This is a genomic window from Pseudomonas sp. 3HC3, assembly GCF_044904505.1.
Lineage (GTDB): Bacteria > Pseudomonadota > Gammaproteobacteria > Pseudomonadales > Pseudomonadaceae > Aquipseudomonas > Aquipseudomonas putida_Y.
Genome location: NZ_JADDRH010000003.1, coordinates 281371 through 394984, shown reverse-complemented (window position 1 = coordinate 394984; position 113614 = coordinate 281371). Strand labels below are relative to the sequence as shown.

At 61.4% G+C, this 113614-nt stretch carries 105 protein-coding genes, 1 other RNA gene and 2 pseudogenes (2 of these 108 running past the window's edge); 65 read left to right on the top strand and 43 right to left on the bottom strand.

Going from position 1 to position 113614, the window contains the following annotated elements:
• The 10 genes from INQ47_RS08960 to yaaA form a co-directional block, all read right to left on the bottom strand.
• Positions 1–643, bottom strand: partial view of an MBOAT family O-acyltransferase gene (locus INQ47_RS08960; protein ID WP_404701526.1) — the 5' portion only. The gene continues 815 nt to the left of window position 1, outside the view; 643 of the gene's 1458 nt are visible here — the first part of the coding sequence; the start codon lies at positions 641–643; its stop codon lies off the left edge, out of view.
• Positions 644–825: 182 nt separating this feature from the next.
• On the bottom strand, positions 826–1929 hold the full coding sequence (locus tag INQ47_RS08955) for a mannuronate-specific alginate lyase (RefSeq protein ID WP_404701525.1): 1104 nt from the start codon (positions 1927–1929) through the stop codon (positions 826–828).
• An 8-nt stretch (positions 1930–1937) separates the two neighbouring features.
• A complete protein-coding gene (locus INQ47_RS08950) occupies positions 1938–3377 on the bottom strand; it encodes an alginate O-acetyltransferase (RefSeq protein WP_404701524.1) in 1440 nt (479 codons plus the stop codon).
• Between the two features lie 13 nt (positions 3378–3390).
• Positions 3391–4950 (bottom strand): mannuronan 5-epimerase AlgG, encoded by a 1560-nt coding sequence (algG, locus tag INQ47_RS08945; protein WP_252460730.1) that lies wholly within the window; start codon positions 4948–4950, stop codon positions 3391–3393.
• A gap of 22 nt (positions 4951–4972) precedes the next feature.
• On the bottom strand, positions 4973–6451 hold the full coding sequence (locus INQ47_RS08940) for an alginate export family protein (protein WP_404701523.1): 1479 nt from the start codon (positions 6449–6451) through the stop codon (positions 4973–4975).
• Positions 6448–7893 carry an alginate biosynthesis TPR repeat lipoprotein AlgK gene (gene algK, locus INQ47_RS08935; protein ID WP_404701522.1) on the bottom strand — a complete coding sequence of 482 codons (1446 nt, stop codon included), beginning with the start codon at positions 7891–7893 and terminating at the stop codon, positions 6448–6450. Before algK ends, INQ47_RS08940 begins: the two co-directional genes overlap by 4 nt.
• An 88-nt stretch (positions 7894–7981) precedes the next feature.
• On the bottom strand, positions 7982–9148 hold the full coding sequence (locus tag INQ47_RS08930; protein WP_404701521.1) for a PilZ domain-containing protein: 1167 nt from the start codon (positions 9146–9148) through the stop codon (positions 7982–7984).
• A 37-nt stretch (positions 9149–9185) separates the two neighbouring features.
• Positions 9186–10667 (bottom strand): glycosyltransferase family 2 protein, encoded by a 1482-nt coding sequence (locus tag INQ47_RS08925; RefSeq protein WP_003251762.1) that lies wholly within the window; start codon positions 10665–10667, stop codon positions 9186–9188.
• Between the two features lie 86 nt (positions 10668–10753).
• Positions 10754–12070 carry a nucleotide sugar dehydrogenase gene (locus INQ47_RS08920; RefSeq protein WP_021784118.1) on the bottom strand — a complete coding sequence of 439 codons (1317 nt, stop codon included), beginning with the start codon at positions 12068–12070 and terminating at the stop codon, positions 10754–10756.
• Between the two features lie 799 nt (positions 12071–12869).
• Complete coding sequence (gene yaaA, locus INQ47_RS08915; protein ID WP_392461780.1) at positions 12870–13649, bottom strand: peroxide stress protein YaaA; 780 nt, start codon at positions 13647–13649, stop codon at positions 12870–12872.
• Positions 13650–13786: 137 nt separating this feature from the next.
• Between yaaA and INQ47_RS08910 the strand changes: the two genes are divergently transcribed.
• The 5 genes from INQ47_RS08910 (at position 13787) to moaE (ending at position 17950) form a co-directional block, all read left to right on the top strand.
• Positions 13787–14914 (top strand): polysaccharide deacetylase family protein, encoded by a 1128-nt coding sequence (locus INQ47_RS08910; protein WP_252460743.1) that lies wholly within the window; start codon positions 13787–13789, stop codon positions 14912–14914.
• 281 nt (positions 14915–15195) lie between these two features.
• Positions 15196–16590: a PhoH family protein gene (locus tag INQ47_RS08905; protein WP_021784121.1), complete on the top strand. Its 1395-nt coding sequence runs from the start codon at positions 15196–15198 to the stop codon at positions 16588–16590.
• Between the two features lie 195 nt (positions 16591–16785).
• Positions 16786–17256 carry a cyclic pyranopterin monophosphate synthase MoaC gene (moaC, locus tag INQ47_RS08900; protein WP_003251775.1) on the top strand — a complete coding sequence of 157 codons (471 nt, stop codon included), beginning with the start codon at positions 16786–16788 and terminating at the stop codon, positions 17254–17256.
• The gene (moaD, locus tag INQ47_RS08895; RefSeq protein WP_003251777.1) at positions 17256–17501 is read left to right on the top strand and encodes a molybdopterin converting factor subunit 1; all 246 of its coding nucleotides are present in this window, start codon (positions 17256–17258) and stop codon (positions 17499–17501) included. The genes moaC and moaD overlap by 1 nt, the downstream gene beginning before the upstream one ends.
• Positions 17502–17503: 2 nt before the next feature.
• A complete protein-coding gene (moaE, locus tag INQ47_RS08890; protein ID WP_021784123.1) occupies positions 17504–17950 on the top strand; it encodes a molybdopterin synthase catalytic subunit MoaE in 447 nt (148 codons plus the stop codon).
• Between the two features lie 262 nt (positions 17951–18212).
• Here the strand turns inward: moaE and INQ47_RS08885 are convergent, their stop codons facing one another.
• The 4 genes from INQ47_RS08885 to INQ47_RS08870 form a co-directional block, all read right to left on the bottom strand.
• Positions 18213–18344, bottom strand: coding sequence for a hypothetical protein (locus INQ47_RS08885; protein ID WP_281067758.1), 132 nt, complete (start codon positions 18342–18344; stop codon positions 18213–18215).
• Between the two features lie 319 nt (positions 18345–18663).
• On the bottom strand, positions 18664–18795 hold the full coding sequence (locus tag INQ47_RS08880; RefSeq protein WP_281067758.1) for a hypothetical protein: 132 nt from the start codon (positions 18793–18795) through the stop codon (positions 18664–18666).
• 319 nt (positions 18796–19114) lie between these two features.
• A complete protein-coding gene (rhlB, locus tag INQ47_RS08875; RefSeq protein ID WP_404701520.1) occupies positions 19115–20557 on the bottom strand; it encodes an ATP-dependent RNA helicase RhlB in 1443 nt (480 codons plus the stop codon).
• A 100-nt stretch (positions 20558–20657) separates the two neighbouring features.
• Positions 20658–21314 carry an alpha/beta hydrolase gene (locus tag INQ47_RS08870; RefSeq protein WP_021784125.1) on the bottom strand — a complete coding sequence of 219 codons (657 nt, stop codon included), beginning with the start codon at positions 21312–21314 and terminating at the stop codon, positions 20658–20660.
• A gap of 332 nt (positions 21315–21646) precedes the next feature.
• On the opposite strand from INQ47_RS08870, the gene INQ47_RS08865 reads away from it, so the two are divergent.
• From INQ47_RS08865 to INQ47_RS08850, 4 genes are all read left to right on the top strand, one after another.
• Entirely contained in the window at positions 21647–22675 is a 1029-nt protein-coding gene (locus INQ47_RS08865; protein ID WP_176682593.1) for an amino acid ABC transporter substrate-binding protein, read from the top strand.
• Positions 22676–22742: 67 nt separating this feature from the next.
• On the top strand, positions 22743–23921 hold the full coding sequence (locus INQ47_RS08860; RefSeq protein ID WP_404701519.1) for an amino acid ABC transporter permease: 1179 nt from the start codon (positions 22743–22745) through the stop codon (positions 23919–23921).
• A gap of 10 nt (positions 23922–23931) precedes the next feature.
• Positions 23932–25029: an amino acid ABC transporter permease gene (locus INQ47_RS08855; RefSeq protein WP_176682595.1), complete on the top strand. Its 1098-nt coding sequence runs from the start codon at positions 23932–23934 to the stop codon at positions 25027–25029.
• A gap of 10 nt (positions 25030–25039) precedes the next feature.
• A complete protein-coding gene (locus INQ47_RS08850; protein ID WP_003251792.1) occupies positions 25040–25804 on the top strand; it encodes an amino acid ABC transporter ATP-binding protein in 765 nt (254 codons plus the stop codon).
• A 129-nt stretch (positions 25805–25933) separates the two neighbouring features.
• Here the strand turns inward: INQ47_RS08850 and algW are convergent, their stop codons facing one another.
• On the bottom strand, positions 25934–27094 hold the full coding sequence (gene algW, locus INQ47_RS08845; protein ID WP_021784129.1) for a Do family serine endopeptidase AlgW: 1161 nt from the start codon (positions 27092–27094) through the stop codon (positions 25934–25936).
• 168 nt (positions 27095–27262) lie between these two features.
• On the opposite strand from algW, the gene INQ47_RS08840 reads away from it, so the two are divergent.
• The 3 genes from INQ47_RS08840 (at position 27263) to cysN (ending at position 31076) form a co-directional block, all read left to right on the top strand.
• Complete coding sequence (locus tag INQ47_RS08840) at positions 27263–28021, top strand: Nif3-like dinuclear metal center hexameric protein (protein WP_021784130.1); 759 nt, start codon at positions 27263–27265, stop codon at positions 28019–28021.
• 220 nt (positions 28022–28241) lie between these two features.
• Positions 28242–29159, top strand: a complete 918-nt coding sequence (gene cysD, locus INQ47_RS08835; RefSeq protein ID WP_003251799.1) for a sulfate adenylyltransferase subunit CysD — start codon at positions 28242–28244, stop codon at positions 29157–29159.
• A gap of 15 nt (positions 29160–29174) precedes the next feature.
• The gene (gene cysN / locus INQ47_RS08830; RefSeq protein ID WP_084852049.1) at positions 29175–31076 is read left to right on the top strand and encodes a sulfate adenylyltransferase subunit CysN; all 1902 of its coding nucleotides are present in this window, start codon (positions 29175–29177) and stop codon (positions 31074–31076) included.
• Positions 31077–31297: 221 nt separating this feature from the next.
• Here cysN and INQ47_RS08825 read toward each other — a convergent pair whose 3' ends face one another.
• The 6 genes from INQ47_RS08825 to INQ47_RS08800 form a co-directional block, all read right to left on the bottom strand.
• Positions 31298–31567 (bottom strand): bacteriocin immunity protein, encoded by a 270-nt coding sequence (locus tag INQ47_RS08825; RefSeq protein WP_339444285.1) that lies wholly within the window; start codon positions 31565–31567, stop codon positions 31298–31300.
• Complete coding sequence (locus INQ47_RS08820; protein WP_404701518.1) at positions 31561–31881, bottom strand: S-type pyocin; 321 nt, start codon at positions 31879–31881, stop codon at positions 31561–31563. The genes INQ47_RS08825 and INQ47_RS08820 overlap by 7 nt, the downstream gene beginning before the upstream one ends.
• 260 nt (positions 31882–32141) lie before the next feature.
• The gene (locus tag INQ47_RS08815; RefSeq protein WP_209963659.1) at positions 32142–32399 is read right to left on the bottom strand and encodes a bacteriocin immunity protein; all 258 of its coding nucleotides are present in this window, start codon (positions 32397–32399) and stop codon (positions 32142–32144) included.
• Positions 32389–33735 carry an S-type pyocin domain-containing protein gene (locus INQ47_RS08810; protein ID WP_404701517.1) on the bottom strand — a complete coding sequence of 449 codons (1347 nt, stop codon included), beginning with the start codon at positions 33733–33735 and terminating at the stop codon, positions 32389–32391. Before INQ47_RS08810 ends, INQ47_RS08815 begins: the two co-directional genes overlap by 11 nt.
• Before the next feature lie 90 nt (positions 33736–33825).
• The gene (locus INQ47_RS08805; protein ID WP_404701516.1) at positions 33826–34662 is read right to left on the bottom strand and encodes a hypothetical protein; all 837 of its coding nucleotides are present in this window, start codon (positions 34660–34662) and stop codon (positions 33826–33828) included.
• A 112-nt stretch (positions 34663–34774) separates the two neighbouring features.
• Positions 34775–35254, bottom strand: a complete 480-nt coding sequence (locus tag INQ47_RS08800) for an Lrp/AsnC family transcriptional regulator (RefSeq protein WP_404701515.1) — start codon at positions 35252–35254, stop codon at positions 34775–34777.
• A gap of 127 nt (positions 35255–35381) precedes the next feature.
• On the opposite strand from INQ47_RS08800, the gene INQ47_RS08795 reads away from it, so the two are divergent.
• A complete protein-coding gene (locus INQ47_RS08795) occupies positions 35382–36578 on the top strand; it encodes a methionine gamma-lyase (protein ID WP_404701514.1) in 1197 nt (398 codons plus the stop codon).
• Positions 36579–36731: 153 nt separating this feature from the next.
• Here INQ47_RS08795 and INQ47_RS08790 read toward each other — a convergent pair whose 3' ends face one another.
• Positions 36732–37169 carry a YhcB family protein gene (locus INQ47_RS08790; protein WP_252459479.1) on the bottom strand — a complete coding sequence of 146 codons (438 nt, stop codon included), beginning with the start codon at positions 37167–37169 and terminating at the stop codon, positions 36732–36734.
• A 135-nt stretch (positions 37170–37304) separates the two neighbouring features.
• On the opposite strand from INQ47_RS08790, the gene INQ47_RS08785 reads away from it, so the two are divergent.
• The 3 genes from INQ47_RS08785 (at position 37305) to zapE (ending at position 40575) form a co-directional block, all read left to right on the top strand.
• The gene (locus INQ47_RS08785; protein ID WP_404701513.1) at positions 37305–37940 is read left to right on the top strand and encodes an alpha/beta hydrolase; all 636 of its coding nucleotides are present in this window, start codon (positions 37305–37307) and stop codon (positions 37938–37940) included.
• 25 nt (positions 37941–37965) lie between these two features.
• Entirely contained in the window at positions 37966–39315 is a 1350-nt protein-coding gene (locus INQ47_RS08780) for a tryptophan--tRNA ligase (RefSeq protein WP_404701512.1), read from the top strand.
• Positions 39316–39480: 165 nt separating this feature from the next.
• Positions 39481–40575: a cell division protein ZapE gene (gene zapE, locus INQ47_RS08775; RefSeq protein ID WP_176682600.1), complete on the top strand. Its 1095-nt coding sequence runs from the start codon at positions 39481–39483 to the stop codon at positions 40573–40575.
• Positions 40576–40681: 106 nt separating this feature from the next.
• Here zapE and INQ47_RS08770 read toward each other — a convergent pair whose 3' ends face one another.
• Positions 40682–41602 (bottom strand): GlxA family transcriptional regulator, encoded by a 921-nt coding sequence (locus INQ47_RS08770; RefSeq protein ID WP_404701532.1) that lies wholly within the window; start codon positions 41600–41602, stop codon positions 40682–40684.
• A gap of 190 nt (positions 41603–41792) precedes the next feature.
• On the bottom strand, positions 41793–42833 hold the full coding sequence (locus INQ47_RS08765; protein WP_176682601.1) for an NADP(H)-dependent aldo-keto reductase: 1041 nt from the start codon (positions 42831–42833) through the stop codon (positions 41793–41795).
• Positions 42834–43091: 258 nt separating this feature from the next.
• On the opposite strand from INQ47_RS08765, the gene rplM reads away from it, so the two are divergent.
• From rplM to INQ47_RS08730, 7 genes are all read left to right on the top strand, one after another.
• Positions 43092–43520: a 50S ribosomal protein L13 gene (gene rplM, locus INQ47_RS08760; protein WP_003251819.1), complete on the top strand. Its 429-nt coding sequence runs from the start codon at positions 43092–43094 to the stop codon at positions 43518–43520.
• A gap of 14 nt (positions 43521–43534) precedes the next feature.
• Positions 43535–43927, top strand: coding sequence for a 30S ribosomal protein S9 (gene rpsI / locus INQ47_RS08755; protein ID WP_003251821.1), 393 nt, complete (start codon positions 43535–43537; stop codon positions 43925–43927).
• A 262-nt stretch (positions 43928–44189) separates the two neighbouring features.
• Positions 44190–44783: a ubiquinol-cytochrome c reductase iron-sulfur subunit gene (gene petA, locus INQ47_RS08750; protein ID WP_252459482.1), complete on the top strand. Its 594-nt coding sequence runs from the start codon at positions 44190–44192 to the stop codon at positions 44781–44783.
• Positions 44783–45994: a cytochrome bc complex cytochrome b subunit gene (locus INQ47_RS08745; protein ID WP_028697485.1), complete on the top strand. Its 1212-nt coding sequence runs from the start codon at positions 44783–44785 to the stop codon at positions 45992–45994. The genes petA and INQ47_RS08745 overlap by 1 nt, the downstream gene beginning before the upstream one ends.
• On the top strand, positions 45994–46773 hold the full coding sequence (locus INQ47_RS08740) for a cytochrome c1 (RefSeq protein ID WP_176682603.1): 780 nt from the start codon (positions 45994–45996) through the stop codon (positions 46771–46773). The genes INQ47_RS08745 and INQ47_RS08740 overlap by 1 nt, the downstream gene beginning before the upstream one ends.
• A 116-nt stretch (positions 46774–46889) precedes the next feature.
• A complete protein-coding gene (locus INQ47_RS08735; protein ID WP_021784142.1) occupies positions 46890–47513 on the top strand; it encodes a glutathione S-transferase N-terminal domain-containing protein in 624 nt (207 codons plus the stop codon).
• Positions 47514–47523: 10 nt separating this feature from the next.
• Complete coding sequence (locus INQ47_RS08730; protein ID WP_084850855.1) at positions 47524–47955, top strand: ClpXP protease specificity-enhancing factor; 432 nt, start codon at positions 47524–47526, stop codon at positions 47953–47955.
• A gap of 89 nt (positions 47956–48044) precedes the next feature.
• Here the strand turns inward: INQ47_RS08730 and INQ47_RS08725 are convergent, their stop codons facing one another.
• The 4 genes from INQ47_RS08725 to INQ47_RS08710 form a co-directional block, all read right to left on the bottom strand.
• Complete coding sequence (locus tag INQ47_RS08725; RefSeq protein ID WP_021784144.1) at positions 48045–48623, bottom strand: BON domain-containing protein; 579 nt, start codon at positions 48621–48623, stop codon at positions 48045–48047.
• Positions 48620–49213, bottom strand: coding sequence for a phosphoheptose isomerase (locus INQ47_RS08720; RefSeq protein ID WP_012053657.1), 594 nt, complete (start codon positions 49211–49213; stop codon positions 48620–48622). Before INQ47_RS08720 ends, INQ47_RS08725 begins: the two co-directional genes overlap by 4 nt.
• A gap of 86 nt (positions 49214–49299) precedes the next feature.
• Positions 49300–49671: a YraN family protein gene (locus tag INQ47_RS08715; protein WP_252459483.1), complete on the bottom strand. Its 372-nt coding sequence runs from the start codon at positions 49669–49671 to the stop codon at positions 49300–49302.
• On the bottom strand, positions 49671–51488 hold the full coding sequence (locus INQ47_RS08710; RefSeq protein WP_252459484.1) for a penicillin-binding protein activator: 1818 nt from the start codon (positions 51486–51488) through the stop codon (positions 49671–49673). Before INQ47_RS08710 ends, INQ47_RS08715 begins: the two co-directional genes overlap by 1 nt.
• A gap of 186 nt (positions 51489–51674) precedes the next feature.
• On the opposite strand from INQ47_RS08710, the gene rsmI reads away from it, so the two are divergent.
• The 18 genes from rsmI to lpxC all read left to right on the top strand — a co-directional run bounded on the left by rsmI (position 51675) and on the right by lpxC (position 71115).
• Positions 51675–52550, top strand: a complete 876-nt coding sequence (gene rsmI / locus INQ47_RS08705; protein ID WP_289711626.1) for a 16S rRNA (cytidine(1402)-2'-O)-methyltransferase — start codon at positions 51675–51677, stop codon at positions 52548–52550.
• Positions 52551–52617: 67 nt separating this feature from the next.
• Positions 52618–52994: RNase P RNA component class A (gene rnpB, locus INQ47_RS08700), an RNA gene on the top strand.
• A 308-nt stretch (positions 52995–53302) separates the two neighbouring features.
• Positions 53303–53758 (top strand): division/cell wall cluster transcriptional repressor MraZ, encoded by a 456-nt coding sequence (gene mraZ / locus INQ47_RS08695; RefSeq protein WP_021784148.1) that lies wholly within the window; start codon positions 53303–53305, stop codon positions 53756–53758.
• The gene (gene rsmH, locus INQ47_RS08690) at positions 53755–54702 is read left to right on the top strand and encodes a 16S rRNA (cytosine(1402)-N(4))-methyltransferase RsmH (RefSeq protein WP_404701511.1); all 948 of its coding nucleotides are present in this window, start codon (positions 53755–53757) and stop codon (positions 54700–54702) included. The genes mraZ and rsmH overlap by 4 nt, the downstream gene beginning before the upstream one ends.
• A complete protein-coding gene (gene ftsL, locus INQ47_RS08685) occupies positions 54699–54992 on the top strand; it encodes a cell division protein FtsL (RefSeq protein ID WP_252459485.1) in 294 nt (97 codons plus the stop codon). The genes rsmH and ftsL overlap by 4 nt, the downstream gene beginning before the upstream one ends.
• Positions 54992–56731, top strand: a complete 1740-nt coding sequence (locus tag INQ47_RS08680; RefSeq protein WP_252459492.1) for a penicillin-binding protein 2 — start codon at positions 54992–54994, stop codon at positions 56729–56731. The genes ftsL and INQ47_RS08680 overlap by 1 nt, the downstream gene beginning before the upstream one ends.
• Positions 56728–58218 (top strand): UDP-N-acetylmuramoyl-L-alanyl-D-glutamate--2,6-diaminopimelate ligase, encoded by a 1491-nt coding sequence (locus INQ47_RS08675; protein ID WP_252459486.1) that lies wholly within the window; start codon positions 56728–56730, stop codon positions 58216–58218. Before INQ47_RS08680 ends, INQ47_RS08675 begins: the two co-directional genes overlap by 4 nt.
• Positions 58211–59578, top strand: a complete 1368-nt coding sequence (gene murF, locus INQ47_RS08670; RefSeq protein WP_252459487.1) for a UDP-N-acetylmuramoyl-tripeptide--D-alanyl-D-alanine ligase — start codon at positions 58211–58213, stop codon at positions 59576–59578. The genes INQ47_RS08675 and murF overlap by 8 nt, the downstream gene beginning before the upstream one ends.
• Positions 59578–60660 carry a phospho-N-acetylmuramoyl-pentapeptide-transferase gene (mraY, locus tag INQ47_RS08665; protein WP_016498046.1) on the top strand — a complete coding sequence of 361 codons (1083 nt, stop codon included), beginning with the start codon at positions 59578–59580 and terminating at the stop codon, positions 60658–60660. The genes murF and mraY overlap by 1 nt, the downstream gene beginning before the upstream one ends.
• 6 nt (positions 60661–60666) lie before the next feature.
• Positions 60667–62013, top strand: coding sequence for a UDP-N-acetylmuramoyl-L-alanine--D-glutamate ligase (gene murD / locus INQ47_RS08660; RefSeq protein ID WP_252459488.1), 1347 nt, complete (start codon positions 60667–60669; stop codon positions 62011–62013).
• A complete protein-coding gene (ftsW, locus tag INQ47_RS08655) occupies positions 62010–63224 on the top strand; it encodes a putative lipid II flippase FtsW (protein WP_404701510.1) in 1215 nt (404 codons plus the stop codon). The genes murD and ftsW overlap by 4 nt, the downstream gene beginning before the upstream one ends.
• A complete protein-coding gene (gene murG, locus INQ47_RS08650) occupies positions 63214–64293 on the top strand; it encodes an undecaprenyldiphospho-muramoylpentapeptide beta-N-acetylglucosaminyltransferase (protein ID WP_252459489.1) in 1080 nt (359 codons plus the stop codon). Before ftsW ends, murG begins: the two co-directional genes overlap by 11 nt.
• A complete protein-coding gene (gene murC, locus INQ47_RS08645) occupies positions 64286–65734 on the top strand; it encodes a UDP-N-acetylmuramate--L-alanine ligase (protein ID WP_176682614.1) in 1449 nt (482 codons plus the stop codon). Before murG ends, murC begins: the two co-directional genes overlap by 8 nt.
• Positions 65731–66687, top strand: a complete 957-nt coding sequence (locus tag INQ47_RS08640; RefSeq protein ID WP_021784157.1) for a D-alanine--D-alanine ligase — start codon at positions 65731–65733, stop codon at positions 66685–66687. The genes murC and INQ47_RS08640 overlap by 4 nt, the downstream gene beginning before the upstream one ends.
• Positions 66688–66692: 5 nt before the next feature.
• Positions 66693–67562 (top strand): cell division protein FtsQ/DivIB, encoded by an 870-nt coding sequence (locus INQ47_RS08635; protein ID WP_176682615.1) that lies wholly within the window; start codon positions 66693–66695, stop codon positions 67560–67562.
• A gap of 14 nt (positions 67563–67576) precedes the next feature.
• The gene (gene ftsA / locus INQ47_RS08630) at positions 67577–68839 is read left to right on the top strand and encodes a cell division protein FtsA (RefSeq protein ID WP_003251867.1); all 1263 of its coding nucleotides are present in this window, start codon (positions 67577–67579) and stop codon (positions 68837–68839) included.
• Positions 68840–68894: 55 nt separating this feature from the next.
• A complete protein-coding gene (gene ftsZ / locus INQ47_RS08625) occupies positions 68895–70091 on the top strand; it encodes a cell division protein FtsZ (protein WP_003251871.1) in 1197 nt (398 codons plus the stop codon).
• A gap of 112 nt (positions 70092–70203) precedes the next feature.
• A complete protein-coding gene (gene lpxC, locus INQ47_RS08620) occupies positions 70204–71115 on the top strand; it encodes a UDP-3-O-acyl-N-acetylglucosamine deacetylase (protein ID WP_003251873.1) in 912 nt (303 codons plus the stop codon).
• A gap of 48 nt (positions 71116–71163) precedes the next feature.
• Here the strand turns inward: lpxC and INQ47_RS08615 are convergent, their stop codons facing one another.
• A complete protein-coding gene (locus tag INQ47_RS08615) occupies positions 71164–71619 on the bottom strand; it encodes a DUF721 domain-containing protein (RefSeq protein ID WP_252458484.1) in 456 nt (151 codons plus the stop codon).
• Between the two features lie 367 nt (positions 71620–71986).
• On the opposite strand from INQ47_RS08615, the gene secA reads away from it, so the two are divergent.
• From secA to INQ47_RS08595, 4 genes are all read left to right on the top strand, one after another.
• Positions 71987–74722: a preprotein translocase subunit SecA gene (gene secA / locus INQ47_RS08610; RefSeq protein ID WP_021785813.1), complete on the top strand. Its 2736-nt coding sequence runs from the start codon at positions 71987–71989 to the stop codon at positions 74720–74722.
• Positions 74723–74904: 182 nt separating this feature from the next.
• Positions 74905–76122, top strand: a complete 1218-nt coding sequence (gene argJ, locus INQ47_RS08605) for a bifunctional glutamate N-acetyltransferase/amino-acid acetyltransferase ArgJ (protein WP_404701509.1) — start codon at positions 74905–74907, stop codon at positions 76120–76122.
• Between the two features lie 155 nt (positions 76123–76277).
• A complete protein-coding gene (locus INQ47_RS08600; protein WP_252458652.1) occupies positions 76278–76910 on the top strand; it encodes a glutathione S-transferase family protein in 633 nt (210 codons plus the stop codon).
• The gene (locus INQ47_RS08595; protein WP_021785810.1) at positions 76907–77851 is read left to right on the top strand and encodes a Nudix family hydrolase; all 945 of its coding nucleotides are present in this window, start codon (positions 76907–76909) and stop codon (positions 77849–77851) included. Before INQ47_RS08600 ends, INQ47_RS08595 begins: the two co-directional genes overlap by 4 nt.
• 139 nt (positions 77852–77990) lie before the next feature.
• Here the strand turns inward: INQ47_RS08595 and INQ47_RS08590 are convergent, their stop codons facing one another.
• From INQ47_RS08590 to INQ47_RS08580, 3 genes are read right to left on the bottom strand one after another with little or no spacing between them, the layout of a single operon-like run.
• Positions 77991–78557: a cob(I)yrinic acid a,c-diamide adenosyltransferase gene (locus tag INQ47_RS08590; protein WP_404701508.1), complete on the bottom strand. Its 567-nt coding sequence runs from the start codon at positions 78555–78557 to the stop codon at positions 77991–77993.
• Position 78558: 1 nt separating this feature from the next.
• Complete coding sequence (locus tag INQ47_RS08585) at positions 78559–80589, bottom strand: ATP-binding protein (protein ID WP_209969725.1); 2031 nt, start codon at positions 80587–80589, stop codon at positions 78559–78561.
• A 37-nt stretch (positions 80590–80626) separates the two neighbouring features.
• Positions 80627–81544, bottom strand: coding sequence for a putative 2-dehydropantoate 2-reductase (locus tag INQ47_RS08580; protein WP_404701507.1), 918 nt, complete (start codon positions 81542–81544; stop codon positions 80627–80629).
• 100 nt (positions 81545–81644) lie between these two features.
• Here INQ47_RS08580 and INQ47_RS08575 point away from each other — a divergent pair, with 100 nt between their 5' ends.
• The 3 genes from INQ47_RS08575 to INQ47_RS08565 all read left to right on the top strand — a co-directional run bounded on the left by INQ47_RS08575 (position 81645) and on the right by INQ47_RS08565 (position 84463).
• On the top strand, positions 81645–82130 hold the full coding sequence (locus tag INQ47_RS08575) for a YajQ family cyclic di-GMP-binding protein (protein WP_016713577.1): 486 nt from the start codon (positions 81645–81647) through the stop codon (positions 82128–82130).
• A gap of 116 nt (positions 82131–82246) precedes the next feature.
• Positions 82247–83089, top strand: a complete 843-nt coding sequence (locus INQ47_RS08570; protein ID WP_252458656.1) for a mechanosensitive ion channel family protein — start codon at positions 82247–82249, stop codon at positions 83087–83089.
• 129 nt (positions 83090–83218) lie between these two features.
• Positions 83219–84463 (top strand): MFS transporter, encoded by a 1245-nt coding sequence (locus INQ47_RS08565; protein WP_252458657.1) that lies wholly within the window; start codon positions 83219–83221, stop codon positions 84461–84463.
• Between the two features lie 201 nt (positions 84464–84664).
• Here INQ47_RS08565 and INQ47_RS08560 read toward each other — a convergent pair whose 3' ends face one another.
• Together INQ47_RS08560 and INQ47_RS08555 are read right to left on the bottom strand one after the other, a co-directional pair.
• Positions 84665–86212 carry an AmpG family muropeptide MFS transporter gene (locus tag INQ47_RS08560; protein ID WP_103463037.1) on the bottom strand — a complete coding sequence of 516 codons (1548 nt, stop codon included), beginning with the start codon at positions 86210–86212 and terminating at the stop codon, positions 84665–84667.
• Between the two features lie 43 nt (positions 86213–86255).
• Positions 86256–86609: an MGMT family protein gene (locus tag INQ47_RS08555; RefSeq protein WP_014592266.1), complete on the bottom strand. Its 354-nt coding sequence runs from the start codon at positions 86607–86609 to the stop codon at positions 86256–86258.
• Between the two features lie 164 nt (positions 86610–86773).
• Here INQ47_RS08555 and INQ47_RS08550 point away from each other — a divergent pair, with 164 nt between their 5' ends.
• The 5 genes from INQ47_RS08550 (at position 86774) to groL (ending at position 91353) form a co-directional block, all read left to right on the top strand.
• Entirely contained in the window at positions 86774–87784 is a 1011-nt protein-coding gene (locus INQ47_RS08550) for a DUF481 domain-containing protein (RefSeq protein WP_252459876.1), read from the top strand.
• A gap of 82 nt (positions 87785–87866) precedes the next feature.
• Positions 87867–88598 carry a HugZ family protein gene (locus INQ47_RS08545; protein ID WP_404701506.1) on the top strand — a complete coding sequence of 244 codons (732 nt, stop codon included), beginning with the start codon at positions 87867–87869 and terminating at the stop codon, positions 88596–88598.
• A gap of 65 nt (positions 88599–88663) precedes the next feature.
• On the top strand, positions 88664–89125 hold the full coding sequence (locus INQ47_RS08540; RefSeq protein WP_003251903.1) for an FxsA family protein: 462 nt from the start codon (positions 88664–88666) through the stop codon (positions 89123–89125).
• A 243-nt stretch (positions 89126–89368) separates the two neighbouring features.
• Positions 89369–89662 (top strand): co-chaperone GroES, encoded by a 294-nt coding sequence (locus tag INQ47_RS08535; protein WP_003251905.1) that lies wholly within the window; start codon positions 89369–89371, stop codon positions 89660–89662.
• A 50-nt stretch (positions 89663–89712) separates the two neighbouring features.
• Positions 89713–91353 (top strand): chaperonin GroEL, encoded by a 1641-nt coding sequence (groL, locus tag INQ47_RS08530; RefSeq protein ID WP_021785801.1) that lies wholly within the window; start codon positions 89713–89715, stop codon positions 91351–91353.
• A gap of 127 nt (positions 91354–91480) precedes the next feature.
• Here groL and pyk read toward each other — a convergent pair whose 3' ends face one another.
• A complete protein-coding gene (gene pyk, locus INQ47_RS08525) occupies positions 91481–92935 on the bottom strand; it encodes a pyruvate kinase (protein ID WP_021785800.1) in 1455 nt (484 codons plus the stop codon).
• Positions 92936–93115: 180 nt separating this feature from the next.
• Here pyk and INQ47_RS08520 point away from each other — a divergent pair, with 180 nt between their 5' ends.
• The 3 genes from INQ47_RS08520 to sbcB all read left to right on the top strand — a co-directional run bounded on the left by INQ47_RS08520 (position 93116) and on the right by sbcB (position 95476).
• Positions 93116–93502 (top strand): tol-pal system YbgF family protein, encoded by a 387-nt coding sequence (locus tag INQ47_RS08520; RefSeq protein ID WP_404701505.1) that lies wholly within the window; start codon positions 93116–93118, stop codon positions 93500–93502.
• 123 nt (positions 93503–93625) lie between these two features.
• Entirely contained in the window at positions 93626–93985 is a 360-nt protein-coding gene (locus INQ47_RS08515; RefSeq protein ID WP_252459881.1) for a PilZ domain-containing protein, read from the top strand.
• A gap of 57 nt (positions 93986–94042) precedes the next feature.
• Complete coding sequence (gene sbcB, locus INQ47_RS08510; protein WP_252459882.1) at positions 94043–95476, top strand: exodeoxyribonuclease I; 1434 nt, start codon at positions 94043–94045, stop codon at positions 95474–95476.
• Between the two features lie 73 nt (positions 95477–95549).
• Here sbcB and mvaT read toward each other — a convergent pair whose 3' ends face one another.
• Positions 95550–95927 (bottom strand): histone-like nucleoid-structuring protein MvaT, encoded by a 378-nt coding sequence (gene mvaT / locus INQ47_RS08505; RefSeq protein ID WP_003251920.1) that lies wholly within the window; start codon positions 95925–95927, stop codon positions 95550–95552.
• Between the two features lie 283 nt (positions 95928–96210).
• On the opposite strand from mvaT, the gene purU reads away from it, so the two are divergent.
• Positions 96211–97062: a formyltetrahydrofolate deformylase gene (gene purU, locus INQ47_RS08500; protein ID WP_003251921.1), complete on the top strand. Its 852-nt coding sequence runs from the start codon at positions 96211–96213 to the stop codon at positions 97060–97062.
• 231 nt (positions 97063–97293) lie between these two features.
• On the opposite strand, the gene INQ47_RS08495 is transcribed toward purU, so the two are convergent.
• The 5 genes and pseudogenes from INQ47_RS08495 to INQ47_RS08475 all read right to left on the bottom strand — a co-directional run.
• On the bottom strand, positions 97294–98286 hold the full coding sequence (locus INQ47_RS08495; RefSeq protein ID WP_404701504.1) for a lysylphosphatidylglycerol synthase transmembrane domain-containing protein: 993 nt from the start codon (positions 98284–98286) through the stop codon (positions 97294–97296).
• Entirely contained in the window at positions 98283–99047 is a 765-nt protein-coding gene (locus INQ47_RS08490; protein ID WP_404701503.1) for a DUF2334 domain-containing protein, read from the bottom strand. The genes INQ47_RS08495 and INQ47_RS08490 overlap by 4 nt, the downstream gene beginning before the upstream one ends.
• Positions 99040–100161 (bottom strand): glycosyltransferase family 4 protein, encoded by a 1122-nt coding sequence (locus INQ47_RS08485; protein WP_404701502.1) that lies wholly within the window; start codon positions 100159–100161, stop codon positions 99040–99042. Before INQ47_RS08485 ends, INQ47_RS08490 begins: the two co-directional genes overlap by 8 nt.
• Positions 100162–100326: 165 nt before the next feature.
• Entirely contained in the window at positions 100327–101091 is a 765-nt protein-coding gene (locus INQ47_RS08480; protein ID WP_373604725.1) for a methyl-accepting chemotaxis protein, read from the bottom strand.
• Positions 101092–101184: 93 nt separating this feature from the next.
• Positions 101185–102201 (bottom strand): annotated as a pseudogene (locus INQ47_RS08475) (cache domain-containing protein); the annotation flags it as partial.
• A 168-nt stretch (positions 102202–102369) separates the two neighbouring features.
• Here INQ47_RS08475 and INQ47_RS08470 point away from each other — a divergent pair.
• Positions 102370–103845 carry a helicase HerA-like domain-containing protein gene (locus INQ47_RS08470; protein WP_404701501.1) on the top strand — a complete coding sequence of 492 codons (1476 nt, stop codon included), beginning with the start codon at positions 102370–102372 and terminating at the stop codon, positions 103843–103845.
• Positions 103846–103967: 122 nt separating this feature from the next.
• Here INQ47_RS08470 and INQ47_RS08465 read toward each other — a convergent pair whose 3' ends face one another.
• Both INQ47_RS08465 and INQ47_RS08460 read right to left on the bottom strand, forming a co-directional pair.
• Positions 103968–105440 carry an inorganic phosphate transporter gene (locus INQ47_RS08465; RefSeq protein WP_252459893.1) on the bottom strand — a complete coding sequence of 491 codons (1473 nt, stop codon included), beginning with the start codon at positions 105438–105440 and terminating at the stop codon, positions 103968–103970.
• Positions 105441–105752: 312 nt separating this feature from the next.
• Entirely contained in the window at positions 105753–105953 is a 201-nt protein-coding gene (locus INQ47_RS08460) for a hypothetical protein (protein WP_003251937.1), read from the bottom strand.
• A 477-nt stretch (positions 105954–106430) separates the two neighbouring features.
• On the opposite strand from INQ47_RS08460, the gene pcaR reads away from it, so the two are divergent.
• From pcaR to pcaD, 7 genes and pseudogenes are all read left to right on the top strand, one after another.
• Positions 106431–107306, top strand: a complete 876-nt coding sequence (gene pcaR / locus INQ47_RS08455) for a pca regulon transcriptional regulator PcaR (RefSeq protein ID WP_404701500.1) — start codon at positions 106431–106433, stop codon at positions 107304–107306.
• A gap of 320 nt (positions 107307–107626) precedes the next feature.
• Entirely contained in the window at positions 107627–108973 is a 1347-nt protein-coding gene (locus INQ47_RS08450) for an MFS transporter (protein WP_404701499.1), read from the top strand.
• 239 nt (positions 108974–109212) lie between these two features.
• Positions 109213–109299: pseudogene (locus INQ47_RS08445) on the top strand (CoA-transferase subunit beta); the annotation flags it as partial.
• Entirely contained in the window at positions 109296–110501 is a 1206-nt protein-coding gene (gene pcaF / locus INQ47_RS08440) for a 3-oxoadipyl-CoA thiolase (RefSeq protein WP_173401673.1), read from the top strand. The pseudogene INQ47_RS08445 and the gene pcaF, both read left to right, overlap by 4 nt.
• Before the next feature lie 187 nt (positions 110502–110688).
• Positions 110689–111978, top strand: coding sequence for an MFS family transporter (locus INQ47_RS08435; protein ID WP_084850837.1), 1290 nt, complete (start codon positions 110689–110691; stop codon positions 111976–111978).
• Positions 111979–111987: 9 nt separating this feature from the next.
• Positions 111988–113340 (top strand): 3-carboxy-cis,cis-muconate cycloisomerase, encoded by a 1353-nt coding sequence (locus INQ47_RS08430; RefSeq protein ID WP_392522811.1) that lies wholly within the window; start codon positions 111988–111990, stop codon positions 113338–113340.
• Between the two features lie 11 nt (positions 113341–113351).
• Positions 113352–113614, top strand: partial view of a 3-oxoadipate enol-lactonase gene (gene pcaD / locus INQ47_RS08425; RefSeq protein WP_404701498.1) — the 5' portion only. 529 nt of this gene lie beyond the right edge of the window; 263 of the gene's 792 nt are visible here — the first part of the coding sequence; the start codon lies at positions 113352–113354; its stop codon lies off the right edge, out of view.

Here is a 113614-nt window from a genome sequence, read left to right as displayed (position 1 = left end):
CGGCGACCACGGCCAGGGTGTCGGCGATGAACACTTTCTTGATGAAGCCCTGCATGAAACGGGTGCAGCCTTCGGAAAACTTGTCCAGGGTGTGGGTACGGTTGTTGAACTGGTCGACCAGGTCCTTGAAACGCAGCACGGGGCCTGCGATCAGGTGCGGGAAGATCGCCACGAAGGCTGCGAAGTCGATCAGGTTGCGGGTCGCCGGGGTGTCGCCGCGGTATACGTCGATGATGTAGCTGATCGACTCGAAGATGTAGAACGAGATACCGATCGGCAGCAGCACGTGGGTCAGAATGAATGGCTCCAGGCCAAACGACGTCATGATCGCGTTCAGGCTGTCGACGCCGAAGTTGGCGTACTTGAAGTAGCCGAGGATCGCCAGGTCGACACCCACGCCGAGCAGCAGCCAGCGCTGCGCCGGCTTGGTGCGCACACCGGCGGCACCGACTTTCAGGCCGATCCAGTAGTTCCACAGGGTGACCCCGGCGAACAGTGCCAGGAAATCCACCCGCCACCAGGCATAGAAGATGTAGCTGGCGATCAGCAGCAGCAGGTTGCGATAACGTTGCCCGCTCAAGTAGTACAGGCCGAGGAAGATCGGCAAGAACAGGAACAGGAACACGTTGGACGAGAAGACCATCCCGGTTCTCCTAATTTGTTCACAGCATCCAGGGCAAAGCGCCCCCCAAACCCCCCACAAAAAAGTGGGAGATACCTAGTCCCCCGTAGGAGCGGGTTCACCCGCGAATGAGGCCGGCACAGGGCACCGCAGATGGCAGGCCCGGCCTCTTCGCGGGTAAACCCGCTCCTACAGGGATGGTGTTACTTTTTACGCTCTGCACTCGGGTCGTAGACCCGGGTCACATCGCCGCCCAGCCGGAAGCTGTTGAACGGCTGCATGTCGTGCTTGCGCTCAAGCGTGTCGCCAACGCAGTGGTACAGCGCGCACCAGGGCTCGAGCCAGGAATACTTGCTGTCGACCTTGAGGTCGGTCATGTCCTGTTTCTTGCCCGCGCGCGCCTTGAAGTGGCTGGGATCGCGGGCGCCGGCCAGCACGCCTTCACCCAGGCGTTGCAAGGCGAAGTTGTTCTCGGCGCGCAGGTCGACGCCATTGGCCTGGGCGAAGCTGGCAATCATCGCCAGCGGCGGCAAGGCGTAGTTGTGATAGGCCAGCGCGCGCTGCTTGCGCTTGATTTCGTTGGGCAGGAAGCCCTGGTCATCCACCTGGTTGGCGCCCACCTTGTATTCCTTCACGGCCCAGTCGAACAGGTCGCGCCGGTCGGTGGCGACGGCGGTAGCCATGACCGACCAGGCCGCCCAGTAGCTGTGGTTGTTGATCTTCTCCAGCGGCAGGTTGCTCCAGTCACGCACAGTCTGCTCGGCCAGGCGGGTAAGCCATTTTTCGATCAGGTCGGCCTCGGCCTGGTGTGCGGCCAGCGGCTGCGAGTTGGAGAATTTCAGGCGCAGCCACGAACCGCTCATGCTGCCCAGCGCCCATTTGCGCATCGACTTGCCGGTATGGTTGTAGTCGGTGGACAGCAATGCACCGGCGCGTGCCCAGGTGCCCAGCCACGTCAGGGTGCAGTCGAGTTGCGCCGGGCGGCCGTCGCGCATGTACTGGCCGACCATCTTGCTCACGCCTTTCTCAAGCGTGGTGATGTCTTCGGTCGACTTGCGGAAGGCTTTTTCCGAGGCCGCGTTGAGCGTTGCCCGTGCCTTGTCCGAGCCTTCGTACTTGCTGCGAAACTGCAGCGCGCCGGTGTATGGCTTGGGCGCCGCTTCGCAGCGGAAATTGCCATCGCCGGTCTTGAGTTTTTCGATCCCCTCGTAGTAACCCTGCGGCGGTACCAGCGCGGCGTGCGCGGCACCGCCAAACAAGGCCAACGCGAGCAGGGCGGGGCTGGAAATACGCTTGATGATGGTCATGGGTCGCCTCACTGGCCGGCCTGCGCGGTTTGCGCAGGCACGGCGAAGTTGTTGCGTTTGCAGAGCTTGGCTTCGACCTTCTGGGTGCCGCTTTCCGGCCCCTGTACCTCGAACGCCAGCAGGCGCTGGCTGGCCCAGTCCTCGTCTTCGCGCATCTGGAAGACGAAGCGGCCGTCGGTGTCGGAGGTTTCAGGCTTTTCCAGCTTGATGTCCTCGTGGCGGCCGTTGAGGTACCAGAGGGTGGCCTGCAACACCTTCACCGAGGGGTCTTCGAACTTGACGTCCATCTGCAGGTTGCGGTTGATCAGGTCTTTGATTACGCCGCCCTTGCCGTTGACCATCAGCTCGTTCTTGCCCGGCTTGAGGGTGGTGTTGGCGCTCATCAGGGCTGGGCGGTCGTCGCAGCCGTCATCGAGCAGGCCGAGGATTTGCCGCCAGATGGTTTCCTGGTTCAGGCGGTACAGCGGGGAGAATTCCCAGATGAGGATCTTCGGCGGGTTCTTCTGGAATTCCTCGCTGCCCAGGTACTCGATCATCGAGCCTTCCAGGCCTCCGCCTGGGAAGGCGACGTTGAGCACGTCGGCGCCGATGTATTGCTCGAGGAAGCCCGAGAAGTTGTAGTTCTTGCCACTGTGGCTGGTCCCGACCAGGGTGATCTGCGCGTTGCCGCTGTCACCGAACAGGTCGTCGCCGCCGCTCGAGCCTTTCGGCTCGGTGGCGAACTGGTCCATGTACTGGACGGCGTAGCTGGTACCGCACAGTTGGCCGGCAACGTTGTGCAGGGTGCCGGTCTTGCCCATGCGCCCGGACTTCTTCGTCTCGAATTCCTTGCGCGGGATGCCTTCGAAGGCTGGCATCTTGTGCACGGTGTCGGCCACGATCTTCGCCGCGCGCTCGGCACCGTAAGGCGTCCAGTGCTGGTCGCCACGGAAGTAGAAATCCTTGCCCTGGTCGGCGGCGGCCAGTTGCTCGTTGGTCAGTGGTGACAGGTCGGGCACGTTGTAGCCCATGCTGGCGAAGCGCTTGAGCATGGCCTGGTAGTTACCCAGGGCCTTCTGGTAGTCGAAGGCGGCTTTTTCGGCCGGGTTGAGCATGTTGCGGTTCACCAGGCCACGGGTCGGCTGGTACACCACCACCAGTTCCACACCACGCTTCTTGAACGCGTCGTGCACTTGTTGCAGGCGTTTGTAGCCGGCCGGGGTGGTATTGAACTCGGTGCGCAGGTCTTCGCGGGTGCGGAACAGCCAGTCGCCCTGGGCCTGCACCAGCGTGGTGAAGTTTTGCTGATAGCGGGTGGTGTAGCGGCTGGCATCGTGCGCTTCAGGGCACAACTGGCAGCAGGGCTCGGCGTTGAAGGTCGGGGCCTTGACGTCTTCGGCGCGCACGCCCTGGCTGATTGCCAGAAGGGCGGCGGACAGGCCCAGCAGTTTCATCAGGTGTGGAGTCATGGTCTGGGCTTCCTTAATCGATCATTTCGGTCTGGCGTTCGACCGGGTCGATCAGCACAGCCTTCTGCTGGCGTACCAGCAGGTCGAGGATTTCGTCCTGGCGCTCGCCCAGCACACCATTGAGGCTGATGCCGCTGGCCTTGCGCGGGGCGAGCATGGATACCTTGTACAGCTCGACCGACAGCGGCGAGTCGATCGACAGCGGGCCGGAGCCGTTGGCCGATAGCTCGCCACCCACTACGATCAGCGACACCTTGGTGTCGAACGGGTCGAGGGCGATGTCGCGGTCGGTGTCGGACAGGTCCTTGATGTGGCCGTATACGCCGACCAGGCCGTTGGCCATGGCGACGTTTTCGTACAGGCGGATGTTCACGCTGTTACGCACGCGGATGCCGTGGCGGCGGTTGTTGACCAGCTTGTTGCCCCAGATCAGGTTGTCGCCGCTTTCGTACAGGGTGATGCCGTCGGTGTGGTTGCGGTAGATCTCGTTGTAGGCCACCAGGTTGTTGACGCTGTTACGGTCGATCACGACGCCCGAGAGCTTGTTGTCGTAGCTCTTGTTGTTGATGATCCAGCTGTCGTTGACCTCACGCGAGACGATGATGCCGTGCTTCTTCTTGGTGCCGTACACGGTGTTGCCGGCGATGATCAGGCGGTGCGAACGGTCGTGCGGGTCGATGCCGTAGACGATGTTGTCGCGGTAGGTGCTGTCCTTGACCACGAAGTCCTGCGTTTCGTAGCAGTAGAAGCCGTACCACATGTCGCTGAACTCAGAGCCGATGATCCAGCCGGTGGGTTCCGGGCGGCCCATGCGCTTGGCCATGTTCGGCGTGTACTGCGAGATGCTCACGCCATACGACTTGGACTTGGCGTAGCCGAAGCTGGCCATTTTCGTGTTGACGATGTAGGTCTCGGTACCGCCCCATGACAGCAGGAACGGGCGGAACTCCTTGGGCGAGCGGAAGGTCGCCGGGCCGTTGTCCTTTTCCCGCCAGCCGGTCACCTGGGTGTCGGTTACGAACAGCTTGCCGTCATTGACCAGAAATGCGCCGCCCTCCTGGGACAGGCGCAGCTGTTTGACCTTGCCGTCGATCTCGAGGATGCCCTTTTGCCCGACCACGATCGGCAGGCGTGCCAGGTAAACCCCAGGCTCGACTTCGCTGAAGTACTGTTTGGGCACCTTCTTGCTCAATTCGGTCAGGTCGACATGGCCGTCATCGATGAAGATGGCCTGCGGGATGCCGTGCTGGCGCTGCACCCACTCGGCGGCCTTGTTGTCGCCGCCGACGAACTCCTTGAGGGTGTCCTCCTGGAACATACGGCGCAGGCTGACCTTGCCCTTGTGGCGGCGGTCGATTTTCTTCTGCACCGCCTCGGCCGTGAAACCGGTAAGGTCGGGCAGCTTTGGCGGGTCCAGCTGCAGTGGCTCGATCGGTGCGCTGGCCACCGTGTAGGTCTTGGCCTGCTGCAGCTCCTTGGCGATCACCTGGGGCTCTGCGGCAGTGGCCAGGCCGCTTGCCAGCAGCAAGGCACTGGCCAACAGGCTGTGACGTAAGTGCGGGTGAAGGTTCATCACGGTCAGTCCCCTACCGGCCTCAGAAGCGCCAGATGACGTCGACGAAGGCGCGGTGCATGTACGAGTCCGCTTCCTTGCCGTAGGCGTCGCCCGGCTTGAATACACCGGCACGCAGGCGCACCAGGGCTGACGGCTCGTCGATTGCCTGGCTCATCGAAGCCGGCAGCAGGCCTTGCTTGAAGTACTTGGTCACGACCACGTCCATTTCCTGGCCAAGGTCTTTTTCGCCATCGACCAGCGGGCGATTCACGCCGTTGTCGTTGACCACCGCGTTGATGCCACTGGAGCCAATGTTCTGGTTGCCGTCGACGCGCCAGAACTTGTGGTAGATCAGGCTGGCGTCGTAGTCGTCGCGCAGCTGCCACGAAGCGAACAGGGTGGCTGCCTGCAGGTTGCCCAGCTCGCCACGGAACGCTTCGCCGAAGCGGTGCACGCGAGAGCGGGTGCCGGTGAAGTTGGAGCGGTTGCTCTCCAGGCCGGTCTGCTCGAAGTTGTTCGAGCCGTCATCGCCACCACCACCGCTACCGCGGGCATAGGCCGCGCCGACCTGCCATTGCGGGTCCAGGCGCAGGCGGATGCCGAGGTCGGTTGCCCAGGCGTTGACGTCACCGCTCTGCTTGCCGGTGGCGACCTGGTCGTCACCCACCTGCTGGGTGCTCAGCTTGTCGCGGTCACCGGTCAGCCAAGTGACGCTGCCCCAGTAATTCACGGTGTGGTCGTTGCGCCAGTTGTAGGCGTCGCTGTTGGCCTCAAGGCCCAGCCAGGTGAGGTCGCCGATACGGGTCTTGTCCAAGGCGTCGACGGTTTCGCCGGGGTTCTTCAGGCTGCCGTTGTCGTGCGTATGGTGTGCCCGCACGCCGACCCAGTGGCCAGGCGTCCACTGGGTGGCGACGTTGCCGTAGAGATGGGTGCGGTCCTTGTCTTCCGGGGCCAGCTCGGTGAGGTCGGTGCGGTATTCGCTGAAGCGCTGCGCCACGCCCAGGTCGGCCTTGAGCAGGGTGGTGTCGAAGGTCCAGTTCAGCGCTTCGATGTTGGTATCGCGCCACATGCCATCGTCGCTGCGCAGGCGCTGGCGACCGAAGCGCAGTTGCTCGCCGGGGTAGGCGGTGAGGCCGCTGTAGCCGATCCAGAACTCGCGCATGGCCAGGTAGCTTTTGTCTGGTTGACGGCTGTCGTCGCCGGTTTCAGTGCTGGTGCCGTCGCCGTTCTGGCGCAAGGTGTCGGTTTCGATGGTGTCGGTCGCAGCGACCGCCTGGCCCATGGCGTAGGCGCTCCAGTTACCGCGCTCGGCGTACACCCACGGGCGCAGATCCAGGCCCAGGCCGTTGACATCACCGCCAGAGCGGGTGCCCAGGTCTCGATCGTCTTCCGATTGCCCGGTGATTTTCACGTCCAGGCCGAAGTTTTTCTCGGCGGTCATTTCCGCCAGGGTCGGGCAGGACCACAGCAGGGCGAAGCTCAGACCGATACCGGCTTTCACGAAGGGGTTGAGCGTCATAGCGAGTCCTCACCGTCTACTTCTTTTTCGTCGTCTTGCAGGGCTTCGAGGGCCAGGGTGCTATTCGCGCCCTGCGCCATGCTGCCGCGTGCACGCTTTTCCTGGTCCAGCAGTTGCTGGGCCTGGTTGCGCTCGTCAGGTGTCAGTTGCTGGTCAAGCTTCTGCAGCAGTTCCGCCGATTGTGGCGTCGGGTTGGCCTGCGACAGCTGGGCAAACACCCAGGCGTTGCCCGGTTGCGGGCGGATGCCATGGCCCTCGCTGAATAGCTGGGCCAGGGCATAATCGGCGCTGTTCTGCCCGCCACGGGCGGAGGCCAGCAGGTGGTCGACGGCCTTCTGCGGCTCGACGTTGCCCAGGTAGCCGCGGCGGTAAAGCTGGCCCAGGTAGTAATGGGCGCTGATCTCACCGGCTTCGGCAGCGGCTTGCAGGTGCTGCTCGGCTTTGTGAGCGTCGGCAGGCAGGGTTTTGCCTTCGTAGTACAGACGGCCCAGCAGCAGTTCGGCGCGTGGCTGTTCAGCTGCGCGGCCTTTGTCGATGTAGGCCATCAACTGTTCGGTGTCGCCCAATTCGGGGAAGTCGTATACCAGCTGTGCCAGGCTGACCCAGGACGCCGGGTTGGCCGGGGCTACTTGCTCAAGCAGATCCTTGGCGGTTTTTTCGTCGGTCTGGCCGAGGCTGCGATCGGCCAACACCCGGGCCACGCTGTCGACCCGGGTGGCCGGTACGGCGCCGCGGGCATAGGCGGATTTCAGCTGGCCGAGCAGGGCGGCTTGCTGATCGGCCTGGCCACGCATCTGGTACACGGTGGCCAGTTCGACGTAGCAGATGTCGGTGGTGTTCAGCGCGGCCTTGCAGATTTTCTCCACCTCGCCCAGGTGCTGGTCGTAGGTGCCCTGGGTGCGGTACAGCAACACCTGGGCCAGGCCTGCTTCCGGGTTGCCGGCGGCGCGCCACTGGTCGATCTGCTGCTGTGCGTTGACCTCGGGAAAACTTTGCGGGTAGCTGAGGTAGAGCATTGCCAGCGGAATCAGGGTATTGCTTTGGCCCTGTTTCGCGGCCTGCTTGAGCAGGGTTTCGGCTTCCTCACGTTCGGCCTGGGTGCTGTCAGGCTTGGCCACCAGCAGGCGGCCAAGGCGTGCCTGGGCACGTGGCGAAGTGGCGGCCGCAGCGCGATAGGTGGCCTCGGCTTCCTTGATTTTCGAGGGGTCGCGGGTGGCCACCTTGATGTCCGCAAGGCCGACTTGCGCTTCGCTGTAGCCCAGGTCGGCCAGCGCCTTGTAGTTGCGCTCGGCCAATGCCGTGTCACCGCGCTTCAGGGCCTCGTTGGCCAGGCGCTGGTCCGGCAGACCGGCACAGCCGGCCAAAGTGATGGCGGCGGCCAGTGCACACAATCCCAGGTTCACGCGGACCCTGTGGGAGCGGGCAAGCCCGCGAATTTGCATGGCCGACGATGCTGTCCCTGCTGGCCTCTTCGCGGGCATGCCCGCTCCCGCAGGATAGGTGTTGGTATCAGAGATCATTGTCCGTCCCTCACAGGCCACGGGCCACGGCTTTGTCGATCAGCCAGTTCAGCGACGGGCCACGGTCGCTGTTGACCGACGCCGGGCGGCCGGCCAGTTCGGCGGGCAGGCTGCTGTCCGGCTTGATCTGCACGCGGATGGCGGAGGACAGGTCTTCGCTGTTGAGGCTGGTGCTGCTGACGATCTGACCGGTGCGCACTTCGTCTTCGCCGGCCACCTGGAAGTTGACCCGGGTGCCCGGCTTGACCTCGTCGAACTGGCGGTAGCTGAAGCGCGCCTCGACCATCGGGTTGGTGGTGCGTGGGATCAGCTGGAAGATCGGCTGGCCCTTGGCGGCGTACTGGCCGTCGTCTACCAACTGGCGCGCGACCACGCAGTCGCAGGGGCTGGTGAGGGTGCCGGACAGCTGCTTGCCGAACAGCTCCTCGATCTTCGCTGGCTCCAGCTGTGCGTCTTCAAGGTTGCCCTTGAGCATGTCCAGCATGCTGGTAGTGAAGCTGGCCAGTGGCGCGCCCTTGGCAATCGGCCCACCGCTTTCGACCAGGCTGCTCACGGTGCCGTCGCGCGGCATCGTGATGTTGGTGGTCGGCACTGCGACCACACCGGCTTCGGCGTGGCTGACGAAATACATGCCGTACAACGATTTGGCGACGAAGCCGAAGGCGGCAACGCCGACCACGAACACGCCCAGTGTGACGGTGACTGCCTTGAGGCGGCCGAAGGCGCTCAGGCCCGACCCACCGTCCTTCTGCTTGCGCGCCTTGGTGAAGTTGTCGCGCTGCAGGGTGCTGAGTACGTCGCCGATGCTGATCAGCTCACCCGACAGGTGGCTGGTGATGATGTGCCGCAATGTGGCGATGTCGCGTGGCTCAAGGTTCTGGAACTGCGCACCGATACGCCCATTGTCCGGGTTGTACGAGCGCACCTGGAACTCGATGTCGATCGACAGGCCCAGGTTGTCGACCACGAACTGCAGGCGCCCGCGCAGCACATCGCCCACCGACTGCGGTTGCTTGGCGTGGAAGCTCAGGCCGCCGGCAGATAGGTCTTCGACCTTGACTTCGTGGACCTGGCGCTGGGCGTCCAGGAACCGCAGCTTGGCGGGAATGCGTACCCGGGCGTGTTGGCGCTGGGCTTCGGACTCATGCACGACATTGACGTTCACGGCGGTATTCATGGTGGTTTGTTCCTGTTAGATCCGATCCGGGTTGGGCTCACACGACCATGAACAGCACAGCAACGAAGATGCTGGCAGCCGAGAAGGTCATGGTCCGCGAGGACCAGGTGTTGAACCATTGTTGAAAGCTGGCGAGGTCACGCTTGAGGGCAGTGGGCTGACGCGTCCACGACTGCTTGTCGAGGCGGAAGAACACGTAGATCTTCATCAGCGCGCCGATGATCTGGTTGTAATAGAGAATCAGCGGGTAGGCCGGGCCTACGTTGTGGCCGGAGCACAGCAGCATGATGGTGAGGATCAGGCGCGTGATGCCGATCCACAGCAGGTACACCAGCAAGAAGGCCATGCCGAACTTGAGGCTGGCGATCACCGCCACGGTCAGGCCCAGCAGGCTGGTCCACATCGACACGCGCTGGTCGAACAGCACGATGCTGGTGAACAGGCCCAGGCGACGCAGGCCAAGGCCCAGTGCCCGTGAGTTCTGCCGCAGGTTGTTGCCGTACCAGCGGTACATCAGCTTGCGGCTGGCCTTGAGGAAACTTTTTTCCGGCGGGTGCTCGACCGTGTTGATGGCGGCGTCCGGCACGTAGAAGGTGTCATAGCCCAGGCGCATCAGGCTGAACCAGCTGGATTTGTCGTCCCCGGTAAGGAACTTGAAGCGGCCCAGGCGCCAGTGCATCAGCGAATCGCTTTCGACGTCGGCGATGAACTCGGGGTTGGTCACCACGCTGGCGCGGAACATCGACATGCGCCCGGTCATGGTCAGTACGCGCTTGGACAGGGCCATCGAGCACATGTTGATGTGGCGCTGGGCGAAGCGCAGCTTGTGCCACTCGCTCATGATGTAGCCGCCGCGCACTTCGCAGAATTCATTGGTGGTCAGGCCGCCCACATTGGGGAACAGCTTGAACCAGGGTACGGTCTTGCGCACCACACCGTCGGCCAGCACGGTGTCACCGTCGATCACCGCCACCACGGCGTTCTCGTCCGGCAGCATGCGCGAGATGGCGCGGAAGCCGTAGGCCAGGCCATCGCGCTTACCGGTACCGGCGATTCGCACGATGTCCAGCTTCACATGGGCCGGCGGGTTGTACTTGGCCCACAGGCTCTTCACCAGCAGTTCATCGGACATTTCCACCAGCGAGCAGACCACGGTGGTGGGGAAGCCGCAGTTGATCGCCTCGCGAATCACCGAGCTGTACACCTGGGCGGTGGTCAGCGCTTCGATACGGAAGCTGGTGACCATCAGGTAGACATGCGACGGGTCGGTGGCATTACCCATTTTCTGCACCTTGCGGCGCAGGTACGGGTACACGCCGTAGAGGAAGATCATGCCGCGGATGAAATGGGTGGCGCCCATGGAGTAGCGCCAGATGCCGACTGCGCCGACCAGGAAGATGAAGTGCTTCGACTGCGAGTCGAAGATATCGGCTGGCAGGGCCAGGGCGATCAGCATGAGCAGGCTCATGTAGAGCAGCCACCCGGCGCACTGCAACAGCACTGTCTGGAGCCTTTGCATGTTCAGCATCCGTCGAGAATTCGGGAAAGGGTGGGCAGCGAGGGGGCGGCTCTTGTCGAGTGCCTCATCGCTGCCCGGCCGGGCACTTACCAGCAGATGCCTTCGGTACGGTTGGTGGTGCAGGTCGGTTTGTTCATGAAGCCGACCAGGTCGATCACCTGCTTGCCGGCTGGCGCTTGCAGGGCCAGCGCACGGAACTGCTCGTCACGGTTGCCGAGGACGATGATGTCGGCGTTGTCGATCACCTGCTGCAAGTTGGCGTTGAGCAGCGACGACACATGGGGGATCTTCGACTCGATGTAGTCCTTGTTGGCGCCGTGGACGCGGGCGTACTGGACGTTCTCGTCGTAGATGTCCAACTGGTAGCCCTTGCCGATCAGGCGCTCGGCCAGTTCCACCAGCGGGCTTTCGCGCAGGTCGTCGGTGCCGGCCTTGAAGCTCAGGCCCAGCAGGGCGACCTTGCGCTTGTCGTGGGCTTCGATCAGCTCGAAAGCGTTCTGCACCTGCGATTCGTTGCTGCGCATCAGCGAGTCGAGCAGCGGTGCACGGACATCGAGGCTGGCGGCGCGGTAGGTGAGGGCGCGTACGTCCTTGGGCAGGCACGAGCCGCCGAAGGCAAAACCTGGGCGCATGTAGTACTGGGACAGGTTGAGGACCTTGTCCTGGCAGACCACGTCCATCACTTCACGGCCATCGACACCCACGGCCTTGGCAATGTTGCCGATTTCGTTGGCGAAGGTGACCTTGGTGGCGTGCCATACGTTGCAGGTGTACTTGATCATCTCGGCCACCTCGATCGGCTTGCGGATGACCGGGGCATCGAGTTCTTCGTACAGGGCCTGGAGGATGTCACCGCTGGCGCTGTCCAGTTCGCCGATGACCGTCATCGGTGGCTGGTCGTAGTCCTTGATCGCGGTGCTTTCACGCAGGAATTCCGGGTTGACCGCCACACCGAAGTCGACGCCGGCCTTCTTGCCCGAGCAATCTTCCAGGATCGGGATGACCACGTTCTTGACGGTGCCAGGCAGCACGGTGCTGCGCACCACGATGGTGTGACGGCGGGTGGTGTCACGCAGCACGTAGCCGATTTCGCGGCACACCGACTCGATGTACTCCAGGCCCAGGTCGCCGTTTTTCTTGCTGGGGGTACCCACGCAGATCATCGACACGTCGCTGGCGCGGATGGCTTCGGCGAAGTCGGTAGTGCCGCGCAGGCGGCCATTGGCGATGCCCTGTTGCAGCAGTGCTTCCAGGCCAGGTTCGACGATGGGCGACTTGCCCTGGTTGATCAGGTCGATCTTGGTGCTGGACACGTCCACACCGATCACTTCATGGCCTCGCGCCGTCAGGCAGCCTGCACAGACTGCACCCACATAACCCAAACCAAAGATGCTGATACGCATCGCTATCACCTCATGTGTTTATCACGCCGACACCTCCGAAGAGAGCCGGGCTGGGTTGATTAACAACAGTTTTCGGGCGCACGGATCCATGGCGAATGCACACTTCGCCGAGCGCAGGCAAAATAAATCCGGAGCGCAAAAAGTTATGCACTCAAAGTTGGCACTCGATAGCCATTAATTAAAAAACGTGCCATGAAATGCAGCCGTCTTTATTGCAATGCGCTACTTGGCGCGTTGCTGTGCTTGTTTTTTCAAGTGGATAAATCCTTTGAAATCAACCACTAGGACGATTTTTAAGGGGCGCGTCTCTCCTGCATGGACAAGGTCTTCGGGGGTTTCCGTAATACCTGTCGAATTTCTCATGGCGGGCAGTGGATACCCGCCGCTGTCATCTGTAAGTCATCTCTCACAGCCCGTAGGCAGGAAAATCGTTACGGCACTATGAGCGATTGGCTTCGGCAGAAGTTCCTGAGCCAGTTTCACTCGAATGAAAGATTTCTAAATATTTATTCAGTTGCGGACAGTTTCAAATTGATAGCACGCGGGTGTTTCACCCCCGTGTATCAAGGACGTAACTGTTGCGAGATATTTTTATGCCAGCATCTGAAAAATTTTTTCAGAATTCGTCAAAAAAGGTATGAACGGTCTTATGGCGTTTGACGATAAAGGGAGGTGTGCCGGATTTTTGGCGTCGAATTCATGGCGTGATGGCGGTTTGCAGCGTGCCCTGTTGCAGGGCAGAGGGGATCACGGCAACTGACCTCTTCGCGGCTTTAGCCGCGAAGAGGGCGTGGCAGGCTCACTCCGCGGGGTGATCGCGCAGGAACACCAAATGGTCCGGCTTGGACTGCTCGGCACTGTAGTAGTAACCCTGAGCATCGAACTGCTTGAGCTGTTCCGGGGCGCTGATGCGCTGCTGGATGACGAAGCGGCTCATCATGCCGCGGGCCTTCTTGGCGTAGAAGCTGATGATCTTGTACTGGCCGTTTTTCTGGTCCTTGAAGTCGACGTTGATCACCCGGGCCTTCAGGGCGCTGCGTTTCACTGCACTGAAATACTCGTTACTGGCCAGGTTCAACAGCACGTCATCGCCTTGATCGGTCAGGGCCTGGTTCAGCCATTCGCTGATGCGCGTGCCCCAGAAGGCGTACAGGTCCTTGCCGCGGGCGTTGGCCAACTTGGTGCCCATCTCCAGGCGGTAGGGCTGCATCAGGTCGAGCGGGCGCAGCAGGCCGTAAAGGCCCGAGAGCATGCGCAGGTGGCCCTGAGCGTAGCTGAAGTCGTCTTCACTCAGGCTCTCGGCATCGAGGCCGGTGTACACGTCACCCTTGAACGCCAGCAGCGCCTGCTTGGCATTGGCCGGGGTGAAGTCTGGGGTCCAGCTGCCAAAGCGCGCAGCATTCAGGCCGGCGAGCTTGTCGGACAGGTGCATCAGCTCGCTGATCTGCGCCGGCGACAATTCGCGCAACTGCTGGATCAGGGCCTGGGATTCATCCAGGTACTGGGGCAGGGTGAAACGCTCGGTCACTGGCGGGGTGTCGTAGTCGAGGGTCTTGGCGGGGGAAATCACCGTCAGCATCGGGTCGGCTCCTGGCATCGTTGGCCGAGGATTCTACGGGGTGGGCGGTGCAAGTCCAAACTATGGCGACGATAGTCACAGACCATGGTCGGTGCAGGCGCTATAGTTCGCGTTTTGCCGTTGCGGAGCCTTCCACTGTGCGCATTGCTTCTGCTTTGCTGGCCTGCCTGCTGAGCCTGGCCGTGCAAGCCGCCCCATCATCGCAGGTCAGCCTGGACCGCAGCCTGTGGCCCGAACAACTGGACAGCCCGGCGCTGTTCGATGTGGCCTCCCGGGCAGAAATCCTTTCGTTCGCCCAAGTACTGCACGAAAGCGAGTTGCTGGATGACGCGACCCTGGCGGCCCGGCTGGGGCTGCGGCAGATCAACCTGCAGAAGGTGCGCCAGGTTCGGGCGCGCATGTGGCAGCGGTTGTGGGAGGGTTATCAACAGGCTCAGCGCAGTTGTGAGCAGGATGCATCATTTTGCTACCCGATTACGTCCATGGCGGACTTGCGCACACAAGCGGTGACGTTCGCAGCTGACGTTGGTGCGTTCTATACCGGCTGGATCGAGCCGAGCCACCAGTTCCATGTACGCTACCTGGACGAGCAACTGCGCAAGGCGGCGTTGCTGCCGCAGACCAGCAGTGAAATTGAGCGGTTGTCTTCGCGCGAGCGCAAGGGTGACGAACTGAACGACCGCATGTTCCTGCTGACCTTTGTCGGCGGGCCCGGCCCCGAGGGGGGCAGTACGGATCTACTCACCGATTACCTGCGCCGGCAAAAGCTCGAAGGCACGTTCTTCACGCTCGGTAACCGTTTGCAGCAACGTCGTGATGGCGCCTCGGTACACGCCTTGCGCCAGCTCTATGGCGGGCAGTGCGTGGGCATCCAGGGGTGGGAATACCGCTCCCATGCGCAGTGGACCGACTGGCAGGATTCGCTGCGGCGCAGCCAGGCGCGGGTGCAGGCTGATCTGCCCGAGCAGTATGTACCGCTGTTCAGCCCACCTTATGGTCAGCGCCGGGCTGACGGCGAGGCGTTCATGGCCCGCCAGCAGTTGCGGGTATCGTTGTGGGACATCGATGCGCAGGATGACGGTGCATTGAGCGCAGAGGCGTCCGCGCAGCGTGTATTGACCCTGATGCTGTTGTGGCGCAAGGGCGTGATCCAGTTTCATGACAGCCTTCCCAAGGCGCAGCCGGCCGTGGAATGGCTGCTGCGCAATACCGCGCAAAGCGGTATCGGCTGGGAGGATTGCCGGGAATACGGATACCGCGAATAGAGGGTATGACTTTTGAGCGTAGTCCCCTCTGACGCTGGCGCCAAGGCCTCTTCGTCAATCGGAAAAATAAACTTCAAAAATACGTAAAAGTGCTTTTTTCGGTCATGGTTTTTGCGGTATGAAGAAACCAGACAGCCGATTCCTGCAGCACAGGTGGCGTCATCCGGGCTCACCTGGCCAGGTTCGCTTCCCGCCCGTAACAACGCGGATACGGGAACAGCGGCAGTCACTCTGCGGCGTAACAGACCACGCCGTGTGGCTTCGACATAAGGTGACCGAGTATGGATGACCAAGGACGCAACCCTTCCTCCAGCAAGCCAATCCTGTATGTGCTCGATACCAACGTCCTGATTCACGACCCTAACGCGTTACTGAACTTCGAGGAGCACCATGTCGCCATCCCGATGACGGTGCTGGAGGAACTCGACAAGCTCAAGACCGGCAAACAGAGCATCGCCGCCGAATGCCGCCAGGCCATCCGCCTGATAGACCAGACCCTCGGTGACGCTTCGCCCAGCGATGTCGAGCAGGGCGTGCCGATTCAGCGCAACAAGAGTGGCCCCAAGGGGTTCCTGTCCATCCTGATGACCCCGCGCAACGAGCCGAACAAGCTGTTGCCGGAAAACCTCAACGACAACATCATCATCAACCAGTTGCTCGAAGTTCGGGCCCGGCGCACCGACCTGGATGTCGTGCTGGTCACCAAAGACATCAACATGCGCCTGAAGGCGCGCGCTTGCGGTATAGCGGCTGAGGACTACAGCACCGACCAACTGGTCGATGACGTGTCCCTGCTGTCCAAGGGCTACCATTCGGTCACCGGCTCATTCTGGGACCGCGTGAGCAAGGTCGATACCCGTCAGGAGCGCGGCCGCACCTGGCATCGGGTGCAGATGATCGACAACCTGCCAGCCGTGCACGTCAACGAGTTCATCATCGATGAGCAGGGCTTCGTCGGATGGATCAAGGGCATCCGTGACGACGAACTGCTACTGCTCGACCTGCACCAGGAGCCGTTGCTGCACCAGGAAGCCTGGGGCCTGAAACCACGCGACATTCACCAAAGCCTGGCACTGTTCGCCCTGCTGGACCCGGATATCCACCTGGTGAACCTGACCGGCGCCGCCGGCTCCGGTAAAACCATCCTGGCGCTGGCTGCGGCCATCGAGCAAACCATGGTCAGCAAGCGCTACCGGCGCATCATCGCCACCCGCAGCGTGCAGGGGCTGGACCAGGAGATTGGCTTCCTGCCGGGCACCGAAGCAGAGAAGATGGAGCCGTGGCTGGGCGCCATCACCGACAACCTCGAAGCTTTGCACATGGATGACGAAAGCACCCATGGCAGCGTCGAATACATCCTCGAGCGCGTGCCGCTGCAGTTCAAGTCGCTGAACTACATCCGTGGCCGTAGCTTCCAGCAGAGCCTGATCCTGATTGACGAGTGCCAGAACCTGACGCCGCACCAGATGAAAACCATCATCACCCGTGCCGGCTCCGGCTCCAAAGTGGTCTGCCTGGGTAACCTGGCGCAGATCGACACCCCCTACCTGTCCGCGACCAGCTCGGGCCTGACCTACCTGACCGAGCGCTTCAAGGACTTCCCAAATGGCGTGCACATCACCCTGCAGGGCGTGCCTCGCTCGGTGCTGGCCGAGTACGCCGAGTCGCATTTGTAAACCATGTAGCCGGGCAGATTACTGCCCGGCCTCTTCACGGGCACGCCCGCTCACAGGATGTCCACTTGAATCGAGATCGTGGAGCGCCTGTAGGAGCGGGCGTGCCCGCGAAGAGGCCAAACCTGGCGACACATACCTCTGCTCAAACCTGACCCACAGGTTTACACTGCGAACTCCCTTCACAGGAGCAAAGCAGTGCTGACACATCTTGATTCCCAGGGGCGGGCCAACATGGTCGACGTCACTGAAAAGGCCGTGACCGAGCGCGAGGCTACCGCCGAGGCGCGGGTGCGCATGTTGCCGCAGACCTTGCAGATGATCGTCGACGGTGAACACCCCAAGGGTGACGTGTTCGCCGTGGCGCGCATTGCCGGGATACAGGCGGCGAAAAAAACCAGCGACCTGATTCCGCTGTGCCACCCGCTGATGCTCACCAGCGTCAAGGTCGAGCTCAGCGCTGAGGGGCAGGATGCCGTGCGCATCGTCGCCCGCTGCAAGCTGGCCGGGCAGACCGGCGTGGAGATGGAGGCGCTGACCGCCGCCAGTGTGGCCGCGCTGACGATCTATGACATGTGCAAGGCTGTGGATAAAGGTATGGTCATCGAGCAGGTGCGCCTGCTGGAAAAACTCGGTGGCAAGAGTGGCCATTACAAGGTGGAGGCGTGATGAAGGTCAAGGTGATGTACTTCGCCCGTTACCGCGAACTGTTGGGCGTGGATGCCGAGCGGGTGGAGGGGGCGTTCAAGGTGCTTGATGATGTGCGCCAGGCCTTGGTAGCCAAGGGCGGGCAGTACGAAGTGCTGGCCGAGCAGAACCTGATGTGCGCGCGCAACGAAGAGCTGTGCAAGCTCGATGAACCGCTGGAAGAGGGCGATGAAGTGGCGTTCTTCCCGCCGGTGACCGGAGGCTGAACATGGCTGTGCGAGTACAGGAAGGCGCGTTCGACCCCGGGGCCGAGACCAATGCCATGCATGCGGCCAATGTGGGCGTGGGCGCGGTGGTCGGTTTTGTCGGCTATGTGCGGGATTTCAACGATGGCCGCGAAGTGGCGGGGATGTTCCTCGAGCACTATCCGGGTATGACCGAAAAGGCCCTGGCCAAGATCGTGGTCGAGGCCGAGCAGCGTTGGCCGCTGTTGAAGGTGGAGGTGCTGCACCGCATCGGTGCGCTGGAGCCGGGTGAACCGATTGTGTTCGTGGGGGTAGCCAGTGCCCATCGACAGGCTGCGTTCGATGCCTGCAACTTCATCATGGACTACCTGAAGACCCGGGCGCCGTTCTGGAAGAAGGAGAATACCCAGGAAGGGCCAAGGTGGGTGGAGGGGAAGCAGAGTGACCAGGATGCGGCGCAGCGCTGGTAATCAAGGCGGCACCGATCGCCTGTAGGAGCGGGTTTACCCGCGAAAGGGCCGGGCCTGCTGGCCAATCTCCACCCGCCGTTCACCGTTGCCGCCACTACCGTATTCGCGGGTAAACCCGCTCCTACAGGGGGACCTTGTGTCGCGAAAGGGCCGCGTAGCGGCCCCCGACAATCTCTGCATTAAAGCCGAAATCCCGGGGCCGCTGCGCGGCCCAATTGCGACACAAGGCCGCTCCCACAGGGGGCGTGTAGCCCGCTGAAGGTCAGTGATGCTTGCGCGGCACCGGCTTGAGCAGCTCATCCGGCGGCATCTCGCACTTGATCTTGCGCCCCAGCAGCGCTTCGATCGCAGGCAGCTGATACGAGTCATCCTCACCGGCAAAGCTGATCGACACACCACTGGATGGGTGGAGGGGAAGCAGAGTGACCAGGATGCGGCGGGGCGCTGGTAATCAAGGCGCCGCCGGTCGCCTGTAGGAGCGGGTTTACCCGCGAAAGGGCCGGGCCTGCTGGCCAATCTCCAGCCGCCGTTCACCGTTGCCGCCACTACCGTATTCGCGGGTAAACCCGCTCCTACAGGGGGACCTTGTGTCGCGAAAGGGCCGCGTAGCGGCCCCCGACAATCTGCGCATCAAAGCCGAAATCCCGGGGCCGCTGCGCGGCCCAATCGCGACACAAGGCCGCTCCCGCAGGGGGCGTGTAGCTCGCTGAAGGTCAGTGATGCTTGCGCGGCACCGGCTTGAGCAGCTCATCCGGCGGCATCTCGCACTTGATCTTGCGCCCCAGCAGCGCTTCGATCGCAGGCAGCTGATACGAGTCATCCTCACCGGCAAAGCTGATCGACACACCACTGGATGGGTGGAGGGGAAGCAGAGTGACCAGGATGCGGCGGGGCGCTGGTAATCAAGGCGGCACCGATCGCCTGTAGGAGCGGGTTTACCCGCGAAAGGGCCGGGCCTGCTGGCCAATCTCCACCCGCCGTTCACCGTTGTCGCCACTACCGTATTCGCGGGTAAACCCGCTCCTGCAGGGGGACCTTGTGTCGCGAAAGGGCCGCGTAGCGGCCCCCGACAATCTCTGCATTAAAGCCGAAATCCCGGGGCCGCTGCGCGGCCCAATTGCGACACAAGGCCGCTCCCACAGGGGGCGTGTAGCCCGCTGAAGGTCAGTGATGCTTGCGCGGCACCGGCTTGAGCAGCTCATCCGGCGGCATCTCGCACTTGATCTTGCGCCCCAGCAGCGCTTCGATCGCCGGCAACTGATACGAGTCGTCCTCACCGGCAAAGCTGATCGACACACCGCTGGTGCCGGCACGACCGGTACGGCCAATGCGGTGCACGTAATCGTCAGGGTCTTCCGGCAGGGTGAAGTTGATCACGTGGCTGATGCCATCGATATGGATCCCGCGCCCGGCCACGTCGGTGGCCACCAGCACGGTGATGCGCCCTTCGCGGAAGCTCTCCAGCGTGCGGATGCGCTTGTGCTGCGGCACGTCGCCCGACAGCTGGGCGGCATTGATGCCGTCGCGTACCAGCTTCTCCTCGATGCGCCGCACTTCGTCCTTGCGGTTGGCGAACACCATCACCCGTTCCCACTTGTTCTGGGTCACCAGGTTGTACAGCAGTTTGTACTTGTCGCTGCCGGCCACCGCATACACGTGTTGCTCGACCGTTTCGCTGGCCACGTTCTCCGGCTCGATCTCGACGATGGCCGGGTTGGTGGTCCACTGCTTGGCCAGGTTCATCACATCGTCGGTGAAGGTGGCGGAGAACAGCAGGGTCTGGCGCTCGCTTTTCGGCGGTGTCTGACGAATGATTTGGCGGACCTGGGGGATGAAGCCCATGTCGAGCATGCGGTCGGCTTCGTCAAGCACCATCACCTCGACCATGTCCAGGTGCACTTCGCCGCGCTGGTTGAAGTCCAGCAGGCGGCCCGGGGTAGCCACCAGGATATCGCAGTGGCGCGCCTCCAGGGCTTTGAGCTGCTTGTCGAAGTCCATGCCACCGACGAAGCTCATCACGTTCAGGCCGGTGTACTTGGTCAGGGCAGCGGCGTCCTTGGCGATCTGCACCACCAGCTCGCGGGTGGGCGCGATGATCAGCGCGCGCGGTTCGCCCATGTAGCGCTCTTTAGGCGGTGGCGTCTGCTGCAACTGGGAAATGATCGAGATCAGGAAGGCGGCTGTCTTGCCGGTACCCGTCTGGGCCCGGCCGATGGCGTCCTGGCCACGCAGGGTGTAACCCAGGACCTGCGCCTGGATCGGCGTGCAGTACGGGAAGCCCAGGTCGTGGATGGCGTGCATCAGCTCGTTGGACAGCTTGAAGTCGTGGAAGCGGGTTTTGCCTTCCTGTGGCTCGACCACAAAGTCTTCGGGCTTCCACAGGCTCGCCTGCGGCTTGGGCTTGCGTTCGCGGCGCGGTTTGTCCTTGGCCGGCTGGTCGGCAGGTAGCGTAGCGGCGGCAGGTGGCTCAGCCTTGGGGGCGGGGTTGGCATGTGTTGCGGCCGGTATTGTCGCGGGCCGGGCTTCCGGCGTCACGCTGGCAGCAGGAGCGGCGGCTTGCGGCGCGGCCTCTCCCTTGCCGAATATTTTTCTGAGTGCTTTGAGCACGGTCGTCTCATCAACTGATTAAGGAATGTACGCCGGGCAGTGTAATGCAAGATCCGGGCGCGGCGTAGCGGAATACGCCCACAACTACAAGCGAGGCAACCTATTGCAGCTGCTTGCTCAGCCAGTCGTGGATATCGTTCAGCTCTTCGACCACCACTTCGTGTTCCATCGGGTATTCGTACCAGCGGGCAGCGACGCCCCAGATGTTCAGGTACTCGAATGCGGTGCGGCCCATGGACGGGATTACCACTGGGTCATGCACGCCATGCAGGCACAGGGCCGGGGTGCGTTGCTGGCAGGCACTCAACTGGTGCTGGTCATTGAAAGTGGGGGCATAGGTGGACAGGGCGATCACTCCGCCCAGTGCTTCCTGCCACTTTATATAGGCAGTGTGCAGCACCACCGCGCCGCCCTGGGAGAAACCGGCCAGGAAGATCCGCGACAGGTTGATGCCTTTGGCCTGCTCGGCCTTGATCAGTGCAACCACCTGTTCGGCAGACTCTTCCAGCTGCGCTTCGTCGATGGCGCGGGCCGGGGTCATGGCCTTGATGTCATACCAGCTGGGCATGGCATAGCCGCCGTTGATGGTCACGGGGCGGGTCGGTGCCTGGGGCATGATGAAGCGTGTGCTGAGCAAGCGCTCCTGCATGAATTCGGCCACAGGTAGGAAGTCGTAACGGTCGGCCCCCAGACCGTGCAACCAGATCACACAGGCGTCAGCGGTTTTCTGTGGTTCGAGAATCAGCGGGTTGGTCATGACTGCTCCGAAAGTGTGCGGGTCTTGTTATGGCGTGCGTGAAAAGTAGGCACCGGTAATGATTGTCGGAAAAAGAATGTCGCAACGATACAACTTTTCCTACTTGACGAGCGCTTAAACGCTACAGCGCGACAATCTGGTACGCGCTTTGCAGTTCAACCTGTGATGCAAAGGGCAGGCCGTGACGGTAACACCCTCTGCACGCGAAGGCTGTCACAGAACAGTCCATTGCGCCAATTGACCCAATAACAAGCCAATACGGGTCGGATACGCCTCAAAAGGGTGCGGTGCAATTCCGGCTCGATACAACAAGAGCGATTTGGAGGTTGTGAATGAAGATGTTGAAAACCACCCTGGCAGTCCTGACCGCTGCCGCCGCGCTGGGCGCCGTGAGCAATGCCCAGGCCGGCGCCACCCTCGATGCGGTAAAGAAGAAGGGTTTCGTCCAGTGTGGCGTGAGCGACGGTCTTCCAGGCTTCTCGGTACCTGATGCGAAGGGCAAGATCGTCGGCATCGACGCCGATGTCTGCCGCGCCGTGGCCGCCGCCGTATTCGGCGATGCCACCAAGGTCAAGTTCAGCCAGCTCAACGCCAAGGAACGCTTCACTGCCCTGCAATCGGGCGAGGTCGATGTGCTGTCGCGTAACACCACCTGGACCAGCTCGCGCGATGCCGGCATGGGTCTGGTATTCACGGGTGTCACCTACTATGACGGCGTTGGCTTCCTGGTCAACAAGAAGCTCGGCGTTTCCAGCGCCAAAGAGCTCGATGGCGCGACCATCTGCATCCAGGCCGGTACCACCACCGAGCTGAACGTCTCGGACTTCTTCCGCGCCAATGGCCTGAAGTACACCCCGATTACCTTCGACACCTCTGACGAGAGCGCCAAATCGCTGGAGTCTGGCCGTTGCGACGTGCTGACTTCGGACAAATCGCAGCTGTTCGCCCAGCGCTCCAAACTGGCCGCGCCGACCGAATACGTGGTGTTGCCGGAAACCATCTCCAAGGAACCGCTGGGCCCGGTAGTGCGTAAAGGCGACGAGGATTGGTTCAGCATCGTCAAGTGGACCCTGTTCGCCATGCTCAACGCCGAAGAGGCGGGCATCACCTCCAAGAACGTCGAGGCCGAAGCCAAGTCCACCAAGAACCCGGATGTCGCCCGACTGCTGGGTGCGGATGGCGAGTACGGCAAGGACCTCAAGCTGCCCAAAGACTGGGTAGTGCAGATCGTCAAGCAAGTGGGTAACTATGGCGAAGTGTTCGAGAAGAACCTGGGCCAGAGCACTAACCTGAAGATCGACCGTGGCATGAACGCCCTGTGGAACAACGGCGGCATCCAGTACGCGCCTCCAGTGCGCTGATGGCTGCACCCTGCGGCGGCATTCGGCCGCCGCAGGTTGTTCGGAACCCTACTTTCCGGGGCATTTCATGCAAAATCGAATCGGCGCACAAAAAGGGCTATCCCTGAATGATCCGCGTGTGCGCGCGTGGCTGTTCCAGATTCTCACGATCGTCTTCGTGGTCGGTCTGGGCTGGTACCTGTTCCACAACACGCAGACCAATCTTCAACACCGGGGCATCACCTCGGGCTTCGAGTTCCTCGATCGCAGTGCCGGCTTCGGTATCGCCCAGCACCTGATCCCCTATGTGGAATCCGACAGTTATGCGCGGGTGTTCGTCATCGGCCTGCTCAATACGCTGTTGGTGACCTTCATCGGCATCATTCTGGCGACGATACTGGGCTTCATCATCGGTGTGGCTCGCCTGTCACCGAACTGGATGATCAACAAACTGGCGACCGTGTATGTGGAAACCTTCCGCAACATTCCGCCGTTGTTGCAGATCCTGTTCTGGTACTTCGCCGTGTTCCTGACTCTGCCGGGACCGCGGGGCAGCATCAACTTCGATGACAAGTTCTTCATCAGCAACCGTGGCTTGAACATGCCTGGCGCGTCCATGGCCGATGGCTTCTGGCCATTTGTGGTGGCCTTGGCAATAGCCATTGCCGCTATAGCCGTGATGGTGCGCTACGCCAACAAGCGCTTCAACGAAACTGGTGTGCCGTTCCACAAGTTCTGGGCGGGGCTGCTGCTGTTCATCGCCATTCCGAGCCTGAGCGTGCTGTTGTTCGGCAGCCCGGTAACCTGGGATATGCCGCAGCTCAAGGGCTTCAACTTCGTCGGGGGCTGGGTGCTGATCCCCGAGCTGCTGGCGCTGACCTTGGCGCTGACTATCTATACGGCAGCCTTCATCGCCGAAATCGTGCGTTCCGGCATCCGTTCGGTCAGCCATGGCCAGACCGAAGCGGCTCGCTCGTTGGGCCTGCGCGAGGGCCCGACCCTGCGCAAGGTGATCATCCCCCAGGCACTGCGGGTGATCATTCCGCCGCTGACCAGCCAGTACCTGAACCTGGCGAAGAACTCGTCGCTGGCGGCCGGTATCGGCTATCCAGAGATGGTCTCGCTGTTCGCCGGTACCGTGCTCAACCAGACCGGACAAGCCATCGAGGTGATCGCCATCACCATGAGCGTCTATCTCGCCATCAGCATCAGCATTTCGCTGCTGATGAACTGGTACAACAAGCGCATTGCGCTGATCGAGCGATGAGGATACGCCCGTGAATGCTCATGTTTTCAAACCTGACATGCCGCCACCGGTGAAAACCGTCGGCGTGCTCGCATGGATGCGCGCCAATCTGTTCTCCAACTGGCTCAACACGCTGCTGACCCTGTTCGCGATCTACCTGATATGGCTGATTGTGCCGCCATTGCTACAGTGGGCGTTGCTCGACGCCAACTGGGTCGGCACCACCCGTGCCGATTGCACCAAGGAGGGCGCCTGCTGGGTGTTCGTGCAGCAGCGCTTCGGCCAGTTCATGTACGGCTACTACCCCGCCGAGTTGCGCTGGCGCGTGGACCTGACCGTTTGGCTTGCAGTCATTGGCGCCGCGCCATTGTTCATCAAGCGTTTCCCGCGCAAGGCCTTCTACGGCCTGGCCTTCCTGGTGCTGTACCCGGTGCTGGCCTACACCCTGCTGCATGGGGGGTATCTGGGCCTGCAAAACGTACCCACCAGCCAGTGGGGCGGGCTGATGCTGACCCTGGTGATCGCTACCGTGGGCATTGTCGGCGCCTTGCCTTTGGGCATCCTGCTGGCCCTGGGCCGGCGTTCGAGGATGCCGGCCGTGAAGGTGGTGTGTGTGACCTTCATCGAGTTCTGGCGCGGCGTACCGCTGATCACCGTGTTGTTCATGTCGTCGGTGATGCTGCCGTTGTTCCTGCCCGAAGGCATGAGCTTCGACAAGCTGCTGCGGGCGATGATCGGTGTAATCCTGTTCCAGTCGGCGTACATCGCCGAGGTGGTGCGCGGCGGCCTGCAGGCCATCCCCAAGGGCCAGTACGAAGCCGCCGCGGCCATGGGCCTTGGCTACTGGCGCTCGATGGGGCTGGTGATCTTGCCGCAGGCGCTGAAGCTTGTGATTCCCGGCATCGTCAACACCTTCATTGCCCTGTTCAAGGACACCAGCCTGGTGATCATCATCGGCTTGTTCGACCTGCTGAACAGCGTCAAGCAAGCAGCCGCAGACCCGGCCTGGCTGGGCATGGCCACCGAGGGCTACGTGTTCGCCGCCCTGGTGTTCTGGATTTTCTGTTTCGGTATGTCCCGCTACTCCATGCATCTGGAGCGCAAGCTGGACACTGGCCACAAGCGTTAGGAGTTTCGAAATGAGTGAAGCGATCAAGCAGCCTGCTGGCCCTGAAGGCATCATCCAGATGCAGGGTGTGAACAAGTGGTATGGCCAGTTCCATGTGCTCAAGGACATCAACCTGAACGTGCGCCAGGGCGAACGCATCGTGCTGTGCGGGCCGTCCGGTTCGGGCAAGTCCACCACCATCCGCTGCCTTAACCGCCTGGAAGAGCACCAGCAAGGGCGTATCGTGGTCGATGGCGTGGAGCTGACCAACGACCTCAAGCAGATCGAGGCCATCCGCCGCGAGGTGGGTATGGTGTTCCAGCACTTCAACCTGTTCCCGCACCTGAGCATTCTGGAGAACTGCACCCTGGCGCCAATGTGGGTGCGCAAGATGCCACGGCGCAAGGCCGAGGAAATTGCCATGCACTACCTGGAGCGTGTGCGGATTCCGGAGCAGGCACACAAGTATCCCGGGCAGTTGTCCGGCGGCCAGCAGCAGCGTGTGGCCATCGCCCGCGCGTTGTGCATGAAGCCCAAGATCATGCTGTTCGACGAGCCGACCTCGGCACTGGACCCGGAAATGGTCAAGGAAGTACTCGATACCATGGTGGGCCTGGCCGAGGATGGCATGACCATGCTCTGTGTGACCCACGAAATGGGCTTTGCCCGTACCGTGGCGAACCGGGTTATCTTCATGGACAAGGGCGAGATTGTGGAGCAGGCCGCGCCGGATGATTTCTTCGACCGGCCGCGCAGTGACCGGACCAAGTTGTTCCTCAGCCAGATCCTCCACTGATGCTGTTTGGGCTGCGCGGCAGCCCTTCGCGGGCACGCCCGCTCCCACAGGTTTAGCGTTGGCTTTGGAGCCTACTTAAATCCTGTGGGAGCGGGCGTGCCCGCGAAGGGCCGCAACGCGGCCCCGGCTTTATTTATTTTCCTGGCTGGCAGCCGGCGCCGGCGGCGGCCGCAGCCCCACCTCGGCGATCAGTTTCAACGGCTGCCCGTTGCGCATCACCTCAATGGTGATCTTCTCGTTGGGCTTGATCCGCGCTACCTGGTTCATCGACTTGCGCCCGTCACCGGCCGGCTCGCCATTGATGCTCAGGATCACGTCACCCAGTTGCAGCCCGGCCTTGGCGGCTGGCCCTTCGCGGAAGATGCCCGCCACCACGATGCCTGGGCGGTCCTTCATGCCGAACGACTCTGCCAGCTCCTGGCTCAGTGGCTGTACTTCGATGCCCAGCCAGCCACGTATCACCTGGCCATGTTCGACGATCGACTTCATCACCTCCAGTGCCAGCTTTACCGGGATGGCGAAGCCGATGCCCTGCGAGCCGCCGGACTTGGAGAAGATCGCGGTATTGATGCCGATCAGGTTGCCATTGGCATCCACCAGCGCACCACCGGAGTTGCCTGGGTTGATCGCCGCGTCGGTCTGGATGAAGTCTTCGTAGTTGTTAAGCCCCAGCTGATTGCGGCCAGTGGCGCTGATGATGCCCATGGTTACAGTCTGGCCGACGCCGAACGGGTTGCCGATGGCCAGCGACACGTCGCCGATGCGAATGTTGTCGGAACGGCCGATGGTGATTGCCGGCAGGTTCTTCAAGTCGATCTTCAGCACCGCAAGGTCGGTTTCCGGGTCGCTGCCGATCACGCGGGCCAAAGTCTCGCGGCCATCCTTCAGGGCGACGACGATCTGGTCGGCGCCGCTGGTGACATGGTTGTTGGTCAGCAGGTAGCCCTCAGGGCTCATGATTACCGCCGAGCCCAGGCTTGATTCCCAGCGGCGCTGTTTGGGCAGGTTGTCACCGAAGAAGCGGCGGAATTGCGGGTCCTCGAACAGCGGGTGGGCGCTTTTGTTCACCACCTTGGTGGTGTACAGGTTGGCCACCGCCGGGGCGGCCAGGGTCACGGCGTCGGCGTACGACACCGGACCTTGCATGATCCGCGTGGTCTGTGGCGCTTGCTGCAGGTTGACGTCCTGGCTGGGCAGCCCGACCCATTGCGGAAAACGCTGGATGATCAGCATGGCGATCAGTATGCCGGTAAGCAGGGGCCAGCCGAAGTAACGCAAAGCCTTGAACATGAACGAATCCTGGAAAGAGCAGGGGCCAGCGGCCTGGCAGTGGGGCATGAGCGCGCGCGATCATACACCGGTTCCCCCAGTGACGGCGACGGCCCATAATGGCCGGCATTATACGGGCGTTCGTCAGGCGTTGCGCCCGAGAAAAGCGCAGTTTTCGAGGAGATTTTCATGGCCGTTGCTCTAAGTACCCTGGTCGAGGAAGCCGAGCGTTATCTGGGCAGCGCGAAGATCCAGGATTATTGCCCAAATGGCCTGCAGGTCGAAGGCCGGCCGCAGGTCAGCCGTATTGTCAGTGGCGTTACCGCCAGCCAGGCATTGCTGGATGCCGCGGTCGAGGCCGAGGCCGATCTGGTGCTGGTGCACCATGGTTATTTCTGGAAGGGCGAGAATCCGTGCATCACCGGCATTCGCCAGCGTCGCCTGAAGACCTTGCTGAATAACGATATCAGTCTGCTGGCGTTTCACCTGCCCTTGGACGTGCACCCGGAAGTCGGCAACAACGTGCAACTGGCGCGGCAACTGGAGATCACTGTCGAAGGGCCACTTGACCCGGAAAACCCCAAAGTGGTCGGGCTGATCGGTTCGCTGGCCGAATCCATGACCGCGCGCGATTTTGCCCGTCGGGTTCAAGGCGTGCTGGGGCGTGAGCCGTTGCTGGTCGAAGGCAACGACATGATCCGCCGGGTGGGCTGGTGCACCGGCGGCGGGCAGGGCTATATCGACACGGCGATTGCCGCCGGGGTGGACCTGTACCTGACCGGTGAGGCGTCCGAGCAGACCTACCACAGTGCGCGCGAGAATGGCGTCAGCTTCATTGCTGCCGGGCACCATGCCACCGAGCGCTATGGGGTGCAGGCGCTGGGCGATTACCTGGCACGACGGTTTGCCGTGGAGCACCTGTTCATCGATTGCCCTAATCCCATCTGATAGCGGTGTCGCCCTCTTCGCGGGTGAACCCGCTCCTACACGGGCCTGTAGGAGCGGGTTCAGCCGCGAAGAGGCCGGCCCTGCCAGCCCAAACCCCCAGTCATATCGTTAGATTTTTTCGATCTAGCCAGCCTCCTAAATAGAAGCAGCCGCTGTGATAAAGTGGCTCGCTCGAACACGGCCCGCAGGCCGTCCATAAGATCGTTTTTCGTGAGTAGCCATGGTCGACAAACTGACGCACTTGAAACAGCTGGAGGCGGAGAGCATCCACATCATCCGCGAGGTGGCCGCCGAGTTCGACAACCCGGTGATGCTGTACTCGATCGGCAAGGACTCCGCCGTGATGCTGCACCTGGCGCGCAAGGCCTTCTTCCCGGGCAAGCTGCCGTTCCCGGTGATGCACGTCGACACCCAGTGGAAATTCCAGGAGATGTACAGCTTCCGCGACAAGATGGTCGAGGAAATGGGCCTGGAGCTGATCACCCACGTCAACCCCGAGGGTGTGGCGCAGGGTATCAACCCGTTCACCCATGGCAGCTCCAAGCACACCGATATCATGAAGACCCAGGGCCTGAAGCAGGCGCTGGACAAGCATGGTTTCGACGCTGCCTTCGGTGGTGCGCGCCGCGACGAAGAGAAGTCGCGGGCCAAGGAGCGTGTGTATTCGTTCCGTGACAGCAAGCACCGCTGGGACCCGAAGAACCAGCGCCCCGAGCTGTGGAACGTGTACAACGGCAAGGTCAACAAGGGTGAGTCGATCCGCGTCTTCCCGTTGTCGAACTGGACCGAACTGGACATCTGGCAGTACATCTACCTTGAAGGCATCCCGATCGTGCCGCTGTACTTCGCCGCCGAGCGTGAAGTCATCGAGAAGAACGGCACCCTGATCATGATCGACGACGAGCGCATCCTCGAGCACCTCTCCGAGGAAGAAAAAGCCCGCATCGTCAAGAAGAAGGTGCGTTTCCGTACCCTCGGCTGCTACCCGCTGACGGGCGCTGTCGAATCGGAAGCCGAGACCCTGACGGACATCATTCAGGAAATGCTCCTGACCCGTACGTCCGAACGCCAGGGCCGTGTCATCGATCACGATGGCGCCGGTTCCATGGAAGACAAGAAACGCCAAGGCTACTTCTAATTTCAGGGTTACTCCATGTCGCACCAATCTGATCTGATCAGCGAGGACATCCTCGCCTACCTGGCCCAGCATGAGCGCAAGGAACTGCTGCGCTTTCTGACTTGCGGCAACGTTGACGACGGCAAGAGCACCCTGATCGGGCGCCTGCTGCACGATTCGAAGATGATCTACGAGGACCACCTCGAGGCCATCACCCGTGATTCGAAGAAAGTCGGCACCACCGGCGAAGAAGTCGACCTGGCGCTGCTGGTAGATGGCCTGCAGGCCGAGCGCGAGCAGGGCATCACCATCGATGTTGCCTACCGCTACTTCTCCACCGCCAAGCGCAAGTTCATCATCGCCGACACCCCGGGCCACGAGCAGTACACCCGCAACATGGCCACCGGTGCGTCCACCTGCGACCTGGCGATCATCCTGGTCGATGCCCGCTACGGTGTGCAGACCCAGACCCGTCGCCACAGCTACATCGCGTCGTTGCTGGGCATCAAGCACATCGTGGTCGCGGTCAACAAGATGGACCTGAAGGGCTTCGATGAAGGCGTCTTCGAGTCGATCAAGGCCGACTACCTGAAGTTTGCCGAAGCCATCAACCTGACCCCGAGCAGCCTGCACTTCGTGCCGATGTCGGCGCTCAAGGGTGACAACGTGGTCAACCACAGCGAGCAATCGCCGTGGTACGCCGGCCCGACGCTGATGGAAATCCTCGAAACCGTCGAGGTTTCGGCCGACCGCAACTTCACCGACCTGCGTTTCCCGGTGCAGTACGTCAACCGTCCCAACCTGAACTTCCGCGGCTTCGCTGGCACCATCGCCAGCGGCGTGGTGCACAAAGGTGACGAGATTGTCGTGCTGCCGTCGGGCAAGAGCAGCCGGGTCAAGTCCATCGTCACCTACGAAGGTGAACTGGAAAACGCCGGCCCAGGCCAGGCCGTGACCCTGACCATGGAAGACGAGATCGACATCTCCCGTGGCGACCTGCTGGTACATGCCGACAACGTCCCGCCGGTAACTGACCACTTCGACGCCATGCTGGTGTGGATGGCCGAGGAGCCGATGCTCCCGGGCAAGAAATACGACATCAAGCGTGCCACCAGCTACGTGCCAGGCTCGATTGCCAGCATCACCCACAAGGTCGATGTGAACACCCTGGAGCAGGGCGCTGCCAGCGCGCTGCAACTGAACGAAATCGGCCGCGTCAAGGTTGCCCTGGATACCTCGATTGCCCTGGACGGTTACGACAGCAACCGCACCACCGGTGCGTTCATTGTCATCGACCGCCTGACCAACGGCACCGTTGGCGCCGGCATGATCATCGCCCCGCCCGTGTTGCCACACGGCAGCACCGGTCATCATGGCAAGCAGGCCCACGTGTCCACCGAAGAGCGCGCCCTGCGCTTCGGCCAGCAGCCAGCCACCGTGCTGTTCAGCGGCCTGTCCGGTGCTGGCAAGAGCACCTTGGCTTATGCCGTGGAGCGCAAGCTGTTCGACATGGGTCGCGCGGTGTACGTGCTCGACGGCCAGAACCTGCGTCACGACCTGAACAAGGGCCTGCCACAGGACCGCGCCGGCCGCACCGAGAACTGGCGCCGCGCCGCCCACGTGGCGCGCCAGTTCAACGAAGCCGGCATGCTGACCCTGGCTGCGTTCGTGGCCCCGGATGCCGAAGGCCGCGAACAGGCCAAGGCGCTGATCGGCAAGGAGCGCCTGGTGACCGTTTACGTCCAGGCCTCGCCGCTGGTCTGCCGCGAGCGTGACCCGCAAGGCCTGTACGCTGCCGGTGGCGACAACATCCCGGGCGAGAGCTTCCCGTTCGATGTGCCGCTGGATGCTGATCTTGTGATCGACACCCAGGCCACCAGCGTGGACGAAGGCGTGAAACAGGTGCTGGACGTGCTGCGTCAGCGTGGCGCGATTTAAGCGCTAGCCTGTAAGAAAAAACCCGCTTCGGCGGGTTTTTTTATGCGCGTAATCCTGGTTTGTGCGGTGCCTGTAAGAGCAACTGCCTTGCTGACAATCTGAAAGTTTTCACAATCAGTGTAGGAGCGGCTTTAGCCGCGAATACCGGCAAGGCCGGTGTCTTGCACCGCCGTTCCCAAAGGTTCTTCGCTAGCCTCAGAACTGTATCCAGACCCGGGCGGCTAGCTATCTTTAATTCTGAACACTGCAAGCCCCTTTGAGGCTCTCCATTCCAAGATGCGCGCCATGACCTGCTCGGAGCATCTTCCCCGTCCCTTGTCGGGGCTATAGATAAGGTCGGCGCCATCAGGATGCTCAACCACATCGATAAAATGCTCCAGCAATCGGTCCTGCCAATCACGCGAGCCTGTCGCCTGAATCAACGCCCCAACAATCGACCGGAACTCACTGTGGGTGTAGTCGGTGAGGCTGTGCTTCAAGCTGATTACCATGTTGCCTCCGAAGAAAGCGCGTATTGCATAGCGCTCATGATCCGCAGGTTTTCAGCGTCGTACATCAGCCCACCCCACTCGGGCGGGTTCAGGTGGCATATCTGATACGAGCGCAGTCCCTTTGCCGTTTCATGGAATGGCGCGCGAGGGGGCCAGCCTTTCTTGAGGCGGTTGAGTTGGGCGGGGATGAATTGCTGGCTGTAGATTGGGTCTTCTGCGATCGCCAGCCAGAAAGCTTGGGAGAAATGGTCGAAGCTGTGGAATGTTTGACCTGCGAGTTTACGGATGATGAATTCTGGAAGAAGGCTGGCCATGGAGTCGTCCCTGGGTGAAAGGCAGGGAAAGTGTGCCCGGGGACCAGCTTTCTGTATGTCAGGGGTAGGCTGTATGTCAGTAGGATCGTTCCTGGTGATTTGTAAGAATAGTCTTGGAGCCTGTTTATCCTTCACCGCTTTGGATGAAAAACTGCCGGGTAAATTTGCCAAATGACTCCGGGTGCGGTGCCAGCATTCTCAGCGGCGCGTCATGGCATCCGGATATGTTGAGACCCTGGGTGATCAGGGCCTCATTCTATTCAGCTAGCTTTGAAACCTTCTTTGCCATTGGCCAGGCGCCACGTTTCGACTATTTCAAGTACTTGCTCAGGCTCACCCCGGTTGCTGCCTTGCGGTCTAAAAAAAAGATCACTACCAGACGGGTGCTCGGTAATTTTCTCAAAATGTTCAATCAAAGGTACCAGTACGTTGTCTGGCTCATCCTCGATAGCTGTATCAATCACTTGGAGGAAGGTAAGGAACTCTTGTTTTGTATAATCTTCAAATTTATTTTTCAAGACCGTCTTTTCCATAGTGAATGTGGTTGTGGGCTTTGGGCGTCAAAATTATTAAGTTGTCCATATCATATACACCACCTTGCTCGCTGATAGGCACGACGTGGTGAATTTCGTGGGAGCGTTTGCTCATATACTTGTCATCTCTATCGACCCAAGGCGAGTATCCATGTTTTCTCATTCGACGGATGTCTTGAGGGCTAAACTGCTTCGAAAGCTCGGGGTCATTAGCCACCGCCTTCCAAAATTGCCGCCGGAACGCGTTAAAGCTCCTATATTCTCTATCCCTCAGAAGATCAGCAATCTGAGCAGGAATTGGAGCCCCTTCGAGGCTGGCTGCCGATTTACGCCATGTATCTGTTACCTGTGCACCGTTCCCGGTTGATGTACCAGCCTCGTATCGCGGACTCTTGAATACCACCAGAATAGGCGGTAATCCCGAGTCCATGGGAAAGGTGATGATCAACCGTTCCTGGTCCAGCAAGTCCAGCGCCGGGTAACCCTCTGTTTTGGTGCTGACGGGGTTCAGGGTACTGCCGGTGTAAACGACGGTACCGGGCGCTGCTGGCGGCAAGCTGGTGGAGCTTCCGGCTTCACCACCCGGCGCGTTGGCCGGTGTCCAGGTCAGAATCCGCTGCGGATTTTCCAGTGCAAGGCTGTAGACCAGACGTTCAGTGTCGAATGTCGCCGTGCGCACCGGTACTGGCCTGCCCCCAGGCACCACATACAGGTCCAGGCCGTTGTCATGCTCGGCGCCTGCCAACAAATAGGGTAAGTCGATGCTGGCTGATGACAGAGCCAAGGCTGCAAGGTCCGGCCCGCCGGGCGGCGTAAGGCTGGCTAGTGGGGTGCTGATCAGGTACCTGCGCTCACTGTTACCCAGCGTTGATGGCCAGGCCATCGCGAGGGTGCCTACCGCAAGCGAGGAGATGGTAGTCGCAACGAGGCGGGTAATCGCCGCTGTGATCGCTTCGCTCAAAGCCTTATAAGACGTTTCGGCCACCGCGAATGTTGCTGTACCAATCGGGATTACGGCTGGCGTCGATCCCGATAAACGCGCTTCATTGATATAGGAGATATTACGCCGCAGCGTCTCTTGCCTTTGCCGCTCGGCTTCTGCAGCCAAGCGCTCGGCTTCGGCCTGCTGGCGTGCAGCTTCTTCCTGTGCAGCAAGTTGGGTCTGGAGGTTTTCCACCTCAGCGGCGCGCTGCATCAGGTTTTGCGTGGCACCTGCATATACGCCCAAAAACCTGATCGATTCGGTTAGCGCGAGTGCCAGATGGTATTCCTGCCAGCGCGGACCAGCCCTGCGTAGCCGTTGCTCGTCTACAAGATGCAAAAGCCCTTCAAGTTGGGGCTTCGACAGGGGCCCGCTGATTCGGGGGTTGTAATCAGAGTGTTGCGGAATTTGTGATTGCTTGGCCTGAACCTAGGCAGCCGCGGTTGCCAGGTAGGCACTGAAGGTCTGGGCAAGCGTAAGCGCGTCGTCGATGACGGTTTGCCCCAGTTCATGCTGAAGAACATTGGGTAAACAATCGAAGTGTATTTGCCGCTCTGTGTGAATCTGCGCCGTTCTGCGCGAAATCATTTTCGACAGATCTGGAGGTTGGTGGCTGAGCTCTTCCTGATCTACTTGGTCTGCCAGCCCTTGAAGTTCGTCTGCCAGTGCCTGGTGTTTCTGAGCTTCCAGATGTAGGCGGTATGCGCCATCCCAAGACTTCTCCAGCCTCGTGGCCCATTCAATACCTAACTCTTCGCCCGTTGTGGCAGCGAAGAAACCCGGGTCCAGAAACCGGCTCATCATTGAGTCGCCGCGCTTGTAGAATGCAGGTACGCCAAAGTAGCTGTTGGCGTCGGGCAAAATTTGTAAATAATTCTCTCGAAGCTGACTGATTCGCGATGATAGGATTTGCTGTTCTGCTGAGCGTGGTGGTACCCCGCCATTTGTACTGTTCGCCTCAGCTTTGATTTGGGCTTTCAATGTATTGATGGTTTCAGGGAGCTGGTTTATTTCGTGAGCATACTTATCTGAAGAGCCCTTCTCGATGCCTTGAAATTCTTCTGTCAGAACCCTGCGCGTGGAAATAACCCTGGCAATATCGGGTTTGGTAGGTCTGGTGCCCGGCGGAATGCCTTCGCTAAATCCCCATCCCCCGCTACCTGGGCCACCTCCACCATTACCGATTAACCGTAGTTCAGCGCCGGTGGGGGCCTGCGCATTAATAAATAAAGCCTCGTTAAGATAATAGGTGTTGTCCCGTGCCATGTAGGTTCTCCTGATCACTACATGGGCTAGGTTTACGTATATCGAATTTGCGGTATGTCAGCTGCAGCCTGTCAATCAGTAGGAAGCTTCGTGTTGCTCGGAAAGATCCGTCTCAGATATGTTTCTCGGACACCGGTATCACCCGCCTTTCCTTAACTGCTTTGTACGAAAAACTCGAATAGATCTCCTTCACCCCCGGCAACCGCTGCAGCACCTCCCGGGTAAATTCCCCGAACGACTCCAGGTCCCGTGCCAGTATCTCCAGCAGAAAGTCATAGCGCCCGGAGATGTTGTGGCAGGCGACGATTTCGGGAATTTCCATCAGCCGCTGTTCGAATGCCAGCGCCATGTCCTTGGTGTGCGAGTCCATCATGATGCTGACGAACGCGGTCACGCCAAACCCCAGCGACTTGGGCGAGAGGATGGCCTGGTAGCCGGTGATGTAGCCGTTTTCCTCCAGTAACTTGACCCGTCGCCAGCAGGGCGAGGTGGTCAGTGCCACCTGGTCGGCGAGTTCGGCAACGGTGAGGCGGGCGTTGTCCTGCAAGGCGGTGAGCAGGGCACGGTCGGTGCGGTCGAGGCTTGAAGGCATTTTTTGCCCTCCTGATCCGTTGATTATTGTTTTTGTTCCAACAAGCACGCCTATGTGTAGGCTATTTTGGAAAAAATTGGGCAGCTCGGTGGCATAAGCTTACAACAAACCACAAGAGGCCGTTGCCATGCGCGACTCCCACGACAACACCGGTTTTTCCACGCGGGCCATTCACCATGGCTACGACCCGCTGTCCCACGGTGGCGCCTTGGTGCCGCCGGTGTACCAGACGGCCACCTATGCCTTCCCCACTGTTGAGTACGGCGCTGCCTGCTTCGCTGGAGAGGAGGCGGGGCACTTCTACAGCCGCATTTCCAACCCCACGCTGGCCTTGCTGGAGCAGCGCATGGCTTCGCTTGAGGGTGGTGAGGCGGGGTTGGCGTTGGCATCAGGGATGGGTGCGATTACCTCAACCATCTGGACCCTGCTACGGCCTGGCGATGAGCTGATTGTGGGGCGCACCTTGTATGGCTGCACCTTCGCTTTTCTGCACCACGGTATTGGTGAGTTCGGCGTCAAAGTACGCCATGTCGATCTCAACGATGCCAAGGCCCTGAAGGCGGCGATCAACAGCAAAACACGGATGATCTACTTCGAAACACCGGCCAACCCCAATATGCAGCTTGTGGACATTGAGGCGGTTGTCGAGGCGGTGCGGGGGCATGATGTGCACGTTGTGGTCGATAACACCTACTGTACGCCGTACCTGCAGCGGCCACTGGAGCTGGGGGCGGACCTGGTGGTGCACTCGGCAACCAAGTACCTCAGTGGCCACGGTGATATCACTGCGGGTTTGGTGGTCGGGCGCAAGGCGTTGGTCCATCGCATTCGCCTGGAAGGGCTGAAGGATATGACCGGGGCGGTGCTGTCACCGCATGACGCGGCGTTGCTGATGCGCGGTATCAAGACCCTGGCCCTGCGAATGGACCGGCATTGCGCCAATGCTCAGCAGGTGGCCGAGTTTCTCGCTCGGCAGCCGCAGGTTGAATTGATTCATTACCCGGGGCTACCGTCTTTTGCCCAGTACGCGTTGGCCCAGCGACAGATGCGTTTGCCTGGGGGGATGATTGCGTTTGAGCTCAAGGGTGGTATCGAGGCCGGGCGGCGCTTCATGAACGCGCTGCAGCTCTTTGCGCGGGCGGTGAGCCTGGGAGATGCCGAGTCGCTGGCGCAGCACCCGGCGAGCATGACCCATTCCAGCTATACGCCGCAGGAGCGGGCGCATCACGGGATATCGGAGGGGCTGGTGCGTCTGTCGGTGGGGCTGGAGGATGTGGAGGACCTGCTGGCAGATGTCGAACAGGCATTGCAGGCCTGCTGTTAGGTTACCTGCACTGGCCCCTTCGCGGGCACGCCCCACAGGTTCAGCGCAATATCTCAAACCTGCGCGGGCCCTGTAGGAGCGGGTTCACCCGCGAAGAGGCCGGGATAGACATCCACAAAAAAGGCCTCTTGCGAGGCCTTTGTCACATTCAGATCAACGCTTGAGCCCGTAGCTCTCATCCAGCATGCCCGGCGAGTTGGGCGCTTTCGGCGCATAGTCGCGCGGCACTTCGGCGGTGTCTTTAGGTGGGGTCAGGCGGTCACGCGGGCCTTGCGGAGCATCGGAGTGCAGCGCAGCCAGCAGGCGTTGGCGAGTGACGTCATCAAGGGCCAGGCTGTTGGCGCCTTCAGCCAGGTGATCCTGTACGTCCTGGTAGCTCTGGGTCAGTTTCTTGACCAGCATGGCGGTGCTGTTGAAGTGGGTGACCACTTCGTTCTGGTAGCTGTCGAAGCGCTTCTGGATGTCATCCAGTTGGCGCTGGGTGTTGTTCGGCGCCGCATTGGGCAGCAGACGGGCAACAATGAAACCGACTGCCACGCCGATGACCAGGGCCAGGGTTGGCAACAACCAAACAAGGAGCGAGAGTTCCACGAGTCCTTCCTCTATAAACGGCTTTGCTTTACGTTAACGGCTCAGACCTGCGCTGTATACCGCGAGCGATCGCAAATCAGAACAGAATTTCACACCTAGACGAATCGACCCTTCACGAGGTCACGGAGTAGTGCCTTGCTTGTCCGCGAAACCCCCTTGTTCATCGATGGCCCTTGCGGCCAGCTGGAAGCGTTGTACCTGGACGTGGCGCAAGCCCGTGGCGCGGTGCTGATCTGCCACCCTAACCCGGTCCAGGGCGGCACCATGCTCAACAAGGTTGTCTCGACCCTGCAGCGCACCGCACGTGATGCTGGTTATGTGACCCTGCGTTTCAACTACCGTGGCGTTGGCCAGAGTGCTGGCAGCCATGACATGGGTGCTGGTGAAGTGGCCGATGCCGAGGCCGCTGCAGCATGGCTGCGTGCCAGGCACCCCGGGCTACCGCTGGTGCTGATGGGCTTCTCGTTCGGTGGTTTCGTTGCCACCAGCCTGGCCGGGCGCCTTGAAGCCGCAAGCGTCGAGTTGCAGCACCTGTTCATGATCGCCCCGGCAGTCATGCGCCTGACCGCCGAATTTCCGCTGCCGCAGCGCTGCCCGATCACCGTGGTGCAGCCGGACGCCGACGAAGTCGTCGCGCCGCAGCTGGTTTACGAATGGTCCGACAGCCTGTCGCGTCCCCATGAGCTGCTGAAAGTGGCAGAATGCGGACACTTCTTCCATGGCAAGCTGACCGATCTGAAGGATCTGCTGCTGCCGCGCCTTTCGAACTGAGCCAAGCCTGAATAAGCGAACACCCATGACCACGCGCATTCTTACCGGTATCACCACCACCGGCACTCCGCACCTGGGCAACTACGCCGGCGCCATCCGCCCGGCGATCCGTGCCAGCCAGCAGCCCGGTGTCGACTCGTTCTACTTCCTGGCCGACTACCACGCCCTGATCAAGTGCGACGACCCGCTGCGCATCCAGCGCTCGCGCCTGGAAATTGCCGCCACCTGGCTGGCCGGTGGCCTGGACCCGGACAAGGTAACCTTCTATCGCCAGTCCGACATCCCGGAAATCCCCGAGCTGACCTGGCTGCTTACCTGCGTTGCTGCCAAAGGCCTGCTGAACCGTGCGCATGCCTACAAGGCCTCGGTGGACAAGAACGTCGAGAGCGGCGAAGACCCGGACGCCGGCGTGACCATGGGCTTGTTCAGCTACCCGGTGCTGATGGCCGCCGATATCCTGATGTTCAACGCCAACAAGGTGCCGGTCGGCCGTGACCAGATCCAGCACGTGGAAATGGCCCGCGATATCGGCCAGCGCTTCAACCACCTGTTCGGCCAGGGCAAGGACTTCTTCGCCTTGCCGGAGGCGGTGATCGAGGAAAGCGTGGCGACCCTGCCGGGCCTGGACGGGCGCAAGATGTCCAAAAGCTATGACAACACCATCCCGTTGTTCACCAGCGCCAAGGACATGAAAGACGCCATCTCGCGCATCGTCACCGATTCGCGCGCGCCAGGTGAGGCGAAAGACCCGGACAACGCGCACCTGTTCACCCTGTACCAGGCCTTCTCGACGCCTGAACAATGCGCCAGTTTCCGCGAAGAGCTGCTGCAGGGCCTGGGCTGGGGCGATGCCAAGCAGCGCCTGTTCCAGCTGCTGGACGGCCAGCTGGCCGAGAAGCGCGAGTACTATCACCAACTGATCGCCCGTCCGGCGGACCTGGAGGACATCCTGCTGGCCGGCGCCGCCAAGGCCCGCAAGATCGCCACGCCGTTCCTCGAGCAGCTGCGCGAGGCCGTTGGCTTGCGTTCGTTCCGCAGCAGCGTGCAGGCCAGCACCGAGGTGAAGAAGAAGGCTGCCAAGAGCGCACGCTTCGTCAGCTTCCGTGACGAAGACGGCAGCTTCCGTTTCCGCCTGCTGGCCGCCGACGGTGAGCAACTGCTGCTGTCGCGCAGCTTTGCCGACGGCAAGAGTGCCGGCGCCGTGAGCAAGCAGTTGCAGCAGGGTGGCGAGGCCGATGTCCGCGTCGAAGGCCTGAGCTTCGGCCTGTGGCTCAATGGCGAGCAGGTCGCCGAAGGGCCGCAGTTCGAAAGCGCCGAAGCTCGTGATGCCGCCATTCAGAGCCTGAACGAAGCTTTGGCGCCACAGCAGGACTGAGGTTGGCAAACGGTGGGAGCGGGCGTGCCCGCGAAACAGGCGCCGCGGTGCATGGCACCGGCTTTGCCGGTGTTCGCGGGCACGCCCGCTCCCACAGACTGATTGCCATTAAGCGGGCCTGTCGCTACAGTGACGGCCCGTTTTTTGTTGCCTCGCTAACGAATCATGACTCCCTTAGAACGCTATCAAGCAGATCTGAAACGTCCCGACTTCTTCCATGACGCGGCGCAGGAAACTGCGGTGCGTCACCTCCAGCGCCTGTACGACGACCTGGTGCACGCGCAGAACAACAAGCCGGGCGTGTTCGGCAAGCTGTTCGGCAAGAAGGAGCAGACCCCGGTCAAGGGCCTGTACTTCTGGGGTGGGGTAGGGCGAGGCAAGACCTACCTGGTTGATACCTTCTACGAAGCGCTGCCGTTCAAGCAGAAGATGCGTACGCACTTCCACCGCTTCATGAAGCGTGTGCACGAGGAAATGAAAACCCTCAAGGGCGAGAAGAACCCGCTGACCATCATTGCCAGGCGCTTCAGCGAAGAAGCCAAGGTGATCTGCTTCGACGAATTCTTCGTGTCGGACATTACCGACGCCATGATCCTCGGCACCTTGATGGAAGAGCTGTTCAAGAATGGCGTGTCGCTGGTGGCCACCTCCAACATCGTGCCGGACGGCCTGTACAAGGACGGCCTGCAGCGTGCGCGCTTCCTGCCGGCCATCGCCATGATCAAGCAGTACACCGACGTGGTTAACGTCGATAGCGGGGTCGACTACCGCCTGCGTCACCTGGAGCAGGCTGAACTGTTCCACTTCCCGCTCGATGACGCGGCGCACCAGAGCATGCGCGCCAGCTTCAAGGCGCTCACCCCTGAGTGCACCCAGGCGATCGAGAACGACGTGCTGATGATCGAGAACCGCCCGATCAATGCCCTGCGTACTTGCGACGACGTCGCCTGGTTCGATTTCCGCGCCCTGTGCGACGGGCCGCGCAGCCAGAACGACTACATTGAGTTGGGCAAGATCTTCCACGCCGTATTGCTGAGCAACGTGGAGCAGATGGGTGTCACCACCGACGACATCGCCCGCCGCTTCATCAACATGGTGGACGAGTTTTACGATCGCAACGTCAAGCTCATCATCTCGGCCGAGGTGGAGTTGAAGGACCTGTATACCGGTGGGCGTCTGAGCTTCGAGTTCCAGCGTACCCTGAGCCGGTTGCTGGAGATGCAGTCGCACGAATTCCTGGCGCGCGCACACAAGCCTTAACGGCAGCGGCAAGCTTCAGGCGGCAAGGAACATTCAGGGCAACGCGCGGTCCGCCCTGGTTTTTCCTTGTCGCTTCAAGCGCGAAACCTGCCGCTCTGGAGGCCTCTCAGGCTTCCTGCATGAACTGCTGCCGATACTGGTTCGGCGACAACTCGGTGTGCTGGCGGAACAGTCGCGCAAAGAAACTGGCATCGTCATACCCCACCTCGTAACTGATGGTCTTGATGCTTTTGCGCGTACTCGACAACAACCCCTTGGCTGTTTCGATGCGTAGCCGTTGCAGGTAGTGCAGGGGCTTGTCACCTGTTGCGCCCTGGAAGCGGCGCATGAAGTTGCGGATGCTCATGCCGTGGTTGCGGGCCACATCCTCGAAGCGGAACTTGTCGGCGAAGTGCTCCTCCAGCCAGTGCTGGATCTGCAGGATGATCAGGTCCTGGTGCAGCTTCTGCCCGCCAAAGCCCATGCGCCCCGGAGTGTAGTTGCGTTGTACTTCGTAGAGGATATCGCGGGACACCGCACGGGCCACTTTGGCACCGCAGAAGCGTTCGATCAGGTAGATGTACAGGTCGCAGGCTGAAGTTGCACCGCCGGCGCAATAGATATTGTCGGCATCGGTCAGGTGCTTGTCCTGGTTCAGGCGGATCTGCGGGAAGCGTTCGGCAAAGCTGTTGAAGAAGCGCCAGTAGGTGGTCGCCTCCTTGCCGTCGAGCAGACCGGATTCGGCCAGCCAGAACACACCACTGGCCTCGGCGCACAGCACCGCGCCACGCGCGTGCTGTTCACGCAGCCACGGCAGCACCTGGGGATAACGTTGCAGCAGGTTGTCGAAATCATCCCAGTAGGCCGGGAGGATGATCACATCAGCGTCGTCCAGGCCGCCGTCAACCGGTAACTGCACATTGCTGAAGCTGTCCACGGGCTGGCTGTCGGGGCTCACCAGGCGGATTTCGAACATGGGCTGCAAGCCCAGGCCCAGCTGCTTGCTGTAGCGCAGGCTGGCGAGGTGGAAGAAGTCCTTGGCCTGCATCAAGGTCGAAGCAAACACCTTGTCAATGGCCAGGATGCTGACGCGCCGCAGCGACGCTGAGGGTTGGGTAAACATCATTGTCATTGTTCTTATAGGGTAGAGTGGTCAATCACCGGCTGGATCGTCTTATTTTTTGGCGATTGTGTCTACCCCATGGAACAGCGGCGCGAAGCGGGGCGCAGTGTTTGGCTCAAGGCGCCGGGTTGGGTTGTTCCTGATGAATGGCTTCGATCGCTGTCAGCAGATCGGCGCTCAGGTTCAGTTCAAGGCTGGCCAGGTTGCTGTCCAGCTGCTGCAGGCTGGTGGCGCCAATGATGTTGCTGGTCACGAACGGCTGTCGGGTGACGAACGCCAGGGCCATTTGCGCCGGGTCCAGGCCGTGCTCGCGGGCCAGTTGTACGTAGCGGCTGCAGGCCGCCACGGTCTGTGGGTTGGAGTAACGGGCAAAGCGGCTGAACAGGGTCAGGCGTGCATTGTCCGGCCGTGCGCCGTTCTCGTACTTGCCAGAAAGCATGCCGAATGCCAGCGGCGAATAGGCCAGCAGGCCACATTGCTCGCGTATGGCCACTTCTGCCAGGCCCACCTCGAAGCTGCGGTTGAGCAGGTTGTACGGGTTCTGGATCGATACCGCCCGCGGCCAGCCATGGCTCTCGGCCAGTTGCAGGAATTTCATGGTGCCCCACGGCGTTTCGTTGGACAGGCCGATATGACGGATCTTGCCCGCACGTACCTGCTCGTCGAGCACCTGGAGGGTTTCTTCCAGTGGGGTGAAGTGATCCTGCGGCAGGTGCTGGTAGCCCAGCTTGCCGAAGAAGTTGGTGCTGCGCTCTGGCCAGTGCAACTGGTACAGGTCGATCCGGTCGGTCTGCAGGCGCTTCAGGCTTTCGTCCAGCGCCGCGACGATGTGCTGACGGTTGTGCTTGAGCTGCCCGTCGCGGATATGGCTGATGCCGTTGCCCGGGCCTGCAACCTTGCTGGCCAGGATCCACGCGTCGCGGTCGCCATGTTCACGGAACCAGTTGCCGATGATGCGCTCGGTGGCTGCGTAGGTTTCCGGGCGGGGAGGGACCGGGTACATCTCGGCGGTGTCGATGAAGTTGACCCCGGCGGCCTTGGCCCGGGCAATTTGTGCGAAGGCCTCGGCCTGGATGTTCTGCTCGCCCCAGGTCATGGTGCCCAGGCACAGGGCGCTGACGTTGAGATCGGTACGGCCGAGCTGGCGGTATTCCATCGGTTAGTCACTCCTTGGCAATAGATGCTCATCAAAGCAGGTTGAAATTTTTCGCGCAATCTGGATAATTCAGCCCCTCTCCGCGTGGCGGAAGTGATGCACCATCACGCAGGAAGAACCCCGTCGAACATTGGCGTGCCCGACCCGAGCCCCCAAAAGCGTCTGTGTTCGGCTGCGCGCTTGCCCTTGGCAAGCTGTGCACTATCCAGTAAGATTCGCCGTCTATTTTTCGCTGGGCGGCCTCTGAGGCTTTAGAGAATGAAAACTTTTACTGCTAAACCGGAAACAGTAAAGCGCGAGTGGTTCGTAGTCGACGCCGCTGGCCAGACCCTGGGTCGTCTGGCTACCGAGATCGCTACCCGTCTGCGTGGCAAACACAAACCAGAATACACCCCTCACGTTGACACCGGCGACTACATCGTCGTTATCAACGCCGAGCAGGTTCGTGTGACTGGTGCCAAGTCTTCCGACAAAATGTACTACTCCCACTCCGGTTTCCCAGGCGGTATCAAGGAAATCAACTTCGAGAAGTTGATCGCCAAGGCGCCTGAGCGTGTTATCGAAACTGCGGTCAAGGGCATGCTGCCTAAGAACCCGCTGGGTCGCGACATGTACCGCAAGCTGAAAGTGTACGCGGGTGCTGCTCACCCACACACTGCTCAGCAGCCTCAAGAACTGAAGATCTAACGGGATAGTTCATTATGTCGGCGACTCAAAATTACGGCACTGGCCGTCGCAAGACCGCAACCGCTCGCGTATTCCTGCGTCCGGGTACTGGTAACATTTCCATCAACAACCGTTCTCTGGACGTGTTCTTCGGTCGCGAAACCGCTCGCATGGTTGTTCGCCAGCCGCTCGAGCTGACTGAATCCGTTGAGAAATTCGACATCTACGTCACCGTTTCCGGTGGTGGTGTCAGCGGTCAAGCCGGTGCGATCCGTCACGGTATCACCCGCGCTCTGATGGAATACGACGAAACCCTGCGTGGCGCTCTGCGTCGTGCTGGCTACGTCACCCGCGACGCTCGTGAAGTTGAGCGTAAGAAAGTGGGTCTGCGTAAAGCGCGTAAGCGTCCTCAGTACTCCAAGCGTTAATACCGCTTCGGCAGTCGAAAAAAGCCCGGTTCCTTGGAACCGGGCTTTTTTTTTAGGCTTGAACTAACCTGTCAGCAGTCAGTGGCCGCTTGTCGCATAGACGCAGATCAAGCAAAGCGCGGGTTGTCGCCCTTGCCGGGGTAATCACCTTGTCAGTGTGTGGATTTGTTTCTTACCATGGCGGCCAATTTTTAGTGCCATTGACACAACCTAAGTACAGGCCAGGTCCAACTGGCCAAGCAAGCTGATGGGAGAGGACTGAATGAGCAATGACGGCGTCAACGCAGGCCGGCGCCGCTTCCTCGTAGCCGCGACATCCGTGGTCGGGGCAGCGGGGGCAGTGGGGGCTGCGGTACCGTTCGTGGGGTCATGGTTTCCCAGTGCCAAGGCGAAAGCCGCAGGTGCACCGGTGAAGGTCAACGTCGCCAAGGTCGAGGCAGGGCAGCAGATGGTGGCCGAGTGGCGTGGCCAGCCCGTATTCATCGTGCGGCGAACTGAGGAAATCCTTGGCAATCTGAAAAAAATCACGGCTGACCTGTCCGATCCCGAGTCCAAGGCCTCGGTACAGCCGGCGTACGTCGACCCTGAGGTTCGTTCGATCAAGCCGGAAATTCTCATTCTCGTCGGCCTGTGCACGCACCTGGGCTGTTCGCCCCTCTTTCGGCCGGAAGTGGCACCCGCCGACCTTGGGCCGAAATGGGTAGGTGGTTATTTCTGCCCGTGCCACGGCTCCCGCTATGACCTGGCTGGTCGTGTCTACAAGTCCCAGCCGGCGCCTCTCAACCTGCCCGTGCCACCGCACTCTTATGAGTCGGACGAGATCGTCGTCATTGGCGTCGACCAGGAGAAAGCATGATGAGCAAGTTCATGGACTGGATTGATGCTCGCTTCCCCGCCACCAAGATGTGGGAAGACCACCTGAGCAAGTATTACGCACCCAAGAACTTCAACTTCCTGTACTTCTTTGGCTCGCTGGCATTGCTGGTGCTGGTCAACCAGATCGTGACCGGCGTGTGGCTGACCATGAGCTTCACGCCCTCGGCGGAAGAGGCGTTCGCCTCGGTCGAGTACATCATGCGTGACGTGGAATACGGCTGGATCCTGCGCTACCTGCACTCCACGGGTGCGTCAGCGTTCTTCATCGTGGTCTACCTGCACATGTTCCGCGGCCTGCTCTACGGCTCTTATCAGAAGCCTCGTGAGCTGGTCTGGCTGTTCGGCATGCTGATCTATCTGGCGCTGATGGCTGAAGCGTTCATGGGCTACCTGCTGCCATGGGGGCAGATGTCGTACTGGGGGGCCCAGGTGATCATCTCGCTGTTCGGTGCCATCCCGGTGATCGGTGGCGACCTTACTCAGTGGATCCGCGGTGACTATCTGATCTCGGGTATCACCCTGAACCGCTTCTTCGCCCTGCACGTGGTTGCCCTGCCAATCGTGATTCTTGGCCTGGTGGTGCTGCACATCCTCGCCTTGCACGAAGTGGGTTCGAACAACCCTGATGGTGTCGACATCAAGAAGAAAAAGGACGAAAACGGTATTCCGCTGGATGGCATTCCGTTCCACCCGTACTACACCGTCAAGGACATTGTCGGCGTGGTGGTGTTCCTGTTCGTGTTCTGTGCCGTGGTGTTCTTCTTCCCTGAAATGGGCGGTTACTTCCTGGAGAAACCGAACTTCGAGCAGGCCAACGCTTTCAAGACGCCAGCGCACATCGCGCCGGTGTGGTACTTCACACCGTTCTACGCAATCCTGCGCGCGGTGCCTGACAAGTTGATGGGCGTCATTGCCATGGGTGCGGCCATTGCCGTGCTGTTCGTGCTGCCCTGGCTCGACCGCAGCCCGGTACGTTCCATGCGTTACAAGGGCTGGATCAGCAAGGCCTTCCTGCTGGTGTTCTGCGTGGCCTTCGTCATCCTCGGTGTGCTGGGCGTACTGGCGCCGACACCTGGGCGTACCTTGTTGTCGCAGGTGTGCACGGTGCTGTACTTCGCCTACTTCCTGCTGATGCCGTTCTACACAAGGCTCGAGAAGACCAAACCGGTTCCGGAAAGGGTGACTGGCTGATGAAAAAGTTGATTGCAGTATTTTTGCTGGCAGTGATGCCTGCCTTTTCCTTCGCTGCCGAAACTGGCCTGGAGCTGGACAAGGTCGATATCGACCTGACTGACAAGGCCGCCATGCAGGACGGTGCGCGTACCTTCGCCAACTATTGCATGGGTTGCCACAGTGCCAAGTTCCAGCGTTACGAGCGGGTGGCTGATGATCTGGGGATCCCGCATGAGCTGATGCTCGAGAAGCTGGTGTTCACGGGTGCCAAGATCGGTGACCACATGCAGATCGGTATGAAGCCCAGCGACGCCAAGACCTGGTTCGGTGCTGCGCCGCCCGACCTGACCCTGGTGGCCCGCGTACGCGGTACTGACTGGCTTTACACTTACCTGCGCAGCTTCTATGAGGACCCATCGCGCCCTTACGGGGTGAACAACAAGGTATTCCCGAACGTCGGCATGCCTAACGTGCTGGTAGGTCTGCAAGGCAACCAGGTGGTAGGTTGCAAGCAGGTGCAGACTGTGGTTGATGGCAAGAAGCAATTCGACCCGTTGACCGGCAGCCCGTTGACCCATGAAGCTTGCGATCAGCTGACCATTACGCCGAATTCCGGTACCCTGACGACCGAGCAGTTCGACGAGAAGGTCAAGAACCTTGTGACCTTCCTGGCCTATTCGGCCAACCCAGTCAAGCTGGAGAGCCAGCGCATCGGCACCTATGTGTTGCTGTACCTGGCTTTCTTCTTCGTATTCGCCTACTTGCTCAAGCGTGAATACTGGAAGGACGTGCACTGATCACGCAGTAGTTTCTGGTTGTTGAACGCGCCCGGGGTGGCCTAGCAGTATTGCCAGGTCACCCCGGGCGCGTTTTCATTTAAAGTTGCACAAGCATCCGTGCGAGGAGCCGCTACATGGGCGCAACCAACAGGTTAGCCTGCTATTCCGATCCCGCTGATCACTATTCTCATCGGGTGCGCCTGGTTCTGGCCGAGAAGGGCGTCAGCGTGCAGTTTATCGATGTCGATCCCGCCCGCCTGCCGCCGAAGCTGGCCGAGGTCAATCCTTATGGCAGCGTGCCGACCTTGGTCGACCGTGACCTGGCGTTGTATGAATCGACCGTGGTGATGGAATACCTCGAGGAGCGTTACCCGCACCCGCCGCTGATGCCGGTATACCCGGTTGCGCGTGGCAACAGCCGTCTGCTGATGCACCGCATCCAGCGCGACTGGTGTGCCTTGGCCGATACCGTGCTTGACCCGCGTAGCAGTGAAGCTGCCCGAACCGAGGCGCGCAAGGCCTTGCGCGAAAGCCTGACCGGGGTCTCGCCGTTGTTCAGCGAGTTCGCCTGCTTCATGAGTGATGAGCAAAGCCTGGTCGATTGCTGTCTATTGCCCATACTCTGGCGTTTGCCGGTGTTGGGTATCGAGTTGCCGCGGCAAGCCAAGCCGCTGCTGGATTACATGGAGCGCCAGTTCGCCCGCGAGCCTTTCCAGGCGAGCCTGTCCTCCGTAGAACGTGAAATGCGCAAGCTTTAAGGAGCCGTTGATGAACTCCAGTCGCCCCTATCTGGTTCGAGCACTGTACGAGTGGATCGTCGACAACGATTGCACGCCCCATATGCTGGTCAATGCCGAATTCCCGAAAGTTCAGGTGCCGGATGGTTTCGCCAGTGATGGCCAGATCGTCTTGAATATCTCGCCAAGTGCCGTGCGCAGCCTGCACATGGACAATGATGCCGTCAGCTTTGAGGGGCGCTTCAGTGGCGTGGCTCACTCGCTGTTTGTGCCGGTTGGTGCCATCCTGGGTATCTACGCCCGCGAAAATGGCCAGGGTATGGTCTTTGAGCTGGAGCCGCCTTTGATGGATGGCGACGAGCTGGAAGACGATGATGTGCAGCCGGATGACGATGGCCCGCCAGAAGGTGGGGGGCAGCCGCCGCGTCCGAGTGGTCGGCCAAGCCTGAAAGTGGTCAAGTAACAAAAAAGGCGATCCAGATGGATCGCCTTTTTTGTGTCTGCGATGGAGCGGGTTTACCCGCGAAGAGGCCCGCGCAGGCGATCACTGATTCAATCAATGTACTCGAACAGCTTGACGATCTTCTGCACGCCTGACACGCCCTGCACTACGGCAGTGGCCGAGTTGGCTTCTTGGCGGGTGACCAGACCAAGCAGGTAGACGATGCCGTTTTCGGTAATCACCTTGATGCGTGAGCTGGGCACGGCACTGTCGGTCAGCATCTGGGTCTTGATCTTGGTGGTCAGCCAGGCGTCGTTGTTGCGCGCCAAAATGGAGGAAGGCTGCATCACTTGCAGCTCGTTGTGCACTCTCTTGACTCGCTGTACCTGGCTGGCGGTTTGCTCTGCGAGGCTCTTGAGGTCGGCGCGCGGGGTCTGGCCGGCCAGCAGGACGATGCCGTTGTAGCTGCTGACAACGATGTGCGAGCCCTTGTCCAGGTCTGGGCTGGCCTTGGAAATGTTCACGGCGGCCTTGGTTTCGATCAGCGAGTCGTCGATCTTGCTACCAATGGTGCGCGTGCCGCGATCGTCCTCGATCGGCGAATTGCGGGTGGAGGTGAGTACCGAGCTGCAACCAGTGACGCTCAGGCACAGGGTCAGGGCCATCAGGCCGAGGCGCATAGGGGTCATTCTTCACTCCCGAACAGTTGGCTGTCGATCAGATCGCACAGGCAGTGGATCGCCAGCAGGTGGACTTCCTGGATGCGCGCAGTAACTGTCGAGGGCACGCGGATTTCCACGTCCTCGGGCAGCAGCAGTGAAGCCATGCCGCCGCCGTCGCGACCAGTCAATGCTACGACAATCATTTCACGGTCATGTGCGGCCTGGATCGCCTGGATCACGTTGGCCGAATTGCCGCTGGTGGAGATCGCCAGCAGAACATCACCGGGTTGGCCCAGGGCGCGGATCTGCTTGGAAAAGACTTCGTTGTAGCTGTAGTCGTTGGCGATCGAGGTCAGCGTCGAGCTGTCGGTGGTCAGCGCGATGGCTGGCAGGCTGGGGCGCTCGCGCTCGAAGCGGTTGAGCAGCTCCGATGAAAAGTGCTGGGCATCGCCGGCCGAGCCGCCGTTGCCGCAGGCGAGCATCTTGCCCTCGTTGAGCAGCGCATTGACCATGACCAGGCTGGCCTGCTCGATGTGCGGTGCCAGGATGTCCATTGCCTGTTGCTTGGTTTCGATGCTGGCCTCGAACAGCCGGCGAATTCGGGATTGCATGTCCATCTGGTGACCTTAAATGGGGCGGTGGCCTTTGCTACGCGCAACTACGACCAGCCCGCGATACATAGAGCAAAAAAAACGAAGTGGGTTCAGCATTCGAAGGCGTTTTTCAGCCATTGAAGCGGTCTGCCTGCATGGTGGCTGCCCTGCAGGGCGACTACGTCGAAGCGGCAGGGGTGGTTGCTCCAGTGGGGCTCCTTCTGCAGGAACAGGCTGGCGGCGAGCACCAACCGTTTCTGCTTGCGCCCGTCGATACTGTCGAGGGCGCCTCCGAAGCCCGCGTGCAACCGGTAGCGGACTTCGACGAATACTACTGTATCGGCGTCGAGCATGACCAGATCAAGCTCACCGCCTTTGCATCGCCAGTTGCGCACCAGCAACTGCAGCCCTTGCCCCTGAAGGTACTCAAGGGCTTGGGTTTCTGCCGCTTGCCCGGCACGGGTAGGCGATGCTGCGGCCATCAGCGCACGGTGTCAGGCAGGCGCTTGACCTGGCCGCCGGTAAACTCGGCCCATGGCAGCTGGCGCTCGACGCGCTGGTTGGCATTGATGCTCAGGCTGCCCGAAAGGCCCAGGATGCGGTTGTCCGGTAGCGCTTTCAGTTGGCCCAGGCGCGGCGCCAGGCTGTAGGCATCGACGCCCATGGCGTACAGGCGGCCGAGGCTGCCAGCGGCTTGCGGCCACTGCTGTACAACCTGTTGACGCAGACTGTTGCTGGTGTCGAGCAGCCACGGTGTTTCGCAGAAGCGGATGCCGTTCATGTCATTGTACTGGTTGACGTCACCGCTGGCGCTGTACAGGTTCGAGGTGGCATAGACCGGCACGTCACCGGCGTACTGGAAGTTCAGGGTCGGCTTGATCTGCTGCGCCTGTTGTGGGGTCGAGGCGAGGAAGATGAAATCGATGTCCTGGCGGCGCGACGGTTGTGCAGCGATGCGGCCGCCTACCGTACTTTGCAGGCTTTGGGCGCGGCCTTCGCTCTGGCGCAGCTGGAACAGGTCGGCAATCTGTTGGGCCAGGGCAACCGGCTGGGCGATGCGCTCGGCGGCGAGCAGGGTTCCGCCGTTGCCTTCCCAGTCCTGGCGGAAGGCGGCCAGGACACGGTCACCCCATTCGCCGCTCGGTACCAGGGCTACAGCGCGGACCATGCCATCGGCGCGGGCGCGGCGGGAGACTTCACGGGCTTCGTCCTCGGCCGCCAGGCCGAACTGGAACAACTGTGGTGGTGCCTTCTGGCCGGCGCCAGCGTAGTTCAGGGCCAGCGTGGTGATCGGCAGTTGTGGTTTGGCGGCCAGTTGTTTGACCAATGGCTTTTCAAGCGGGCCGATGACCAGCTGAACGCCGGCGGCTTGGGCCTGGCGATAGAAGTCGTCCAGCGAGCCGATGCGCGAGCTGTCGAACACCTGCACCGCAGGCGCTGGCTGGCCGGTTTGCTGGGCCTGGAAGTGAGCGGCCATGAAGCCGTCACGCAGGGCGCGGGCAACGCCGGCCAGCGGGCCTTCCTGAGGCAGTAGCAGGGCGATCCTGGTCAGCGGCTGGCTGGCCAGTTCCTTGAGCTTGATCAGCGCCGCCGGCAGTTGCTGGGCGGCAGGGTGCTCCGGGTGCTGTTTGACCCAGGCCTTGATGGCTGCTTGCTGCTGCTCCAGGGTACCGGCGCTTTTCACGGCGAACGCCAGGCTGGTCCAGCCGGCCAGGGTCTGGTCAGTGGCTGGTTGCTGCAGTTGCTCTGCAGGCAGCGAGGCGACCAGGGCCCAGATGGCGTCATTGTTGGCGCTGGCGGCCTGGCCGCTGAGCAGTGGTGCCAGCAGAATGCGCTGCTGTGCGGCAGCCAAGGCCTGGCCATCGGCTTCGAGCGCGGCGGCGTGCACGGTGTAGGTGCGCGCTTGTAGCTCTTGCGGCAACTCGGCAAGGCGCTGCAGGCTGGGGTGGGCCAGGGCAGTCAGGGCAGCCTTGGGCTGGTTGCGGCTCATGGCCAGCTCGGCGCCGAGGGTGCTGGCGAATACTTGCTGTGCCGGCTTGAGCGTGTCCAGTGGGACCTGCTCGAGGATGCGTGCGGCGCGTGGGAAGTCCTTCTGCTTGTAGGCCAGGTCGGCCGCGCTCAGGCGCAGCAGAGCGGCGTCTTCCGCAGACTTGCTGGAAGCGGCCTTTTCGAGCAGTTGCTCGATGCTGGCGTCCGGGGTGCGTGGCAGTTCGCCCAGGCTGGATGAGGGCGAGCTGGCACAGGCTGCCAGCAGGGCGGCGAGGCAGAGGGCTGTGAGCAGCCGCAGGCAAGCGATCATGTAAAGGTCCTGTTACTCGATCAAGTTGGCCGGCAATTGTACCCAAGCACTGGCCGGGGCGCGATGTTGCTGTGTCGATCCTTCACTATAGGTGGCTTGTTCCTGATCGCCGGCGAAGTTCTTTACGCTCTGTTGCAGGCGCTCGGGCTACAATGGCGCCTTTGATCCGAATGACAGGTGTGCGTAGTGACTGATGTGGCAGGGGCTTCGAAATCCACGGTGGGGACGCTGTATGTGGTGGCAACCCCCATCGGCAACCTCGACGACATGAGCGCCCGGGCGCTGAAGGTGCTGGCGGACGTGGCCCTGATCGCCGCCGAAGACACCCGTCATTCGATCCGCCTGCTGCAACACTTTGGCATCGACACGCCGTTGGCTGCTTGTCATGAGCACAACGAGCGCGACGAAGGCGGGCGTTTTCTCTCCAAGCTGCTGGCGGGTGAAAATGTGGCATTGGTCTCCGATGCCGGCACACCGCTGATTTCCGACCCAGGCTACCACCTGGTGCGTCAGGCGCGTGCTGCGGGGGTGAGCGTGGTGCCGGTGCCGGGCGCCTGTGCCTTGATTGCCGCACTATCGGCAGCAGGCCTGCCGTCGGACCGCTTCATCTTCGAAGGTTTCCTGCCGGCCAAGCAGGCAGGGCGCCGAGCGCGCCTGGAGCAGGTGAAGGAAGAGCCGCGCACGTTGATCTTCTATGAAGCTCCGCATCGAATCCTGGAATGTCTTGAAGACATGGAGGCGGTATTTGGTGGCGACCGTCCGGCGTTGCTGGCGCGCGAACTGACCAAGACCTTCGAGACCCTCAAGGGCTTGCCGCTGACTGAGCTGCGGGCTTTCGTAGCTGGCGACAGCAACCAGCAGCGCGGTGAATGCGTGGTGCTGGTCGGCGGTTGGAGCGCGCCGGAGGGCGAGCAGGCCATCAGTGCCGAAGCTCAGCGAGTGCTCGACCTGCTATTGGCGGAGTTGCCACTTAAGCGGGCTGCGGCGCTTGCGGCGGAAATTACCGGAGTGCGCAAGAACCTGTTGTATCAACTTGCCCTGGAAAAGCAGAAAGCTGAGTAGTGGCAGTTTGATATAAATGTCGGTATCGCTTGTTCTTGCGCGCGCGTGCCGGTAACCTTGGCGGCGGAGAGTCGATCGGACAGTCGCTGCCTGTTTTTGTTCCGCAACTTTTTTGTTGTGTGAGCAGCAGGGGGAGGAAAGTCCGGGCTCCATAGGGCGGAGTGCCAGGTAACGCCTGGGAGGCGCGAGCCTACGGAAAGTGCCACAGAAAATAACCGCCTAAGCACTTCGGTGCCGGTAAGGGTGAAAAGGTGCGGTAAGAGCGCACCGCACGGCTGGCAACAGTTCGTGGCTAGGTAAACCCCACTCGGAGCAAGACCAAATAGGGTTCCATCAGGCGTGGCCCGCGTCGGAACCGGGTAGGTTGCTAGAGGCGTCCAGTGATGGCCGTCGTAGAGGAATGACTGTCCTCGACAAAACCCGGCTTACAGATCGACTCTCCACCTTTCTTCCCCTGCTTGAATCGATAGCAGACCCCCTCTGGTAATACCGAAAAAATCTTACTCTTAATAAATTACTTTAACTTCGAACTCCATTCGCTTGCGTGGGTTTGATTTTTCTCGTGTTTTTTTCTCTCTGGCAGTCCTTCCACATTCCGTTGTCGCGCTAAATCTCAGTCCTGTAAGGCTTTTCCTTATGAACGTGCCTTGACGGTGCTGCGGGCGGATTCCTATAGTGTGCGCAAGTGGCAGAAAGTGGGATGAAGTGGGTTTTCTGACACAAAAAAGCTAACATTGTGGGGAATCACAGCCGTGTTCCGCGGAGCCAACGCCGTCAGCCTCGATGCCAAGGGCCGTCTCGCCATGCCGAGTCGGTACCGTGACGAGCTCGACTCACGTTGCAATGGCCAACTGATCGTGACCATTGACGCCGTAGACCCCTGCTTGTGTGTTTATCCCCTCGATGAGTGGGAACAGATAGAAGCCAAGTTGCGTGCCTTGCCATCGTTGCGTGAGGAAAACCGCCGCCTGCAGCGTTTGCTGATCGGTAATGCGGTGGACCTGGAGCTCGATGGCAGTGGGCGTTTCCTGGTGCCGCCCCGCCTGCGTGAGTACGCCAAGCTCGACAAGAAGGCGATGCTGGTGGGGCAACTGAACAAATTCCAGCTGTGGGATGAAGATGCCTGGAACGTGGTTTCGGCAGCCGACCTTGCAGCTATCCAACAACCGGGCGCCATGCCCGACGAATTGCGTGACCTGATCCTGTGACCATAGATAGCGGCTTCAACCACATTACCGTCCTGCTCGATGAAGCTGTCGAGGCATTGGCCCTGCGCGCCGACGGTTGCTATCTGGACGGCACTTTCGGCCGAGGCGGACACAGCCGTCTGATTCTCAGCAAGCTCGGGCCGCAAGGGCGGCTTTTGGGCTTCGACAAAGATCCACAGGCGATTGCTACGGGGCAAGCGCTGGCGGCCGAAGACGGCCGCTTCGTCATTGTACAGCGCAGTTTTGCCGAGCTGGGCGCGGAAGTGGCGGCGCGCGGCCTGCACGGCAAGGTCAGTGGTGTGTTGCTGGACCTGGGCGTGTCCTCGCCGCAGCTGGATGACCCAGAGCGCGGCTTCAGCTTCCTCAATGATGGCCCGCTGGACATGCGCATGAACCCGGACCAAGGCATCAGTGCTGCCGAGTTCATCGCAACTGCGCCCGTGGAAGAAATCGCCCGTGTCTTCAAGGAGTACGGTGAGGAACGCTTTGCCGGGCGCATGGCGCGTGCAGTGGTCGAACGCCGCGAAAAACAGCCCTTCACCCGTACCGCCGACCTGGCGGAGGTGCTCAAAGTGGCCAATCCGGCCTGGGAAAAGGGCAAGAACCCGGCTACCCGTGCCTTCCAGGGGCTGCGCATTCACGTCAACAACGAACTGGGTGACCTGGAGGCTGGCCTTGAGGCTGCGCTCGATGCGCTCGAGATCGGTGGTCGTCTGGCGGTCATCAGTTTCCACTCGCTGGAAGATCGTATCGTCAAGCTGTTCATGCGCAAGCTGGTGAAGGGTGAGGCCGACAACCTGCCGCGTAACCTGCCGGTTCAGCACAAGGTCTTCGAGCCGAAAATCAAGCTCATCGGCAAGGCTCAGTTCGCCTCCGAGGCCGAGCTCAAGGCCAACCCGCGGTCGCGTAGTGCCGTGATGCGCGTGGCGGAGAAGCTGCGGTGAGCAGGCTACTTGCCAAACCTTTGCCAGGCGGAAGCTTCCTGATGCTTCTGCTGTTCATCGGCGTACTGGTTTCGGCCATTGCCGTGTCCTACAGTGCGCACTGGAACCGTCAACTGCTCAACACCCTGTACGGTGAATTGAACGAGCGCGACAAGGCTCAGGCCGAATGGGGCCGGTTGATTCTTGAGCAGAGTACCTGGACCGCTGCCAGCCGCATCGAGAGCCTGGCCTCCGAGCAGCTGAACATGCGCGTGCCGTCAGCTGACGAAGTCCGGATGGTGGCGCCATGATGAAGCTCGAAGGCGCACTCTACCCGTGGCGCTTCCGTGTAGTGATCGGCTTGCTGGCGATCATGGTCGGCGCCATTTGCTGGCGCATCATCGACCTGCAGGTGGTTGATCGTGACTTCCTCAAGGGCCAGGGCGATGCGCGCAGCCTGCGTCACATCCCCATCCCGGCGCACCGCGGTTTGATTACCGACCGCAACGGTGAGCCGTTGGCTGTGAGCACCCCGGTCACCACCTTGTGGGCCAACCCCAAAGAGATGCAGGCCTCCAAGGAGCGCTGGCCGCAATTGGCCGCAGCGCTGGGGCAAAACCCGCAGCAGTTGACCGAGCGCCTGACCCAGCAGGCCAACAAAGAGTTCATCTACCTTGTCCGGGGGCTGACCCCCGAGCAGGGCCAGCACGTGCTCAACCTCAAAGTACCAGGTGTGTATGGCCTGGAAGAATTCCGCCGCTTCTATCCGGCCGGTGATGTGACTGCGCACATGGTCGGCTTTACCGACCTCGATGACCATGGCCGCGAAGGGGTGGAGCTGGCCTATGACGAGTGGCTGGCCGGTGTGCCCGGCAAGCGCCAGGTGATCAAGGACCGGCGCGGCCGGCTGATCAAGGACATTCAGGTAACCAAGAACGCCAAGGCCGGGAAGACCTTGGCGTTGTCGATAGACTTGCGCCTGCAGTACCTGGCTACCCGTGAGCTGCGCAATGCCATTGCCGAGCAGGACGCCAAGGCTGGCAGCCTGGTGATCATGGACGTCAAGACCGGTGAGGTCCTGGCCATGGTCAACCAGCCGACCTACAACCCCAACAACCGCCGTAGCATGTTCCCGGCGGCCATGCGTAACCGGGCAATCATCGACGTGTTCGAGCCGGGCTCCACGGTCAAGCCGATCTCCATGAGTGCGGCGCTGCAGAGCGGCCGCTGGAAGCCGAGCGACAAGGTCGAGGTGTACCCTGGCAGCCTGCAGATCGGCCGCTACACCATCAAGGACGTGTCGCGCAGCGAGGGTCCGATTCTTGATTTGACCGGCATTCTGATCAACTCCAGTAACGTTGGCATGAGCAAGATCGCCTTCGACATCGGCGGCGAGGCCATCTACCGGGTGATGTCCCAGGTCGGCCTGGGCCAGTACACCGGTCTTGGCTTCCCGGGCGAGCGTGTCGGCAACCTGCCCAACCACCGTGAGTGGCGCAAGGCCGAGACCGCAACCCTGTCGTATGGCTACGGCGTATCGGTCACCGCCCTGCAGCTGGTGCATGCCTACGCTGCGCTGGCCAACGACGGCAAGATGGTACCGCTGTCGATCATCAAGCTCGACAAGACGCCGGAAGCGGTGCAGGCCATCCCGAAAGAAGTCGCCGAAACCGTTCAGGGCATGCTGCAGCAGGTGATCGAAGCCCCGCGCGGCGTCTTCCGTGCCCAGGTGCCGTTCTATCACGTGGCCGGCAAGTCCGGCACCGCGCGTAAGGCGACCGTGGGTGCCAAGGGGTACACCGAAAACGCCTACCGCTCGCTGTTCGCCGGCTTCGGGCCAATGAGCGACCCGCGCTACGCCATCGTCGTGGTCATCGACGAGCCGAGAAAGGGTGGCTACTTCGGTGGCCTGGTTTCGGCGCCTGTATTCAGCAAGGTCATGTCCGGCACCCTGCGCCTGATGAACGTGCCGCCAGACAACCTGCCGCCACCGGCACCCGCGGTGCAATCGCAAGTCAATGCAGCAGCCGCCAAGGGAGGGCGTGGATGATGACAATGCCATTAAGCAAACTTTTCGCCCACGCCAGCCGCGATCCATTGATTCGTGAGCTGACCCTGGACAGCCGTAATGTGCGCCCGGGTGACTTGTTCCTGGCGGTGCCGGGTGCCAAGGTCGATGGCCGCGAGCATATCGCCGATGCCCTGGCCCGTGGCGCTGCCGCAGTGGCCTACGAAGAGCAGGGCGCCAACGTGCTGCCGCTGACCGATGCGCCGCTGATTCCGGTCAAAGGCCTGATCGCTCAGTTGTCAGATATCGCCGGGCGCTTCTACGGTGAACCGAGCCGCCAGTTGAATCTGGTCGGCGTGACCGGTACCAACGGCAAGACAAGCGTGACCCAGCTGGTAGCCCAGGCGCTCGACTTGCTTGGCCAGCGCTGCGGCCTGATTGGCACCCTGGGTACTGGCTTCTACGGCGAGTTGCAGAGCGGCCGCCTGACCACGCCCGACCCGATTGCCGTGCAATCGACCCTCAACGACCTCAAGAAAGGTGGCGCCAAGGCCGTGGCAATGGAAGTGTCTTCCCATGCCCTGGAGCAAGGCCGGGTTGCCGCACTGGAATTCGACATCGCGGTGATGACCAACCTGTCCCGCGATCACCTCGACTATCACGGCAGCATGGAAGCCTATGAGGCCGCCAAGGCCAAGCTGTTCGCCTGGCCGAGCCTGCGTTGCCAGGTGGTCAACCTGGATGACGGCTTTGGTCGTCGTCTGGCCGCCGACTTTGCGCGCCGCCCGAGTGTCGACCATATCGAAACCCGGCTGCTGAGCTACAGCCTGGAACGCCCTGAGGCCTCGCTGTTCTGTCGCGAAGCCGTGTTCAGTGACGATGGCGTGCGCGCCACAATCGTCACTGCCCAAGGTGAGCGTATCTTGCGCAGCCAACTGCTGGGCCGCTTCAACCTGAGCAACATGCTTGCCGCTGTGGCGACCCTGCTGGCGCTGGACTATGCGCTGGACGAGATCCTCAAGGTCACGCCGCAACTGCAGGGGCCGGTAGGCCGCATGCAGCGCTTGGGTGGCGGCGACAAGCCGCTGGTGGTGGTCGACTACGCACACACACCGGATGCACTTGAAAAAGTACTCGAGGCCCTGCGCCCGCACGCTCATGGCAAGCTGTTGTGCCTGTTCGGCTGCGGCGGTGACCGTGATCGCGGCAAGCGCCCGCTGATGGCCGAAGTGGCCGAGCGTCTGGCCGACCGCGTACTGGTCACCGACGACAACCCGCGTACTGAAGATCCGTTGCGCATCTTCGATGATATCCGCCCCGGTTTCACCAGGCCTGACGACGTCGAGTTCGTTGCCGGTCGAGGCGAAGCCATCGCGCATCTGATTGCCACCGCCGCTGCCAACGATGTGATCGTGCTGGCTGGCAAGGGGCACGAGGATTACCAGGAGATCAATGGCGAGCGCCATGATTTCTCCGATTTGACCGAGGCCGAAAAGGCACTTGCAGCCTGGGAGGCTCCACATGCTTAAGCCGCTGTCACTCAGCCAGCTGACCACAGCCCTGAATGGTCAACACATCGGTGCCGACGCCTCGTTTACCGGTGTCAGCATCGATAGCCGCAGTGTCAGCGCCGGGCAACTGTTCGTCGCCCTGGCCGGCCCGCGTTTCGATGGCCATGACTACTTGGCAGACGTAAAAGTCAAAGGCGCAGTAGCCGCCCTGGTCGAGCGTGAAGTGGCCGGTGTCGACCTGCCGCAGTTGCTGGTCAAGGATTGCCGGGTAGCACTGGGTCAGCTCGGCGCCCTGAACCGCGCGGCTTTCGACAAGCCTGTAGTGGCCATTACCGGTTCCAGCGGCAAGACCACGGTCAAGGAAATGCTCGCCAGTATCCTGCGCACCCGTGGCCTGGTTCACGCCACCCGCGGCAACTTGAACAATGACCTCGGGGCACCGCTGACACTGCTGGAGATCGCCCCGGAGCACAGCGCGGCAGTGATCGAGCTGGGCGCCTCGCGCATTGGCGAAATCCGCTACACCGTGGGCCTGACACAACCGCAGGTGGTCATCATCAACAACGCCGGTACTGCCCACGTTGGTGAGTTCGGCGGCCCGGACAAGATCGTCGAAGCCAAGGGCGAGATTCTCGAAGGCCTGGGCGAGGGCGGTATTGCCATCCTCAACCTGGACGACAAAGCTTTTGACATCTGGAAGGCGCGTGCCGGTGCGCACAAGGTCGTCAGTTTTGCACGCAGCAACCCTAAGGCCGATTTCCACGCTTCAGACATTGGTCGCGATGCCCGCGGCTGCCCGTCGTTCACCCTGCATGGCGCCCGTGAAACGGTAGCCATACAACTCAATGTGCTGGGTGAACACAACGTCAGCAACGCCCTGGCCGCTGCCGCCGCTGCACATGCCGTTGGTCTGAGCCTGAGCGGCATTGCCGCAGGCCTGGCGGCCGTGCAACCGGTCAAGGGGCGCACCGTGGCGCAGATCGCGCCGAACGGGGTACGGGTTATCGACGACAGTTACAATGCAAATCCCACCTCTATGTGCGCAGCCATTGATATACTCGCCGGCTTTTCCGGGCGCACCGTTCTGGTGCTTGGGGATATCGGCGAATTGGGGCAATGGGCGGAAGAAGGCCACCGTCAGGTGGGTGACTACGCGCGTGGCAAGGTCGACGCCCTGTACGCAGTGGGTTCCAACATGACACATGCGGTCAAGGCGTTCGGCGCCAATGGCCGCCATTTCGCTACTCAAGCTGAGCTGATCGATGCGGTTAGCGCCGAGAATGCCAGTGACACCACTATCTTGATCAAGGGCTCGCGCAGCGCTGCGATGGAAAACGTCGTGGCGGCATTGTGCGGTGCCAGCGGGGAGAAACATTAATGCTGCTGCTGTTGGCCGAGTATCTGCAACAGTTCCACAAAGGCTTCGCGGTCTTTCAGTACCTGTCCCTGCGCGGGATTCTTGGTGTACTGACCGCGTTGTCCCTGGCGCTGTGGCTGGGCCCCTGGATGATCCGTACCCTGCAAATTCGCCAGATCGGCCAGGCCGTGCGTAACGACGGCCCGCAATCGCACTTGTCCAAGTCCGGTACCCCGACCATGGGCGGTGCGCTGATTCTGTCGGCCATTGCCATCAGCACCTTGCTGTGGGCCGACCTGAGCAACCGCTATGTATGGGTTGTGCTGATCGTCACCCTGGCGTTCGGTGCCATTGGCTGGGTCGATGACTACCGCAAGGTGATCGAAAAGAACTCCCGTGGCCTTCCGAGCCGCTGGAAGTACTTCTGGCAGTCGGTGTTCGGCCTGGCGGCGGCGGTGTTTCTGTACAAGACGGCGCCAACCAGCGTCGAGACCACGCTGATCCTGCCGTTCATCAAGGATGTCACCATTCCGCTGGGCGTCGGCTTCGTCGTACTGACCTACTTCGTCATTGTCGGTTCGAGCAACGCGGTCAACCTCACTGATGGCCTCGACGGCCTGGCAATCATGCCGACGGTGATGGTCGGCGGCGCGCTGGGCATCTTCTGCTACCTGTCGGGTAACGTGAAGTTCGCCGAGTACCTGCTGATCCCCTACGTGCCGGGCTCGGGCGAGCTGATCGTGTTCTGCGGCGCGCTGATCGGTGCCGGCCTGGGCTTCCTGTGGTTCAACACCTACCCGGCGCAAGTGTTCATGGGTGACGTCGGCGCGCTGGCGCTGGGCGCCGCGCTGGGCACCATCGCCGTCATCGTGCGCCAGGAAATCGTGCTGTTCATCATGGGCGGCATCTTCGTGGTGGAAACCCTGTCGGTGGTGATCCAGGTCGCCTCCTTCAAGCTGACCGGCAAACGCGTGTTCCGCATGGCGCCGATTCACCACCACTTTGAACTCAAGGGCTGGCCAGAGCCTCGGGTGATCGTCCGATTCTGGATCATCACCGTGATCCTGGTATTGATTGGCCTTGCAACCCTGAAACTGAGGTAGATGAGCGTGTCTTTGATCGCTTCCGACCAATTCCGCATCGTTGTCGGCCTCGGCAAGAGCGGCATGTCCCTGGTTCGCTTCCTGGCGAACCGGGGCATTGCCTTTGCGGTCGCCGATACCCGCGAGCAACCGCCGGAACTGGAAACCCTGCGCCGTGATTACCCGCAGGTGGAAGTGCGCTGTGGTGAACTGGACGTGGACTTCCTGTGCCGCGCCAACGAGTTGTACGTGAGCCCCGGTCTGGCCTTGGCCACCCCGGCCTTGCAGCAGGCGGCCGCGCGTGGCGTGAAGCTGTCTGGCGACATCGAGCTGTTTGCTCGCCATGCCAAGGCGCCGATCATTGCCATCAGCGGTTCCAACGCCAAAAGCACCGTCACAACGCTGGTCGGTGAAATGGCCGCCAAGGCCGGTAAACGCGTAGCCGTGGGCGGTAACCTCGGTACTCCGGCGCTCGACCTGCTGGCCGATGACATCGAGCTGTACGTGCTGGAGCTTTCCAGCTTCCAGCTGGAAACCACTGACCAGCTCAACGCCGAAGTGGCGACCGTTCTGAATATCAGCGAAGACCACATGGACCGCTATAGCGGCCTTCCGGCCTACCACCTGGCCAAGCACCGGATCTTCCGCGGGGCCAGGCAGGTGGTGGTGAACCGTCAGGATGCCCTCAGCCGGCCATTGCCCGTGGAAGGCCGCCCATGCTGGACCTTTGGCCTCAGCCAGCCGGACTTCAAGTCCTTCGGCCTGCGCGAAGTGGGCGGTGAAAAATACCTGGCGTTCGAGTTCCAGGCACTGATGCCGGCGCGCGAACTGAAGGTTCGGGGTGCTCACAACCAGAGCAACGCCCTGGCGGCGCTGGCCCTGGGGCATGCTGCAGGCCTGCCGTTCGAGCCCATGCTCGAGGCCTTGCGCGAGTTCGGTGGCCTGGCCCACCGTTGCCAATGGGTGCGCGAGCGTAACGGCGTTAACTGGTACGACGACTCCAAGGCCACCAACGTCGGTGCTGCCCTGGCCGCCATTGAAGGCTTGGGCGCCGATATCGAAGGCAAGCTGGTGCTGATCGCCGGTGGTGATGGCAAAGGTGCCGAATTCACTGCGTTGCGCGAGCCGGTCAAGCGTTACTGCCGCGCCGTGGTATTGCTTGGTCGTGATGCCGAGCGCCTGGCCGAGGCCTTGGGCGAAGCTGTGCCGCTGGTTCGGGTGAAGACCCTTGACGATGCCGTACAGCAGTGTGCCGAGCTGGCCCAGGCCGGCGATGCCGTGCTGCTGTCGCCGGCATGCGCCAGCCTCGACATGTTCAAGAACTTCGAGGAACGTGGGCGCCTGTTCGCCCAGGCAGCGGGAGGTCTTGCATGATCTTCGGCATCTTCAAACCCTATCCGTCGCCGCTGATCAGCGGCCGTGGCATCGACCTGGACTTCCCGATGCTCGCCGGTTGCCTGGCCTTGCTGGGCCTGGGTCTGGTGATGATCACTTCGGCATCCTCGGAAGTGGCTGCTGTGCAGTCCGGCAACCCGCTGTATCACATGTTCCGCCACCTGGTGTACGTGTTCCTTGGCCTAGTGGCCTGTGGTGCAACCCTGCTGGTGCCGATTGCCACTTGGCAGCGCATGGGCTTCATGATGCTGATTGGCGCCTTCGGCCTGCTGGTACTGGTACTGGTGCCGGGCATTGGCCGTGAAGTCAACGGCTCGATGCGCTGGATCGGTTTCAGCTTCTTCAACGTGCAGCCTTCGGAAATCGCCAAGGTGTTCGTGGTCATCTACCTGGCCGGTTACCTGGTACGCCGACAGACCGAGGTGCGCGAAACCTGGATGGGTTTCTTCAAGCCATTCATCGTGCTGCTGCCCATGGCCGCTTTGCTGCTGATGGAACCGGACTTTGGCGCCACCGTGGTGATGATGGGCGCGGCGGCGGCCATGTTGTTTCTGGGGGGGGTGGGGCTGTTCCGCTTCAGCCTGATGGTGGCGCTGGCGGTGCTGGCGGTGTTTGTACTGGTACAGGCGCAGCCGTACCGGATGGCGCGCCTTATTACGTTCACCGACCCCTGGGCCGATCAGTTCGGCTCCGGCTACCAGCTGACCCAGGCACTGATTGCCTTCGGCAGGGGTGAGTGGCTGGGCGTTGGCCTGGGCAACAGCGTGCAGAAGCAGTTCTACCTGCCTGAAGCGCACACCGACTTCGTGTTCTCGGTACTGGCGGAAGAGCTGGGCGTGGTCGGCTCGCTGGTGACCGTCGCGCTGTTCGTGTTCGTCACCGTGCGCGCCCTGTACATCGGCCTGTGGGCCGAAAAAGCCAAACAGTTCTTTGCCGCCTACATGGCGTTCGGCCTGGCTTTCCTGTGGATTGGCCAGTTCCTGATCAACATCGGTGTGAACGTCGGCCTGCTGCCGACCAAGGGCCTGACCCTGCCGTTTCTCAGTTACGGGGGGAGTTCGCTGGTGATCTGCTGCGCCTGCGTAGGGCTGTTGCTGCGCATCGAGTGGGAGAGTCGCACGCACCTGGGCAGTGAGGAGCACGAATTCAGCGAAAGCGATTTTGCCGAGGAGACCAGTCATGGCCGCTGAAGGCAAAAATGTACTGATCATGGCCGGCGGTACCGGGGGGCACGTATTCCCGGCGCTGGCCTGCGCGCGTGAGTTCCAGAAGCGCGGTTACAGCGTGCACTGGCTGGGTACCCCGCGTGGTATTGAGAACGAGCTGGTGCCACAGGCGGGTTTGCCACTGCATCTGATTCAGGTCAGCGGTTTGCGCGGCAAGGGCAAGCTGTCGTTGCTCAAGGCACCTTTCACGTTGATCAAGGCCGTGCTGCAGGCACGGCGCATCATTCGCCAGCTCAAGCCCGTATGTGTCCTGGGCTTTGGCGGCTATGTGACCGGCCCCGGCGGTGTGGCCGCGCGGCTGTGCGGCGTGCCACTGGTGATCCATGAGCAGAACGCCAGGGCCGGTACCGCCAATCGGTTGCTGGTGCCACTCTCGGCGCGGGTCTGCGAAGCTTTCCCGAACACCTTCGAGGCCAGCGACAAACGTCGCACCACCGGCAACCCGGTGCGCCCGGAACTCTTCATGGACGAGCAACGCGCGCCCTTGGGCGAGCGCCGTGCACGTCTGCTGGTACTGGGTGGCAGCCTGGGTGCGGAACCATTGAACAAATTGTTGCCTAAGGCACTGTCCGAAGTGCCCGCTGCGCTGCGGCCAGAGGTGTTCCACCAGGCCGGCAAGCAACACGCGCCGATCACCGCCGAGCGTTATCACGAGGCGGGCGTCGCGGCTCAGGTAGAGCCTTTCATCAAAGACATGGCCCAAGCTTATGGCTGGGCCGACCTGGTGGTGTGCCGGGCCGGTGCCCTGACCGTCAGCGAACTGGCGGCAGCAGGCCTGCCTTCGATGCTGGTGCCTTTGCCCCATGCAATCGACGATCACCAGACCCACAACGCCCAATATCTGGCCCGCGAAGGCGCTGCCTTCCTGATGCCACAAGCGACAACTGGCGCAGCGCAACTCGCTGAACGCCTGAACGAGGTGCTGATGCAACCCGAGAAACTCAACGTCATGGCAGGCACCGCACGGCGCCTGGCCAAACCTGCTGCAACCAGCACCGTGGTCGATATCTGCCTGGAGGTGGCCCATGGTTGAGAGCCAGAAAGCCATGCCCCAGCCGAAGATGGGCCGTATTCGCCGCATTCACTTCGTCGGCATCGGCGGCGTTGGCATGTGCGGTATTGCCGAAGTGTTGCTGAACCTGGGCTATGAAGTGTCCGGTTCGGACCTTAAGGCCTCGCCGGTTACCGAGCGCCTGGAGTCCTTCGGCGCTGAGATCTTCGTCGGCCACCGCGCCGAAAACGCCGCCACCGCCGATGTGCTGGTAGTGTCCAGTGCCATCAACCCGGCCAACCCGGAAGTTGCCACCGCACTCGAGCGACGCATTCCGGTGGTGCCGCGTGCCGAGATGCTCGCCGAGCTGATGCGTTACCGCCATGGCGTGGCCGTTGCCGGTACTCACGGCAAGACCACCACGACCAGCCTGCTGGCTTCGGTGTTCGCCGCCGGTGGCCTGGACCCGACCTTCGTCATCGGTGGCCGCCTTACCGCTGCCGGTACCAATGCGCAGCTGGGCACCAGCCGCTACCTGATCGCCGAAGCAGACGAAAGCGATGCCAGCTTCCTGCACCTGCAGCCGATGGTGGCGGTGGTCACCAACATCGATGCCGACCACATGGCGACCTACGAAGGTGACTTCAACAAGCTGAAGAAAACCTTCGTCGAGTTCCTGCACAACCTGCCGTTCTATGGCCTGGCGGTGATGTGCCTGGACGACCCGGTGGTTCGCGAGATCCTGCCGCAGGTGAAGCGCCCGACCGTGACCTATGGCTTCAGCGAAGAGGCCGACATCCGCGCCATCAATGTGCGTCAGCAGGGCATGCAGACCCACTTCACCGTGCTGCGCCGTGATCGCGAGCCGTTGGAGGTTTCGGTGAACATGCCCGGCAACCACAACGTGCTCAACGCCCTGGCCACCATTGCCATCGCCACTGACGAAGGCATTACTGACGAGGCCATCATCCAGGGCCTGTCCGGCTTCCAGGGTGTCGGCCGTCGCTTCCAGGTGTACGGCGAGCTGCCGGTCGAAGGCGGCAGTGTGATGCTGGTCGACGACTATGGCCATCACCCGACCGAAGTGGCGGCTGTAATCAAGGCTGTGCGCGGTGGCTGGCCAAGCCGCCGCCTGGTGATCGTCTACCAGCCGCACCGCTACAGCCGCACCCGCGACCTGTACGACGATTTCGTCCAGGTGCTGGGTGATGCCAACGTGCTGCTGCTGATGGAGGTCTACCCGGCCGGTGAAGAGCCGATCCCCGGTGCCGACAGCCGTCAGCTGTGCCACAGCATCCGCCAGCGCGGCAAGCTGGACCCGATCTACATCGAGCGCGGCGCTGAGCTGGCGCCACTGGTCAAGCCACTGCTGCGCGCTGGCGACATCCTGCTCTGCCAGGGTGCCGGTGATGTTGGCGGCCTGGCCCCGCAGTTGATGAAAAGCCCGCTGTTCGCAGGCGCCAAGCAGGAGAAGTCGAAATGACCAGCGCCTACGACAAGCTGCACTCGACCCTGGACGTCAAGGCGTTCGGCCGCGTCGCCGTGCTGTACGGTGGCAAGAGCGCCGAGCGTGAAGTGTCGCTGAAATCCGGCGCCGCAGTGATCGATGCGCTGAGCACTGCCGGCGTCGACGTGGTCGCCATCGACGTCGGTGATGACCTGCTCGCACGCCTGCAAAGCGAGAAGATCGACCGCGCCTTCATCATCCTCCACGGCCGTGGCGGTGAGGACGGGAGCATGCAAGGCTTGCTGGAGTGCCTGGGCATCCCTTACACCGGCAGCGGCATCCTGGCTTCGGCGCTGGCGATGGACAAGCTGCGCACCAAGCAGGTGTGGCAGAGCCTGGGCATTCCCACGCCACGCCACGCAGTGCTGGCGAGCGAAAGCGATTGTTTGCAGGCCAGTACGGAACTGGGCTTCCCGCTTATCGTCAAACCCGCCCATGAAGGCTCTAGCATCGGCATGGCCAAGGTGAACAGCGCCCAGGAACTGGTCGCCGCCTGGCAGGACGCCGCCAAATACGATTCCCAGGTGCTGGTGGAGCAGTGGATCCACGGCCCGGAGTTCACCATCGCGGTACTCCGCGGCCAGGTGCTGCCGCCGATCGCCTTGGGTACGCCGCACGTGTTCTACGACTACGACGCCAAGTACATCGCCAATGACACCCAGTACCGCATCCCGTGCGGGCTGGATAGCGTCAAGGAACAAGAGCTGATCGACCTGACCGCGCGCGCCTGCAATGCCATTGGCATCGAGGGCTGGGGGCGGTTGGACGTGATGCAGGACGAGCAGGGCCGGTTCTGGCTGCTCGAAGTCAACACTGCACCGGGCATGACAGATCATAGCCTGGTGCCCATGGCGGCCCGCGCGGCTGGCCTGGACTTCCAGCAACTGGTGCTGGCAATCCTGGCCGAAAGCGTGGCGACGCGAGGCTAATAACCATGCAAGGCGCAATGATACGTCAGCAGCAACCCGTTACCGGCCGTAGCAAGCCGGTGCCGCGTGGTGCCAGCCGGCTGGTGGCCGACGAGCCCGTATCGGCGCGCCTGCCTCGGCCAAGCCTGGGCGGCCTCAAGCGCTTGCTGTGGCCGGTGTTGTTGGTGGCGGCCGGCTTTGGTGCCTACGAGGGCGCTGTTCGCCTGATGCCGTACGCCGACCGCCCGATCACCAAGATCGATGTGCAGGGCGACCTCAGCTACATCAGCCAGCAGTCGGTGCAGCAGCGTATCGCACCCTATGTGGCGGCGAGCTTCTTCAGCGTCGACCTGCCGGCGATGCGGGCCGAGCTCGAGCAGATGCCGTGGATTGCCCACGCCGAAGTGCGCCGGGTGTGGCCCGATGAGGTGGTAATCCGCCTTGAAGAGCAGCTGCCGGTTGCACGCTGGGGTGATGCAGCCCTGCTCAACAACCAGGGTCAGGCTTTTACCCCGCGCGAGCTGGCCAACTATGAGCACCTGCCACAGCTGGCCGGGCCGCAGCGTGCTCAGCAACAAGTCATGCAGCAGTATCAGGTATTGAGCCAGATGCTGCGCCCCTTGGGCTTTTCCATCGCTCGCCTGGAGCTGCGCGAGCGAGGCAGCTGGTTCCTGACCACCGGTGCAAGCAGTGCCGGGCCAGGCATCGAGTTGCTGCTGGGGCGCGATCATCTGGTGGAGAAGATGCGCCGTTTCATTGCCATTTACGACAAGACACTCAAAGACCAGATCACCACTATCGCCCGCATTGATCTGCGTTATTCCAACGGACTTGCCGTTGGTTGGCGGGAACCGATTGCACCGACGACGGCCCAACCCGCCGTTGCGAAGAATTAGAGAGAGGCAGGACCATGGCAAACGCGCATAGCGGCAAAATGATCGTCGGGCTGGACATTGGCACCTCCAAGGTGGTGGCGCTGGTGGGCGAAGTGGGCGAAGACGGCACGCTGGAAATCGTCGGGATCGGCACCCATCCGTCCCGCGGCCTGAAAAAAGGCGTGGTGGTGAACATCGAGTCCACCGTGCAGTCGATCCAGCGCGCCGTGGAAGAGGCGCAGCTGATGGCCGGCTGCCGTATCCACTCGGCGTTCGTCGGTGTGGCCGGTAATCATATCCGCAGCCTGAACTCCCACGGTATCGTCGCCATTCGCGACCGCGAGGTCAGCCTGGCCGACCTGGAGCGCGTACTCGACGCCGCCCAGGCCGTGGCGATTCCGGCCGACCAGCGCGTGCTGCACACCTTGCCGCAGGACTACGTGATCGACAACCAGGAAGGCGTGCGCGAGCCGCTGGGCATGTCTGGCGTGCGTCTGGAAGCCAAGGTTCACGTGGTCACTTGCGCGGTCAACGCCGCTCAGAACATCGAGAAGTGTGTGCGCCGCTGCGGCCTGGAAATCGACGATATCATCCTGGAACAGCTGGCTTCGGCCTACTCGGTACTGACCGATGATGAAAAAGAGCTGGGCGTGTGCCTGGTGGACATCGGTGGCGGCACCACCGACATCGCCATCTTCACTGAGGGCGCCATCCGCCACACGGCGGTCATCCCGATTGCTGGCGACCAAGTGACCAACGACATCGCCATGGCCCTGCGTACCCCGACCCAGTACGCCGAAGAAATCAAGATCCGCTACGCCTGTGCCCTGGCCAAACTGGCTGGCGCTGGCGAGACCATCAAGGTGCCGAGCGTGGGCGATCGCCCACCGCGCGAGCTGTCGCGCCAGGCCCTGGCCGAGGTGGTGGAGCCACGTTATGACGAGCTCTTCACCCTGATCCAGGCCGAACTGCGCCGCAGCGGCTACGAAGACCTGGTGCCCGCCGGCATCGTCCTCACCGGCGGCACCGCGAAGATGGAAGGTGCCGTGGAACTGGCCGAGGAAATCTTCCACATGCCGGTACGCCTGGGCGTGCCGCACAGCGTTCGGGGGCTGAGCGACGTGGTGCGCAACCCGATCTATTCCACTGGCGTGGGCTTGCTCACCTACGGCCTGCTGAAGCAGTCCGAGGACTTGGCCCTGACCGGTAACAGCAACAGCAGCAGCAACAGCTATGGCGATGAACCGAAGGCCCCAGTGCTTGAACGCTTCAAGAAGTGGGTCCAGGGCAACTTCTAAGTTTCAAAGCAGTAGTGGTAGGCGCAACAACTAGAGAACTGTAAGGAGAGGGAAAATGTTCGAGCTCGTAGACAACGTCCCGCAAAGCCCGGTCATCAAAGTGATCGGCGTAGGTGGTGGTGGCGGCAACGCCGTCAATCACATGGTCAAGAGCAGCATCGAAGGCGTGGAATTCATCTGCGCCAACACCGATGCCCAGGCGCTGAAAAACATTGGCGCGCGCACCATCCTGCAATTGGGCACTGGCGTGACCAAAGGCCTGGGTGCCGGTGCCAATCCGGAAGTCGGCCGTCAGGCCGCGCTGGAAGACCGTGAGCGCATCGCTGAAGTGCTGCAGGGCACCAACATGGTGTTCATCACCACTGGCATGGGCGGCGGTACCGGTACCGGTGCAGCGCCAATCATTGCCGAAGTGGCCAAGGAAATGGGTATCCTCACCGTCGCAGTGGTGACCCGTCCGTTCCCGTTCGAAGGCCGCAAGCGCATGCAGATCGCCGATGAAGGCATCCGCATGCTGGCTGAAAGCGTCGACTCGTTGATCACCATCCCCAACGAGAAGCTGCTGACCATCCTGGGCAAGGATGCCAGCCTGCTGTCCGCCTTCGCCAAGGCTGACGATGTACTGGCCGGTGCCGTACGCGGTATCTCCGACATCATCAAGCGCCCAGGCATGATCAACGTCGACTTCGCCGACGTGCGTACCGTGATGGGTGAAATGGGCATGGCCATGATGGGTACTGGCTGCGCCAGCGGCCCGAACCGTGCACGCGAAGCCACCGAGGCAGCTATCCGTAACCCGCTGCTGGAAGACGTCAACCTGCAGGGCGCCCGCGGTATCCTGGTGAACATCACCGCAGGCCCGGACCTGTCGCTGGGTGAGTACTCCGACGTAGGTAGCATCATCGAAGCCTTCGCCTCCGACCACGCGATGGTCAAGGTCGGCACCGTGATCGACCCGGACATGCGTGACGAACTGCACGTGACCGTGGTGGCTACTGGCCTGGGCGCGCGCATCGAGAAGCCTGTGAAGGTGGTCGACAACACCCTGCAGACTGCCCAGCAGGCGTACGAAGCATCCAATCCTGCGCCGGTGCGCCAGGAGCAGCCAGCGGTCAACTACCGTGACCTGGAGCGCCCGACCGTCATGCGCAACCAGGCGCATGCAGGTGCTGCCGCAGCCGCTAAACTGAACCCTCAGGATGACCTGGACTACCTCGATATCCCGGCATTCCTGCGTCGTCAGGCTGATTAATGGAATTTATCAGGGGTATAAAGGTGATTGGTATTCATCAAAGGTTGGGTCTGTTATCATCCTCAGCCTTTGTTGATACCTGTTCGCAATTTGCGCTGAAGCGGCCAATGCCATGATTAAACAACGCACCCTGAAGAATACCATCCGTGCCACAGGTGTCGGTCTGCACTCCGGGGAGAAGGTTTACCTGACCCTCAAACCTGCACCTGTTGACACCGGCATCGTCTTCCGCCGCGCCGACCTCGATCCTGTGGTCGAGATCCCTGCGCGTGCGGCCAACGTCGGCGAGACAACCATGTCGACGACGTTGGTCAACGGTGACGTCAAGGTCGATACGGTCGAGCACCTGCTCTCCGCCATGGCGGGCCTGGGCATCGATAACGCCTACGTCGAGCTCTCCGCCTCGGAAGTGCCGATCATGGATGGCAGCGCCGGTCCTTTTGTATTCCTGATTCAGTCTGCCGGCCTGGAAGAACAGGACGCAGCCAAGAAGTTCATCCGCATCCTGCGTGAGGTAACCGTGGAAGAGGGCGACAAGCGCGCCACGTTCCTGCCTTTCGAAGGTTTCAAGGTGAGCTTCGAGATCGATTTCGATCACCCGGTGCTTCGCAACCGGACCCAGAGCGCCAGCGTCGACTTTTCCAGCACCTCGTTCGTGAAGGAAGTCAGCCGCGCGCGTACTTTTGGCTTCATGCGTGACATCGAGTACCTGCGCAAGCACAACCTTGCGTTGGGTGGCAGTGTCGAGAACGCCATCGTGGTCGATGAGGACGGCGTGCTCAACGAAGACGGCCTTCGTTACGAAGACGAATTCGTCAAGCACAAGATCCTCGACGCCATCGGCGATCTGTACCTGCTGGGCAACAGCCTGATCGGCGAGTTCAAGGGCTTCAAGTCCGGCCACGCGCTGAACAACCAGCTGTTGCGCAAGCTGATTGCTGAAACCGATGCCTGGGAAGTGGTCACTTTCGAAGATGCCAGTACGGCACCGATCTCGTACATGCGCCCTGTTGCGGCCGTGTAAGTTCGAACACTCTCTAGTTCATTAAGGCCACCTTCGGGTGGCCTTTTTTTATGGCTTGTCCTGAGCGTGGGCGGCCAACCGTTCCAGTGCTGCGCGCAGTTTGGGGTCGGCAATGCCCTCGGCGGTGTCGCGCAGGCTCTCGGCCGCGCTGTTCGAAAGCTCGGCAGCATGCCCGCCACGCTTGGCCGGCACCAGCGGCGGCTGCACTTTGTACAGGATGCGCCTGAGGTTGCCGAATGCTTCCATGGCCTGCAGTGCCGCCAGCAAACGTTTCTGCTGGTAGCGCAGCCGGGTTGCCCAGTGGCCGTCGGTTACCACCAGCAACAAAGTGCCATCGCGCCAGGACGCCACATGGCAGTGCTCGCGGGCAGCCGGTTGCAACTGGCTTTCCAGCAGGCGCTGCAAGTGCTCCAGACGCTCGGCCTGGTTAAGCAGCAGGCGCAGCGGGCGAACCTGGCGCAGCAGGGCGGAGGGCGGCTGGGCGGGGGAGGGTTTATAGGCCATGGGGGCACGCGTGAGGTGACGTGGGCACAGTCTAACATCTCCGTTGCCTGTACCGGCCTCTTCGCGGGTGAACCCGCTCCTACAGGGTTATCAATACCTCGAGCGGGTTCACCCGCGAAGAGGCCGGCACCGGCAGCCAAAGACAAGACTGGTTCTCGATAGCTTTCATGTTGCCAAGCCTTGAACTCAGGGAAAATGCCCCTATCTAAAACAAGCCCCTGCCAAAACGCTGTATCAGCATCGTGGAAATCCACCACTTTCCTCACCATCGTTTCCGGGTAGAATGCTCGTTCGCATGCGGCCTATGGGCTGCACGGGCGACTCATGGGGCCGCCCTCCATCCCTACGTGTGGAAGATCCTGCCGATATGTTTGCGCCTTTGTTAAAAAAACTTTTTGGAAGCAAGAACGAGCGTGAAGTCAAACGCATGCTCAAGACGGTCAGTATCGTCAATGCCTTCGAAGAGAAGATGGTGGCCCTCTCCGACGAGCAACTGCGGGGCAAGACCGTAGAGTTCAAGGAACGCCTGGCCAAAGGCGAGACACTGGACCAATTGCTGCCCGAAGCCTTCGCTGTGGCCCGCGAGGCCGGCAAGCGCGTAATGGGCATGCGCCATTTCGATGTGCAGTTGATCGGCGGCATGACCCTGCACGAGGGCATGATCGCAGAAATGCGCACCGGTGAAGGCAAGACCTTGGTCGGTACCCTGGCCGTTTACCTCAATGCATTGTCCGGCAAGGGCGTGCACGTGGTCACCGTCAACGACTACCTGGCGCGCCGTGACGCCAACTGGATGCGCCCGCTTTACGAATTCCTCGGTCTGTCGGTCGGTATCGTTTCGGCCTTCCAGCCGCCGGAAGAAAAGCGCGCCGCCTATGCCGCCGACATCACCTACGGCACCAACAACGAATTCGGTTTCGACTACCTGCGCGACAACATGGCGTTCAGCCAGGACGAGAAGTTCCAGCGTGAACTGAACTTCGCCGTGATCGACGAAGTCGACTCCATCCTCATCGACGAAGCGCGTACCCCGCTGATCATTTCCGGTCAGGCCGAGGACAGCTCCAAGCTGTACATCGAGATCAACCGCCTGATCCCGCGCCTCACCCAGCACATCGAAGAGGTCGAAGGCCAGGTCACCCAGGAAGGCCACTTCACCATCGACGAGAAGAGTCGCCAGGTGGAGCTGAACGAGGCCGGTCACCAGTTCATCGAAGAGATGCTGGCCCAGGCAGGCCTGCTCGCCGAAGGCGAGAGCCTGTACTCCGCGCACAACCTGGGCTTGCTGACACACGTCTACGCCGGTCTTCGTGCACACAAGCTGTTCCACCGCAACGTCGAGTACATCGTCCAGGACGGCCAGGTCCTGCTGATCGACGAACACACCGGCCGTACCATGCCGGGTCGTCGCCTGTCCGAGGGCCTGCACCAGGCCATCGAAGCGAAGGAGAACCTGAACATCCAGGCCGAGAGCCAGACCCTGGCTTCGACCACGTTCCAGAACTACTTCCGCCTGTACACCAAGCTGTCCGGCATGACCGGTACCGCTGACACCGAAGCGTTCGAGTTCCAGTCGATCTACGGCCTGAACGTGATGGTCATTCCGCCGAACAAGCCACTGGCGCGTAAGGACTACAACGACCTGGTGTACCTGACCGCTGACGAGAAATACGCCGCGATCATCGCCGACATCAAGGAAAGCATGAAGCTGGGCCGCCCGGTGCTGGTGGGTACCGCGACCATTGAAACTTCCGAGCACATGTCCAACCTCCTGAAAAAGGAAGGTATCGACCACAAAGTGCTCAACGCCAAGTATCACGAGAAGGAAGCCGAGATCATCGCGCAGGCAGGCGCGCCCGGTGCACTGACCATCGCCACCAACATGGCTGGCCGTGGTACTGACATCCTGCTGGGCGGTAACTGGGAAGCCGAAGTGGCTGCCCTGGAAAACCCGACCGCCGAGCAGATCGCCCAGATCAAGGCCGACTGGCAGAAGCGTCACCAGCAAGTGATCGAAACGGGTGGCCTGCATGTAATCGCTTCCGAGCGCCACGAGTCGCGCCGTATCGACAACCAGCTGCGTGGCCGCTCCGGTCGTCAGGGCGACCCGGGTTCCAGCCGCTTCTACCTGTCGCTGGAAGACAGCCTGATGCGCATCTTCGCCTCTGACCGGGTGAAGAACTTCATGAAGGCACTGGGCATGCAGTCGGGCGAGGCCATCGAGCACCGCATGGTCACCAACGCTATCGAGAAAGCCCAGCGCAAGGTCGAAGGCCGCAACTTCGACATTCGTAAGCAATTGCTCGAATATGACGACGTCGCCAACGAACAGCGCAAGGTGATCTACCACATGCGCAACAGCTTGCTGGCCGCCGAGAACATTGGTGACACCATCGTCGAATTCCGCAAGGAAGTACTGGACGCTACCATCAGCCAGCACATTCCGCCGCAGTCGCTGCCAGAGCAGTGGGACGTAGCCGGCCTGGAGGCTTCGCTGGCCAGCGATTTCGCCATCAAGTTGCCAATCCAGCAATGGCTCGACGAGGACGATCACCTCTACGAAGAGACCTTGCGCGAGAAGCTGCTGAGCGAGATCACCGCTGCCTACACCGAGAAGGAAGACCAGGCTGGTCTCGAAGCCCTGCGAACCTTCGAGAAGCAGATTCTGCTGCGCGTGCTGGACGACCTGTGGAAAGACCACCTGTCGACCATGGACCACCTGCGTCACGGTATTCACCTGCGTGGTTATGCGCAGAAGAACCCGAAGCAGGAGTACAAGCGCGAGTCGTTCAGCCTGTTCCAGGAGCTGTTGGAGTCGATCAAGCGCGACACCATCCGCGTGCTGTCGCACGTACAGGTTCGCCGCGAAGACCCGGCCGAAGAAGAAGCCCGCCTGCGCCGCGAGGCCGAAGAGCTGGCTAGCCGCATGCAATTCCAGCACGCCGCTGTATCGGGCCTGGAAAGTGAGCAACTGAGCGAGGAGGGGGCCGAAGTAGCGGTAGCCTCGGCGCCAGTACGCAATGACCAGAAGCTGGGCCGCAACGAGCCGTGCTGGTGCGGCTCGGGCAAGAAGTTCAAGCATTGCCATGGTCAGATCGAGTGATCTGAACCGTACGTTGTACAAGCCTGGGGCCGCTTTGCGGCCCTTTCGTGACACAAGGCCGCTCCCACAGGTACCGCGCTCGTCCATCAACGGGCGCGATCCTTGTGGGAGCGGCCTTGTGTCGCGATGGGGCGCGAAGCGGCCCCTTTTTCGAAATCATCGTTTTTTCTAGGAGCGCTCTAATGGCTGTTGGTCTTGGTCCTTTGCCCACCCTGCACCCGGTTCCGGGTTTTGAACTCGGTATCGCTTCTGCCGGTATCAAGCGCCCGGGGCGCAAGGATGTGGTGGTCATGCGCTGTGCCGAAGGCTCCAGCGTGGCGGGTGTGTTCACCCTCAACGCCTTCTGCGCCGCGCCGGTGATCCTGTCCAAGCAGCGTGTACAGGGCACCGTGCGCTACCTGCTGACCAACACAGGTAACGCCAACGCCGGCACCGGCGCGCCGGGCCTGGCCGCCGCCGAGCGTACCTGCGCCAAGCTGGCCGAACTGGCTGGCGTACCGGCCGAGTCGGTACTGCCGTTTTCCACCGGCGTGATCGGTGAGCCGCTGCCGGTCGAGAAGATCGAAGGCGCGCTGCAGGCCGCGCTCGACAACCTGTCGGAAAACAACTGGGCTGAGGCCGCTACCGGCATCATGACCACCGACACCCTGCCCAAGGGGGCCAGCCGCCAGTTCCAGCACGATGGCGTGACCGTTACCGTCACCGGCATCAGCAAGGGGGCTGGCATGATCCGCCCAAACATGGCGACCATGCTGGGCTACATCGCCACCGACGCCAAGGTGGCACCAAATGTTCTCAAGGACCTGATGCTGGACGGCGCCAACAAGTCGTTCAACCGCATCACTATCGATGGTGACACCTCGACCAACGATTGCTGCATGCTGATCGCTACCGGCAAGGCCGACCTGCCGGAAGTGACCGAAGCCAGCGGCGCACTCTTCGAAGCGTTGAAAAAGGCCGTGTTCGAAGTGTGCATGGAAGTGGCCCAGGCCATCGTCCGTGACGGCGAAGGCGCGACCAAGTTCGTGACCGTGCAGGTCAACGGTGGTGGCAACCACCAGGAGTGCCTGGACGTCGGCTACGCCGTGGCCCACTCGCCGCTGATCAAGACCGCGCTGTTCGCCTCCGACCCGAACTGGGGCCGTATCCTTGCCGCCGTAGGTCGTGCCGGTGTACCGGAGTTGGATGTGAGCCTGATCGATGTTTACCTGGACAACGTTTGCATTGCGAGCCAAGGCGGCCGCAGCCCGAGCTATACCGAGGCGCAGGGTTCGGCAGTGATGGCCCAGGAAGAGATCACCATCCGAATCGAACTGGGCCGTGGCCAGTGCAGCGAAACCATCTGGACGACCGACCTGTCCCACGAGTACGTGAAGATCAACGCCGAGTACCGTACCTGATCTACTGATCCGAAAGCCTCTTCGCGGGCACGCCCGCTCCCACAGGTGTTGCAATGCCTGCAGGAGCGGTGCGGTCCCTGTAGGAGCGGGCTTGCCCGCGAAAGGCCGCGCAGCGGCCTGCGGGTTTTGCAATACAAACCTGATGGAGCCGAACCATGAGCTATCACCTGATCATCGGCGACAAGCTGTACTCCTCCTGGTCGCTGCGTGGCGCCCTGGCCCTCGAGCTGGCTGGCATGCCCTACGAAGAAACCCTGATCAAGCTGAACCAGCCTGATACCCGTCAGCGCATTCTCGCCTACTCCGCCACCGGCAAGGTACCGCTGCTCAAGACCGAGCACGGTGTGATCGCGGACTCGCTGGCCATTGCCGAATACCTCAACGAACGCCACCCCGAAGCCCAGCTGTGGCCTGCCGATGTGACGGCGCGAGCCCAGGCCCGTTCGGCCTGTGCGCAGATGCATAGCGGCTTTTTTGCCCTGCGCGGCGCCATGCCGTTCGACTTGTCGCGCGACCAGGCGCTGGACAGCGTGCCGCTGGACGTGCAAATCGACATCGACCGTATCGTTGCGCTGTGGTCCGAATGCCGTCTGGTGGCCAAGGACAGCGGCCCGTTCCTGTTCGGCAAGGCAAGCCTGGCCGATGCCTTCTTTGCCCCGGTGGCTGTGCGGCTGCGTACCTACCGCGTAGAAGTCCCCGCTGAGGCGGCAGCCTACATCGAGACCATTTATCAGTGGCCAGCCTTCCAGGCATGGCAACAGGCAGGCCTGGAGGAGCGTGAAGCGTGAAACGGATTCATGTAGTAGCGGCCGTCATTCGCGGTGCTGATGGCCGTATTCTGATCGCACGTCGTGCCGATACCCAGCACCAGGGCGGCTTGTGGGAGTTCCCCGGTGGCAAGGTGGAGGAAGGCGAGAGCGTCGAAGCGGCGCTTGCCCGCGAGTTGCGCGAGGAGCTGGGCATTGAGGTAACCCGGTCGCGTGCGCTGATCAAGGTCAGCCATGACTACCCGGACAAGCAGGTGTTGCTGGATGTGCGCGAGGTCGAAGCGTTCACTGGCGAACCCCATGGTGCCGAAGGCCAGCCGCTGGAGTGGGTTGCCCCGCGCGATTTGCCGCAGTACGAATTCCCCGAGGCCAACAAGCCGATCGTCGCCGCTGCGCGCCTGCCGGACCAGTACCTGATCACCCCGGATGGCCTGGAGGTGCCGCAGCTGCTCAAGGGCATCCAGAAGGCGGTGGCCAACGGCATTCGCCTTATCCAGTTGCGTGCTCCGGACATGTACGACCCCAAGTACCGCGACGTGGCGGTGGATGCGGTCGGGCTGTGTGCGGGCAAGGCACAGTTGATGCTTAAAGGGCCACTGGAATGGCTGGGTGATTTCCCGGCGGCCGGTTGGCACCTGACGGCCGCGCAACTGCGCAAGTACGCTGCCAGGGGGCGGCCGTTCCCCAAGGAACGCTGGTTGGCCGCGTCCTGCCACAGTGCCGAGGAGCTGGCGCTGGCTGAGCAGATGGGCGTGGACTTTGTCACCCTGTCGCCAGTGCAGGCAACCCAGACTCATCCGGATGCGGTGCCGCTGGGCTGGGATGAGGCGCAGCGCGTGATTGCCGGGTTCAACAAACCGGTGTATCTGCTGGGTGGGGTAGGGCCGAGTGAGCGCGAGCAGGCCTGGGAAGCGGGGGCACAGGGTGTAGCCGGGATCCGGGCGTTCTGGCCCGAGGTTTGAGCCCCCTGTAACAGGGGCCGCTGCGGGGCCCATTCGCGGGCTTGCCCGCTCCCACAGGAAACTCACAAGCTTCAAGCCTGCTCGAAACCTGTGGGAGCGGGCAAGCCCGCGAATGGGCTGCAAAGCAGCCCCAGAAGTATCAGCCTTTGGGTTTCTCGGCGGGCTGCCACAAAACCTCAGCCACCCCCTGGCGCCGCCCGATGATCCGCGCCGCCACGAACAATAGATCGGAAAGCCGGTTGATATACGTCATCCCAACGCCTTCCAGTGGCTCCACGGCATTCAACTGCTGACACCGACGCTCTGCACTGCGCGCCAGGCTGCGGCACACATGCGCCTGCGCCACCAGCGCCGAACCACTGGGCAGAATGAAGTTCTTCAGCGGCCCCAGCTCTTCGTTCCACACATCGATAACCGCCTCCAGGCGTTCCACTTCCGCCAGGTTCAACGCCTGGTAACTGGGCATCGCCAGCTCGCCACCCAGGTCGAACAAGCGGTGCTGACACGGCGCCAGCACTGTGGTCACTTCATTCAGCCCATGCTCGGCAAGTTCCGCCAGCAGCAACCCCAACTGGCTGTTCAGGCTGTCCACCTCGCCAATCGCTTCAATCCGCGGGTGGTCCTTGGGCACCCGACGGCCGTCGCCCAGGCCGGTTTCGCCTTTGTCGCCGGTGCGGGTATAGATTTTCGAAAGGCGGTAGCCCATATCATTGCTCCGTTCTGGTCGGCGCCGCCGCTGTCGGCTGGCTGAGGGGCAGGCGCAGGGTAAAGCAGGTGCCCTGGCCTGGCGTGGATTGCACTTCCATCTGCCCCTTGTGGTTATTGGTGATGATGAAGTACGAGACTGACAGGCCCAGCCCGGTGCCCTGGCCGATTTCCTTGGTGGTGAAGAACGGCTCGAAGGTGCGCTTGCGCACTGCCTCGGGCATGCCGACGCCGTTGTCCTCGACCTGGATTTCCGCCCATGGCGGGTTCAGCCGTGTGCGCAGTGTGATGCGCCCGGGCTCGCTGGGTTGCGGGCGTTGGTGGATGGCCTGGGCTGCGTTCTTCAGCAAGTTGAGCAGTACTTGTTCCAGCTCGTTGGCGGTGCAGGGCACCGGCCCCAGGTCGGGGTCGAACTGGCGCACGATGGCTTGACCCTTGAAGTCGAAGCCGATGGCCAGGTCGAAGTCATTGCCGGCAATTTCAAGCGCCTGATCAATCAGTGCCGGCAGCTCGCATGGCACCAGTTGGCGGTTACTGCGGCGGCTGAAGCTGAGCATGTGGGTGACGATCTTCGCCGCGCGGGCTCCGGCCTGCTGAATGCCGTCTAGCAGTTGCGGCACCTCGCGGCTGTCCAGATAGCGGTTGATCGTGGCCAGGTCGATGCCCAGCTCTTCGGCCTGTTCCTGGTTGCGCGGCAGGTCGGACGACAGGCGCCGGCGAATGTTCTGCACGTTGTGCAGGATAGCGCCCAGCGGGTTGTTGATTTCATGCGCCATGCCGGCAGCCAGGCCACCGACCGAGAGCATTTTTTCCGACTGCACCATCATCTCTTCCAATGACAGACGCTGGGTGATGTCGTCGATACGAATGACCACGCCGCGCCCACCGCCGCCGGTCAGTGGGTAGAAGGTCAGGGCGTAGTGGCGCAGGTCGTCGCCCTTGGGCCAGGTTACCCGCTCGATCTTCGCCACTCGATGCTTTTCCACGGTTTCCTTCAGCTGCGGGAGGAACGGCTTCAGCGGCTCGAACGCAATGAACACCGGCTGGTTGAGTGCCTCGTCCAGTGGCGTGCCGGAAAGCACCGTAGCTTCGTGGTTCCATTGGGTCACGTAAAGCTGTTCGTCGAGGGCAATCAGTGCCGAGGGCATCGAGTCGATGATGCTGTTGAGGTAGTTCTGGAAACCGGTGAGTTTTTTCTCGATCTTGCTGCGTACCTGCACTTCCAGTTCCAGCTTGCGGTTGGTGTGGCGGGTTTCCTCGGCAAGGCCCTGAGCCTGGTCGTAGGCGCTCTGGAACTCATCGCGGGCGCTCTTGAGCTGCTGCTCACGGGCCTCGATGCGCGACAGCATGGTGTTGAAGGCCTCGGCCAGGCTGCCGATTTCATCGTCGTTGCCGCGCTGGGCGCGCAAGGCGTAGCTCTCTTCGCGGGTAACCTGACGGCTGAGTTCCTCAAGCTGGTTGATCGGTTGTGTGATCAGGCGCTTGATCTGCCGGGCGATGACGATCCATAGCAGGACACTGAATACCAGGATGCCCAGGCTGGCGCTGAGTGTGCCGGTGTAGAAGGCCATGGGCAGTTCGCTGCTGGCTACCAGTAGCAAGTGTGCCGGTGGGTTGGCATCGCGGGGGATGCGGATCAACTGAGTGCTGCGAAACTCCATCAGGCGCCAGCCGTCGATGTTTCGAAAACGCTTGGGCAGGGCCAGCGGCTCGCCGTGCTGCAACTGCGCCAGCATCCGCCCATCGCCACCGTAGACGGCGGCGGCACGCAGCGGTGTGTAATTGTCCAGTTCCTTGAGCAGGGCATTGGCAGTGTCCGGGGTGTCGCCGGCGCGGGCTGCAAGCTGTGGATTGGCTACCAGTCGGCCGATGGTCTGCAGAGCCTGCGGCGCCATGCTTTCCTGGGTGATCCAGTAGGCGGCGCTGATGAAAGTGAGGTTGGCCACCAGCAAGATGGTCACCAGCAATACCAGCAGGGCCGCCAGCAGCTTCTGCCCGACCGGGAGGTTTTCCAGGCGTTGGCGCAAGGTCATGGGCAAGGCAATGTCCGTATCCGGTTGAAGGGGCGCGTCAGTCGCAGGGCAAACCACGCACGCGCAGGTTTTCGACCAAGCGCTGCAGCAGGTGTTCCAGCTGCGGCAGTTGCAGGCCATGACGGGTGGCTGCGCGGCAAGCATGGCCGAGCAGGTAGTGCAACTCGGTGCGCCGTCCTGCATGCACGTCCTGGTACATGGAAGAGTAGTTGCCTGCGGTGGCCAGGATTACCCGCTGCACTTCTTCGTCCAGCCCCTCGGCTGCTTGCGGCTGGCCGCAACGGTGCAGCAGCCGGGCCAGCTCGACGCACAGGGCCTGAACTTCACCCAGGTGTCCCAGCAGCCCGCCATTCTGGCAATCGTGAAGCACGGTCAGCGGGTTGATGGCGCAATTGAGCGCCAGCTTGCGCCACAGGCGGGTGAGTATGTCCACTGTCCATTCAGCGGGGATACCGGCTTCGTGCAGGTCATCGAACCACGTAGGGATCATGGGGTTACGTGGGTCGCCCAGCCAGTTGAAGCCATGGCCGGCAAAGCGCACCTGCCAGTCCCCCTCGCGGAAGGCGCCTTCGGTGCTGGAGACGAAGATGCAGCGAGCGTGCGGCACCAGGTCGGCGACCTCATCCTGGCTGCCCAGGCCATTCTGCAACAGCAGCACTTCGGCGCTCTCGGCCAGCCGCGGCGCTACACCGGCAATCGCCGGGGCAGCGTCATAGGCTTTGCAGGCCACCAGCAGGCGGTGGATCGGGCCTTGCGCCTGCGCGGTTTCTGCAGGTATGGCGTAGTGCCGGGTTTGCTCTTGCTCGACCAAAGTCAGGCCGCCAGCCTGCTGATAAGCCTGCAACCGTTGCCCATCACGCAGGATCAGGCGCACAGCCTTGCCTGCGCGTGCCAGTCGGCAGGCCCACAGACTGCCCAGGCTACCGGCGCCGAGAATATGCCAGGTGCTGCTCATATGCGTTTCGCAACCCGTTATAATGAGCCCGCATTTTAACCTTCAAACCCAGCGCGCTCCATCTTCAGCCTGAGCGCGCTTTTATTTTGGGAGAACCACCATGCCTTCGTTCGACGTGGTATCGGAACTGGACAAGCACGAAGTGCAGAACGCGGTCGACAACGCCATCAAGGACCTGGACCGCCGCTACGACCTCAAGGGCAAAGGCACCTTCGAGTTCAAGGACAAAGAGCAGACCGTGATGCTCACCGCGGAGGAAGAGTTCCAGCTCGAGGCGATGCTGGAAATCCTGCGCCTGGCGCTGGTCAAGCGCAAGATCGACGTGAAGTGCCTGGAAACCAAGGACCCTTACGCCTCCGGCAAGGAAAAGAAACAGGAAGCCAAGTTCCGCGAAGGCATCGACAAGGACCTGGCGAAAAAGATCGTTGCCACCATCAAGGATGGCAAGCTGAAAGTACAGGCCGCCATCCAGGGTGAGCAGGTACGGGTAACCGGCAAGAAGCGTGACGACCTGCAGGAAGCCATTGCCCTGCTGCGCACCAAGGAATTCGACATGCCGCTGCAGTTCAACAACTTCCGCGACTGATGTGGGGGTGGCCCGGAACCCCGATGGCCAAATGATGTCCATGGGGGCCGGGGTTGCGTAATAACACGCGCGGCCTGTTCTACCGTGTACTTGCCGCTCGGCATCAGGAGATGAATATGGATTTGAACGCTGAGGTCGATCAGCTCGTCCGCCAATCCCAGACGTGGATCCCTTTGATCATGGAATACGGCAGCCGTGTGCTGCTGGCACTGCTGACCCTGGCGGTTGGCTGGTGGATCATCAACAAGGTCAGCGCCCGCCTCGGCAAGCTGGTTGGCCTGCGCAACGCCGACCTGGCGCTGCAGGGCTTCATCAGCTCTCTGGCGAACATCGTGCTGAAGGTGCTGCTATTGGTCAGCGTGGCCTCGATGATCGGCATCGAGACCACCTCGTTCGTCGCAGCCATCGGTGCCGCAGGCCTGGCCATCGGCCTGGCCTTGCAGGGCAGCCTGGCGAACTTCGCCGGTGGTGTGCTGATTCTGATGTTCCGCCCGTTCCGTATCGGCGACTGGATCGAGGCGCAAGGCGTTGCCGGCACCGTCGACAGTATCCAGATCTTCCACACCGTGCTGCGCACCAGTGACAACAAGACGGTCATCATGCCTAATGGCAGCCTGTCCAACGGCATCATTACCAACACCAACCGCCAGCCGACGCGCAAGGTGGTGTTCGATGTGGGCGTTGACTACGAGGCCGACCTGCAGACGGCCCGCAATGTGTTGCTGGAGCTGGCAAAGGACCCACGTGTTCTGCAAGACCCGGCACCGCAGGCGGTCGTGTCGACGCTGGGTGACAGCTCGATCACCGTATCGCTGCGCTTGTGGACCAAGACCTCCGATTACTGGGACGTGATGTTCATGCTCAACGAGTATGCGCGTGACCGGTTGAAGGCCGAAGGGATCGACATTCCGTTTCCGCAGCGGGTTATTCGCGTGGTGCAGGAGACTGCAACGCAGTAATACCGCGTCAAAGCCGGGGCCGCAAAGCGGCCCCGACTTTTTTCCTACCCTGATTACACTTGTTCACAGCAATTTCCAACAATTTCTGGCATATACCCTGACCCCGCCTGCCACACCCGATATGCCATCATGAAACCACTGCTGTATATCACCCCTCTGCGCGCCTTGCTGTTCGGCCTGACCCTGGCCCTGTTCGAACTGCTGACCTACCTGGCCAGCGACGCGGTCATGCCGGCCATGCCGGTCGTGGTCGGCGACCTCGACGCCAGCCCTGAATACATACCCCATGCCCTCAACCTGTACCTGTTGGGGGGCGTGGTACTGCAATGGCTGATCGGCCCGCTGGCCGACCGCTATGGACGGCGCCCGCTGCTGCTGGTCGGTTGCGCATTCTTTGGCCTGGCCTGCCTGGCCACCTTCTGGGTTCAGGACATCGGCCTGTTTAACCTGTTGCGCCTGTTGCAGGGTATTGGCCTGGGCTTTGTGGTCACTGTCAGCTACCCGGCCCTGAACGAGGCTTTCAGCGAGGCTGATGCCGTACGCATGATGGCCCTGTTGGCCAACATCGCCTTGCTGTCGCCCCTGCTCGGGCCGCTGGTGGGCACCTTGCTGCTGCAATGGCTGGACTGGCGCTGGCTGTTCGTGGCGTTCGCCATCGGCGCAGTGCTGGCCTGGCTGCTGCTGTACCGCCTGATGCCGGAAACCCTGGGCGTGGAGCGCCGTGACGGCTCGCGGCTGGCGTTCACGCCGATTCACCTGCTGCCACTGTTGGCGGGCTATGGCCAGTTGCTGGCCAACCGACGCTTCGTTGCAGGGAGCGCCGCCCTTGGGTTGGTCGGCTTACCGCTGATTGGCTGGATCGGCCTGTCGCCGGTGCTGCTGATTCACGATGAGGGGTTGAGTACCCTGGAGTATGCCTTGTGGCAGTTGCCGGTGTTTGGCGGGCTGATCCTCGGTAACCTGATCATCAACCGTATTGCTGATCGCTACCCACTGCCAGCCTTGGTGCGTGGCGCGCTCTGGCCATACCTGGCCGGCCTGTGCCTTATGGTGCTGGCGACCTGGTACTGGTCGAGCGTGACCAGTGTGGTGGCCGGCATGTCGCTGTACGCGCTGGGGTTGGGCGTGGCCAATGCGGTGCTGTACCGCATGACGCTGTTCTCCAGTGAACAGAGCAAGGGTCTAGTTTCGGCCATGCTGGGGATGATCACCATTGCCCTGCTTGGGCTCGGCGGGGCGCTGCTGGCGATGATTGGCGCTGGTGCCAGCTTGCTGCATTTTGCCCTGGCGGCGAGCGTGGCGGGGGCGTTGGCGCTGTGGCCGCTGTGGTTTGTGGTGGGTGGGCGGCCTGGGGAAGGGGCTGTAGCTCGATAATCGGTATTGCCTGTGCCGGCCTCTTCGCGGGTGAACCCGCTCCTACAAGGCGACGCGGCCCGGCCTCTTTGCGGGTGAACCCGCTCCTACAAGGCGATGAGGCCCGGCCTCTTCGCGGGTAAACCCGCTCCTACAAGGCGACGCGGCCCGGTGTAGGAGCGGGTTCACCCGCGAAGAGGCCTGCACAGGCAACACAAACCTTCAGGGCCGTTCAGCCGCTGAGTGTTCCTCTGCCACCGGCGTCCCCCGCCCGGCCTCCTGACGCCACTGCAGGGCAATCAGAATCAGCGTAGGCACCCCTAGCAGAGCGGTGATCAGGAAGAAGTCGTGGTAGCCGAACTTCTCCACCATAACGCCTGAATACCCGCCGATCAGCCGTGGCAACAGCAGCATGATCGAACTGAGCAGCGCGTACTGGGTCGCCGAGAACTTCAGGTTGGTCAGGCTTGACAGGTAGGCCACAAAGGCCGAGGTAGCCATGCCGGAACTGAAGTTGTCCAGTGAGATGGTCACCACCAGCATTTCCAGGTTCGGACCCATGTCAGCCAGCATCAGGAACAGGATGTTGGTGCCGGCAGAAGCTACGCCGCCGATGAACAGGATGGGCATGATGCCGAAACGCACGATCAGCAGGCCCCCAACTCCGGCGCCTACCAGGGTCATGATCAGACCGAAGATCTTGCTGACGCTGGCAATCTGGTCCTTGGTGAAGCCCATGTCGATATAGAACACGTTGGCCATCACCCCCATCACCGTGTCCGACATGCGATAGGTGGCGATCAGGCCTAGCAGCAGCAGAGCCTGCCAGCGGTAGCGGGTTATAAAGTCGTTGATCGGAGTCAGCACGGGGGCCAGGCCGCGACGGCCAAGGCTCGACAGGCATGCCCAGGACAGCAGCACGTAGAGGATCAGGCGCAGGAAGGCGCGGTCTTCCAGCAGCAGGTCGAGCGGCGTGGCATCACCGGAGATCACGCTGGACCAGCCGGTGTTGAACATCTGGGTGAAGCTGGCCGGTACCGAGACCAGCAGGATGATCAGCACGAACACCGAGGCCATCTGATGCACCAGCCCGTAGCGCGCTGCCGACAGCTGCGTGCGCATGGGCACTGGCGGTTCGCGCATGACCAAGGTGGTGAACAGGGCGGGCAGCATCATCACCCCGAACATCACGTACGTGCCGGCCCAGGCCTTGTGCAGGTAGCTGAAGCCGGTAGAGCCGAACCACTCGGCGAAGAATAGGGCACCGGCCGTGGCGAGCAAGGCAGCTACCCGATAACCGGCCATGTAGCTGGCAGCGAGCGCGGCCTGGCGCTGGTCGTCAGCGATTTCCAGGCGGTAGGCGTCGACAGCGATGTCCTGGGTAGCCGAGGCGAAGGCCACCAGTACGGCCATGGCAATCAGCCAGGAGAGGTGTTGTTGCGGGTCGCACAGGCTCATGCCGACCAGCCCGATTACCACCAGCGCTTGCGACAACAGCAGCCACGAACGCCGGCGCCCGAGGCCGCCAAGCAACGGCAGGCGCCATTGGTCGAGCAGCGGTGACCAGACCCACTTGAAGGCGTAGGCCAAGCCAATCAGGCTGGCATAACCGATGGTTTCACGGGCAACGCCGGCTTCGCGCAACCATACCGACAGGGTCGAGAACACCAGCATGTACGGCAGGCCGGCGGCGAAACCGAGTAGCAAAAGTACCAAGGTTGACGGGCTGGCATAGGCAGCAAGCGCAGCGCGCCAGGTTTTACGGGGCATGGGCCAACATCTGCCTCAAGTTTTCGAAAACAAAGCGCGCACTCTAACCGCTGTGCTCCATTGGGCGCCAGCCATGGCGCGTCATATCCACACGATTGTTGCTTACATTCACACCTTCCCCGCGTAACCGCGCCCGTTGCTCATCGCCTGACGGGGTACCCAGCGCCAGGCTCAGCCGGCCACCCGCGCCGAGCACCCGATGCCAAGGCAGGCGAGTGTCTGCAGGCAACTGCCCCAGAGTGCGCCCAACCCAGCGCGCCGCACGGCCAAGCCCAGCCAGTTCGGCCAGTTGGCCATAGCTCACCACCTTGCCGGGTGGTACTTGGCCAAGTACGGAATACAGCGCCGTTCGTCGGCCCTCGGCCGAATCAAGGGCGTGCTCATATCCATCAGACATCTCGCCCGCCTTGGGCTGCAGATGAAACCGGACCGGTGGTCCGGCAAATGAGAGTTGAACTCAACGGAATGCTCCCGGTCTGTCCTTGCTCTGGTGGTCGGTATCTGGATAATGCCCGGCTTTTTCGTCAAATCGAACCCATAGTCCGCAAATAAAGCCTGTTTATGAATTCTAGATCCTTGTTGTGCCTTCTTGCTGTTTCCCTGTGTGCCTCTCCGGTGTTCGCCGACACTGTGTGGATGAAGAACGGTGACCGGCTGAGTGGCAAGATCAAGGTCTTCGACGGCGGCAAGCTGCTGCTGGAAACCCCTTATGGCGGGTCCATCGCCCTGGACTGGAAACAGGTCCAGACGCTGGAAAGCGATCAGGAGATGCTGGTCAAGCAGGACGCCTACAGCGGAGAGAAAGCCAAGTCACTCAAGGCCGCCGAGCCAGGCAAGGTGACCTTGGCCAATGGCGAGGCACCGAAGACGGTGGAGCTGGCCAGTATCGAGCAGATCATGAAGCCCAGGCCGCTGGTCGAGGATTTCGTGTGGAAAGGCAATGTCGACGTGGCGCTGGACTACAAGCGCGCCGAGAACGACACCGACGATTATGACGTGGGCTTCAAGACCACTGCCCGCCATGGCCGCTGGCGGCACAACGCCGAGGGTGAGTACAACCGCGAGACCAAGGACGACGTCACCACCACCAACAACTGGAGCGCCGAGTACGCCCTGGACCGCTTCATGACCGAGAAGTGGTTCTGGCAGGGGCGTGCGGAATACAAGCGCGATCACATCGAAGACCTGGCCCGCCAGCGCACCGTGGGTACCGGCCCGGGTTACCAGTTCTGGGACGATGAGCTGGGTGCGTTCTCGCTGGGCTCACTGATCAACCGCACTGATTTCGAGTATCGGGACGGCGGCAAGGATAATTTCTATTCTGCGGCCGTGAAGTGGGATTACACCCGCTACCTGATCGGCAAGAACGTGCAGCTGTTCACCAACGGCGAGTTCGCCAAGCCGCTGGGTGGCGTGGCCGACTACTCGCTGGATGCCGAGGTTGGCCTGCGCTACAAGGTCACCGAGTGGGCCTCGCTCAACCTCAAGGCAGAGAAGGATATCATCACGGGCACGCGTGAAAGTGACCTGGACAAGACACGCTATACCGCGGGCTTCGGCGTTACCTGGTAAGGCGTCTGGATGCAGGTCAGTGGCACAGGCAGCTGATAATGCTTATCTTGTCCCCAACCCGTCCGCCAGGAGCCGCCCTCAAGTGAGTACCAACGCCATCCGCCCCGCCCGGGAACTGCTGCTCAAGGAATACCGAGGCGTGCTTTCGACACATTCCAGGTCGATGCCTGGCTACCCCTTCGGTTCGGTCGTGCCGTACTGCCTGGACGCCCAGGGCACCCCGCTGATCCTGATCAGCCGCATTGCCCAGCACACCCACAACCTGCAGAAGGACCCCAAGTGTTCGCTGCTGGTGGGTGAGCGCGAGGCTGAAGATGTGCAGGCGGTAGGGCGGCTGACGGTGATGGCCGAAGCGCACAAGCTGGTCGACGAGGCCGTCATCGAGGCTGCCGCCGAACGCTATTACCGCTATTTCCCGGACGCAGCCAACTACCACAAGGCCCACGACTTCGATTTCTGGGTGCTGCAGCCGGTGCGCCACCGTTACATCGGCGGTTTCGGTGCGATCCACTGGCTTGACCATGTGACCTTGGCCAACCCGTTCGCCGGCAAGGCCGAGGGGAGCATGATCGAACACATGAACAGCGATCACACCAGTGCCATTGCCCACTACGTCGAATTGACCGGGTTGCCACAACATGTACCGGCGCAGATGGTCGGGGTAGACAGTGAAGGTATGCACCTGCGCATCGGCCAGGCAGTGCACTGGTTGCCTTTCCCGACTACTTGCAACACGCCGACACAAGTCCGCGAGGCCTTGGTTTTGCTGGCTCGTGCCGACAAATGGCCGCTCGTTATGCAAGCCGAGGGTTGAAATCCGGAGCGCAGGCATCCATCTGAGGTCTTATTGGAAGGTTATCTTCCGTCGAGGAACCCTTGATGCGTGCTTTTCTACTGCTGTTTCTGATTTTTCCTGTGCTGGAGCTGTTCGTCTTCGTGAAGGTCAGCGCGGCAATCGGTTTCTTTCCGGCGTTGCTGCTGATCATCGCCGGCTCCGCCTTGGGCGTATTGGTCATGCGGGTGGCCGGCCTGGCGACTGCATTGCGCGCCCGTGAAAGCCTGCAGCGCGGTGAATTGCCCGCCGAGGACATGTTCCAGGGCATGATGCTGGCGGTGGGTGGCGGCCTGTTGCTGCTGCCCGGCTTCATCAGCGACGTGCTGGGTGTGCTGTGCCTGCTGCCATTCACCCGCCGCCTGGCGGCGCGCAAGATGCGCGAGCGTGCCGAGGCCCAGGCCATGCGCCAGCGTGCATTCCAGGACGACCCCTTCCAGGCGCAGCCGCGTGATGGCGGCCACCGCCCGAACGTGATCGAAGGCGAGTACGAGCGCCGCGACAAGTAAAAAGGACCGGGGCCGCACAAGCGGCCCCGGTTTTTTTTGGCCTGATGAAAATTTTTCTATCTCGAGCCTTGTAATTGGATGTGGCGGCCTCATGTATGTGGTCACCGCAAGGTTTCTGGTGGCAACACCAGACATTACACAGGTGGTTCGCTCACAGCGGGCCACCCCCGGCAACGCCGGACAGCATCAAAACCGCCGGTGTCGAACCGGCCGATGAAAACCACAATTTGGGAGAGATCGACAATGAAACTTCGTCCTCTGCATGACCGCGTAGTCATCCGTCGCAGCGAAGAAGAATCGAAAACCGCTGGCGGTATCGTCCTGCCGGGTTCGGCCGCTGAAAAACCAAACCGCGGCGAAGTTGTAGCCGTCGGCACCGGTCGCGTCCTGGACAACGGCGAAGTTCGCGCGCTGGCCGTGAAAGTGGGTGACAAAGTGGTTTTCGGCCCGTACTCGGGCAGCAACACCGTGAAAGTCGATGGCGAAGACCTGTTGGTCATGGCCGAGAACGAAATCCTCGCCGTTGTCGAAGGCTGATTTCCCCCCGACTTCCCGTTACTCCAAAGTTTTTCAAGGATTAAACGATCATGGCTGCTAAAGACGTAAAATTTGGTGATTCCGCCCGTAAGAAAATGCTGGTTGGTGTCAACGTTCTGGCTGACGCGGTAAAAGCGACCCTGGGCCCGAAAGGCCGTAACGTGGTACTGGCCAAGAGCTTCGGCGCCCCGACCATCACCAAGGACGGCGTTTCCGTCGCCAAAGAAATCGAGCTGAAAGACGCTTTCGAAAACATGGGCGCCCAGCTGGTCAAGGAAGTTGCTTCCAAGGCCAACGACGCTGCCGGTGACGGCACCACCACCGCTACCGTTCTGGCTCAGGCCATCGTCAACGAAGGCCTGAAAGCCGTCGCTGCCGGCATGAACCCGATGGACCTGAAGCGCGGTATCGACAAGGCCACTGCTGCCGTCGTTGCCGAGCTGAAGAACCTGTCCAAGCCATGCGCCGACTCCAAGGCCATTGCCCAGGTTGGTACCATCTCTGCCAACTCCGACAACTCCATCGGTGAAATCATCGCCGAAGCCATGGAAAAAGTCGGTAAAGAAGGCGTGATCACCGTTGAAGAAGGCTCGGGCCTGGAAAACGAACTGTCCGTCGTAGAAGGCATGCAGTTCGACCGTGGCTACCTGTCGCCGTACTTCGTCAACAAGCCGGACACCATGGTTGCCGAGCTGGAAAGCCCGCTGCTGCTGCTGGTCGACAAGAAAATCTCCAACATCCGTGAGCTGCTGCCAGTTCTGGAAGCCGTTGCCAAGGCCGGCCGCCCACTGCTGATCGTTGCCGAGGACGTTGAAGGTGAAGCGCTGGCTACCCTGGTAGTCAACAACATGCGCGGCATCGTCAAGGTTGCTGCAGTCAAGGCTCCGGGCTTCGGCGATCGCCGCAAGGCCATGCTGCAGGACATCGCTGTCCTGACTGGCGGCCAGGTCATCTCCGAAGAAATCGGCCTGTCCCTGGAAACCGCTACCCTGGAGCACCTGGGTAACGCCAAGCGCGTCATCCTGTCCAAGGAAAACACCACCATCATCGACGGTGCTGGCGCTGACACCGAGATCGAAGCACGCGTCAAGCAGATCCGTGCCCAGATCGAAGAAACTTCCTCGGACTACGACCGTGAGAAGCTGCAAGAGCGTCTGGCCAAGCTGGCTGGCGGTGTTGCCGTGATCAAGGTGGGTGCCGGCACTGAAGTTGAAATGAAAGAGAAGAAAGCCCGCGTTGAAGACGCCCTGCACGCTACCCGTGCAGCCGTTGAAGAAGGCGTGGTGCCTGGCGGTGGTGTTGCCCTGGTTCGCGCCCTGGCAGCCATCGTCGACCTGAAAGGCGACAACGAAGACCAGAACGTCGGTATCGCGCTGCTGCGTCGCGCTGTTGAATCCCCGCTGCGCCAGATCACTGCCAACGCCGGTGATGAGCCAAGCGTGGTTGCTGACAAGGTCAAGCAAGGTTCGGGCAACTACGGCTACAACGCTGCTACCGGTGAATACGGCGACATGATCGAGATGGGCATCCTGGACCCAGCCAAGGTTACTCGCTCGGCGCTGCAAGCTGCTGCTTCGATCGGCGGTCTGATGATCACCACCGAAGCCATGGTTGCCGACCTGCCGGAAGACAAGCCAGCTGCTGGCATGCCTGATATGGGCGGCATGGGTGGCATGGGCGGCATGATGTAAGCCAGCCTTACCCCCTGCACCATCAAAAAGCCCCGGTTCGCGAGAACCGGGGCTTTTTTTTATTGCTTGTCGGGGCCTCTTCGCAGCACAAAGCTGCGCTTGAGCCTTGTGCTGTGAAAAGAGTGGATCAACCGACCAGCGGATCACCGACGTGCAGAATTTTCATGCCGTTGGTGCCACCGATGGTGTGGTAGCTGTCACCCTTGGTCAGGATCACCCAGTCACCTTGCTCCACCAGGCCACGTTTGAGCAGCTCGTCGACCGCTGCCTGGCTCACCTTGTCGGCCGGCAGCGCGGCCGGGTCGAAGGCAATCGGGTACACACCACGGAACATCGAGGCGCGCGCCTGGGTAGCGCGACGCGGCGACAGGGCGAAGATCGGTACATGCGAACGCAGGCGCGACATGATCAGCGGGGTGTAGCCGCTTTCGGTCAGGGCGATGATCGCCTTTACGCCCGGGAAGTGGTTGGCAGTGTACATGGCCGCCAAGGCGATGCTTTCGTCGCAGCGCTCGAAGGTGGTGTGCAGGCGATGGCTGGACTTCTGGCTGGTCGGGTGCTTTTCGGCACCCAGGCAGATGCGTGCCATGGCCTGGACCGCTTCGATCGGGTAGGAACCGGCGGCGCTTTCGGCCGACAGCATCACCGCATCGGTGTTGTCCAGCACGGCGTTGGCCACGTCGGACACTTCAGCGCGGGTCGGCATCGGGTTCTGGATCATCGACTCCATCATCTGGGTCGCCACGATCACTGCCTTGTTGTTGCGGCGGGCGTGCTGGATGATCTTCTTCTGGATGGCGATCAACTCGGCGTCGCCGATTTCCACGCCCAGGTCACCACGGGCGACCATCACTGCGTCGGAGGCGGCGATCAGCTTGTCGAGGGTCTCGTCATCGGCAACCGCTTCGGCGCGTTCGATCTTGGCCACCAGCCAGGCGCTGCCGCCGGCTTCGTCACGCAGCTTGCGCGCGTATTCCATGTCGCTGGCGTCACGGGGGAAGGACACGGCCAGGTAGTCCAGGTCCATCTCCGCAGCCAGTTTGATGTCGGCCTTGTCTTTTTCGGTCAGGGCCGGTGCGGTCAGGCCACCACCTTTACGGTTGATGCCTTTGTGGTCCGACAGCGGGCCACCGATGATCACCACGCAGTGCAGGGCGTCTGCAGTGGCGGTTTCGACGCGCATGACCACACGGCCATCGTCGAGCAGCAGTTCGTCACCAACGCCGCAGTCCTTGACCAGGTCGGGGTAGTCGATACCGACGATGTCCTGGTTGCCTTCGGTCAGCGGGTGGGCGGTGGAGAAGGTGAACTTGTCACCGATCTTCAGTTCGATGCGCTTGTTGGCGAACTTGGCGATGCGGATCTTCGGACCCTGCAGGTCGCCCAGCAGTGCAACATGACGGCCGTTCTTGGCGGCGATGTCACGAATCAGGCGCGCGCGGGCCTTGTGCTCGTCCGGCGTGCCGTGGGAGAAGTTCAGACGTGCCACGTCCAGGCCGGCGAGGATCAGTTGTTCGATCACTTCCGGCGAGTTGCTGGCGGGGCCAAGGGTGGCGACGATTTTGGTGCGGCGGATGCTCATGCACAGACTCCTATAGTGAAGCGCAGCGAAAGGCTACTCCTGAATCTCGCTGTAGTCATTGTTCCGTTGCACTACCTACGCCCAGGGCAGGGTGGCATTTGAACGGGGCAGGGTATCCTTGCAAAAGGGTGTGAAGATTTGCAGGCAAACGCCGATACACTGGCATCAAAGGAGATCCCCATGCGAGCCCTGATCGTTTTAGCCCTGGCCGCCAGCACCGTCGGCTGCACCCGCTGGTCCATGGACCACCACCTGAACAATGCCTACCGCGCCTACGACCGCGGCGATTGCGCACGGGTCATGCTCGAACTGTCGCAGGTTGATCGCACCAGTCGTGCCCGGCCGTTCATCCACCCCGAAGTGTCATTGCTGCGCGGCCAGTGTCTGGAACGCCAGGCGTTGTACGTGGATGCGGCGCAGACCTATCAGTACCTGATCCAGCAGTACCCGGGCAACGAATATGCCTATCGCGCCCGGGCGCGCCTGCAGACCCTGGAAAAACTCGGCCATTTGCGCGGTGCTGAAACAGCCGTGGCCAACCCGGTGACGACCGTACCTTGGCGCTAACACAAAGGTGTGGTTTATTTCACGAGATTTGCTGCGCGTGCTGCGCTAATCTGTAACTCAGTTGTTACAACAACCGCCAGTACCTTGTATTCCTGGCATCAGGTACGGAATACACTCGCGATCATGTTCAACAAGCGCCACATCGAACGTCATCAGCTACCTTGTGTCCTCAAGGTATTCAACCGCTTTACCGGTCAGGAGATCGGTCAGCTAGGCAATGCCTCTGAAAATGGCTTGATGGTCATCAGCCAGCTACCCGTGTTGGTCGGGCCCGATTACGAGCTGCAACTGCGCATGCCCCTGGCTGGCGGTGGGCACCAGTTCGTCAACCTCACTGCCAGTTGCCTGTGGTGCCGTGAGGACCAGACGCCTGGGCACTACGATTCGGGCTTCATGCTGCTGCAGTCTCCGCGCGAGTACGATGATTTCGTCCGTTCGTTGCGCGACTATTTCAGTTTCCGCCCCGCCAACGCTCCCGTCTGAACGTCCATTTTTCAGAATCGCGCTAGAATCGGGTCGACCTCGATACAGGACGACCCCGTGACCTCCAGCATTTTCTGGCACGACTATGAAACCACCGGCATCAACCCGCGCTGCGATAGGCCGCTGCAGGTGGCCGGCGTGCGCACTGACTTCGACCTCAACGAGATCGACGAGCCGATCAGCCTTTACTGCCGGCCGTCGGACGACATCCTGCCGCACCCTGCGGCCTGCCTGGTGACAGGCATCACGCCGCAACTGCTGGCGGAGCAGGGGCTGTGCGAAGCCGAGTTCATGACTCGTGTGCATGCCCAGCTGGCGCAACCGGGCACCTGTGGTGCTGGCTATAACACCCTGCGCTTCGACGATGAAGTGACCCGCTACAGCCTTTACCGCAACTTCTTCGATCCGTATGCCCGTGAATGGCAGGGAGGCAATAGCCGCTGGGACCTGATCGATATTGTGCGCACCGCCTATGCCCTGCGCCCGGAAGGCATTCAATGGCCACAACAGGACGGGCGCACCAGCCTGCGTCTGGAACTGCTGAGCAAGGCCAATGGCATTGACCACGGGCATGCCCACGAGGCGCTTTCCGACGTGCGGGCAACCATTGCCCTGGCTCGCCTGATTCGGCAGAAACAACCCAAGTTGTATGACTGGCTGTTTCAGCTGCGCAGCAAGCATAAAGTGATGGAGCAGATCCGTTTGTTGCAGCCACTGGTGCATATATCCGGGCGTTTTTCTGCGGCGCGCAATTACCTGGGTGTCGTATTGCCACTAGCCTGGCACCCGCGTAATCGCAATGCACTGATTGTCTGCGACCTGCATCAGGAAACCCTACCGTTACTGCGGGAAAGTGCTGAAGTTTTGCGTCAGCGCTTGTACACCCGGCATGATGAATTGGCCGAAGGTGAATTACCGGTACCGCTCAAATTGGTGCAGATCAATCGTTGCCCGGTAGTGGCGCCGCTGTCGGTATTGCGCCCGGTCGATCAACAACGGTTGGGCCTGGACTTGACGTTGTTACAATCGCGCGGCGAACAATTGGCCAATCAACAGGCGCAATGGCAGGAAAAGCTGGAGCACATCTATGGCAAGGACGAGTTCGCCCCGAGTGAGGACCCGGAACAGCAGTTGTATGATGGTTTTATAGGTGACCGCGACCGGCGCTTATGCGAGCAAGTTCGTGCGCTGGAACCGGCGCAGTTGAGCCGTGGCCACTGGATGTTCGATGATCCGCGTTTGCCTGAACTGTTTTTCCGCTATCGGGCGCGTAACTTCCCTGAATCCCTGACCCGCGAAGAGCGGCAACGTTGGTATGGCTTCTGTCAGCAACGCCTGAGCGACCCGCAGTGGGGCGCGCCGAATACCTTGGGCGACTTCGAACAGGCACGTCAGCAAGCCTGGGAGGGCGCCGACGAGGCGGGCAGGCGAGTGTTGGAGGCCTGGCAAATGCATGCTCGACAATTGCAAGAGAACTATTCAATCGGCTGATGGCAGGTAAACAAAAACGCCGGCAATGTGCCGGCGTTTTTGTTGTGCGAAGCAAGAGGGCGTATGCGGATAATCAGTCCAGCAGGGTTGCCCAGCTTTCAACCACGTCGCCGCCCCAAGTGGCTTTCCACTCTTTCAGGGTCTTGTGGTTGCCGCCTTTGGTTTCGATCACTTCACCGTTGTGCGGGTTCTTGTATTGCTTGACCTTGCGTGCACGCTTGGTGGCAGTAGTCTTGACCGAACCACGAGGTGCCTTGCTCAGTTTCGACTCTGGGTCGAGCAGGGCAATCACGTCGCGCAGCGACTTGGAGTACTCGCCCATCAGCGTGCGCAGTTTGCCTTCGAACTCCAGTTCTTTCTTCAGCTTGTCATCCTGCGACAGATTGGCCAGGCGGGCCTGAAGTTCCTTGATGGCTTCTTCGGTAGCGCGGTACTCGTTGATCAGGGACATGGAGTGTTCCTTAATGCGTGTTCAGAAATGTGTGGGCCAATAATAGACAGGCAATACTCGCAAGTAAACATAAGAATGGGCAATTAACTGTTAATTAAGCTGTGACAGCATTTCTCTACGTGAACAAAATTTTACATACGGCCCAGGCGATTCGTCATGTCTGTCAGACAGAGCCCCGCTGCGTTTTCGCGCCTGCATATGCCATCGTGGCTGCGAACAATACTGCGTTTTTTCTGGCGGGCCGCTAGAATAGGCGCCTTTGCGAAGTTCTGGAGTCTCATTCATGCGCACCTATCGTCTGGTGATCGCCTGCCCCGACCGTGTAGGCATCGTGGCGAAAGTCAGTAATTTCCTGGCCTTGTACAATGGCTGGATCAACGAAGCCAGCCACCACTCCGATGAGCAGAGCGGTTGGTTCTTCATGCGTCATGAAATCCGCGCTGAATCGCTGCCGTTCGGTATCGAAGCTTTCCGTGAAGCGTTTGCGCCGATCGCCGAAGAGTTCTCCATGACCTGGCGCATTACCGACTCGGCTCAGAAAAAACGCGTGGTATTGATGGCCAGCCGTGAGTCGCACTGCCTGGCAGACTTGCTGCACCGCTGGCACACCGATGAACTGGACTGCGAGATCCCTTGCGTGATTTCCAACCACAACGACCTGCGCAGCATGGTCGAGTGGCACGGTATTCCGTTCTTCCATGTACCGGTCGACCCCAAGGACAAGGCCCCGGCCTTTGCCGAAGTGTCGCGTCTGGTGCAGGAGCATGCCGCCGACGTCGTGGTACTGGCCCGCTACATGCAGATCCTGCCGCCACAGCTGTGCCGGGACTATGCCGAGAAGGTGATCAACATCCACCACAGCTTCCTGCCGTCGTTCGTTGGCGCCAAGCCTTACCACCAGGCTGCCCTGCGTGGCGTGAAGCTGATCGGCGCGACTTGCCACTACGTCACCGAAGAGCTGGACGCCGGCCCGATCATCGAGCAGGATGTGGTACGTGTCAGCCATGCCGACAGCATCGAGGACATGGTCCGCTTTGGCCGTGATGTGGAGAAGATGGTGCTGGCCCGTGGCCTGCGTTATCACCTGGAAGACCGCGTGCTGGTGCATGGTAACAAGACTGTGGTGTTCGACTGACACCACGTGGTTTGCTGTGAGATTCTGGGCTGCCGTGCAGCCCTGTCGCGACAGGGGCGCACAGCGCCCCGGCAATCTTGGGTGAAACGCCAATGGCCAGGCAACGCAACAACCCCGCCGCCTCACCTCCACCGACCCTTGGCGAAGGCTGCCTGGCCCGCTATGACCCTGAAGCCCTGGATGACACGGATGGCACCGAATTCCCCGGCGCCGCCGAGCTCTGGCAACAGCTCAACCCGCCTGACGCCACCAGCGCTCCAGCAGCGGACGCCCAAGCAGGCACACAAACACCGGCCCCCCAGCCAGCAGATAAAAGTAGTAAGTAACCGCCCGCCATATCAGGATTGCCGCAGCTGCGGTCGAACTGCCCACCAATGGCGTCAACAGGCTGGCCGACGTCAGCTCGGCGGCCCCGGCTCCGCCAGGCAGCAGGCTGAATTGGCCGGCGCTGAGCGACAGCATCTGCACCAGGAAGCTGGGAATCCACTGCAGGTCCACCCCCAAGCCCCGCAGCACCAGGTACAACACGCTGTAGCGCAGCCCCCAGTGGGCGCAAGTCAGGGTGAACACCAGGCTCAACGTGCGCTTGGGCAGGCGCCAGGTCTGCGCCAGTGCTGCGACGAAGTGCAGCAGTTTGCGCGCCCAGCGGCGTTTGCGCGGCTGGCCCATCCCCATGCGCTGCAGCAACCTGCCGTTCATGCGCATTATCGGGCGCCGATAGCGCGACAGCCCGATCACCCCGGCCAACGCTGTGCACAGCAGTAACGCACTGCCCAGCAACATGCTTTCCTGGCTGTGGCCCAGGCTGTGGAACAGCGCGTAGCCGGCAATCGCCAGCATTGCGCAGAAGAAGAACACCAGGTCGTTCAGCTGGTCCATGGCAAACACGGCGCCGCTGCGTGCCGGGCTGATGCGGTCTCGCGCCAGCAGGGCCATCAGGGTCAGCGGCCCACCACTGCCGCCAGGAGTGGTGCAGATGGCAAATTCAGTGGCCATGACCACGCCCAGGCTGCGAGCATGGCTCAACTGTTTTGACTGCTCACCCAGCAACAGGCGCAGGCGCAGCGCATTGATGACCCAGCACAACAGAATCATGCCTAGCAGCATGAGCAGCAGGTGCGGGTCGAACCGGCTCAGTCGCGGCAGCAGCTCGCTACCACCCAGCAACGCTGGCACCAGTGCTGCACCCAGCAATGCCAGCGCCAACCAGGCCCAACGCTTCATGCTGCCCCCTGGCGCTCCAGCCAGGCAGATTTGGTCAACGGTTCGCGACCATCCTTCAACAGTTTCTCCAGTGTTTGCAGCCAATAATCACGGGATGAGCGATGGCGCATGTCTACAGGGTGCAACCCCATGCGTATTGTGCTTGCGCCCCGCCAGCGCTGGCATTGCCAGTCGCACAGCGTGCGGGACAGTTTGCGACGCCATGCGCTTCGGGCGCTCCAGACCAGGCCTGGCGCATCAATGGCCGTAAAGTCCGGCAAACGGTACAAATGCTGCGGTGTGCTGGTGTATTTCAGTGGCAGGCTGCACAGCGCTTGCCGCGTGCCTTGGCTCATGAGCCAGGCAGGTGCGACAAACCCTGCCACAGGCCACCCTTGGCCCTCGAACAGTGCCAGGCCCTCCTGTAGCCGGGTAAGTGCTTCGCTCTCATCAAGGCTGTAGAACTCGCCTTCATGTGTATAGATGCGCCGCATGAAGTAGTCGACGGGGTTGCGCGGTGCGGGTCCTTCGTCTGCATGGGCATAGCCGTGAAGCGCCAGTTCGTCGCCTTTGTCCAGGCGTGCGTCCAGAAGGCGGCAGAACGTAGGTGCCCGGTGCAGCGGATTACGCCGATGGAAGTCCGGGACCACCAGCCATGTCATTGGCACGTTGCCCAGCGCGTCCACGGCCTCTACGAACGGTTCATAGTCCGGCCAGGTTTCCGGGGCAACATCATGCAACACCAGCATGAGGCTGCACTGGCTCGCGGAGGGCTCAAGCATGGGCGCGCACCTGTGGCTGGTGGCCGAGCACGGCCTGGTAGTGCTGCAGCAGGCCAGCCACCACGTTATCCCACGAATAATGATGCTCTACATGGTGACGGGCCTGCACACCGAGCTCGCGTATACCTGCCTCGAACGCCTCGCGCACGGCCGACGCCATGGCCCGACCATCGTTGGGCGCGCACAGACGGCCACACTGTTCGTTGATGATTTCAGGGAACGCACCGGCGCGCACGGCCACCACGGGCGTGGCGCTGGCCATCGCTTCGAGAATGACCAGGCCGAATGTTTCCTGGTCGCCAGCATGCACCAACAAGTCGGCGCTGGCCATCAGCCGGGCCACCTCTGCAGCCGGGCAGAAGTGATCGATGACGCTGACGTTGTGCGGCACGTTGGCCGGCATGCTCGAGCCTACCAGTAACAGGTGGTAGGGATGGCCGAGTTGCCGCATGCAGTCAAGCAGCACCGGCAGGTTCTTTTCCCGCGAGCCTCGGCCGGCATAGATCAACAGGCGGCTGGTATCGGCAATGCCCAGTTCGGCACGTACATGTGGGTCGCGCCGGGCGGGGTGGAAAGTGGCAAGGTCAACGCCCAGCGGCTGCACATGGACATCGCGCACGCCTAAACGGCGTAATTTGTCGGCCATCACCTGGCTGGGGGCCAGTACCCGGTCAAAATTGCCGTATAGCTTGCTGACGTAGGCCTCGACATTGGGGGCGAACCAGTTGCCCATGCGGTTACTGACCAGTAACGGCAGGTCGGAATGGTAGAAGCCGATCACTGGCACGTCGAGCTGGCGCCGTGCTTCCAGCGCTGCCCAGGCGGTCAGGTAGGGGTCGCCAACTTCGATCAGGTCGGGCTTGAGCGTGCGCAGTGTGTTGCACCAGGGGGCCAGGCGTACCGGAAAGCGGTAGCCTTTGCCAAACGGCAAGGGCGGCGCAGGTACCTGATAGATACCATCGGCGTGTTGGGCACTGGCCCCAGGAATCAACAGGCTATGGCGTACGCCGTGAATGGCGTCGAGACGGTGATGTTTGGCATCAAGATAGGTACGTACGCCACCGCTGGCTGGGGCGTAGAACATGGTGATGTCGGCGATGTGCACGATCAGCATCCCTCCGGGATCGTCTTCGGGTCTGTCATCCGGCGTTGAATGCCGGCGATGACACGCCTAAAGGTGGACCTATCAGAAGGATAGTTTGTTCGATCAGTTTGAGAGGGGGAGTGCGCAATGCCTGGAGCAGCACAAGGGCTGCGCCAGGCGAAGGTGTAGCAGCTATCAGATACGGAAGCTGCCCACCAGGTGCTTCAGGCGGCCAGCCTGTTGCTCGAGGTCGGAGCACGCGCGCAGGGTCGCTTGCAGGTTCTCCACACCTTCCTGGTTGAGCATGTTGATCTCGCTGATGTCCATGTTGATCGCCTCGACCACGGCGGTCTGCTCTTCGGTGGCAGTGGCCACTGACTGGTTCATGCCGTCGATTTCGCCAATGCGCACGGTAACGCTGTCCAGTCGCTCACCCGCCTGGTTGGCGATCTGCATGCTGTCCTGGCTGTGGCGTTGGCTCTGGTCCATGGTATCGACCGACTCGCGGGCCCCGACCTGCAGCTCTTCGATCATGGTCTGCACTTGCTGCGCCGATTCCTGGGTGCGGTGCGCCAGGTTGCGCACCTCGTCAGCGACCACGGCAAAACCACGCCCGGCCTCACCGGCGCGGGCCGCTTCGATGGCGGCGTTTAGTGCCAGCAGGTTGGTCTGCTGGGAAATGCTGGTGATCACTTCGAGGATCTGGCCGATATTCACGGTCTTGCTGTTCAGTGTTTCGATGTGCGCGCTGGACGTGACGATCAGGTCGGACAGGCGGTTCATTGCGGCAATGTTGCGCTCGACCACTTGCTGGCCTTCTTCGGCCAGCAGGCGCGCGGAGCTTGCGTGCTGCGAAGCCTGGGCGGCGTTGCCGGCAATTTCCTGAGCCGCAGCGCCCAGTTCGTTGATGGCGGCTGCGACACTGTTGGTGCGGTTGGACTGCTCGTCGGAGTTGGTCATCGACGAGTTCGAAGCACTGATCACCCGCAGGGCCACTTCGTTGACCTGTTCGGTGGCCGAAGACACTTCGCGAATGCTGCTGTGAATACGTTCGACGAAGCGGTTGAAGGCGTTGCCGAGGACACCGAATTCGTCGTGGTTGTGGATGTGCAGGCGCTTGGTCAGGTCGCCTTCACCTTCGGCAATGTCTTCCATGGCGCGGGTCATGGTGTGCAGCGGCTGCATCAACACGCGGATCAGCAAGCCGAGCAGGCCGATGATGATCACCACCGCCACTACCGTGGCGATCACCGCAGAGGTGCGGAAGGTGCTGAGCATCGAGAAGGCCTTGTCCTTGTCCACCGACAGGCCGATGTACCAGTTTGCCGACGGCAGGCCGGTAATCGGGCTGAAGGTCAGCAGGCGGGTCTGGCCATCGCTTTGCACTTCGGTCAGCTCACCGGTCAGTTTCGGCGTGTGCTGCGGGAACAGGTCCGACAGCGACTTCATGACCAGATCTTTATCCGGGTGCACCAGGATCTTGCCCTGGTCGTTGACCAGGAAGGCGTATCCCATGCCGCCGAAGTTCAGCGAGTTGATGATCTGCACCAGGCCGTCCAGGGCCAGGTCGCCGCCCACCACGCCAACGCTGCTGGAGACCTTGTTGAGGATGCCAATGACCATCTTGTTGGTGGTCATATCGATGTACGGTTCGGTCAGGGTCGCGCCGCTGGCGTTCATGCCGTCCTTGTACCAAGGGCGGGTGCGCGGGTCGTAGCCGTCGGGCATCTTCGCGTCCGGGCGCACACTGAAACTGCCGTCGACCTTGCCCAGGTAGACCGTGAGGAAGCTGGAGGTCAGCGCATTCTGACCCATCAGGGTTTCGGCGCTGGCGGGGTTCTGGGCAATGTTCTGCGCCAGGTTTTCCACCAGTTTTATCCGGCCCTCGAACAGGTTGCGAATGTTGGTCGACGTGGAGGCGCCCATTTCAGCCAGATAGTTTTCCAGGTCCTCGCGGATCGCATTACGCTGGAGGTAATCGTTGTAGAGGGTGAAAAGGCTGAAGGCGAGTATCACGATCAGTGATGCCGCCAAAAGAATCTTGTGGCTGAAACGAAGGCTTTTGTTCATGGGCGTAATCGGTTCCGCTAAGGTTCTAATCAGGCGTTCGCACGAGTGGAGCCGTAGGTTGTGCAACATCCCGAGAAGTCCCTTTTCGGTTGTTCCTCTCTATTAAGGCGAATATCACCCACAGGTATCGGCCGAATTAAGCTAAAGCTTGAGCAGAGGATTAAAAAGATGTCGGAATTTTCGACCATCGTTGTAGGGGCGGGCCCGGATGGCCAGCCAGTCGGGCAAGCAATGCGCCTGGCCAACCGGCACGGTCTGGTGGCTGGCGCAACGGGTACCGGCAAGACTGTCACCCTGCAGCACTTGGCGGAGGTGTTCAGTGACGCAGGGGTGGCGGTGTTCGCCGCCGATGTCAAAGGCGACCTCTGTGGTTTGGGTGCTGCCGGTGCGCCACAGGGTAAGGTGGCTGAGCGTATCGCCGGCATGCCGTGGCTGGGGCATACGCCCCGGGCCTATCCGGTGAGCCTGTGGGATATCGCCGGGCAGTCTGGCCACCCGCTGCGCACCACCCTCAGTGAAATGGGGCCGCTGCTGCTGGGCAATTTGCTGGAACTGACCGACAGTCAGCAGGCGGCGTTGTACGCAGCATTCAAGGTGGCCGACCGCGAAGGCCTGCTGCTGCTGGACCTCAAAGACCTCAAGGCCCTGCTGGCGCATCTGAAGGACAACCCGCAGCTGCTTGGCGAAGACAGCGCGCTGATGACCACGGCTTCCACCCAGGCCTTGCTGCGCCGGCTCGCTACGTTGGAGCAGCAGGGCGCCGAGGCACTGTTCGGCGAGCCGGCATTGCAGCTGGAGGACCTGCTGCGCCCTGATCAGGATGGCCGTGGGCGTATCCACCTGCTCGATGCCAGCCGATTGGTGCACGAGGCGCCCAAGGTGTACGCGACGTTCCTGTTGTGGCTGCTGGCCGAATTGTTCGAGCAGTTGCCCGAGCGCGGAGATGCTGACAAACCGGTGCTGGCGCTGTTCTTCGATGAAGCACACTTGCTGTTCAACGGCACGCCCAAGGCGTTGCAGGACCGTCTTGAGCAAGTGGTCCGGCTGATCCGCTCCAAGGGGGTGGGTGTCTATTTCGTTACCCAGTCGCCGGGGGACTTGCCCGACGCGGTGCTGGCCCAGTTGGGCTTGCGCATTCAGCACGGCTTGCGGGCGTTCACGGCCAAGGAGCAGAAGTCGCTGCGGGCGGTAGCCGATGGTTTCCGCCCCAATCCGGCGTTCGACACCCTGGCAGTGCTGACTGAACTGGGTATTGGCGAAGCGCTGGTGGGTACGTTGGAAGAAAAGGGCACGCCGGCCATCTTGCAGAGGGTGCTGGTTGCACCGCCGCAGTCGCGTATCGGGCCACTGAGCGCGGTTGAGCGCAGTGCGCTGATTGCCGCTTCGCCATTGGCGGGGCGCTATGACAAGCCGGTGGACCGTGAGTCTGCCTATGAAATGCTGAGCCAGCGTAAGGGCGAGCCGGTGGACCCGGCGCCACAACCGAAGGCGGATGAAGAGAGCTTTGCCGACAAGGCTGGCGAGTTCTTGCAGAGTGCAGCGGGGCAGGCGATCAAGTCGGCAGTGCGCCAGGCCGCTAACCAGTTGGGGCGGCAGTTGGTGCGCGGGTTGATGGGTTCGTTGTTAGGGGGCAAGAAAAGGTAGTCTTCCTGCACTGCGCCCATACCTTCGGTAGCACAAGGCTGCCCCGGTAAAGAACAGGGCGGCACAGGAATGACGGCCATGAAAAAGGCGCCCGTGGGCGCCTTCATTCATTGCGGTGTCACTCAGCCAATGGCTTTGGACGCCAGCCAGAACAGGCCGGCCGCCAGGCCCATCGAGGCAGGCAGGGTCAGAACCCATGCCAGCAGGATGGTCTTCACGGTACCGCCTTGCAGGCCGCTTTTGTTGGCGACCATGGTGCCGGCCACGCCGGACGACAACACATGGGTAGTCGACACCGGCAGGGAGAATACGTTGGCCATGCCGATGGCGCAGGCTGCGGTGATCTGGGCCGACATGCCTTGTGCATAGGTCATGCCTTGCTTGCCGATCTTCTCGCCTACGGTCAACACGACGCGCTTCCAGCCAACCATGGTGCCCAGGCCAAGGGCCAGGGCAACGGCCACGATCACCCAGAACGGGGCGTATTCGGTAGTGGCGGTGAGGTCTTTGCGCAGTTTTTCAAGGTCGGACTTTTCACGAGCATCCAGGCCTGGCAGCTTGCCAACCTTCTTCGCGGTGTCATCCAGGCACAACAGGTAGCGGCGTACTTCAACGCGCTTATCGGCATCGAGGCTGTGGTAGTCCGTCACGCCCTTCAGCGAGGTCTGCAGCGCAGCGATGGTCGGCTCGGTCTGCTGAGGGTTGCAGCTGAACTGCTCCGGCAGGTCGCTGGCCTTGGCCTTGCCCAGTGCCAGGAACTCGCCCAGGGTGGCGGCGTTACGCTGGTAGAACTGGCTCATGTGCAAGGTGGCGTCGCGTGTACGCTCGATCTGGTAGGTGGTGCTGTTCAGGTCGAGTACGAATTTGGCCGGCACAATACCGATCAGCACCAGCATGATCAGGCCGATGCCTTTCTGGCCGTCGTTGGAGCCGTGCACGAAGCTCACACCCATGGCGGAAACCACCAGGACCAGACGGTTCCAGAAGGGCGGGTGCTTCTTGTCGTCGAGCTTGCGGCGCTGTTCCGGGGTTTTGTGCATCTTCGACAGCGGGCGCCACCATTTCAGGCCGATCAGCACCAGGGCAGCAACGGCGAAGCCGGCCATTGGCGAGACCACCAGCGACATGGCGATATCGATCGCTTTCTGCCAGTTGACGCCGTCGCCCAGCGGGATGTCGTTGATCAGGGCGTTGGCCAGGCCGACACCGAGAATGGAGCCGATCAGCGTGTGCGAACTGGAGGCGGGGATGCCAAAGTACCAAGTGCCCAGGTTCCAGGTGATGGCCGCGGCCAGCAACGAGAAGACCATGGCCAAGCCGTGTCCGGTGTTCACATTGATCAGCAGCTCTACCGGCAACAGGTGCACGATGGCATAGGCCACCCCGACACCGCCGAGCAGAACGCCAAGGAAGTTGAACACGCCGGAGAAGAACACGGCGAGGTGCGGTGGCATGGCTTTGGTATAGATGACGGTAGCTACCGCGTTGGCGGTGTCATGAAAGCCATTGATGAACTCGAAGGCGAGTACGAAGGTCAAGGCGAGCAGCAGGCTCACCAACACCCAGGCATCCAGTCCGCTGAATAAATCGATCATGAAGGTTGTCTGGCGGGTCATAGGGGGGCCGGATTATGCCAGAAAACCTTGGCAATCGATGCACCTGCAACAGACAGATGACAGTCTTCATGGTGCAAGCGTGTCGTGCAGAGGGGGGTGTTCAGAGGGGTAAGTGGCGGCTAAAAGTCGCAAAAAATGGCGAAAAATGGCCTAAATGTTGATAAGAGTTCATCTCGCTAAAATTCAAACGGATGTATGAAATTTGTGTAATTCCATTTCATCATCGGCCAGACAGTAAAGATCGACCTCGCCCGGTTTGACCGGGCGACGGCGCGCAGGGGGCCCCGAGGCTCAGGGATTGTCGCTGCGCAGTTCTTTTTCGATGCGTTCCAGTTCCTGGCTGAAGGCCTGGTCGCGAACGCTGGCACGCTTGCGCCAGGGTTTGCGTTCCGGATCCGGTTGTGCGGCGTAAGTGGTGACTTCGCCACCATAAACATCCTTGTAACGTTCAGCCTGGCGCTCGAGTTCCGCGCGCAGTTCATCTTTCGTCACGTGCAGTACCTGAAATAAGTGTAATGACTGTTGTCATGCATTGTGCCACATGCATATTGCCTTGCTGGCCGCAACGGCTTGATAAAGCGGAAGGTTCCATTACCACGGTAAACGGAGGGCCTGCGCAGTCGATTATAGCAACCGATAATTCGCCGAACATCGTTATTTACTCAGCACTGACATCATCTGGCGCAAGTAGCAGGATCTGTTCGCCAACAGTTTGGACCTTTCGTACAAGTTTGAAAGGAATGACGGATAGAAGTTCGCTGCAATGTCAGGGCGGGCCGTAATGAAAAACGGCCTCGCCGAAAGGCGAGGCCGTTGCCTGGGGACTTCTACGGTGGGTACCTGACCAGTCTCTCCAAAGAAGCCACAAGTGGCATGGGAAAGGTATAAGCAAACGTGTCGGCGGTCAATTGCGATTATCGGCCGTTTGTTCGATAATCGCACGAACCGGTGTTTTTTTTGAGGTGTGCGATGAGTGACGAAACCCTGGACAATGATTCCGGCAGTGCGGAAGTGGCGCGACCTGCTTCGGCTGCCATGGCGCCGCCGATCGTGGCTTCCCCGGCCAAGCGCATCCAGGCCTTTACCGGTGACCCTGACTTCATGACCTCTCTGGCACGTGGCCTGGCCGTGATCCAGGCCTTCCAGGAACGCAAGCGTCACCTGACTATCGCCCAGATCAGCCACCGTACCGAAATCCCTCGCGCAGCGGTGCGCCGTTGCCTGCACACGTTGATCAAGCTGGGTTACGCCACCACCGACGGGCGTACCTATTCGCTGCTGCCCAAAGTGTTGACCCTGGGGCATGCTTACCTGTCGTCGACGCCACTGGCAATTTCTGCCCAGCCGTACCTGGATCGCATCAGCGACCAGTTGCATGAGGCGGCCAACATGGCCACCCTTGAAGGTGACGACATCCTTTATATAGCCCGTTCGGCTACAGTCGAGCGGCTGATCTCGGTCGATCTGTCGGTGGGCGGGCGCTTGCCGGCCTATTGCACGTCGATGGGGCGCATTCTGCTGGCGGCCATGGACGACACCAGCCTGCGTGAGTACCTGGAACGTGCCGACCTCAAGGCGCGCACCAGCCGTACCCTGAATGACCCTGAGTCGTTGTTCGCCTGCATCCAGCAGGTGCGCGCCCAGGGCTGGTGCGTGGTGGACCAGGAACTGGAACAGGGGCTGCGATCGATTGCGGTGCCGGTGTACGACGCTTCGGGGCAGGTGTTGGCTGCGTTGAATGTAAGTACTCATGTCGGGCGGGTGACCCGCAGTGAGCTGGAGCAGCGGTTCTTGCCGATTTTGCTGGCAGCCAGCCGGGACCTTTGCCATCAGTTGTTTGGTTGAGACCGCAGGGAGCACTTTGTGGCCCTGGATCAGAACAGGCAAAACCGTTTCTTGTGCGATAAACGCACAGTGTCGTGCCGGGTGAATTGCTTCACCTCGGTCCGCTGATTAATGTCTCTCGCAACGGTCGGCTAGCCGACCGAACAAGAAAAACATAAGAGGCACTTGCTCATGAATACTGTCACCTCGCTGCTGCGGCCGCACCCGCATGCAGTAACGTTATATCCAGGCTGACCCAGGCCATTTACCCCAATCATCGCCCTTGTACCGGTTACCCGCGTGCAATGGCCTGACTGTGCCCCACATTCTGGATAACAATAATGAACCAAGCGCAAATCAACGTCGGCAAAAGCCTCGACGTTCAGTCATTCATCAATCAGCAGCCGCTGTCCCGCTATCAGTGGCGGGTTGTGCTGCTGTGCTTCCTGATCGTCTTCCTCGATGGCCTGGACACCGCTGCCATGGGTTTCATCGCCCCTGCACTGTCGCAAGAATGGGGGATCGACCGCGCCAGCCTTGGGCCGGTCATGAGTGCCGCGTTGATCGGCATGGTATTTGGCGCCCTGGGGTCCGGGCCGCTGGCTGACCGTTTTGGCCGCAAAGGCGTGCTGGTGGGGGCGGTGCTGGTGTTCGGTGGCTTCAGCCTTGCCTCGGCCTATGCCTCCAACGTCGACCAGTTGCTGGTGCTGCGTTTTCTGACTGGTCTGGGGCTGGGTGCAGGCATGCCCAACGCCACCACGCTGTTGTCCGAATACACCCCGGAGCGCCTCAAGTCGCTGCTGGTGACCAGCATGTTCTGTGGCTTCAACCTGGGCATGGCGGGTGGTGGCTTCATTTCCGCCAAGATGATCCCGGCCTACGGCTGGCACAGCCTGCTGGTCATCGGTGGCGTGCTGCCGTTGCTGCTGGCGCTGGTGCTGATGGTCTGGCTGCCGGAGTCGGCGCGGTTCCTGGTGGTGCGCAATCGCGGCACCGACAAGGTGCGCAAGACCTTGTCGCCAATCGCGCCGCAAGTGGTGGCCGAGGCAGGCAGTTTCAGCGTGCCGGAGCAAAAGGCGGTGGCTGCACGCAACGTGTTCGCGGTGATCTTCTCTGGCACGTACGGCTTGGGCACCGTACTGCTGTGGCTGACCTATTTCATGGGTCTGGTGATCGTCTACCTCCTGACCAGCTGGCTACCAACCCTGATGCGTGACAGTGGTGCGAGCATGGAACAGGCCGCGTTCATCGGCGCGCTGTTCCAGTTTGGCGGAGTGCTAAGTGCAGTCGGCGTGGGTTGGGCCATGGACCGTTTCAATCCGCACAAGGTGATCGGCATTTTCTATCTGCTGGCCGGGGTGTTCGCGTACGCAGTGGGGCAGAGCCTGGGCAACATCACCGTGTTAGCCACGCTGGTACTCGTCGCTGGTATGTGCGTGAACGGTGCGCAGTCGGCAATGCCATCGCTGGCGGCCCGCTTCTATCCCACCCAGGGCCGGGCCACAGGTGTATCGTGGATGCTGGGTATTGGCCGCTTTGGTGCGATTCTAGGGGCCTGGAGTGGCGCAACGCTGTTGGGCCTGGGCTGGAACTTCGAGCAGGTGCTGACGGCCTTGCTCGTACCGGCGGCACTGGCGACCGTGGGTGTGGTCGTCAAGGGGCTGGTCAGCCACTCCGACGCAACCTGAGGGCGAGGGCCGCGTCGCGGCCCATTCGCAGCACAAAGCTGCTCCGGCAGGAGCGGTGTTGTGCTGCGATCAGGGCGCATAACTGCCTGGTGGTGGGGGAATAGTTGTAAAACAAATGGTTCGATAATCGCACAAATAGTCGATTATCGGATTGTAAGGTACCCGCCAGTCTCCTTAATCTGGGTTTATCGAAGCACCCTGACCAGGAGCCTCCAAAATGCCACGCGCAGAACATTTCCGAACCCACCCAAATCGAGCTGTCCACCATGTGTGACCTCGACGCCCGTACCGCCGCGGCCCATGGCCAGCTGGCAGGAGAAGCCTGATGCACGACGTATTCATCTGTGATGCCATCCGTACCCCGATCGGCCGCTTCGGCGGCGCCCTGGCCAGCGTGCGGGCCGACGACCTGGCAGCCGTGCCGCTGAAGGCGCTGGTAGAGCGCAACCCAGGCGTGCAGTGGGACCAGGTAGACGAAGTGTTCTTCGGCTGCGCCAACCAGGCCGGTGAAGACAACCGCAACGTGGCCCGCATGGCACTGCTGCTGGCCGGCCTGCCAGAAAGCATCCCGGGTGTCACCCTGAACCGCCTGTGTGCATCGGGCATGGATGCCATCGGCACCGCTTTCCGCGCCATCGCCAGCGGCGAGATGGAACTGGTGATTGCGGGTGGCGTCGAGTCGATGTCGCGCGCCCCGTTCGTCATGGGCAAGGCTGAAAGCGCCTATTCGCGCAACATGAAGCTGGAAGACACCACCATTGGCTGGCGTTTCATCAACCCACTGATGAAGAGCCAGTACGGTGTGGATTCCATGCCGGAAACCGCCGACAACGTGGCTGACGACTATCAGGTTTCGCGTGCTGACCAGGACGCGTTCGCCCTGCGCAGTCAGCAAAAGGCTGCTGCTGCGCAGGCTGCCGGCTTCTTCGCCGAAGAAATTGTGCCGGTGCGTATCGCTCACAAGAAGGGCGAAATCATCGTCGAACGTGACGAACACCTGCGCCCGGAAACCACTCTGGAGGCGCTGACCAAGCTCAAACCGGTCAACGGTCCGGACAAGACGGTCACCGCCGGCAACGCCTCGGGCGTGAACGACGGTGCCGCGGCGATGATCCTGGCCTCGGCCGCTGCGGTGAAGAAGCACGGCCTGACCCCGCGCGCCCGCGTTCTGGGCATGGCCAGCGGCGGCGTTGCTCCACGTGTCATGGGCATTGGCCCGGTGCCGGCGGTGCGCAAGCTGACTGAGCGTCTGGGGGTGGCGGTAAGTGATTTCGACGTGATCGAGCTTAACGAGGCGTTTGCCAGCCAAGGCCTGGCAGTGCTGCGTGAGCTGGGTGTCGCTGACGATGCGCCACAGGTAAACCCTAATGGCGGCGCCATTGCCCTGGGCCACCCGCTGGGCATGAGCGGTGCGCGCCTGGTGCTGACTGCGCTGCACCAGCTGGAGAAGAGTGGTGGGCGTAAAGGCCTGGCGACCATGTGTGTGGGCGTTGGCCAAGGTCTGGCACTGGCCATCGAGCGGGTTTGACCTGTACCGGCCTCTTCGCGGGCAAGCCAGCTCCCACAGGGATCCACGCAATCACCTGTGGGAGCGGGCTTGCCCGCGAAGAGGCCTGTCCTGTGAGACATAAGGCCAATTGCCAGCCAGATAGCGGAACGAGTGTGTTACCAGGTATGTCTAGATTTACCTAGTACCCTCCAGGAGTAAAACCGTCATGACTTCAACCTATTACACCGGCGAAGAACGCAGCAAGCGCATCTTCGCTATCGTCGGTGCCTCGTCAGGCAACCTGGTGGAATGGTTCGACTTCTACGTCTACGCCTTCTGTGCGATCTACTTCGCCCCGGCCTTCTTCCCCTCGGACGACCCCACCGTGCAGTTGTTGAACACGGCTGGTGTATTCGCCGCAGGTTTCCTGATGCGCCCAATCGGTGGCTGGATCTTCGGCCGCCTCGCCGACCGCCATGGTCGCAAGAATTCCCTGATGATCTCGGTGCTGATGATGTGCTTCGGCTCCCTGATGATCGCTTGCCTGCCCACCTATGCCAGCATCGGCACCTGGGCCCCGGCGCTGCTATTGCTGGCTCGCCTGATCCAGGGCCTGTCGGTGGGGGGCGAATACGGCACCACGGCCACCTATATGAGTGAAGTGGCCCTGCGTGGGCAGCGCGGCTTCTTTGCTTCGTTCCAGTACGTCACCCTGATCGGCGGCCAGTTGCTGGCGGTACTGGTCGTGGTGATCCTGCAACAGCTGCTGACTGAAGATGAACTGCGGGCCTGGGGCTGGCGCATTCCTTTCGTGGTGGGGGCCATCGCCGCCCTGATCTCGTTGATGCTGCGCCGTTCGCTGCACGAGACCAGTAGCGCCGAAGCCCGCAATGACAAGGATGCAGGTTCGATCGGTGGCCTGTTCCGCAATCACGCAGCGGCGTTCATCACGGTGCTTGGCTACACCGCTGGTGGCTCGCTGATTTTCTATACTTTCACCACTTATATGCAGAAATACCTGGTCAACACTGCGGGCATGACAGCCAAGAACGCCAGCTACGTGATGACCGGAGCATTGTTCCTGTTCATGGTGGTACAGCCGTTCTTCGGCATGCTGTCCGACCGTATCGGTCGGCGCAATTCGATGCTGCTGTTCGGCGCGCTCGGTACCCTGTTCACCGTGCCTCTGCTGATGGCACTGAAAACCGTGACCAGCCCGCTCATGGCCTTTGTGCTGATCAGCCTGGCCCTGTGTATCGTCAGTTTCTACACCTCGATCAGCGGCCTGGTGAAAGCCGAAATGTTCCCGCCACAGGTGCGTGCACTGGGGGTGGGCCTGGCCTATGCGGTGGCCAACGCAGCATTCGGCGGTTCGGCCGAATATGTGGCCCTGGGTCTGAAAACCCTGGGGATGGAAAACACTTTCTACTGGTACGTGACGGCGATGATGGCGATTGCTTTCCTGTTCAGCCTGCGCCTGCCGAAGCAGGCGGTGTACCTGCACCATGATGATTAAGGACGCTGCATGAGCAACCAACTGTTCGACGCCTATTTCACCGCGCCGGCCATGCGCGAGATTTTCTCCGACCGTGGCCGCCTGCAGGGCATGCTGGATTTCGAAGCAGCGCTTGCCCGTGCCGAAGCCTCTACCGGTTTAGTCCCGCACAGCGCGGTGGCGGCCATCGAGGCGGCATGCCAGGCCGAGCGCTATGACGTCGGCGCGCTGGCCAATGCCATTGCCATCGCTGGCAACTCGGCAATTCCATTGGTGAAAGCGTTGGGCAAAGTGATCGCCACTGGCGTACCTGAAGCTGAGCGCTATGTGCACCTTGGGGCGACCAGCCAGGATGCGATGGACACCGGTCTGGTTCTGCAGTTGCGCGATGCCCTGGACTTGATCGAGGCCGACCTTGGCAAGCTGGCTGATACCCTGTCGCAGCAGGCGTTGAAGCATGCCGATACGCCATTGGTGGGGCGTACCTGGTTGCAGCATGCTACCCCGGTGACCCTGGGCATGAAGCTGGCCGGTGTACTGGGTGCTTTGACCCGCCACCGTCAGCGCCTGCACGAACTGCGCCCGCGCCTGCTGGTCCTGCAGTTCGGCGGAGCCTCGGGCAGCCTGGCGGCCTTGGGCAGCAAGGCGATGCCGGTGGCCGAAGCGCTGGCCGAACAGCTCAAACTGTCCCTGCCCGAACAGCCCTGGCACACCCAGCGTGACCGCCTGGTGGAGTTTGCATCGGTACTGGGCCTGGTTGCCGGCAGCCTGGGCAAGTTCGGCCGCGATATCAGCTTGCTGATGCAAACCGAGGCGGGGGAGGTGTTTGAGCCTTCTGCGCCGGGCAAGGGTGGGTCTTCGACCATGCCACACAAGCGCAACCCGGTGGGGGCTGCCGTGTTGATCGGTGCCGCGACCCGCGTGCCGGGCCTGCTATCGACGCTGTTCGCAGCCATGCCCCAGGAGCACGAGCGCAGCCTGGGCCTATGGCATGCCGAGTGGGAAACCTTGCCGGATATCTGCTGCCTGGTCTCTGGCGCCCTGCGCCAGGCTCAAATGATTGCCGAGGGTATGGAGGTGGATGCCGCGCGCATGCGCCATAACCTCGACCTGACACAAGGCCTGGTGCTGGCCGAAGCGGTGAGCATCGTCCTTGCCCAGCGCCTGGGCCGCGACCGTGCCCACCACCTGCTGGAACAATGCTGCCAGCGCGCGGTGGCTGAACAGCGGCACCTACGTGCCGTACTGGGGGAGGAGCCGCAGGTCAGCACAGAGCTGTCTGGCGAAGAACTCGATCGCCTGCTCGACCCTGCCCATTACCTGGGCCAGGCGCGCGTCTGGGTGGCGCGCGCCGTGTCCGAACATCAACGTTTCACTGCCTGAAGGAGACCGCTGTGGCGCATTTGCAACTGGCCGATGGCGTTTTGAATTACCAGATCGATGGCCCGGAAGACGCCCCGGTGCTGGTCCTGTCCAACTCGCTGGGTACCGACCTGGGCATGTGGGACACCCAGATTCCGTTGTGGAGCCAGCACTTCAGGGTGCTGCGTTACGACACCCGCGGTCACGGCGCATCGCTGGTCACTGAAGGCCCTTACAGCATCGAACAGCTGGGCCGCGACGTGCTGGCCCTGCTCGATGGCCTGGACATCCAGAA

Excerpts from the sequence above, each read along its gene's own strand:
- cysN (WP_084852049.1), top strand. The coding sequence starts at position 29,175 with ATGTCGCACCAATCTGATCTGATCAGCGAGGACATCCTCGCCTACCTG.
- INQ47_RS08585 (WP_209969725.1), bottom strand. The coding sequence starts at position 80,589 with ATGACCTTGCGCCAACGCCTGGAAAACCTCCCGGTCGGGCAGAAGCTG.
- INQ47_RS08955 (WP_404701525.1), bottom strand. The coding sequence starts at position 1,929 with ATGACCATCATCAAGCGTATTTCCAGCCCCGCCCTGCTCGCGTTGGCC.
- INQ47_RS08865 (WP_176682593.1), top strand. The coding sequence starts at position 21,647 with ATGAAGATGTTGAAAACCACCCTGGCAGTCCTGACCGCTGCCGCCGCG.
- INQ47_RS08735 (WP_021784142.1), top strand. The coding sequence starts at position 46,890 with ATGGGCGCAACCAACAGGTTAGCCTGCTATTCCGATCCCGCTGATCAC.
- secA (WP_021785813.1), top strand. The coding sequence starts at position 71,987 with ATGTTTGCGCCTTTGTTAAAAAAACTTTTTGGAAGCAAGAACGAGCGT.
- INQ47_RS08840 (WP_021784130.1), top strand. The coding sequence starts at position 27,263 with ATGGCCGTTGCTCTAAGTACCCTGGTCGAGGAAGCCGAGCGTTATCTG.
- INQ47_RS08770 (WP_404701532.1), bottom strand. The coding sequence starts at position 41,602 with ATGCAGGCCAAGGACTTCTTCCACCTCGCCAGCCTGCGCTACAGCAAG.
- INQ47_RS08930 (WP_404701521.1), bottom strand. The coding sequence starts at position 9,148 with ATGAATACCGCCGTGAACGTCAATGTCGTGCATGAGTCCGAAGCCCAG.
- INQ47_RS08560 (WP_103463037.1), bottom strand. The coding sequence starts at position 86,212 with ATGCCCCGTAAAACCTGGCGCGCTGCGCTTGCTGCCTATGCCAGCCCG.
- INQ47_RS08470 (WP_404701501.1), top strand. The coding sequence starts at position 102,370 with ATGTCGGAATTTTCGACCATCGTTGTAGGGGCGGGCCCGGATGGCCAG.
- INQ47_RS08570 (WP_252458656.1), top strand. The coding sequence starts at position 82,247 with ATGGATTTGAACGCTGAGGTCGATCAGCTCGTCCGCCAATCCCAGACG.
- ftsZ (WP_003251871.1), top strand. The coding sequence starts at position 68,895 with ATGTTCGAGCTCGTAGACAACGTCCCGCAAAGCCCGGTCATCAAAGTG.
- INQ47_RS08870 (WP_021784125.1), bottom strand. The coding sequence starts at position 21,314 with ATGACCAACCCGCTGATTCTCGAACCACAGAAAACCGCTGACGCCTGT.
- algK (WP_404701522.1), bottom strand. The coding sequence starts at position 7,893 with ATGCAAATTCGCGGGCTTGCCCGCTCCCACAGGGTCCGCGTGAACCTG.
- INQ47_RS08590 (WP_404701508.1), bottom strand. The coding sequence starts at position 78,557 with ATGGGCTACCGCCTTTCGAAAATCTATACCCGCACCGGCGACAAAGGC.
- INQ47_RS08450 (WP_404701499.1), top strand. The coding sequence starts at position 107,627 with ATGAACCAAGCGCAAATCAACGTCGGCAAAAGCCTCGACGTTCAGTCA.
- moaE (WP_021784123.1), top strand. The coding sequence starts at position 17,504 with ATGGCTGTGCGAGTACAGGAAGGCGCGTTCGACCCCGGGGCCGAGACC.
- algW (WP_021784129.1), bottom strand. The coding sequence starts at position 27,094 with ATGTTCAAGGCTTTGCGTTACTTCGGCTGGCCCCTGCTTACCGGCATA.
- zapE (WP_176682600.1), top strand. The coding sequence starts at position 39,481 with ATGACTCCCTTAGAACGCTATCAAGCAGATCTGAAACGTCCCGACTTC.
- INQ47_RS08820 (WP_404701518.1), bottom strand. The coding sequence starts at position 31,881 with ATGGCCAGCCTTCTTCCAGAATTCATCATCCGTAAACTCGCAGGTCAA.
- INQ47_RS08495 (WP_404701504.1), bottom strand. The coding sequence starts at position 98,286 with ATGAAGCGTTGGGCCTGGTTGGCGCTGGCATTGCTGGGTGCAGCACTG.
- INQ47_RS08920 (WP_021784118.1), bottom strand. The coding sequence starts at position 12,070 with ATGCGTATCAGCATCTTTGGTTTGGGTTATGTGGGTGCAGTCTGTGCA.
- INQ47_RS08825 (WP_339444285.1), bottom strand. The coding sequence starts at position 31,567 with ATGGTAATCAGCTTGAAGCACAGCCTCACCGACTACACCCACAGTGAG.
- INQ47_RS08680 (WP_252459492.1), top strand. The coding sequence starts at position 54,992 with ATGAAGCTCGAAGGCGCACTCTACCCGTGGCGCTTCCGTGTAGTGATC.
- INQ47_RS08745 (WP_028697485.1), top strand. The coding sequence starts at position 44,783 with ATGAGCAAGTTCATGGACTGGATTGATGCTCGCTTCCCCGCCACCAAG.
- INQ47_RS08555 (WP_014592266.1), bottom strand. The coding sequence starts at position 86,609 with ATGTCTGATGGATATGAGCACGCCCTTGATTCGGCCGAGGGCCGACGA.
- argJ (WP_404701509.1), top strand. The coding sequence starts at position 74,905 with ATGGCTGTTGGTCTTGGTCCTTTGCCCACCCTGCACCCGGTTCCGGGT.
- INQ47_RS08615 (WP_252458484.1), bottom strand. The coding sequence starts at position 71,619 with ATGGCCTATAAACCCTCCCCCGCCCAGCCGCCCTCCGCCCTGCTGCGC.
- INQ47_RS08675 (WP_252459486.1), top strand. The coding sequence starts at position 56,728 with ATGATGACAATGCCATTAAGCAAACTTTTCGCCCACGCCAGCCGCGAT.
- rpsI (WP_003251821.1), top strand. The coding sequence starts at position 43,535 with ATGTCGGCGACTCAAAATTACGGCACTGGCCGTCGCAAGACCGCAACC.
- INQ47_RS08480 (WP_373604725.1), bottom strand. The coding sequence starts at position 101,091 with ATGACCAACTCCGACGAGCAGTCCAACCGCACCAACAGTGTCGCAGCC.
- algG (WP_252460730.1), bottom strand. The coding sequence starts at position 4,950 with ATGAACCTTCACCCGCACTTACGTCACAGCCTGTTGGCCAGTGCCTTG.
- INQ47_RS08725 (WP_021784144.1), bottom strand. The coding sequence starts at position 48,623 with ATGACCCCTATGCGCCTCGGCCTGATGGCCCTGACCCTGTGCCTGAGC.
- INQ47_RS08860 (WP_404701519.1), top strand. The coding sequence starts at position 22,743 with ATGCAAAATCGAATCGGCGCACAAAAAGGGCTATCCCTGAATGATCCG.
- INQ47_RS08715 (WP_252459483.1), bottom strand. The coding sequence starts at position 49,671 with ATGGCCGCAGCATCGCCTACCCGTGCCGGGCAAGCGGCAGAAACCCAA.
- INQ47_RS08430 (WP_392522811.1), top strand. The coding sequence starts at position 111,988 with ATGAGCAACCAACTGTTCGACGCCTATTTCACCGCGCCGGCCATGCGC.
- INQ47_RS08925 (WP_003251762.1), bottom strand. The coding sequence starts at position 10,667 with ATGCAAAGGCTCCAGACAGTGCTGTTGCAGTGCGCCGGGTGGCTGCTC.
- mraY (WP_016498046.1), top strand. The coding sequence starts at position 59,578 with ATGCTGCTGCTGTTGGCCGAGTATCTGCAACAGTTCCACAAAGGCTTC.
- INQ47_RS08520 (WP_404701505.1), top strand. The coding sequence starts at position 93,116 with ATGCGAGCCCTGATCGTTTTAGCCCTGGCCGCCAGCACCGTCGGCTGC.
- INQ47_RS08485 (WP_404701502.1), bottom strand. The coding sequence starts at position 100,161 with ATGCTGATCGTGCACATCGCCGACATCACCATGTTCTACGCCCCAGCC.
- pyk (WP_021785800.1), bottom strand. The coding sequence starts at position 92,935 with ATGAGCATCCGCCGCACCAAAATCGTCGCCACCCTTGGCCCCGCCAGC.
- INQ47_RS08575 (WP_016713577.1), top strand. The coding sequence starts at position 81,645 with ATGCCTTCGTTCGACGTGGTATCGGAACTGGACAAGCACGAAGTGCAG.
- INQ47_RS08635 (WP_176682615.1), top strand. The coding sequence starts at position 66,693 with ATGCAAGGCGCAATGATACGTCAGCAGCAACCCGTTACCGGCCGTAGC.
- INQ47_RS08710 (WP_252459484.1), bottom strand. The coding sequence starts at position 51,488 with ATGATCGCTTGCCTGCGGCTGCTCACAGCCCTCTGCCTCGCCGCCCTG.
- INQ47_RS08535 (WP_003251905.1), top strand. The coding sequence starts at position 89,369 with ATGAAACTTCGTCCTCTGCATGACCGCGTAGTCATCCGTCGCAGCGAA.
- INQ47_RS08765 (WP_176682601.1), bottom strand. The coding sequence starts at position 42,833 with ATGGAATACCGCCAGCTCGGCCGTACCGATCTCAACGTCAGCGCCCTG.
- murC (WP_176682614.1), top strand. The coding sequence starts at position 64,286 with ATGGTTGAGAGCCAGAAAGCCATGCCCCAGCCGAAGATGGGCCGTATT.
- INQ47_RS08550 (WP_252459876.1), top strand. The coding sequence starts at position 86,774 with ATGAATTCTAGATCCTTGTTGTGCCTTCTTGCTGTTTCCCTGTGTGCC.
- INQ47_RS08565 (WP_252458657.1), top strand. The coding sequence starts at position 83,219 with ATGAAACCACTGCTGTATATCACCCCTCTGCGCGCCTTGCTGTTCGGC.
- murG (WP_252459489.1), top strand. The coding sequence starts at position 63,214 with ATGGCCGCTGAAGGCAAAAATGTACTGATCATGGCCGGCGGTACCGGG.
- mvaT (WP_003251920.1), bottom strand. The coding sequence starts at position 95,927 with ATGTCCCTGATCAACGAGTACCGCGCTACCGAAGAAGCCATCAAGGAA.
- lpxC (WP_003251873.1), top strand. The coding sequence starts at position 70,204 with ATGATTAAACAACGCACCCTGAAGAATACCATCCGTGCCACAGGTGTC.
- INQ47_RS08800 (WP_404701515.1), bottom strand. The coding sequence starts at position 35,254 with ATGCCTTCAAGCCTCGACCGCACCGACCGTGCCCTGCTCACCGCCTTG.
- INQ47_RS08950 (WP_404701524.1), bottom strand. The coding sequence starts at position 3,377 with ATGACTCCACACCTGATGAAACTGCTGGGCCTGTCCGCCGCCCTTCTG.
- INQ47_RS08640 (WP_021784157.1), top strand. The coding sequence starts at position 65,731 with ATGACCAGCGCCTACGACAAGCTGCACTCGACCCTGGACGTCAAGGCG.
- INQ47_RS08540 (WP_003251903.1), top strand. The coding sequence starts at position 88,664 with ATGCGTGCTTTTCTACTGCTGTTTCTGATTTTTCCTGTGCTGGAGCTG.
- ftsA (WP_003251867.1), top strand. The coding sequence starts at position 67,577 with ATGGCAAACGCGCATAGCGGCAAAATGATCGTCGGGCTGGACATTGGC.
- INQ47_RS08720 (WP_012053657.1), bottom strand. The coding sequence starts at position 49,213 with ATGGACATGCAATCCCGAATTCGCCGGCTGTTCGAGGCCAGCATCGAA.
- INQ47_RS08940 (WP_404701523.1), bottom strand. The coding sequence starts at position 6,451 with ATGACGCTCAACCCCTTCGTGAAAGCCGGTATCGGTCTGAGCTTCGCC.
- INQ47_RS08490 (WP_404701503.1), bottom strand. The coding sequence starts at position 99,047 with ATGCTTGAGCCCTCCGCGAGCCAGTGCAGCCTCATGCTGGTGTTGCAT.
- ftsW (WP_404701510.1), top strand. The coding sequence starts at position 62,010 with ATGATCTTCGGCATCTTCAAACCCTATCCGTCGCCGCTGATCAGCGGC.
- INQ47_RS08515 (WP_252459881.1), top strand. The coding sequence starts at position 93,626 with ATGTTCAACAAGCGCCACATCGAACGTCATCAGCTACCTTGTGTCCTC.
- groL (WP_021785801.1), top strand. The coding sequence starts at position 89,713 with ATGGCTGCTAAAGACGTAAAATTTGGTGATTCCGCCCGTAAGAAAATG.
- INQ47_RS08730 (WP_084850855.1), top strand. The coding sequence starts at position 47,524 with ATGAACTCCAGTCGCCCCTATCTGGTTCGAGCACTGTACGAGTGGATC.
- purU (WP_003251921.1), top strand. The coding sequence starts at position 96,211 with ATGCGCACCTATCGTCTGGTGATCGCCTGCCCCGACCGTGTAGGCATC.
- yaaA (WP_392461780.1), bottom strand. The coding sequence starts at position 13,649 with ATGCTGACGGTGATTTCCCCCGCCAAGACCCTCGACTACGACACCCCG.
- petA (WP_252459482.1), top strand. The coding sequence starts at position 44,190 with ATGAGCAATGACGGCGTCAACGCAGGCCGGCGCCGCTTCCTCGTAGCC.
- rplM (WP_003251819.1), top strand. The coding sequence starts at position 43,092 with ATGAAAACTTTTACTGCTAAACCGGAAACAGTAAAGCGCGAGTGGTTC.
- INQ47_RS08600 (WP_252458652.1), top strand. The coding sequence starts at position 76,278 with ATGAGCTATCACCTGATCATCGGCGACAAGCTGTACTCCTCCTGGTCG.
- murF (WP_252459487.1), top strand. The coding sequence starts at position 58,211 with ATGCTTAAGCCGCTGTCACTCAGCCAGCTGACCACAGCCCTGAATGGT.
- INQ47_RS08465 (WP_252459893.1), bottom strand. The coding sequence starts at position 105,440 with ATGATCGATTTATTCAGCGGACTGGATGCCTGGGTGTTGGTGAGCCTG.
- cysD (WP_003251799.1), top strand. The coding sequence starts at position 28,242 with ATGGTCGACAAACTGACGCACTTGAAACAGCTGGAGGCGGAGAGCATC.
- INQ47_RS08580 (WP_404701507.1), bottom strand. The coding sequence starts at position 81,544 with ATGAGCAGCACCTGGCATATTCTCGGCGCCGGTAGCCTGGGCAGTCTG.
- INQ47_RS08805 (WP_404701516.1), bottom strand. The coding sequence starts at position 34,662 with ATGGCACGGGACAACACCTATTATCTTAACGAGGCTTTATTTATTAAT.
- moaD (WP_003251777.1), top strand. The coding sequence starts at position 17,256 with ATGAAGGTCAAGGTGATGTACTTCGCCCGTTACCGCGAACTGTTGGGC.
- pcaR (WP_404701500.1), top strand. The coding sequence starts at position 106,431 with ATGAGTGACGAAACCCTGGACAATGATTCCGGCAGTGCGGAAGTGGCG.
- INQ47_RS08850 (WP_003251792.1), top strand. The coding sequence starts at position 25,040 with ATGAGTGAAGCGATCAAGCAGCCTGCTGGCCCTGAAGGCATCATCCAG.
- INQ47_RS08435 (WP_084850837.1), top strand. The coding sequence starts at position 110,689 with ATGACTTCAACCTATTACACCGGCGAAGAACGCAGCAAGCGCATCTTC.
- INQ47_RS08905 (WP_021784121.1), top strand. The coding sequence starts at position 15,196 with ATGGATGACCAAGGACGCAACCCTTCCTCCAGCAAGCCAATCCTGTAT.
- INQ47_RS08740 (WP_176682603.1), top strand. The coding sequence starts at position 45,994 with ATGAAAAAGTTGATTGCAGTATTTTTGCTGGCAGTGATGCCTGCCTTT.
- INQ47_RS08795 (WP_404701514.1), top strand. The coding sequence starts at position 35,382 with ATGCGCGACTCCCACGACAACACCGGTTTTTCCACGCGGGCCATTCAC.
- INQ47_RS08780 (WP_404701512.1), top strand. The coding sequence starts at position 37,966 with ATGACCACGCGCATTCTTACCGGTATCACCACCACCGGCACTCCGCAC.